This window comes from Roseobacter sp. MED193 (assembly GCF_000152965.1).
Taxonomy (GTDB): domain Bacteria; phylum Pseudomonadota; class Alphaproteobacteria; order Rhodobacterales; family Rhodobacteraceae; genus Pseudophaeobacter.
This window is the reverse complement of sequence record NZ_CH902583.1, coordinates 3,145,762-3,261,104: the sequence shown is the minus strand read 5'-3', so window position 1 is coordinate 3,261,104 and position 115,343 is coordinate 3,145,762. Positions and strand designations below refer to the sequence as shown.

The window sequence follows — 115,343 nt, the reverse complement described above, 5'->3', positions numbered from 1 at the left end:
TCCCGCTTTGGCTACGCTTTTGTGCAACCAAATGGCTCTCCCTATCCGCCGATCCTGGACCTGCGAACTATTGATGGCGCATTTACGATCGACGGCCCCGGCGGGGAGATCCCTTTCCTGCCATTTGAGGTCAATCACGGGGCTATGGATGCGCTGGGATTCCGCATTGGCAATCTCGCCTATCTGCCGGATGTAGTCGAAATAGCCGAGGATGCCACACAGGCACTAGAAGGGCTGGACTGTTGGGTGCTGGATTCCCTGCGCCGCAGCCCACATCCCACGCATTTCAATCTTGACCAGGCCCTGGCCTGGATAGCGCGGATGCAGCCAAAACGCGCAGTGCTGACCAATATGCATATTGATCTCGACTACGCCACGCTAGAGGCCGAGACTGCCGATCATATCACCCCTGCCTACGATGGCATGGTCATTCGCTGCCCTCTTTAGGGCGCATAATAGCCCACTGGAACTGCAGCCTATTTGATGGCAGCGCCACTATCTTTTTTGCAAGGACGACCCCGCCCCCATTGCCTTTTGACGCATATTTTCAAAGACCAGAGTGGCACCCCTAAAGGAAAACGTGATGTTGCAAAGCCTGATTGATGTCATTCTGCCGGTCTTTCTTGTGGTGGCCGCCGGGTACTTTGCCACCCAGAAAGGCCTGTTTACAGCCTCGCATATTGATGGGCTGATGAAATTCACCCAGGGATTCGCTATTCCCTGCCTGCTGTTTCGGGCCATGGTAAACTTGGATCTCTCCAACAGCTTTGACCCCACCCTCCTGATCAGTTTTTACTCCGGGGCCGCGATCTGTTTCTTCATCGGCTTGACCGGGGCCCGCCTGCTGTTCAAACGCGACTGGGAAGACTGTGTGGCCATCGGGTTCTGTTGCCTGTTCTCCAATTCCGTATTGCTGGGCCTGCCTATTACTGAACGGGCCTTTGGTCCCGAAAACCTAACCGGCAACTACGCGATCATCGCCTTTCATTCCCCCTTTTGCTACGGGCTGGGCATCACCGCCATGGAAGTGGTACGCAATCGCGGCGCAGGCGGGGTAAAGACGCTGTCATCTGTGTTGACTGCGATGTTCAAGAACGTACTTATCCTCGCCATTGCGCTAGGCTTTGCTTTCAACCTCGCAGGCATAACCATCCCGACAGCAGTTGATGAATCACTGCAATTGGTGATCCGGGCCGCCCTTCCAACAGCGCTGTTTGCCCTGGGTGGTGTGCTGGTTCAATACCGCCCCGAAGGGGATCTGCGTACAATTGGCTTTGTCTGTGTCACTGCATTGATGGTGCACCCCAGCATTGTCTGGCTGCTGGGCGGCAGCTTGGGGCTAAAACAGGACCTGTTCCGCTCAGGGGTGTTGAACGCCGCCATGGCACCGGGGTTCAATGCCTATATTTTTGCCAATATGTACGGGCGCGCCAAACGGGTCGCCGCCTCTTCGGTACTAATTGCCACCGCCGCGTCGGTGCTCACGGTCTGGTTCTGGCTGCTAGTACTCAGCTGATGCCCTGCAGCCTCACGGTCCCTGCTAGCAACGCGGATCATCCAGTTTCAGCTCGTAGCGGCGCGGCATCAATCCCGCCTGAAACCAGGTGACAAAACTCCGGATCGAAAAGACTGGCAGGCCCGTCACACGGCGTAGGTCCTGCGCATAGGGCACCATATTGGTACACTCCAACACAATTGCGCCCAAGTCAGGATTGTCAGCAACCAATGCGCGGGCACCGTCAATCATGTCCAGACGACAGGCCTCAAAATCAATCGTTGGGGCATCGCCAAGAATATCGCGCGTAAAGCACCGCAGCCCATCGGTACCACCGATTGGCGTATCCTCCGGCGCGCCAGCAGCACGCAGATGGGCAGGCGTCAGAGTCTCTTTGGAAATGGTCAAGACACCCACCCGCTTGCCCGGCGGGAGCAGTGCCTGCACCATGGGCACCTGCATCAAAGCGGAGGTTGCAACCGGAACGCCCAGCGCCGCCTTCACCTGCTCCTGGATCAGCGCCAGAAAGCCACAATTTGTGGTGATGCCGTCACACCCCATGGCCACCAGATCACGGCCCGCTTCAATAAAGAGGTCGACCAACCGGGTCGGGTCCTTGCGGACCACCAGATCCGGTGTGGCACCACGCACAACGCGGTAGTGCACCGGGAAATCCCAGGTCAGGGCGTTGCCCATATCCCCGTGAATACGAGGGAACTGCGTCTCCAGCATGAGGATCCCCACTGCCGCCCCATAGACCGTCTTGCCACCCTGTTGCATCCCATCTTCCTTTTGTTTCCTGCCCCACCGAGCGCCTAGTCTTCGTCGGGTACGTAGAGTTGCGAAAAGGCGATGCGCACCGCCTCAGTTGCCTCCTCCCGACGTTTTTCAATGTGATTACGTAGCGCCCTGGTCGCAACTTCTACATCACGGGCCACAAGCCCTTGCAACACCAGACGGTGCGCCGAAACATCGCCTGGTGCACGCCCCTCTGCCTGATCGCGCATCCGTTTCAAGTCAATCAGGCGGATATAACGGATCCGACCGTTGAGGTTCTTCAACATCCTTTGCAACTCGCTATTGCCCGACAGTTGCACCAATCGGTTGTGAAAGCTCTCATCCAACGTCAAAAGCTCTTCCAACTCTGTGGCACTCTCATATTCGGGCTCCATCCGGTCTAAATAGGCCGAAAAGGCCGTGATATCCGCCTCCGGCGCCCGCTGACAGGCAATTCGCAGCGCCTCGCATTCGATGGCTACACGTGCCTCATAAAGATCGAGGATATAGCTCGGTGTTAGTGGCCGACAAAAGAAGCCTCGGTTGATCTGAAAGGTCAAGAAACCCTCAGCTACCAATCGATTCAGAGCCTCACGCAACGGTGTGCGGCTGGCTCCCAGCACCTCTGAAAGAGCGCTTTCATTCAGCCGCTGGTCAGGCTTAAAGGCAAAATCCGCCGCCATACGGCGCAGCGCCTCGTAAACCCGATCAACATTGCTTTCCCGTTTGGCCATTTCGCCTCACCCTCTTCGCGCACTCTGCCGATTGGGGGCCAAGCTAGAGCAGGCTTGACTCCTTCGCAATATTGAATTCCAAACTGTATACAATTTTGAATTCAGAAAGCCGATTCCCGAAGCCTCACAACGATTGCGACAGGAAACCAAAACAGGACACACAAGATAGGGAGAGCCAAATGACCAATTCAATGAACGGTGCCGAAGCCATGGTACGTATGCTCGAAGCCCATGGCGTGCGCCATATCTTCGGCCTCTGTGGCGATACCACCCTGCCCTTTTATGATGCGATGCATCAGTTGCAGCACGACATCACCCATGTGCTCACCCGGGATGAGCGCAGCGCCACCTATATGGCCGATGCCTATTCCCGCGTTAGCGGCCGCGCCGGCGTGGCCGAAGGCCCCTCAGGGGGGGGAGCCACCTATCTTCTTCCAGGTCTCATAGAAGCCACCGAAAGCTCCTATGCGGTTCTTGGCATCACCACCGATATCTCAGTCGCGTCTTATGGGAAGTACCCGCTAACGGAGGTTGATCAGGAAGCCCTGATGCGGCCACTGACCAAGTGGAATACGGTGATCAAACAGGCCCAGCATATTCCCAGGATGGTGCGCTCCGCTTTTAGGGCCATGACGACCGGGCGCTCCGGCGCGGCCCATCTCGGGCTGCCCTATGATGTGCAATACGACCCGGTGGATCCGGCCGACATCTGGGCGGACCCCAAGCATCAGAGTTACCCGTCCTACCCGCAGTCCCCAGAGCCAGCTGCCGCAGAGGCTGCCATTGACGCAATCCTATCGGCAAAATACCCCCTCATTATCTGTGGAGGTGGCATTGTCATTTCCGGCGCCATGGAGGAGCTCGCCCGCCTCGCCACCCGACTTGATATTCCTGTCGCCACCTCGATCTCTGGCCAGGGTTCCCTGGCTGAAACGCATGCAAATTGTCTTGGAGTGGTTGGGTCTAACGGCGGCACTGATGAAACCTGGGAAATGATGGAGGCGGCCGATCTGGTGGTCTTCATGGGTTGCCGCGCCGGGTCCACCACCACCTCGCGTTGGGAGGCACCTGCACCAGGCACCCGGATCGTGCATTTTGATAATGACCCCATGGTGATAGGTGCCAACTACCGCACAGAGGTCGGCGTGGTAGGCGATTTGCGACTGTCCCTCGCAGCCGTTAACGCGCTGTTGGACCGCCGAGATCAAGGCGCCTCAACATTTGGCGGGGCTAAAGCCATCGCCCAGATCAAGGCGCGAAAATTTGCAACATTCCACCAGTTGGCCCAAAGCACGCAGGCACCAATCCGCCCTGAACGCGTGATTGATACACTGATGAAAGTTCTGCCGCCAGATGCAACTGTAGTGTCCGATCCTGGTACCAGCTGCCCCTATTTTTCCGCCTATTATCAATTGCAAAAACCGGGTCGCTATTTCATCACCAACCGCGCCCATGGCGCGCTTGGCTACGCGCTGTCTGCCTCGCTGGGAGCCTGGTTCGCAAGGCCCGCCTCCAAAACTGTCGCTCTCATGGGCGATGGCTCCTTTGGCTTCACTGTGGGGGAGTTGGAAACGGTGTGCCGGGCACGGGCCCCCATCACATTCGTGGTGTTTTCCAATGCGAACTTTGGCTGGATCAAAGCCAGCCAGTTTGCCGACAAAGCCGCCCGCTACTACAATGTTGATTTCAATCGCACAGATCACGCCGCCATTGCCGCGGCCTATGGCGTCAAAAGCTGGCGCGTGGAAAACCCGGAAGATCTGGAACAGGTGATGCAGGCCGCGGTCAATCACGATGGCCCCACTCTGGTGGATATCGTCTGTCAGTCCCTCGAGGAAAGCAATGCCCCAGTGCGGCGCTGGATGGGGTGAAACGCGTCACGGAATGGCTCTCGCAGGGTATGTCGGGACCACACGGCCGGGCCTCAAGGTCCCCAACGGAAAATCAAAGAGCCCAGGGGGCTCACTGGGCGCATTGAGGCCCACACGCGCTCCCAGCGCATAGAGAACTCTGGCCCGGCGCCGACTGAAAAGCTAGGCGCCGCGTTCTAAGCTCCGTTCCCAGCAGCCCTATCCGCCCTCGCCAACCGCGCCGCGCCTCTTGCGTGGCGCTAGGCCCAAGGGGGGAGAGGCAATCGCAAATTGCCTTGATCCGCGCGGGAGCCCGCCCTCTGGCCGACAGCGGTTAGGCCACCGAATATCTCTCCAACTCAGCCTTCAATAGCGCCAAAAACTCTTGTCCAATGGAAGATAGTGGCCGCGTGGCAGAGGTAATAACCGCCATTTCCATCAGGATTTGCGGACGAAAGGGACGCGAGACAAATCCACCCTCCCGATCAAAATTCAGCACAAATGGATCCAGCAAAGCCACGCCCATTCCCTCTTTGACAAAACTGAGCAGGTTTTTGAACAGCTGCGCATGCACACGTGTCTTTAGCGGCACCCCTGCCTGCACAAATGCCTCTCGAATGCGTCGATGGGTCATGTGATCGGGCCCCATAACCAAAAACGGTGCACCCTCCAACAATTCCGGCGTCAGAACCTCATGGTCAGCCAAGGGGCTTGCTTCAGGAAGAGCCACGGATGTTTCAACCCGAATTGGAAAGGCCTCCAGACCATCATGGAGAAGCGGCGTTTCACAAATGCCAATTTCAAACAAGCCCGAAATGACCCATTCCTGGATCTTGGACGAGTATTGCGACTGGAACGAGATCGACATATCAGGCCGATCTCGGGCGAATTCGGCAATCAATCGCGGCATAAACCCAAATGACATCGAATGCTGCGAGGCAACCTGCAACTGGCCCGCTTGTTTATTCTGAAGATCAATCACCGCTTGGGTCACATGATCAAAGCCGCGCACCACCGTATCGATCTCACGAAACAACAGGTTGGCCTCGGGGGTCGCTCTTAGTCGGCCACGATCGCGCTCAAACAATTTGAACCTGGTCTGGCGCTCCAACTGATACAGAAGATTCGAGACCGCAGGTTGCGAAATTCCCAAAAGCGAAGCCGCCCCGGTCACGGTGCCGGTCTCGATCACCGAATGAAAAGCCTGCAGCTGTCTAAAACGTAAATTCATGCCCCCATATATCATTTTTTATTATGGACCGCATCGAAATTTATATTTGAACTGATGAGATTGTCTGGGCATGGTCAGGGAAAGACTGATGCAGCAGCTCAAGGTCTGGCAGCCCTGATTTCAAACACCTGCCCGAGACCCGCCCTGCAGCAAACCGACAAATAAAGCGACCAAAATGAAAACAGAACATATCATCATCGTTGGCGCTGGTATCGTGGGGGCCGCGACCGCGCTTTGGCTGAAACGGGCTGGGCATGAGGTCACTTTGATTGACAAGGGAGAACCCGGCATGGGCGCCTCCTATGGCAATGGATGCCTGCTAGCCAGCTGCGCAATGGTGCCCGTGACAACGCCCGGGTTGATCTCCAAGGGGCCCAAATACCTTCTAGATCCAAAGTTTCCGCTATTCCTGCGCTGGGGCTATACGCCCAAACTATTGCCATGGCTGATGAAATACCTCTCCCATGCCAATGATAGCGACACCCGACGCATTGCCAAATCGCTAACCCATATTGTGGGCGATAGTGTCGAACAGCATCAAGCCCTGACCGCTGGCACCCCAGCAGCAAAATGGATCAAAGAGACAGACTATAATTTCGCCTACAAAGACCGCGCAGCCTTTGAAGAAGATACCTATGTCTGGGAGCTCCGCCGGGAGGCGGGGTTCGTCCCAGAGATCATCGAAGGTGCAGCGGTCCAGGAACACGAGCCGATCCTGGGTAAGAACACCAATCTGTTGGCCGTGAACAAGAACCATGGTTTCATTCTGAACCCTGGCAACTACGTTAAAGATCTGGTCAAGCTCCTGGTCGAGATGGGCGGCACATTCCTCCAGGCTGAAGTGAAGGATTTTGACCTCAGCGGCGGCCAAATTTCAGCCGTGGACACAGATCAGGGGCGCTTTGCCTGTGATAAAGTGGTGATCTCTGCCGGAATTTGGTCCAAACCCTTAATGCAAAAACTGGGCCTTAGGGTGCCGATGGAGGCTGAACGCGGCTATCACATCCTGTTCAAATCTCCCAACATCACCCCCCGGTACCCAATGATGGTTGCAGCCGGAAAATTTGTCGCTACCCCTATGGATCAGGGGCTACGCTGCGCCGGGGTCGTTGAATTTGGTGGCCTAGATGAAACTCCGTCCAAGGCGCCTTTGGCCCTGCTACGCCGCACCGTGGCTGAAACTTTCCCGCACCTGCAGGCCGCTGAAGAGGAAGAGTGGCTCGGCTTTCGGCCGGCGCCAACAGACAGCCTGCCACTGATTGGGGAAGTCGCCCAATCAGGCGTCTTCACCGCCTTTGGCCATCAACACATTGGTCTCACCGGTGGCGCAAAAACTGGGCGCATGGTGGCCAGTCTGATTGCGGGCCAACCTATGAACCTTGACATGCGCCCATTTGAACCAGATCGTTTTGCATAGCGATCCTTGAAACACCAATAAAAAACAAGCTGGAAACCAGCACAAACCAACCTCCAGGGAGACTACAATGACTTCGAAGACCTCTATCAAAATGACCCTAACCGCCTCTGCGCTTGCGCTCGCCGCTTCGGGCGCTTCAGCGGAAAACTGGGATATGCCAATGGCCTATGCCGCAACCAATTTCCACTCTGAGATGGGCGTCGTTTTCGCAGACAAGGTGCGTGACTACACCGGCGGTGATATCGACATCACTGTTCACCCTGGTGGCTCACTCTTCAAAGGTGGTGAGATCAAGCGCGCGGTGCAGACCGGCCAGGCCCCTATTGGGGAACGTTTCATGTCCGCCCACGCCAACGAAGCCCCGCTTCTGGGTTGGGACAACCTGCCCTTCATTGCCACCACCTATGCTGACAATGAAAAACTCTGGCAAGCGGCAAAGGATAAAGTAAACGGCCAGCTGTCCGATCTCAATCTCGTGGCGCTTTATACCTGCCCTTGGCCCGGTCAGGGCTTCTACTTCAATAAGGAAGTCACCTCTTCTGGCGATACCCAGGGGATCAAGTTCCGTAGCTACAACACGGCCACTGCGACCTTTGCCGAAAAACTCGGCATGATCCCGGTTCAGGTCGAAGCTGCCGAATTGAGCCAGGCTCTGGCCACCGGTGTGGCAGAGGCCTTTATCTCTTCGGGCTCGACAGGTTATGACCGCAAAGTATGGGAGCACCTGAGCCATTACTACAAGGTCAACGCCTGGCTGCCACGCAACTACGTCATGGTCAACAAACAGGTCTGGGAGGGCCTGAGCGCCGAGACCCAGGGCCAGGTGCAAAAGGCTGCCGATGAAACCGGTGCCGCCTGTTCTGCCAAGTCTGAAGAGCTGGCAAACTGGTATTTTGAGCAGCTCTCTGGCAATGGCATGGCGGTAACCGATGCCGGGCCAGAATTCCTGGGAGAACTGCAGGAAATCGGTGCCACGATGACGGCTGATTGGCTGGCTGCTGCCGGTGACGATGGCCAGGCCATTCTGGACGCTTATAACGCCAACTAACTCCACCACTCACCTGACGGCCCCTGCTCTTGACGGGTAGGGGCCGTGTTTTATGACAGCACTTTGGGGGATGGGCATGCGTGATTGGCAACCGTTTCTGGGCCTGCCGCTCTGGGTTTGGCTTTTTGTTATTCCAACTCTTCTGGCACTGGCCTGTCTGACTGCTCCGGCTCCGATGGGCCGTGCCCTGAGGCCACTGCAGGCGCTTCTGGATCGACTGTATCTATGGTCTGGCGTGCTCGCCTCGGTCTGTATGGTCACGATCCTTTTGCTTATCGTGGCGCAAATGGTGGCCCGCTGGAGCAACATGACCTTCCCCGGCTCCACCGAATATGCGGGCTACGCAATGGCCGCGACGTCTTTTTTTGCCCTCGCCCACGCGTTGACACGGGGGGCCCATATCCGGGTCTCAATCCTGCTCAATATGGGACATCACTTTGGTCTGTGGCTAGATGCTTTTGCCATGTGGATTGCTGCCATTACCGCCACCTATTTCGCCCGTTATGCCATCAAAACCAACATCATGTCTGAGATGTTGAATGACCGCACCCAGGGGCAGGACTTCACCCCGGAATGGCTGCTTTCGGCCCTGAAGATATTTGTCACCGCCCCCTCGGATTGGGGGGCGCTTTGGGCACAAACTGGGTCCGACTGGGTCTACACACCGGTCTGGTTGCCACAACTGCCCATGTCGATCGGCACAGTGCTGCTGGCGCTGGCACTTTGGGACTATCTTTGCCGTCTGCTGATCACCCGCCGGGCCAGCATCAATTCGGAGGCCGTGGAATAATGGGCGAGATTTACACAACCCTCATCTTTGTCTTTGTGCTCTTTGCGCTTCTGGGCAGTTCAGTCTGGATTGGCCTGGCACTGATGGGCGTCGCTTGGGTCGGGATGGAGCTGTTCACCACCCGCCCCGCAGGCGACGCAATGATCACCACCATCTGGACAGGTGCCTCTAGCTGGACCCTGACTGCGCTGCCCCTGTTCATCTGGATGGGAGAGATCCTGTATCGCACCCGGCTGTCGCAGGACATGTTTCGCGGGTTGGCGCCGTGGATGCGCTGGCTACCTGGTGGACTGCTTCACACAAACATCGCGGGCTGTACCATTTTTGCCGCTGTCTCTGGCTCCTCGGCTGCGACTCTTACCACTGTTGGCAAAATGTCGATCCCAGAGCTGCGTAAGCGCGGCTATCCAGAGTACATGATCGTCGGCACCCTGGCCGGTGCCGCTACGCTGGGATTGATGATCCCGCCTTCGCTGACGCTGATCGTCTATGGGGTTTCGATCAATGAATCGATCACCAAACTCTTCATGGCCGGCATCTTCCCCGGCCTGGTGCTGGCGAGCCTCTTCATGGCCTACATCATGGGCTGGCATTTCTTTGCCAAAGATCAGCGCCCTGCCCCCGAGCCTGCCATGTCCTTTGGTGAAATGCTTGCTGAAAGCCGTTTTCTGATCCCGGTGCTGATGCTGGTTACCGTGGTGATCGGCTCGATGTACCTCGGGCTTGCCACCGCCACCGAGGCCGCCGCCGTTGGCGTTCTGGGGGCATTGACACTGGCGCTGTTCCAAGGCTCGCTCAGCTGGTCCACCTTTACCGAGTCCCTGATGGGGGCGACGCGCACCTCTGCCATGATTGCGCTGATCCTGATGGGGGCGTCGTTTTTGTCCTTGGCCATGGGGTTCACCGGATTGCCCCGCGCATTGGCCGCTTGGATTGACCAGATGAACCTGTCCCCCCTGGTGCTGATCGTGGCCCTGACACTCTTTTATGTGGTGCTCGGTATGTTCCTGGACGGGATCTCGTCTGTGGTGCTGACAATGGCCATCGTTGAGCCGATGATCCGCCAGGCCGGCATTGATGTGATCTGGTTCGGCATCTTCATCGTGGTGGTGGTCGAGATGGCCCAGGTCACACCACCAATCGGCTTCAACCTCTTTGTGCTGCAAAGCATGACCCGCCACGAGATCTCTTACATTGCAAAAACCGCCATTCCCATGGTCGGCCTAATGCTGGTCATGGTGGTGATCCTAGTGGCCTGGCCGGAACTGGCCACCTGGTTGCCTAACAACCTGCGCAGCGGACCCGCTGGCGGATAACAGGATGATCAAGCTCCTGACCATTGTCGCCCGCCACGGGCAGGTGGCAATGATACTGGGGCTGCTGGCAGGTTTCCTGCTCAAGGATCTGGCCAGCGCCCTCAAACCCTGGCTGCCAGAAATGGTGGCCGGGCTTTTGTTTCTCACCGCCTTTCGCATCGGGGCACCACGTGCCTTTGGTGGATTAAAGGACGGGCTATCCAGCCTCAAATCGGTTCTGTTCCTACAGATGCTGATGCCGCTTCTGGCTGTGATCCTGTTCTGGGCTCTGGGCATCGCTGCCACGCCTTTGGCCGTGGCGCTGGTACTGATGCTATCAGCGCCTTCGGTCACGGGCAGTCCTAATATCACATTGCTCCTGGGCCATGCACCGGAGCCCGCCTTTCGTTTGCTGATCCTTGGCACCGCGTTGATGCCCCTCACCGTGATCCCCGTATTTCTGCTTTCGCCCGAACTGGGCAGCCTGTGGAACGTGCTCAGCGCCTCGCTGCGTCTAACGGCAACCATTGCTGTGACCGTTGCGCTGGCCTTTACCTGCCGCCAGCTCTTTGCCCCCGACCTGGCTGAACGCTCTGCCCGGGCGGTGGATGGTGTCACCATTCTGGCGCTGGCAGTGATTGTAATCGGCTTGATGGCGGCCCTTGGACCGGCGCTTTACCGCGCGCCTTTTGAGGTGGCCAAATGGCTTGGACTCGTCTGTTTGGCCAACTTCGGACTGCAGTACCTGTGTTTTCGTTGGCTCATGTGGCGCGGCGCGGCCGACATCGCGGTGCCGACATCGGTGGTGGCTGGGAACCGCAACTTTGCACTGTTCCTGATTGCCCTGCCCGCCAGCACCACAGATCCCTTGTTGATTTTTCTGGGCTGTTACCAAGTCCCGATGTATCTGACCGCGCTGGTGATGCGCCGCCTCTACGCCCGCGCCCTTGCGCAGGAGATGCCAACCTGATCGCCTTCAACCTGGGAAAATTCGGGCCATTTCGGTGTCAAAGTGGGCCCAGGTCATAGTGGCGCGATTCCCTGCATACCCATGATAGTAGCTCTTGCCACTGGAGGTCGGTAGCCCGGCCCAGATCTTGGCCAAGTTGTTCATGAAATCGGTCCGGCTCATGTCTTTGGCCATCATGGCGCTCAACCCTGCTTCCTCTAGCAACTGATGTGCCAAACGATCCTGCAGCTTTGGCGAAAACACATCGGTACGTTTGGCGTCGACATGACGTACGAGCCGTTTCAGGGTCGCAGGAATGAACTGGTAGCGACCAATAGCGTGCTGTTGGCCCGGGGTGCGGGCGATCCAGTCGTAGATCTCTCCGACTGTCATTTCGGTGGGAGGTTTGCGCGGCTTCACGGTGGCTGCATGCTGAACAGCATCATATTGCGCGCTGCCCGCCTCTGCGCTGGCGATCAGCTGCATCAACTTTGCCACCGCCCCTTTTGCGACCCCCTTTGGCAAGGCGCGGAACATGCTGGTTCCGCGGCGATCCGCAAACAGGCTGGCCAGATTAGCTTGCACCGCCTCCATCTCCGCCTCTAGCCCCTCTGGGGCACGATCTGGGGTCAAAACCGAAGGCGGGGAATGACGGGCCAATACCGGCTGCACCGCGGAGTTTCCCTGACCAAAGAAGCTTTCGTTCACGATTGAGAACTGCTCAGCAGCGCGACTTGGCGCCAAGCCAAGCACAAAAGCGATATAGGTAATAGGCACCAATGCCAGGCGGGTTTTGCTCATGTCAGCCTTCTGTCTGAAACCGCAGGTTCCCCAAAGACTATCGCAGCAGAATTGAAATTTCCTTTACTGCTCCCCGTCTCATGGTCGGCGTCAGGCAATCAACAGCCAAGACATGGCGAGGGAGCATCATCAGATACAGGCCCAAAACAGGACCTTCCATCAAACCTTTTGTTTGCAAAGGCGCGTACGGACCACGCCGAGCTTTAATTTCGATGCGCAAGGTAGTCTTGCAGTCGTGCGGCAGCACGTTCTGGCAAGCCCACAGGAATGTCATCGACCTTTGCCTTTTGTGCACCCACCTCAATCACCATGACCATACCCATGGCAAAATGCGGAGTACATTTGATACCATACAGGCCCTCAACATCTAAGGTTACCGTGAGTTCCTCATTGAGCCTGCCTTTGATGGCCATAGCACCGTCTGGGATCATGCCCTGAATACTGACAGCGTTATGCCCCGGTCGTGTAGCGACAAATTTGACGCGGTCGCCGGCCTGGATGTTTAGGTAGGGGGGATCGTAGACCATTGAACCGTTGGCGTTTCGGTTCAACATCTGCACCTCATAGGTTTCAGCCAAAGCGAGGGTCGGGATGACGAGAAACAAGAAAGTCAGTAGTGGTCGCATTTGTCAGTCCATTCTGTGAGCCCGGTGAAAGCGAATGACAGGCGAGCCATCAAAGGGGTCGGTCATAAAATGGCCGCAGACACCGAATGTGTTCATCAGACGTGTTTCTGTAAGGATTTCTGCGGGCACCCCCAAAGCCTCAATCCGCCCAGCATGCATCACACAAATTCGGTCACAGATCATAGCTTGGTTCAAATCGTGCAAAGCAACCACTTTGGTTATTGGCAACTCTTTCACCAATTGCAATATGGCCAACTGGTGTTTGATATCCAGATGATTGGTTGGCTCGTCGAGCAACAACACCTGCGGCTGTTGCGCCAGGGCCCGCGCAATCTGGACGCGTTGGCGTTCGCCGCCCGAAAGCGTGTGCCAGTTCCGGTTTTCAAATCCATGCAGATCTACTGCCGCAATCGCATCCACGACAATGGCTTCGTCGTCCTGGCTCCAGGGCTGCAGCACCGAAAGGAACGGTGTACGCCCAAGTTCAACCGCTTCTCTAACGGTGATCCGCTCTTCCGTATCAGCGTGCTGCTCGACCAGGGCCAATGTCTGCGCGATCTCCCTCTGGCGCAGCTCCGGCATAGGAGTCCCCCCTAGGTAGACACGCCCGGTGCTGGGATAGCGAACCCCTGCCAACATCCGCAACAAGGTCGACTTGCCCGACCCATTGGGGCCAATCAACCCCAGCATTTCACCCTCATTCAACGTCAGCGACGCGTTTGAAACGATCTCTTTGCGGCGGACCCGCCAGCCGAGATTTTCACACCTAAGGATCATACAGCAGCTCTCCGTCCGATCAAAATCAGCGCAAACACAGGGGCACCAACCAGGGCTGTCACAACCCCAATGGGCAAAACCTGACCAGGGATTACAATGCGTGCAATGATATCTGCCATAATGAGAAAGATCGCCCCAGCCAAAGCAGAAGCCGGAAGAAGCGCGCGGTGGCGCGTCCCTACGACCAGGCGCATGGCATGCGGAATGACCAAGCCCACAAAACCAATCGAACCGGTGATAGAGACCATCGCAGCCGTCATAAGCGCGGCAACGGCGATCAGACCAAACTGCACGCGTTTTACCGCAATACCAAGAGAGGCAGCGCTGTCAGAACCGAAGGTAAAGGCGTCCAGAGCGCGAATATTGAAAATACAGACCAGCAAACCAAAAAGGGCGGCAGGCACAACGGTAATAGTATCAGCCCATCGCACGCCGCTGAGGTTGCCCATTAACCAGAACATGATCCCGCGGGCCTGTTCTGCATTGGCAGATTTTGCAATCAGAAAGGCGGTCAAGGCATTAAACAGCTGAGATCCGGCGATCCCTGCCAGTACAATCACACCCGCCGCGCGAAGTCCCGTACCTCCCCCCGCCAAAGACGCAAGCATCGCGACAAAGGCAAAGGCCAAGAGGGCGCCAACAAAGGCACCCGCAGACATGGAGATCAGCCCGCCGCCAAGACCAATGATCGCAACAGCAACTGCACCCGTGGAGGCCCCCGCTGAGATCCCCAACAAATAGGGGTCAGCCAGGCTGTTTCGCAAGAGCGCCTGGAGCACGACACCAGATAAGGCCAACCCGGCCCCGCAACAGGCGGCCACAACCGCTCGGGCAAGCCGGTAGCTCCAAATGATACCAGCGTCGATGCGATCAACCGGATAGGCTGCACCAAAAATCTTGTTGGCCAACACTTTTAGGACCACATCCATTGGGATACTGGTTTCCCCCATAGCCGTGCCAGCCACCAACGCGAAGAATAGAAGGGGCGGCGCTATGACCGCCCACTTCCAAAGGTTTCGATAAGCCGACCGGCTCGATTTCCGGTCAGTCGTGATCATTTTAGGTTGTAACCTTCAAGCGCCTCAGCAACCTGCCCCAACGCATAGATGGCCCGTACAGTTGGGCTCATGGCATGTGCGCCGATGGTGATGATCCGACCTTCTTTGACGGCCGTCATTTCGGATGCTACGGGGTCGTTCATCAGGAATTGTCGCTTCATTTCGACGTCATCAGCAGGAAAGCGGCGACGGTTCATTTCAGCAATGACGATGAAAGACGGATCAGCTTTAGCCAGCGTTTCCCAGCCCACCAATGGCCATTCCTCATCAGAGGTCACCACGTTGTCTACGCCCAGTTTGTCCATCATGTAAGCAGGGACCCCCTGTCGACCTGCAACATAGGGATCTGCCTCCATGTCCGCCGAGGAGAACCAAAAGAGTGCGGAAGTGCCTGTTGGCAGGTTAAGCGCTTGGGCCTGTGCAATCGCGTCAGCCTCACTGGCCTTAAGGCTCTCAATGAGTTCAACCCCATTGGATTGTACATCATAGATCAAGGAGAGTTGTGAGATGGCTTTGTAGAGCTGTTCGGTGGAAAACAACTCAGAGCGCGTGCCGTCGCCACCAACCAGGTTGTCTTTGCTTTCGCAATCTGTTGGCATCACATAGGTGGGCACGCCCACATCATGGAACATATTGCGTGTGGCCACGATACCCTCGGCGCCCACATGCCATTCATACATGACTGTTACGAGATCGGGTTTTTTGTTCACCACGCTCTCAAAGCTTGGGTCGTTGTCTGCCAGACGTTCAATGCCTGCGTTCAGCCCTGCAAATTGAGGAAGCACCGGATTGAACCAAACCGACGTGCCCGCCACTTTTTCACCCAAACCCAGCAGGTAGAGCAGTTCAGTCGTGGACTGACCGACCGTGACAGTGGCGTTTGGCGCCGCGTCAAAGGTTTGATCGAATCCGCAATTTGAAACTGTCAGGGGGTATTCAGTTTGCTGTGCATTCACCACTGAGGACATCAATACCAGCGTCAACACCCCGGACGCAATTAGGCCGTTTTTCATACTTCTTGGCTCCTTCGCCAATATTGGACAAGACATTTGGGATTGAACGCAATGGCACCGGTAGCACAAACCGGCTAGGGCGACGCGATCCACCCCAGACATCCCCGTCCGGTTCCAGTGTCATGTCGGCAGGTCTCCTGACTAACGACTTAAGCCTCATTTCACCTTCCCAGGCCCTTCAGCCCAGTGGATCTCGAAATGCGGCGTATCGCATACAGTTGCGGGGGCAGTTTCGCTTAGCTACAGGTTTGTCGCCACGAATTCCCTATTAATTTCCTAGAAAACCGACTCTTGCCGTTTAGAACGCTGCATTGCGGTCGGTCAAGTGCTTTCACTGCCAATGGCTCGAGCGCATGTTCAGGAGGAATGGGGGCTCTGATTAGCTGTGTTCGATACTGCGGCGGCTGTCGGCTAGCGACCAGGAGTTTTCCAGAAGCTCGAAAACCTCAGCGAGTATTGGGTTTTCCCGGCGCCGTTGCAAAGCGACAAAACAAAGACAGGCTGGCACGGAGACGGCATTGCCCACAGCCAGCCCGAATGATTGCTTTTGGTGCAGTGCGATGGATTCACGACATAGACTCAGGCCTATTCCGGATCTGACCATTTCAAGCATGGACGCTTCTTGATCGACGAGGGCAACGACGTTTAAACGATTGCTCTGGTCTTCGTACACTCTGTTGAGCAGGCGATGGTGGACAGATGCCTCTGGCGTTCCAATCCAGGGCAGGCTCGCCAGTTGTGACCAACTGGCATCTTGGATTTTGTTCTGCCAGCCAGTTGGTCCAATGACGCGGTAGTGAAAATCCGCCAGCCGAATAGCATCGATTGCATCTTCGCCCTCGGCCTCCATCTGGGGCAGATCATCAGGACCGCATAGATAAAACCCGGCATCAATCCGACCACGCTTGAGCCATGCCACGATATCGCCGCTGACCCCATGGACCAGCTCCGTCTCGATCCCCGGATGCTCACTACGCAAGCGGGCGAGCATCTGCCCCAGGCGGATGAATTCTGGATCGACGATGGTCCCTATCGTCAATTTGCCGCTGATTTGGCCCGATCGCAGTCGAGCAGTCCGCTGAAAATCAGCCATGGCATCCAGGACCTGTTGGGCCTTTGACAACACTGCAGCCCCATCGTGGCTGATCTGTAACCCGCTGGCTGTTCTTGTGAACAGCGTGATCCCTGTTTCTGTGCTGAGCCGCTTAATTTGGTGACTGATGGCTGGCTGGGTCAGGTTCAGCACTTCTGCCGCACGTGAAACGCTGCCTTCGCGCGCGACGGTTACAAAAGCCAAGATGCTGTTAATGTTATTGTATCGGTCCATATAAATTTTTGTAATAATACCTTGTGGCATTTGTCATTAGGTTTCTTGCTCATTGTACGTCACAGATCTTTGAAATCGCGTTCTGGGAGGCAACCTGACCTGAACAGCTTGTTTTCTTTGGCCCAGAAAATCGCGCCTGAAACCAAAGCGTTCACCCGTCCTCTCAGCACGAAACCAACGGAAAACGGCTTAAAGTGGGTGGCAAATATGTCTGATGGTTTCAAAGGGTTTGACTATATCGTCGTCGGCGCAGGTTCTGCAGGGTGCTTGCTGGCCAATCGGCTCAGTGCGGACCCCACCAATCATGTATTGCTACTGGAAGCCGGCAAGCCAGACACCTATCCGTGGATCCATGTCCCCGTGGGCTATCTATATTGTATCGGCAACCCGCGAGCAGACTGGATGTACAAGACCCAGCCTGACAAGGGATTAAACGGGCGCAGCCTGCTCTACCCCCGCGGCAAAGCGCTGGGTGGCTGTTCCTCGATCAACGGGATGATCTACATGCGCGGTCAGGCCCGCGACTATGACAACTGGGCCAAAGTGACCGGTGAAGAGGCCTGGAACTGGGAAAACTCCCTCGCGGATTTCAAGGCGCATGAGAACCACTACAAGATGGACGATGGCGCCGATCCGGTCACCGGCAACAACAGCCGGTTTTCCGACATGCACGGGCATGGCGGCGAATGGCGGATCGAAAAACAGCGGCTAAGCTGGGATGTACTGGACAGCTTTGCCGATGCAGCTGTTGAAACCGGCATCCAGAAGACCGACGATTTCAACAGTGGTGACAACGCCGGTGTTGGTTATTTCGACGTGAACCAGCGCTCTGGCTGGCGGTGGAACACCTCAAAGGCCTTTCTGCGTCCGGCCAAGAAGCGCAAGAATCTGACCATTTGGACCGAAGCTCAAGTCGAGAAGCTTTCTTTTGAGAAAGACAACGACGGTGCTCTGCGCTGTATCGGCGCCAGGGTCAGCCGTGCGGGCGACCTCGTAGAGGTGCGTGCAAGTCGCGAAGTTGTGCTCTCTGCCGGGGCGCTGAACTCACCACAGATCCTGCAGTTGTCCGGGATTGGTCCGGCGTCCCTGCTGAAAGAGCATGGTATCGAGGTCCTTATGGACCAGCCCTATGTAGGGGAAAACCTGCAAGACCATTTGCAGATCCGCGCCGTGTTCAAGGTAAAAGGTACCAGTACACTGAATACAATGGCTAATTCCATGATTGGCAAGGCCAAGATCGGGCTGGAGTACCTGTTTAAACGCTCGGGCCCGATGAGCATGTCGCCAAGCCAGTTGGGCGCTTTTACACGCTCGGATCCAAGCCGAACACATGCCAACCTGGAATACCATGTACAACCGCTCAGCCTGGAAGCCTTTGGTGAGGATTTGCATGATTTCCCAGCCATGACGGTCAGCGTTTGTAACCTGAACCCCACCAGCCGCGGCCATGTTCGGATAGCCTCGGCCAATTTCCGCGATGCGCCGTTGATTTCGCCCAATTACCTGGACACTGAGGATGACCGCAGAGTGGCGGCAGATAGTCTGCGTCAGGTGCGCGAAATCATGGGGCAACCGGCAATGCAGCCCTATGCACCCGAAGAATTTAAACCCGGTGTGCAATACCAAAGCGACGCGGATCTGGCGCGACTGGCCGGTGACATCGCCAGCACGATCTTCCATCCGGTGGGCACGGTCAAAATGGGGCGCGCGGACGATCCTTCTGCTGTGCTTGACCCACATCTGCGCGTCAAAGGCATCAAAGCCTTGCGCGTGGTAGATGCCTCGGTGATGCCGGAAATCACCAGCGGCAATACCAATTCGCCCACAATCATGATTGCCGAAAAAGCCTCAAGCTGGATCCTCGCTGGTGACTAACCCCCGCGTATCAACAAACCTAAGAAGTCTTTCTGGAGGTTGGATGCATAGCACTATGCAGGCCCAAGCCATGCTCAAAGATAGGTCAAAGCTTGCTGCCTCGACGGGTTATTCGATGGCGCGGACTTGATTGCTGAGTTTGGCAATATTGGTCAAACGTTGTGCAATACTTCTTTGAAAACTGCCCAGCTGGTCGATAATGTCATCTAGGGTTTCTCCGCCTTGCGGCAACCGCGCCGCTTCGATTTTGCACAGAACTCTTGTGGTGCTTAAGCCCAAAAATTGACGGTGCATGACATTGCACGCATGTTGAATTCTGTCGGCCTCAAAATTGACCTGCTCGCCACCTTCGTTGGCCAGGTCCCGCTCTCGTTTTATGAGTTGCGCCAGGATTTCACGCTCACTGGCAATATCTGCCGTCCCCAACGCCCGACGCTCTTTGGAGAGAAGTGTATCGCATTCTTGAAGAATGCGCGTCATGCCCTCAACAAACAGACGATTTGTTGCCGCGCCTTTGATCTTGTTGAAATTGCTATTCTCTCCCATGACGTTGTTCTCGAACCAGTTCGACATTTCAGCGGACATGCTGCCATAATTTTGCGATAGAACCGTGACAGGACCACCAGCAGGCTCGATGCGAGACGCAATTACTCTTAGATTGTGGGGGATGGTCCGCATGGCATCAAACTCCCCAATCAGGCTTTCGGTTTCAGCGACAAGGGCATCCGCATCAGAGATAGTTTGTTGCAACTGCAAGATCTTTTGATCTGGGTCGATACCGAGACCGGCGCTGCGGGAAAGGAGCTCTTCGCTGAGCGCAGCGGTGCAAAACTGATGGTAGCTTTCGTATCCCTTTGACTTGATCCATTCTTGCATCACTTCCGCGCTTTCCGCAGGAGACAGCTCATCCTCCTTTTCGGCCTGCAACAACTCTGCATAGGCCTTCTTCACCTCGTCAAACTTTGCACTACTTGGGCGAATACGCGCAGAAAGAAATCCACCAGGACAGGGAACGGCAACCGCAAACACCCAGTAGTACAGGCCATCTTTTGTGCGATTTTTGACATAGGCGCCGATGCACTCGCCTCGGTTCAGCGTTTCCCAGAACAGGTGAAAGACGCCTTTGGGCATATCAGGATGGCGGATGATCCGATGGGGGGCACCAAGAAGCTCTTCCCAGTCGTAATGAGCAACCCGTTTGAACACGTAATTCGCGGCTTTGATAACGCCGCGCTCATCTGTCCGCGAGATAAACACTTCGTGCAGACCAAAGGGAGCTTCACCCTGCGCTGGCCGAACATTTAGACGACGATCGTTTATAGTCACTTTAACGTTCCATTTGCATGACAAACCTCCCGCCGTTTTACATAGAAACTCTTCCAAATCCTTTAAGAGCACTATCCGCGCGGATCCGTGCAACCGATCATCAAGTCCCAAACAGCCCGCTTCCCGTCCTGGATCATGCCACCGGACGGTCTGCAGGTGCCCTGCACCCTCCTTTGCCCCCTTTCAGCGGTTAAGAGCGGCCCGTGCCTGTGCTGGGCCCGGTCATGCAATGACCTGGTCTTCGAACCGGGGGTTATAACCTGCATTTCCCAAAAGCAGTATGACCTCGTCCTGCCAGGCCTCCAGGAGTTTTCGCGCAATGACAGAGGTTGGTCGGTAGCTCGGCGAATAGATTGCATAGTTATATCGTATCGGCTCAACCATTGGCCTGATCACGATGCCAGGCACCATCGGGGCCTCTGCGCTGGCCAAGAAAATCGAGAGTGGATCAATTACCGTACAACATTGACCGGCAGCAACAAAATGCAGGATCGGCAGAAAGGTCTGACTTTCGATAGTCGGCCTGAACGTTAGGTCCCGTGCTGCGAATTGGTGTGCCAGTTCGACAGATTGGCGGTGCGCAATGGGCAATGTGCCCAGGGGCTGACCATCCAGATCGGCGAAACTGATTTCAGCCTTGCGCGCGAGCGGGTGATCTTTTGGCAAGGCAACCGGACAATCGGCAGAGATCGCCACCGTTTGATAGAGATTCTCTGCGATTTCCTGTTCAGGCGCGTCTGCAAACCCAAAATCGATCGACTGTGCCCGGGTCAGTTCTGCGATCTGGTTAGAGGTTCGCGCCTGTATGGAGATCGAAATATCATCCGAACCGCTAATTTTTGAGGCAATGAACTTTGGAAAAATGAGGGAGACCGGCCCTGGCATCGCGGCCACCTTGAGCGTGCCACTTTGCCCCCCCGACAGGCTGCGCATTGTCTGTCGCACCTGATTGACCTGAGAGAGAATAGCCTTGGACTCGGTCAGAAGATACTGCGCCTCCGGCACAGGGATCAATTTTCTCCCTCTCCTTTCAAAGAGTTGCAACCCAAGCTGGTCCTCCAGCGCTTTGATAGAGGCGCTGACGGCAGGCTGCGTTCGGCCAAGTTTCTTCGCCGCATCCGACAGCGATGCAGAGGTCATGACGGTTTCGAAGGTCAACATCTGGATAAGGTTCATGCGCAATATATAAACAGGATTTATGGATATGTAGAATATTCAAATTGGTTTTTATTTTTTTACTTGTCTACGCTCACTGACATGAATCACCAAAAACAATCACGGGGAGTTTGGGATGAATTTAGCTACAAAATTATTGGCTCTGGCCGCTGCGGCGACCCTGTCGGCAGGAGCGGCATTTGCACAAGATCCGACGTTTTTCCGGATCGGCACTGGCAGCGCTGGGGGGACATATTTTCCAATCGGCGGCACCATCGCCAATGGCATCTCCGCGCCTCCGGGCGCACGGCCCTGTGATCAGGGGGGGCAATGCGGTGTGCCAGGGTTGATCGCGATCGCGCAATCCACAACCGCATCGGTGTTCAACAACACGGCTGTTCAAAATGGAGAGCTGGAAGCAGGCATGGCTGCGGCCGATGTGACCCGCTCTATGTTCCTGGGCGAGGGAAAGTTTGACGGCAAACCGCATGAAAAACTTCGGATCGTCGCCAACCTCTACCCTGAGGATCTGCACCTTGTCTTGCCAAAGGGCCAAAGCGTGACCAGCCTGTCGGATCTTGCGGAAAAACGCGTAGGTATCGCCCAAGCTGGTTCAGGCACACAGGTTGCCGTCGAAATGATGCTCGCAGAATGGGGTGTCACGCGTGATAACATGGACGAGGCAGAGCTGAACAACTCGCAGTCAGCCGAACGCCTGGCAGATGGACAGCTTGATGCGTATTTCTATGCTGCGGGTTGGCCCGTCTCTGCCATGGTGCAGTTGGCCACGACCAAGGGCATGGAGCTACATAGCTTCACCGATGAAGATCTCGCCAAGATCAACGAATTGATCCCGGCCTATATCCCGTCCAAAATCCCCGCGGGCGTTTATGATGGCATTTCTTATGACGTAAAGACACCAGCTGTGTCGGCGCTCCTGGTTGTGTCTTCGGATTTGTCGGATGAGCTTGTCTACGGGATCACCTCAGCGCTCTGGAACGACAATACACGCAGGTTGCTGGACAGTGGCCATGCCAAGGGCAAACAGATCACGGCAGAAACAGCCCTTAACGGTATTTCTGCGCTTGGTGTGCCCCTGCATCCTGGGGCCCAAAAGTTCTACCAAGAAGCCGGTCTTCTGGAATAAGTCGGCTTCCTTTGTTCAGGCGGTTTCCTGATGCCGCCTGAACATCTTCCTACTGAACTACTACGGCAACGAGGGACGCGATGAGCGATCAGCGAGTAGAAGACCTGCGCGAGCTTTCAGAACAAGAGCTGGCCGCCATCGAGGAAAAATATGACGAAGGGGCCGCGACACGCGCTGTCACACCAGCATTTGGAAAGTTCCTGCGATATGTCGCGCTGAGCTTTGCAGTTTATCACTATCTCACTGCGGGCTTTGCCCTGCCGCCTGACTACTGGCACATGGGCTGGCACCTGTCAGGGCTCTTCATCCTGACCTATTCATTCTATCCAATATTCAAAACTAAGACTGCATTCGATCTCAGGACCGGTCGACTGAGGTTCGCAGGCGTGCCCTATCTGGATATTGCGCTGATGATCCTCGGAGTAATGGCCGCGCTATATCTCGGCCTGGCCTGGCGCGGAATTGAGTGGATGGGCGTCGAAGAAATGACCTTCCGCATGGGGAACCCCAACCGCTGGGATATCCTGTTTGGATGTATATTGATCGTTCTGGTACTTGATATCGCACGCCGGACACTCGGTTGGATCCTGCCCCTGATCATCAGTATTTTTATCTGTTATGCCCTGTTTGGCCCCTATTTTCCGGGGCTGCTCAAGCATCCAGGCGTCAAATTCAACACCTTCGTGTCGTCAATGTATTTTCCGCAGGAAGGTATTTTTGGCGTGACGCTCTGGGTTGTTTCAACCATCGTCTTCCACTTCGTGCTGTTTGGCGTAATTGCGCAGCGCACCGGGTTGGGGCAGCTGTTCATCGACAATGCCACCATCCTTGCCGGCCGTTATACCGGCGGACCTGCCAAAGTTTCAGTGGTATCATCGGCGTTCTTCGGGACGATCTCAGGGTCCTCTGTCGCCAATACGGTTTCAACTGGCGCACTGACGATCCCCAACATGAAACGGTTAGGATATCCCGGCCACTTTGCAGGCGGGGTAGAGGCCGCAGCTTCCGCTGGCGGACAGATCACCCCGCCGATCATGGGGGCGGCAGCCTTTATCATGGCTGAGTTCCTGGAGATGCCCTACACAACGATCGTGATTGCAGCGATCTTTCCAGCCTTGTTGCATTACGTTGGGGTTTTTGCAGTTGTCCATCTGATGGCCCGTCGGCTTGGCCTTAAGGGGATGTCGAAAGAGGCACTGCCAAAGCTTCGCGCGGTCTGGTCCGATGGTTGGGCAAACATTGTTCCTTTGATCGGCCTGCTGGTGGTGCTGTTTTCAGGCTATACGCCTTATATGTCTGCATTTTGTGGTATTTCACTTGCGATCATTGCAGGCATGAGCCGAATGAGAGCGCCAGTCACCTTGATCTACGCTCTGGCTTTCATCGGGTTCGTGATCTGGAAATATATGGGCGGCGGCTTTGATCTGGCAATGTCCGCTATTCTGGTCAGCGGCGCCGTTCTGGCCACTTTGAACCCCCAACGACAAGTGACCCTGCGGGAAATGGCCGACACATTTGAGACCGGGGTAAAATATGCTCTGGCTGTCGGTGCTGCTTCTGCGGCAGTTGGGATCGTCATTGGGGTAATCAATACCACCGGTGTTGGCTTTCGCATTGGCTTTATGGTCACGCAGGCCGCCTCCAATCTTGGCAATGATCTGGTTTGGATGTTCCAGTTCGGCACCTTCCAGCTCTATACGGTTGAGGATCTGACACTCTTTATCAGCCTCGTGTTCATCGCTTTGGCCTGTATTTTGATGGGGGCTGGTGTTCCCACGACCGCTCTTTACATCATGCTTGTCTCTGTGGCTCAGCCCGCTCTGGCACAGCTGGGCATCCCGCCGATCGCGTCCCATATGTTCGTGCTCTATTATGGCGTGGTGGCCGAGATTACCCCGCCAGTGTGCACCTCAGCCTATGCGGCGGCGGCGATTGCGAACTCCAATCCTTTCCGAACCGGCATCAGCGCCTTCTCGCTTGGACTGGGAAAGGTCGTCGCCCCAATGGCCTTTGTCTATGCGCCGGTCCTATTGTTTGTCTCCTCCACAGGCTTTGACCTATGGGAGTTTACATATACTGCCGCAAGCTGCATCGCAGGCGTCATTGCCCTGTCAGCAGCAGTCGTTGGCTACTGGCTGGCCCCAATGGGAACCCTCTTGCGCATCCTGATGGCTGTGGCAGGGTTGGTCTTTATCGCCCCCTCGCTTGAAGCGGATCTGGTGGCACTTGTAATCGCGGCTCCTGCTATCATCAGCCAGATCATGACGCGGCGAGGCGCAGATGCTCTCGCCTGACCACCAAAAGCCAGTCACAATTCTGGGTGCAGGAATTATTGGCATTTGCACTGCGCTATCCCTTCTAGAGCGCGGCGTGCCAGTAACCGTAATCGACCAGGGGGAACCAGGCCAGGAGACCTCTCTGGGCAACGCGGGGGTGGTATCGCCATGGTCAATCATCCCTCAATCCCTGCCCGGAACATGGAAGACCATTCCCAAGCTCTTGCTCGGCCCTGGACGCCCCCTGTCCATTGACCCGCGTGTCATGTGGAAAATGCTGCCCTGGGGCATCCGCTTCCTGCTACAGGGCCGACTGGATAAACTGCAGGCAACAGCCGAAGCAATGTCGCATTTGTGCGGCCCATCGATTGAACTGTATCAAAGGCATCTCAAGGGCACCGGGCACGAAACCCTTCTGCGCGATAGCATGTATATCCACGCCTTTCGCGATGGCACCCGCGCAAACCTGGACGCCATCGATTACCGTATACGTGCGCAAATGGGAGCGGACCTGGAATTGGTCGGTAGCGACCACCTGCGGTCTTACGAACCCGAGCTGAGCCCCGAATTTGCGGCTGCGATCCTGATCAAGGGCCAGGCCCGGGTGCTTTCCCCTGGCAGGCTGAGCACCATCCTCGCGGACAAGGCGCGCAAAATGGGGGCAACCTTCAAGCGGACCTCGATTAGGGAGATCTGCAAAACAGAAAGCGGCTGGAGGGTTGAATGCGATGGGGAGACCCTAGCAGCGGAGCGGGTCATCATTTGCCTCGGCGTTTGGAGCCGCGCCATATTGGAAAATCTTGGTCTCTCGGTCCCGCTCATGGCGGAGCGCGGCTATCATGTGGAGTTCCCGGAGCCCGGCATCGAAATCAATCACTCGGTCATGGATGTGGATGCGAAGGTGGTGGCCAGCAGCATGGAGGGCGGTCTACGCATCGCAGGACAGGCCGAATTTGCGCCGATTGATGCGCCACCAACCAAAAGACGGGAAAAGCAACTGATCGATCTTGCGACGGCGCTTTTCCCTGGAATGGAGCTGCAACACAACCGGTTCTGGATGGGGCGTCGCCCCTCCTTTCCCGATAGCTTGCCAGCTCTGGGACCCGTGGCCGGACAGCCCGGACTCTTCGTTAACTTCGGGCATTCTCATTACGGGCTGATGATGGCTCCGAGCTCGGGCGAGAAACTGGCCCGTGCTCTGTGCAACGAACGGCAAAACATAAACTTGGAGACCTTCGCCTTAGATCGTTTTTAGACGCCCAAGAGGCTCCGTCGTATCTAGGCCCGGTAGAACTGGCCCTCTAGGACAAGTGGCATAACCCTATGCAGCGGCTGAAACTCGGTTGCAGCGAAACGCAAAGTCATACGAGACCGCCCTGATAGCGCCATGCGGCGTTGTCTTCGTCATGCCCTACAGATTTGAAGGTTATCCGGCGCATGTCCTCTTGGCTCAAAGGCAAAGCCCGTTGTTGCGCGGGTTTTGCTTCACCGCCGACACGCGGCAGAATGTTAACCTATTCAATGAGCCAAACCCTCTTGTGGTTTAAGCAGCCTGTGGCGCCAAAAGCCCCTGATGCATCCCAGTCTTCAAAAGTAGCTAAGATCTTCATTATTAACTACAACTTATGATCCACTCTCTAGTTTCGCTCCAGATCATCAATACTAACGCGAAATGAGCTGAACCATGAGTGACCACCAGCAGAAAGCTATCGAGAAGGCTCAGATTGCTCTAGCGGACTCTCTGGAGGCAACTAAAGAGGCCGAGTTACTGGCCAAGGCAGCCGAAGAGGCCGCAAAATCGGCCGCAGAGGCCGCGGCCGATTTTGATGAGAAGCAACAGGCAGCTGAGGTCGCTGCAAATACTGCCGCTGAGGCGACAGAGGTGGCCAAAGAAGCAAAGGACGCCGCCAACGATATACAGAATGATGACACTGCAAGTGACGCTGAAAAAGCGGCAGCTGTGCAGTTGCAGGAAGAAGCTGAAGAACTAGAACAAATCGCAACGGACGCGGCAAAGGTCGCAGAAGACGCAGCCAAGGACGCCGAAAAGCTGGCCGAGGAAACGGCCGAGGATGCTGAAAAGGCTGAACAGGAAGCTGAGAAAGCTGCCGAGAAGGCCGAGGAGAAGGCGGAAGAGGCAGAGGAAGCAGCGGCGGAGGCCGCGAGTTATGGCTCCGAAGATGATGACCAGATGGGGGGCAGCACCAGTGATGACTATATCGATGCCGGTGGCGGCAGCGATACGGTCGCCGGGGAAGAAGGCCACGACATCATCGATGGGGGTGCGGGCAGTGATGTTATCTATGGCGACATGGGTGAAGGCTTCGAGCAGGGCGCTGACGCCAGCCCGCTGAAGCTCGAACTTGCCAATATGGACAGCGTCTCCCATGACGGCCATCTTGGCTCGGCCGGGGACTATGCAATCTTTAGAGATATCGCGACCCTGGAGGACGGTAGCAAGGTCTGGGGCAAGCTGGTTCTGGTGGAAAAGACCAACCCCGATATGTGGGTGGAATTCGGCTACACAGAAGGCGCTGAAGTCCTGCTGGATGGTGACACACCTGGTGATCGCGCCACCTTCAGGCTGGAATTCTTTGACCCTGCAACGGGTGAACCGGTTGTTTTGAACTCAACCGCCACCTTCAACGACGTAGATGACAACAGCGGTGCGGGCGATGCCGAAGCCATCATCATCGATGGCAATAGTTTTACGTCCTATGGTCTTTCCTCAGACTCCTCCCTGACCACTCAAACCGACGGAAATATGGTGACCGCAACCGGATCGGAGATGAACAATTACACCGATCAAGACGCCTGGTTTTCTGCTGAGTTCGAAGATCGCTCCTCGATCGAATTTACCTTGCAAACACGCGATGGTTACTCCGGGTTTACCCTCTCTGGAGATGTGATCGACGACCCCGTGTTGACGCCGATTGAACAAGGATCTGACACAGTCATGGCCGGAGAGGGTGACGACGTTGTCTACGGTCAAGGCGGCAATGACTCCCTGATGGGCGAAGAAGGCGACGATAGCCTTGATGGCGGCGAGGGCGACGACGTCATGGATGGCGGTGTCGGCGCAGACACGCTGATGGGGGGTGCCGGTGGCGACACCCTGTCCGGTGGAGAAGGCGACGACTATATTGATGGCGGAGAAGGCGATGACTTTCTGTCTACCGGTATCGGCAATGACACCCTGGTCGGTGGCGAGGGAAACGACACGCTGCATAACTCGGCTGGGGATGACAGCCTGGTTGGTGGCGTGGGCAACGACAGTATCGTGGCCACGGATGGCAATGACACGCTGGAAGGCGGCATCGGTGACGACACGATGTTTGGCGGCAACGACAACGACAGTCTGGACGGCGGCGATGGCGCCGATGTTCTGGATGGTGGGGCCGGTTCCGATACGCTGATTGGCGGTGACGGCGGAGATACCATTTCTGGTGGCGATGGCGATGACTACATCGAAGGTGGCCTCGGCAATGACAGTCTGACCACTGGGCTTGGCAATGATACTTTGATTGGTGGTGAAGGCGACGATACCCTGAGAAACTCTGCAGGGGATGATAGCCTGGTTGGCGGCGTGGGCAACGACAGCATCGTGGCGACCGATGGCAATGACACGCTGGAAGGTGGCAGCGGCGCCGATACCATGTATGGTGGCAACGACAACGACCTCCTTGCCGGCGGCACTGGCGACGATGTGATGCATGGTGAGGCCGATTCCGATACCTTCCTGATGGAAGACAGTTTTGGCAATGACACTTTGACTGGCGGTGAGGCCGGGGTTGACTTTGATACCGTAGATTTCTCCAGCCTTAGCAATGGCCTGTCTGTGACCTATACCGGCAACGAAGCCGGAACAGTTACGGACGGTACCGATACCGTCACGTTCTCTGAGATCGAGAGACTGATTCTGAGCGGTCAGGCGGATGTGGTGGATGGCTCAGCAGATGGCGGCGGGCTGTCCATTGATGCAGGGGCTGGTGATGACACCATCACCATGGGCAGCGGCGATGACAGCATTACCTTGGGAGACGGTTACGACGAGTTGGTCCTGACCACCTCGGGTGGTATCGACACGGTTACAGACTTCAATATCTCTGATGATGACAGTGATGGATTCTACAACGATCAGCTGGATGTCTCTGGGCTGATAGGTGGTACCGGATCCGGTGGCGCAGTACGCACCCAGGATGTGTCTGTAAGCGACGACGGGTTTGGCAACGCATTGCTGACATTCCCTGGCGGTGAGCAACTGGTGCTGCAAGGTGTGGCCCCTGCCCAAATCTCCAGCCATGCGCAGCTGCATTCCGCCGGTATTCCCTGTTTCACGCCGGACGTTGCGCTGGCCACAAAACGCGGCGCTGTGCCAGCGGGTCAAATCCAGGTAGGAGATCTTTTGCAAACCGCTGATAACGGATTCCAACCCGTGATTTGGGTTGGGAAACGGACCCTCGCCCCCTCTGAGCTCAGTCAAAAGCCCCACCTGAGACCCTACTGCATTACCCCTGGCGGGATACTGGCACCGGAACGCCCTATGTTACTGTCGCCGCAACATCGTCTCTTGGTGAATCGCAAGCATTTTGATCGGGAAACCCCGTTCAGTGAGAGCTTTATCTCAGCCAAGATGCTAGCAGAGATTGATGAAAGCAGCAGGCAGGTGATCTTTCCTCATCAGGAGATCACCTATGTCCACCTTATGACGGAGCACCATGAAGTAGTTTTTGCCGAGGGCATAGCCTCAGAAACGTTTTGGCCAGGTCCTGAGGCAATACGAGGATTGTCAGGGAAAGGCATGCAGGAATTGTTTGAGCTGTTCCCAGAACTGACCAAGGTATTCGGACTGGCCGGTGCACAAGGCCGTAGCCAGGTGAGCCAGGTCTATGGTGAGCTGGCGCGGCGTAGCCTGAAACGGCGCGACCTTACGCCTTTGCTTGCCGTTTAGATGCTCACTTGATTTCGGCGCACAAGTTAGCCGAGAGCCCGTCATTGCACCTGCGGTCAACACCAACGACAGCTATAAGGCGGGGGGAAAGCCCCCAGGTTCTTCCTCCCTTACCAGAAGAAAGGGAAACAATGGGGGACATAGCGACCCCCTGACACTCCCGCCCCATAGATGTCCACCGCTGGTCAGATCACCCTGAGGTCGCGACCCTGTGCGATCGCATCTGGGACGAGTAGCTTCCGAGTGATAAGACATCGGGGCCGAAGCCAAAGACCGCGTTCAGACACCAGCTTCGAGTACTGATCCTGGATCTCTACGTGGCTTGGTTGGAAGATCCTGAGCTGTGCATCGGCGTGTCGATGTCCTCGAACTACTGGAATACGTCCTCCCGATACAACGCTCTTCACATTTCCAAGAAGATCATCCCGATCATCCCTGCCCTTGATGTGGCTGACCTGCCGGACCTCGCGACCCGCCGGGACTTTAGCCGCTCTGACTGGGGCTTGAATGGTAGGTTCTATGGGGGCTGGTACAGAGCCTGAACAGCGACTGGCGCTCCAGGATCTTCATCAACGACACTACAGTGGTCGAGGTCGACTTTCTCGGGATGCATGTTTCGTTGTTGAGCCTGGAGGCGGGCGTTGAACTCAGCGGCGATCCCTACGATCTGTCTGAAAGTCTGCTGGGTGACCTGACAGCCTTCCACATGCTTCCGGACCTCTCACCCAGCATCCAGCGTCACCCGGTACATGCCGTGCTGGTCAAGGAGATGCACCAGCGCCATCAGCCACACCACAGTGCCCCCTTACCACACCGACTTGAACCCACCGGGCCGAAGCTCCTTGCTCCGTTGATGAAGGTACTCTCTGCCCTGGTCCCGGACTGGGATCTTCTCAGGCGCAGTCAATCGCTGAAAGCCGGGCACGGCTCTAACAGCCCCAGAGTGCTCCAGAGTGGCCCGTAGGTGATTAAGGGCGAGTCGGGCTCTCCTGCCCATCCAGGACGCTAGCGTTGCTCTCTGGGGCATACAGCACGGTCTGAGCCGTCGCCCGCACTTCGGCAAAGCGAAGACAAAAAACGCCATCTTCGTGCCAAATCAGGTCACCTGATTTCAGTTGCAAAACTTCGGTCAGTCGACGGGCCGTTGCTGCGCTTACCAATCCAAGTGCGGTGTGCACATCGGCACGACCGGGTCGAACCAGGGCTGGGTCCGATCTTTCCTTGCGGTTCGTTGTCATAACCAGCGCACGCCCTTCCTGAGCCGCGACGCCATCGATGGCATTGAGCAAACCTGAAAAGCTGACGCCCGAACGTTTCTCGCCACCTTCGCGCTGCGTAAACACGGCGTCCACATCCTCGATTATGATCAGCGACCCCTTGGGGGCACACGTCATCGCCTCACGCAGATCACCATCCGTCAACGTCGCGCGCCCTATATCCAGCGACGCAATATCCAATGACAACTCAGAGGCTAACCCGCGAATGAGGCTCGACTTTCCCGGGCCCGGAGAGCCGTAAAACAGATACCCCCGACGCTAGGGAACACCACGTTCCGCGTACCAGTCACTGGCTCCATAGAACCAACGCATGTCCTCCAGCACTTTCTCGATGCGATCGTCATCCACCAGTACCGTATTGACGGAACGGCGCGGTACATCGCCGACATGATCCTGAGCCTCCCCAACTGAACTGGTCCACCGCTATGTTTAGTAGACGGAGGACCAAGAATGGCAAACAAGCGACCGAAGCCCGAAGAGATTGTCTCGAAGTTACGGCAGGTTGAAGTTTTGATGGGGCAAGGCATGTCTCGTCTGGATGCAATCAGACAGATCGGCGTTGTTGAGCAAGCCTATTACCGTTGGCGCAAGCAATATGGGGGAATGGGCGTGGATCAATTGAAGGAACTGAAGCGGCTCCAGAGGGAGAATGACCGCCTACATTGAGCCAGGATCACCTTGGGAGAACGGATATTGCGAAAGCTACAATGGCCGGTTCCGGGACGAACTGCTCAACGGCGAGGTCTTCTACAGCTTGCGAGAAGCACAAATCATGATCGAGCAATGGAGGAAACACTACAACACAAAGCGACCACACAGTGCACTGGGTTACCGCCCACCGGCCCCGGAAACCATCACCTCGATGGATCACAGGCCGATCATGCACGAACAATCAAATTGGACCAGTCAGATGAGGCCGCTCATTGATGCACCACTGCGATCCATGCTGAAGGCGAAGGTTGAAGCTCTTGAGCGCGAGAGCTTCGCGGATCGCCTAAGCCGCATTGCTCGGGAGACGGCCAATGACTAAGGACAACACTCCCACATCATACGGCGGCAGTAATCACTTCTTGTCGGGCGGAGCCGCCTACGCCGCCAGCCGCCCTACCTATCCGGCGGCCCTAGCCGACGCACTGGCAGATCGGTGTGCCAGTAGAGAACAGGCGTTAGACGTCGGGTGCAGGAGTGGCCAGTTATCTGTCCTGTTGGCGAACCGTTTTGATCACGTCACGGCAACAGACCCCAGCGACACGCAGCTCGGGAATGTCGCTGAACACAAACACGCCACCTATCGAGCGGAACCGGCAGAGCGGATAAGCCTGCCTGACAGGTCAATTGATTTGGTTACAGCGGCGCAAGCCGCTCACTGGTTCGATCTCGAAGTGTTCTACGAGGAAGTGCGCCGCGTTGTTCGCACCGATGCCGTTCTGGCATTGATTTACTACGGTGTGCCAAAAATGGAGGGTGACATTGGTGAACGACTATTGAGATTCTATTGGCAAGATATTCACCGACACTGGCCCGAAGGCCGGCGTCACGTCGAGGAAGGCTATCAAAGTCTTGCGGTTCCCTTTGCTGAGGAGCCCTTCCCGAAACTCTCGATCACCCTGGACCTGTCACGGTTTGATGCCGCTCCTTTGATAGCATTTACTGCAACAAAGGAGATGAACTATGGGACTGAAACGGACAGACGAATTTCGACAAGATGCGGTGCGCATCGCATTAACCAGTGGGCTGACGCGTAAGCAGGTGGCTGACGATCTGGGTGTTGGCATGTCGACGTTGAACAAATGGATCACTGCACACCGAGACACAGACGTGGTTTCCAAAGAGGATTTGAGCCTGGCTCAAGAGAATGATCGACTTCGACGGGAGAACCGGCTCCTGAAGGAGGAGAGGGAGATCTTAAAAAAAGCCACCCAGTTCTTTGCGGGCCTAAAGCAATGAGATTTAGGTTTGTCGAAGAACACAGGGGCAGCTTTCCAGCCGCCCGGTTGTGCGAGGTCGTCGGTGTCAGCGCACGCGGGTTACGCGCATTCCGCAGTCGCCCAGCCAGTCGTAGGCAGCGATCTGATCTGGTCACGCTGGCTCATATCAAAGAGCAGTCGCGGCTTAGTTTGGGGAGCTATGGCCGCCCACGAATGACCGAAGAGTTGAAGGAGATCGGTTTGAACGTGGGCCACCGTCGTGTTGGCAGGTTGATGCGCCAGAACGGGATATCTGTTGTCAGAACACGCAAACACAAGGTCACGACAGACAGTGACCACAAGTTCAATATCGCGCCGAACTTGCTGGATCGAAACTTCTCAGCTGACCTGCCAAATCAAAAGTGGGCGGGGGATATCAGCTATGTCTGGACCCGCGAAGGCTGGCTGTATCTGGCCGTGATCCTCGATCTGCATTCAAGGCGTGTTATCGGCTGGGCCGTGAGCAATCGGATGAAACGCGACTTGGCGATCCGGGCGTTGAATATGGCCATCGCGTTCCGGCAGCCGCCCAAAGGCTGCATCCATCATACGGATCGCGGGTCGCAATATTGTTCCCATGACTACCAGAAAATCCTGCGCCAGAACGGCTTCAAAGTATCGATGAGCGGTAAGGGTAATTGTTACGACAACGCCGCCGTCGAGACGTTCTTCAAGACCATCAAAGCTGAACTGATCTGGCGGCATCCTTGGGAGACCCGTCGGAAGGCTGAAATGGCGATCTTCGAATACATAAACGGGTTCTACAATCCACGCCGCCGTCACTCAGCACTGGGCTGGAAAAGCCCTGTCGCCTTCGAACGAAAGGTGGCTTAAACGAGCACTTGGGGCGGCACTAAAACGCGACAGGTCCAGAAGGTCGCTGTAACGCGCATGGACCTCTTGTGCCCATTGGTAGTCAGCCTCGTCAAAAATCACGATTTTCATAACCTGCTGGCGTGCGCGGGAACCAAGCTTGCGACAGGCGTCAAAACCCGCCCAGTCCACCTGCTCTCCGCTTGATGGTGGCTTGGGAGAGAGTACCAGCGTGTCCAGATCGGCAAACCATGGGCGCGCGATCGAGCCTTGCGTCTCGCAGGCAAAGCGATAGCCAGCGGCGCGACCCATCGCGATCAATGGGCCAAAGTCCTGAATGGCTGGGTTGCCGCCAGACAAGGAGACCGTCAGGGGCCTATCGCCAGAAAGCTGGCGTACCCGGTCCCAAACCGCCTCTGCGGTCATCGGCGCCCAGCTGTGGCGGTATTCGCTGTCCACCGCATGCAGGCTGTCACACCAATTGCACCGGAAATCGCAGCCGCCCGCGCGGACAAAGACAGTTGGCTCCCCGATCAAGGCGCCTTCGCCCTGTATCGTCGGGCCGAAGATTTCGGCAATGCGCAGGGTCATGGCCGGTATTCCGCCCAGGTCTTAGGGGTCTCGCTGACCAACACCGCTGTGGTTTCAGGCCAGCGCGCGGCACACCAATCATAAAAATGGCGGGCCATGTTTTCGGCGGTCGAAGGCCCGTCCATCACATCATTCAGATGCCGGTGGTCAAGATGATCGTCGATATAGGACTTGAGCGATTTTAGGTCGTGGTAGTCCCGCACAAAGCCATCCGCATTCAGCTGCTTAGCCGCCAGTTCGACCACGACAATATAATTGTGTCCATGCAGCCGTGCGCATTGGTGATCCTTTGGCAGGTGGGACAGTTGGTGAGAGGCGGAAAAATGGAACTCCTTGCGAATGCGAAACATCAGCCTGCCCCTTGCGTGGCCAGGGCCAGGGTCCAATAGTCCGGATCGGCATAGATCGTGGGGTCACTGATCCCAGCGAGATGAAAGGCCTCGCGCCGTTCCACGCAGGTACCGCAGCGTCCACAATGCACCTTGTTACCCTTGTAGCAGGACCAAGTCTGGGCAAAAGGAGTGTCGTGCTTGGCGCCTTGCCGCACGATTTCGGCCTTACTGTGTTCGACAAATGGCGTGTGCAGGCGCACCTCGGCATATCCGTCCAGCGCCGCCTGCTGCATCGCGTCAAAGGCACGGGTAAAGCTGGGGCGGCAGTCGGGATAGATAAAGTGATCGCCGCCATGGACGGCCGTGGCTACAGCCTCATCCCCCTTTGCGGCTGCGATGCCAAAGCCAATCGACAGCATAATTGCATTGCGGTTGGGCACCACGGTGGCACGCATCGTCTCCTCTTCGTAATGTCCGTCGGGCACATCGATGTCGTCGGTCAAGGCGGAGCCGGTCAGCGACGCGCCGACACCGCGCATGTCGATCAGGTGGAACGGAACGCCCAGGCGTTTGGCGGCGGCTTCTGCAAAGTAAATCTCTTTGCGGTGGCGTTGGCCATAGTCAAAAGAGACAAGCCGGGTGAGCTGGTGCTCATTGGCGGTGATATGCGCAAGCGACACGGAATCGAGTCCGCCTGAGCAGATGACAAGTGTTTTCATATTTGGGGCCCTTGTTTTGATGTCCGGGTAGGCTGCGACCGGATGGCGGCGCTTATGTCAGAATTTGCGCTGATTGCAAGGGGGGAAGATTTTGCCGCGCGATGTGTTTAACTTCACAGTTTAGCAGCGGGAGAGCGATCGATAGGTGAATAGTGAGTGAATGGTGGCGAAGAGCCGAAAGCCCACTCTGAGCGAAATAGGCCGTTCGTGGCGGCCAAGACACCGGCTCGAACTGACTTTGCAAATTCCGCTACCTGCGCATAGCCGCCGTTGCCCATGCGCCGCGATTGTCACGCGAACCTTCTAGAATCGTGGATGACAGCTCCCAGCCCAAAGCGGACCAGTGCGAAGGGAGGCTGACTCTCATTGCCGCACATGCACAAATTGCGTCTCGACTTCCCGGAAGCGGACATTCAAGCTGTCAAACGCGGCTTTTTGCCCTCAATGTCGGCACTGAGCTGTGGTTTCAACGGGTCGTCGCAACACTCTAGTCTTTTTGGAAGGATGGAGTGTTAGGCATGAAGTATCGGACGCGGACATTTTACACTGATAATCAGAAGTCGGAGATGTGGGATCGCTGGCAGCGTGGAGAGTCGATGAGTTCGATTGGGCGTTGCTTTAATCGCGCGTCATCATCGATTTTCCCGCACCTTGCGGTAACCGGCGGCATTCGTCCGCCAGCCCGCACCAGATCCCGCCTTGCTCTGACCTTAATGGAACGAGAAGAGAATTCTCGTGGCCTCGCTTCCAAGAGTTCGTTGCGCGCGATTGCGCGGGTCTTGCAGCGGTCACCTTCGACGATCAGTCGGGAGGTTCATCGCCACGCTGGTAGAACGCCATTCCCGCTTTGTGATGCTGGCGAAGATCGAAAACAAGGACACACAAAGCGTCATCACCGCCCTCATCAAGCAGGCGCGCAAGTTTCCCAAGGACCTCTACAAATTGCTGACTTGGGATCGTGGGTCCGAGATGGCCAGTCATGCGAAGTTCACTATGGCCACCAAGATCGAAGTTTACTTTTGTGATCCTCAGTCTCCATGGCAGAGAGGCAGTAACGAAAATACCAACCGTCTTCGCAGACAATACTTCCCCAAAGGCACTGATATATCAGGCTTCAGTCAAGCTAAACTCAGCGCCGTTGCACGCCAGCTCAACGAGCGCCCCAGAAAGACCTTGCAATACCAGACCCCAGCAGAGAAATTTGAAGCCTGTGTTGCAGCGACCCGTTGAAACCGCAGCTGACAGCAGTCATCCGCAACCTGGACGGACCGGCGCCAGCCGCGCAGCCCCCTGCTACGTCGTGCTCCATTGAAACTGCGCTATCGCTGAGAATAGAACTCCTAGAGGCTAATAAGATTTTGGGAACCCACATTCATCAGCGGGTTCCTCTTAAATGTTGTGTAGGGCCTATGAAGAAAGGTCCCGCGCAATTTCCTGGGCGCGGGCATGTGCGGAAGCGACCGATGAATCGTGACGTTCGTCCGCAAATTCCTGATATTCTGCAGCAGCCTCAAACATGTGCTCGGCGCCAAGGTAGTTTCGAAGTGTGTTGATATGCGCGGAGAGGTGACCGGACCCATCACGGATTCCACCTGTTTCGAACCCAAATTCACCTGCCGATGTCAGCAGAACAAGAGTTTTACCAGACATGATGGGTTCTAAGGGAAAATCACCACGACCAAGATCAAAAGTAAAAGTCTTGTTTATCCGGATGATCTGATCAAACCAGGCCTTCAGCGCAGCGGGCATGCCATAGTTGTACATCGGGGTGGAAATCAGAAGAACATCAGCGCGGTCAAGCTCGTCAATCAGAGTATCAGAGAGGCTCACCAGCTTCTTTTGCTGTTCAGTGCGCTCGGCGTCAGGCGTAAACACCGAAGCAATCCAGTCATTACAAATGAAGTCCGGTGGGGTCATGCCAACATCCCTCAGGATAACTTCTACTTCGGGTTCAGCCTCTTCCCACTGCGCTACAAAACTGTCCGCAAGGCTCCTGGAAATAGAGTTATAGGCAGCAACAGAATTGTCGGTTCGACGCACACTCGCGTCAATTCTAAGGATTGTGGTCATGTCTTCACCTTTATGGATTGAATGGTCTCCTTGAAGGTGAAGCCTGGGTGAACATCTTACAAATGAAGAGAATTTCGCCAACTTTTAAAGAAGTTCATCTGTCACAGATCGCCCTAAAAATTGGCTCCAACCGGACCGCGGTGGTGAGCAAATCTTTATCTGCACCCGTGCTAGACGTCAGCGAGAGACTGCATCCTGGTACCCCTGATCCAACCGGTAAAGTAATCGTCGGCGCATTCAGGAATGCGGCTTTCATCGACACTGAAAGGATATGTGCATTCTCCCGCGCGAATATGGTCGGATCGCCTATGACGTCCTGAATGGACGGAGGGGGAGACGGAAGAGTTGGGTAGAGCAGCATGCCACCTTGTAGTTCGGCCTCAAAGGTTTCAATCATCATCCGCCTCGCGGCAAGCAATGTGCGCATGTTTTCATCGCTGATTGTCGCAGAGTGAGAGAGGCGATCTCTTACTCTGGGGTCTAGGGCGATATGATCTGCCTGGACTACATTTTTTAGCAGGCGGTAGGCTTCGGCCCCGACAAGTGTCCCGTGTGTATGAAACAGATCGTTGACCCGCGCAAAACTGTGGATGGTCCGGACCTCTAAATCAAATTCAGTGTCCGCCAGTTGCTCTACGACTATGCGGTACATGGCTCCTATTTCGGGCGCGTAGTCGTCCAATGACTTCTCATCTAGGCATATTATGCGCTTGCAATTTTGTCCGGGGTTACGATCTCGGGTGAGTAAGCTATCCAGTGATCTGATCGATTCAACACGTCGGGCAAGAGGGCCCGGCGTGTCCAGCGAAGGGGCCAGTGGAAAAATTCCGATGTCGTCATAGCGACCAATAGAGGGACGAAACCCGATGATCCCCTGGCAGGCGGCTGGGATGCGGACGGAACCGGAAGTGTCCGTACCTAGGGCTAAATCCGCCAGTCCCAATGCAACCGCCGTGGCCGAGCCGCTTGATGATCCGCCAGGCACCAAATCCTGCCTCAAAGCATTGGGCGGGGTGCCAAAGTGCGGGTTGAGGCCCAGTCCTGAGAAGGCAAACTCAGACATATTCGTATGCCCAATGACGATGAGCCCTGCCGCCCGCATCCGGGCCACGATTGGTGCGTCACTTTGCGCTGGCTCAGGACGGTAAAGTCGCGATCCCGAGTGGCTGCGTAAGCCCTGAATATCGATATTGGCCTTTACCGCCAAGAACTGCCCGTCAAGCGGGCTTAATGGGGTTCCACGCTCTTGCCTAGCGTCCGCTGCACGAGCATCCGCCAGTAGCCTGTCTTCTAGCACATCGGTAAAAATGTTTGGATGCGCATTCAGAGCCGCCAAAAAATCCTGCGCCCGTTGTTCTATTGTCATTTGGTCAAGACCGGGGCGCTATAGTAAGGCAGCTCTTCAACGCGAACACTCTCGGCATCGGCGCCATATTGCGACCGGACATGTCGCGCTATCTCTTCGAGTGACGCAAACCAGACGTCTCCCCGATCCAAGACCGACTCCAGCCATTTTTCGACTTGCCGCCAGCGCGCCAAGCGCCCGGTCAGAAACGGATGCCAGATACCAATCCAAAAGCCGTCGGCCTCATATTGGGCTTCGAATTCTTCCCAAAAAGGCGAGAGTCCCGCAGTAGGTCCGGCAACAGGCATCATATAACCGATCTCATCATAGTGGGCGAATTGCGGCCAGTCATCTGTGCCCCAATGCACTGGCAGCTCGATAAGTGATCGACCCTTTGACCGCATAATATACGGAAGGTCGTCGGCCATTAGCGAACTATCGTATTCAAACTCATGTTTGTTCAACAGATCAATAACACCCTGTGTCACGTTATAAACTGGCGCGCGATAGCCTTTTGGTTTGTTGCCAAGGATGCGCGCGTGGGACACCAGCGCACGTTCAAACCAGTATTCCTGCTCTGAAGGGCTATGGCTCGTTGGGTCTTCGTGCAAATACCCATGGTGCCCGATTTCATGACCCTCCTTCAGGATGGATTCCATAACATCCGGGTATTGTTCGACGACCCAACCTGGCGCGAAAAAGGACTGCTTCAAACCCAGTCTTTTGTATGTTTCCAATATCCGCGGGATGGCAACTGTCGGGCCGTATCGGCCCATCGATATGGGGTACAACCGGTCATGTCCGTCTGCTGGTTTGGAGATATGGATCAAACTGTCGGCATCAATATCGAAAGTGATCGCACAGGCGCATCGAGCGCCATTAGGCCATGTGATTTTCTTCTGCATTTACTTTGCTCCTTGTCACCTGAGTTGGGCGCTATGCGTCAGCCAATTGTCATACCACCGCAGCAAGGCGGACCTGACGATTGCATAGTCTTGTGTGCTTAGCCTTTGATCAGCCGCGCGCTGCATTTCTTCGTTTATGTTTTCAAGGACATCGTGTTCGTTTCGATTGCAGACTTTGCCTTGCGATACGGTCAAGGAGCCACCGACATAGACAGACTGGATATCCGAAGTCTTGGCGCTGCTGACGAGCAGCTCGACGGGGTCAACACTTTCCGCCAACCAAGGGCCCTGAAGACGGTCCAAGCTGACAACTATGAAATTTGCACGCTTGCCGTCATTTAGACTGCCGATACTTTGATCCATTCCCATCAATCGCGCGCCGCCCATTGTGGCCATGTCAAAGACATCCGGCGCCGTCAGGCCAGGCCCTAAGGGATCAGCAGACCCATATAGGTTCCGCGCCAGCCGCATCTCAGCAAACATATCGTCGTCACCCGCGAGGCTGGTTCCATCCATCCCCAACGCGAGATTGATGCCGAGGCGTTTCATTTTCCAAGCGGGCGCAATTCCAGAGCGAAGCCGCAAATTTGAACTTGGATTGCACACGATATGCGCCCCTGTGTCGGCCACTTCCCGAAGAGCATATTCGTCCGCCCAAACCATATGGGCCAAGGACAGCTTTTCGCCCAGCAAACCGATATCGGCCAGTTCTGCGACGGGGTTTTTATTGTCAGGCCTTCCAGCGGATAGATGCTGTAGCAGGGATTCCTCTACATGGGTCTGCATACGCAGGCCTCGTTCTCTTACCGCGCAGGCGATTTCTTTCAGGAGTTGCGGGCTGGTCCAATGGGGAGCTGTCGGCCCGAACCAGACGTCTGATGTTTCGGCCTGCGCGTGTTCTTCCGCCAGGCGAAGAATGAGATCCAAGTATTCGGCCGGGTTCAACCGCGCACGGGTAAGGTGCTGATGCTCCAGCTTATCACGCAGAGGCTCTGGCAATTTCGTTAGGAAGGCATGGTCCTGCCCTGATTGATGAACAATACGATTTTGCCAGCGCTCTCCTGGAGCAACGGCGCAGGATATGCCCAGGCCGGTATAGATCTCTAGTTTTTCGCGGACTTTCATCTCCGCGAGCCTCGCTGTTTCTCCAGCAGTGCAGGCATCAACGACAGCCGTCACACCATTTTTCAGCAGGCGTAGAGCAGCATATTCAGTCGATGTTTTTGTCGAGATAGCAGCCGCACCAGCCGTGGCGAATATCCATGGCTCCAGCAGGTCGTCAGAGATACCCTGATTGACCAGATTCACCCCGAAACAATGGTGATGTGCGTTCACAAAGCCAGGCAGGATCGCGACATTCTCGCCAATGTGGACCTCGGCCGCAGGAAACCGCGAGGTCAGGTCTTGTAGGGGGGCAATTTCACCTATCTTCCCATCCTGGACATGGATCGCACAATCTTTGCGGCTGTGAAACGCATCAACAAGAACCCAACGGGCCGAGAAAATGCTTCCACCGTCACCCATCATGTACAACAAATTCTAATGTTGCCGGTTTGCCTTCGGACCCGTTTACCGGAGTGATGTCCTGCGGGCAGGCTGACATCACTGCGTAGACCGACATCTCCGCCTGAAAGGTGATCGTTTCCCCCGGCTTGGAAACTGGCGGCTCCCAATCAAGCGCCCCGTCTGCTTTGATCGGGACATTCATCCATAGATTAAACGGCGCAGGCACATGCGGTGCTTTTTGACCGATCGCGAGCAATGCTTGCCGCAGGTTATCCGCGCAGTTGTCGTGGTATTCCGTGCAGCCCAGCTGTTTGTAGCGGTTCCAATCACAACTGGCGATCAGAGTATCATGTACACCCGGCGAACTGTCCTGGGTTAGAGACAGCAAGGGATTGCGCAGATTGCTGACCAGCCGATCCCCGACTTTTGGAGACACCGATAGGAGGTCTGTGTGCACATGCTCCATGGACATGAACTCGCCCAGATCACTGGCTTTGAACGCCCAGAAATCACAGACCTGCCAGCCGCTGGGATTGGTGATCGTCAGGCATTGCCCCGCATCCAGTCGCACCGCGGCTCCGCAGCGCGCCGGAATGGTATAGCGCCACGAGAGTACGGGAACGCCGTTGCCAGAAATGGCGTTCTCCAAGCTTTGGTTAAGGCCATCAGGATTCGAAGGGTCATATTTTTGCATGCGCTGAAACTCCAGATTGGATGTCCAGAAACGCATGACCCCGCGCAGTTTAAAAATGACAAGAATTCACCCGACGAATGAACTCACCAAAGGCGCCCGGTTGCAGTGTCAGTCTTCAAAGAACCTTTGACCAACTGCGCTTTCCCGAAACTCATCGGCCTGATCAAGCAACCAATCGCGGAAGACCCGCACACGCGCCCGGTTGGCATATGTTTCCGGGCAAACGAGAAAGTAGCTTTTGTTGTCCAGTGCTGTGTCAAAGGGGGCTACAAGCATCTGCCTTTCCAGAAAGCGTGCTGCGGCCAGCAGGCTGACCAAAGCAACGCCATGCCCATCACTTGCCGTCAACAAGCAGATGTGTTCTTCGGAATAGGTGACATAGGGCTCGACTTTTCTGTCCGCGAGTCCAACCGCGTTCATCCAGCTTGCCCAGCTCGGGTCTGTTTCTGAAAACCCGCTCCATTTGTACTCAATGAGTTTGGATCCAAGCAAGTCTGTAGCGTTTACAAGCGTTTTCGCCTTTTCCAAGCTACAAACCGGCGCAACCTTGTCATTCAAAACCCATACAACATTGCTGTCTGCATAGTCTCCAGAGCCATAGCGAATGGCTACATCCACGTTGCTTGTTTTAAAGTCCACCAATTGATCGCTGGACAGGACACGCACCGATATATCGGGGTATTTTTCATAGAAACTGCGCAACCTTGGGCTCAGCCAGTTTGCAGCAAAGGAGCCGGTTGTGGATATGGTCAGGGTCCCCTCAAGCACATCCTCTTCTAGCGCAAGAGACGCAGCCTCAAAGTTCTTGAAAGCTTCAATGATAAACGGCGCGTAACGCGCCCCATCCTCCGTCAGCTTCAAAGCACGCGTTAGCCTGTGAAACAGGGGAACACCGAGCTGTTCTTCTAGCGACTTTATTTGATGGGAGACTGCGGTGGGCGTTACGCACAATTCATCGGCGGCGTCCTTGAAGCTCAGGTGCCGACAGGCTGCCTCAAAGGTCTGAATGCTTTTTAAAGATGGTACCTTTGCCATATCGCGCTGTTTTGTTTTCCTTTGGATCAGTTTGCCGCCCCTGCATCGTAGCCCATTTTTCCGACCGCGTGAGTATGAATTTCTCAGCTGTCGAATGAAAACATATCGGTTGAGGTGGTTCGGCGTTCTCCCGTCAAATTGTGCGAAAGTTGGGAGGTCGTTTTGGAAGAATTCTTAAAAGTTACCGGGGTGGGAAAAACCTTCGGTGCTGTGCGCGCACTAAATGATGTCAATTTACTTGCCTCAAAGGGAGAGTGCATCGCGATTTTGGGCGAGAACGGTGCAGGAAAAACGACGCTCGCCAGCGTCTTAATCGGTCTCTATCAGCCTGACAGTGGCCAAATAGTACTGGATGGGGTGCAGATTTCTGTCACCAGTCCCGCAGCGGCGATCGAGCACGGAATTGGCATGATCCACCAGCATTTCAGCCTGGTTGACGCCATGACCGCAGAGGAAAACATTCTGATCGGGCTTCCTCGTGAAAAACGTGGCCCAGCGGCGCGCGCGCGCATTCGTCAGCTATGTGATGATTTCGACTTCACCGTGGATTTCAATGTGCCTGTGGCCAAAATGGCCGTCGGCATGAAGCAGCGGGTGGAAATCCTGAAGGCTCTGTTTCGCGACGTGTCGATCCTGATCCTGGATGAACCCACCAGTGTTCTTGCTCCAACCGAAGTGGCGCCTTTCCTGCAGGGGGTACGCAAGCTTGTTGCCACTGGGTGCCTGGTCTTTTTCATCAGCCATAAACTCGACGAAATCCGAGAGATTGCGGATCGCGTCATGATCATGCGCCATGGCCGTGTTGAAGGCATTCTGCCAGTGGCCAGCACACCCATGGCCCAGATGTCGGCCCTGATGATGGGGCAAGCTGATGCTGACCAACCCACGGAGAAACCAAACACCAAAGAGATGCGCCTGGATACGACGCGAGCCGCGAAAGCGTTGGTTGTTTCTGATGTCAGCCTCACGACCTCCAGCGGTGCTGAGATTTTGAAGGAGGTTGATCTAACTCTGCACGCAGGGGAGATCCTTGGGATTGCGGGCATTGACGGCAATGGACAAACCGAACTCAGCGAAGTGATCACGGGGTTGAAGCGGCAGACGAGCGGGACAATCCTTCTCGGCGACAAGGAGATTTCCAGTAGTTCCATCGCTGCGCGCATCGCTGATGGCATCGGATTTGTGCCCGAAGATCGCCACGCAGAGGGGCTAGTCCTGTCACTGAGCGTCGAAGAGAATTTCGCCTTTCGCTCGATTGGTGAGGACAAGTTCATGTCCGGTGGGATGATTTCAAGGCGTGCCATCGGCAAAATCGCCGAAGACGCCGTCAAAGCCTATGACATCCGTCCGTCCAACCCAAAATTGAATGCCTCAGCCCTGTCCGGCGGCAATCAGCAAAAGATCGTTATGGCCCGCGAAGTCGCGCGAGCACGGAACCTTTTGGTGGTCGTGCAACCGACCAAAGGTCTTGATGTCGGGGCAACGCAATTCGTTCAGGACCAGATCCGCGCCGTCGCCCAGAGCGGCGTCGGGGTGCTCTATATCTCGACAGAGTTGGAACATGTTCTGGAGATCTCGGATCGCGTGGCCGTCATGGCGTTTGGACGCATCACCGGAGTTGTCAATCCACAGAACACCACGCTTCAGAACATTGGGCTTTTAATGACGGCATCGCCGGAGGAGGTAGTATGAATAGCTTGGTCATGCAGCGCAGAGTTGCAGTAGCCCTACTTCTTGCATTGACTGTAGGTGGCTTTTTGATCCTGTTCGACGGGCACAATCCTTTTGCGGCCTACAAGGTTCTGTTTTTTGAATCCTTCCTGAACTATTGGGGGTTTTCCAACACCCTGGTGAAAGCCTCGCCCATGCTTTTGGCTGGCCTCGCTGTAATCATTCCGATGCGCGCGGGCGTGTTTAACATCGGAGGCGAAGGCCAGATATACATAGGCGGGCTTTTTGGCACGGTCTTTGCATTAGCCGCCCCGGACCTACCCGCTGTGCTGGGGGTGCCGCTGATCTTTCTGGCCGCCGCCATTGGCGGAGCCTTATGGGCCGCGATACCAGCTTATCTAAAGGCCTATCGCGGCACCAACGAAGTCATTGTGACGCTTTTGATGAACTTCGTGGCGATCCACATCGTTAGCTATGCTGTCGCCGGACCACTCTTGGCAGAGGGGGCTCCCTATCCCTATTCGAAGGAGGTCGCTGAAGCCTATCGTTTGCCGATTGTGATGCCCCGTTCAGATGCCCATGCCGGGTTCGTGTTTGGGCTGTCCCTGGCGCTCATTCTGTATTTCTGGCTGCGGTTCACGCCTTCTGGGTTCCAGCTAGACCTGGTTGGCCGCAATGCCCGGGCAGCTGCCTACGCCGGAGTGGATCAAAAGAAGACCATCATCCGCGCCATGTTGATCGGCGGGAGCCTCGCGGGAATGGCCGGGGCAATCGAAGTAATCGGTTTGAAGTATCGGCTCTTCCACTTGTTCAGTGACGGATATGGCTACGACGGCATTGTTGTCGCCTTTCTTGCAGCTCTCAACCCGATTGTCGCGCCATTGACTGCTCTGTTTTTGGCCGGGTTGTCCGCGGGGGCCGGTACGATGCAACGCGCTATCGGTGTTGACAGCTCTGTCATCGAAGTGGTCGAGGGGCTTGTCGTCGTCTTTGTTGCTGCTGCCCTTGTTGCACCACGAAGTTCATCAAAATCCATCCTGAAAAACCTGCTGATCGGGGGCCTGTTTGGCCGCCAGAAGCACAGTAAAAAGAAAGAGGCTTAGCCCATGGTTGATCTTGTTTTATTGGGCGACGTCCTGGCCGGAACCGCACGTTTGGGCACCCCTATCGCCTTTGCCGCCCTTGGTGGCGTGATCGCGGAAAGAAGCGGGTTGTACAACATTGGTCTGGAGGGCCAGATCTTGGCCGGTGCCCTGGGGGCAGCGGCAGGTTCCTTTGCGACGGGCTCTGCTCTGATCGGGCTCGGCTGCGGCGTCATCTGCGGTCTGGTCTCGGGGCTTTTTCTCGGCTACATGTCCATTCGACTGCGCATCAATCAACTGGTCGGAGGGATTGCCCTCAATTTACTATTGGCCGGGCTGACCGCCTTTCTCTCCCGCCAGATTTTCGGAGCGCAAGCCGGTGGTGCGCGCGTTGAAGGGTTCACCCAAGTCCGCATACCGCTGCTGTCAGACATCCCGGTCCTAGGCCCATCGCTGTTTTCACAAGACCCGCTGTTCTACCTGCTGATCGGCATCGCCGTCCTTGCTTGGTATTGGCTCATGAAGTCGCATAAGGGGCTGGATTTGCGTGCGGTGGGTGAAAACCCAAAAGCCGCCGACCTGGCCGGTGTCCCGGTCTTTCGTCTGCAGTATCTTGCGATCTCGATTAGCGGCGCCTTGGCAGCTCTGGCGGGGGCGCATTTGGTCCTTTCACAGGTCTATGTCTTTGCTGAAGGCATGAGTGCCGGCAAAGGGTTCATCGCTCTGGCTGCCATTATCTTGGGACGCTGGTCACCGATCGGTGCTGTTTGTGCAGCTCTGTTTTTTGGCTTCTGTGACGCGGCCCAGTTCAAACTGCAGTTCTCATCGCCGGAAGTGCCCTATCAGCTGTTCCTAATCCTGCCCTACATCGCTTCTTTGATCGCTTTGGTGATCCTAGGGGCCAAGGCCAGTGCCCCGGCCAGTGTGGGACTGCCTTATGATCGTGAGCATAGATAAAACTCAGCCGTGACGTGAGAAACCATCGCTTTTCACGTCCGGCTTCCCCCTGCAAACTTTGACAACATATCAACTCGGGAGGAAGATAAATGACACTGAAACATAACATCTTAGCAGGACTTGCGGCACTGATGTTGGCCGGTCCTGCAGCGTCCGATGACTTTGAACGGGCCGCTATTGTGATGCCAGGTTCAATTTCTGACAATGGTTGGAACCAGGCAGGGTTTGAAGGTTTGACGCAGGCCGGTGAGGCCCTTGGTTTTGAAACCACCTTTTCCGAAAGCGTGCACCAGCCCGAGCAGATCGAAGTGCTCAGCGACTACGCCCGTCGCGGATATGACCTGGTGATCGGCCATGGTGGTGAATTCCAGGACGCCGTGGAACGTGTCGCAAGCCGGTTTCCGGAAACCATGTTCATGGTCAACAATGGCCTTGGCACCAAGGAGAACGTTGCCAATGCTGATTTTTACTTCAGTCAGATTGCCTATCTCATGGGCTATATTGCCGGTTCGATGACACAATCCGACACGATTGGCATCATCGCCGCGCAAAAGTTCAAGTTCACCACGGATACTGTGGCGGGCTATGAGGCAGGCGCCAAGGCTGCAAACCCTGACGTCAGTGTACTGGTGACCTGGACGGGCGACTGGGACGACATTGCCAAAGGTAAGGAGGCCGCTTTGAATCAGATTTCGCAGGGCGCGGATGTTGTTTGGCCGACCATGGACAGCGCAACGCTCGGGGCTATGCAGGCCGTGCAGGAAAAGGGCGTCTACGGCATTGGGATCTACCGTGATGCAATCAATGAATGGCCGGAAATTCTTCAGTCCGCGATCTTGGATGTGCGCGGTAACATGCGCTCCTACCTGGAGCGGGCGGCCGCAAGTGAGCTGGACGGCGAGCTTTATCGGGCAACCATGAGCAACGAGTTGGCAATGCGTATCGGGTCCTTCCACCCGGATATCCCGGTCGAAGTTGTTGACGAGGTCGCAAAACTGATCGATGCCATGAAGTCCGGGGCATTGGTTGTTGAACCACAATAGCACCTCCCTGAACTACCGCCCCGAGCTTGTTGGGGCGGGCTTTTTGCAGGTGATTAAATGATCCTGAAATCCAGAAATTGATATTTTTTCGGCGCTTAGAATGCATCGCGGATTATCCATTGCCACCATGCATTGCGTCGCAGCAGCTGGCAAATTTGACACAATGGTACCCGTTGTTGCTGCGCTCAATGCTGGCGGTCATCTAGTTGCCCATTCTGCTGGAGGACTGATCGTATATAGCGCTACTACCGGAGCCTGATCGACCCACATACAGGTGGGGGCATTACGAGGGGCATTCTGAACCACACCGGGTCAGCAGGCCCGCTGTTCCCTGACCTGACAGTCGCTCATGTGACCAAGGGGTTCGCAGTGCTCAGACGACGCTTGAGACTGGAGCGGCCCGGGCTGATGTTCCATTCAACAAGAAAGTGGTTCGTGACCCAGTGCGAGCGAACCGGCGTTCCTGAGCATTGGACTGCGTCTCTGGTCGGCCACCAATCGGCACGGTCAGAGAACGGGCTGACCTACGGGATCTATTCAGCTGGGATCAGTGACGAGCAGAAACGGGGCATAAAGCCATGTCTGACCTTTCAGATGCGCATTCCGACCACCGTTGCGATGAACTTCCCGACTGATCGTCGAAGGTGACCGCTGCAAGACCCGCGCAATCGCGCGAAACGAACTCTTGGCAGCGAGGCCACGAGAAATCTCTTCTCGTTCCATTAAGGTCAGAGCAAGGCGGGATCTGGTGCGGGCTGGCGGACGAATGCCGCCGGTTACCGCAAGGTGCGGGAAAATCGATGATGACGCGCGATTAAAGCAACGCCCAATCGAACTCATCGACTCTCCACGCTGCCAGCGATCCCACATCTCCGACTTCTGATTATCAGTGTAAAATGTCCGCGTCCGATACTTCATGCCTAACACTCCATCCTTCCAAAAAGACTAGAGTGTTGCGACGACCCGTTGAAACCACAGTGTAGAGCAGACCAACTGACTGCGTGATTTCAAAGAACCAGCAGGCATTCGTTGTGAGTGTTTTCTTCTGATTTCTCTTGGCTGGAAAGGCAACTCATTTGGCGCTGGAAGTCAATCACGTGGAACTGAGCAGCACACCGTTCAGGAGAGCTAATTTAGGGTGCTAGCATTCTGGTGTAAGCGATTTGGTAGTACGCTGCGGCTTCCAAGTTCTTCACCGCTATTGCTGAGTGGATATTGTTGACATGCGCGCCAAGGTTTTCACAAGCAGCATTGAACCAATCTATGTCTTTCGCCAAACTATGCAGTTGATGCCGCGTGGTACGGCCGTAGTAGCTTTTTCCGCTGGCCCGCAGGGCGAGGTTTTCGGTAATCTCGACAAAGGCATCAAATGCCTCCATATCAAGCCGCGCAAAGTCGACCACGTTCGGTTTTGCGTTCAACTCAGCACAACGCCCATTCAAGGCTTCAAAACGTTGTAAAGATGTCACCAGATCCGTTGTAGGGTCAATTTCAACAATCGCGCGTTCCAGTGTTGCTCGTACGACAAAGTTTTGCGCAAGGGAGGCGGCATTCATTGTCGTCACAAATGTACCAACCCCTTGGCGCGATGCGATGAGCTCTTCTCTCTCTAGCCAGGCCAAAACGCGGCGCAGGGGCGTGCGACTACAGGCGAACTCCTTTGCCAAATCCGCTTCCGACAGGCGCATACCTGGCGGGTAGTGCAGCGTGCAAATACGATGCCGAAGAGTGTTGTACATGATGCTCAATCGATCCTGAACACCTTCCGCGGCCTCCAGTGTTTTGACCAGCTTATTCATATCCAGTCTCCTGGCGATGGCGTGCCTGCTGCCCTTAAAGGAGGCAAGACTTTCAAGAAATCACACCTGCCTCCGCTGGAAAAAATCAGGCATTTTCAGCCTCTAAGGCGTAGGATCCATCCTCTCGATGGGTTTCATTTCCGGTTACGGGCGGATTGAAACAACAGGCCATGACCAGTTCTTCTTCAGCAACAAGAGTATGACGGTCGTGTTTATCCAAAGCATACATAACCCCTGGGCGAATGAGGTGGATCTCACCTGTCGCGAGGTCCGTGATCGAACCGGTTCCCTGCATGCAATAGACACTCTCAAAGTGATTTTTGTACTCAAATGTGTGCTCGGAGCCAGCCTCGAGGAATGTGATATGGAAAGAAAACCCCATTTGATCTTCTGCCAGCAGCATCCGCACGCTGCTCCACTTGGCGTCTGATACGACGCGGCCCCGCTCGCTTTTAATGATTTCGTTGAAGTCTCGTACAATCATAGCCTTACTCCGCGGCAAATTTTTGGGCGCCAATCACATCCTGTGCGGCGTTGATGAGAATAGTGAGCCCGGCCTCAAGCATGCTGTCAGGCGTTGTAAGGGGCGCAAGGATCTTGACCACCTGATCTTCGGAGCCCGAAGTCTCAATAATGAGGCCCTGCTCAAAAGCCCGCGCGCAGATCTTGCCTGCCAGATCACCACATCGCAGGTCCACGCCCCGCATCATGCCGCGCCCCTTAAGGCGCGCATCAGGAACCATCTCAGCAAGGGCTTGCAGCCCCCGCGCAATGATCTCTGAACGGCGCAGAATATCCTTCTGCAAACTGTCATCTGACCAGAACTTTTCAATGGCAACGGTGGCAGTCACAAAGGCATGAGTATTGCCCCGAAATGTCCCGTTATGCTCGGCCGGCCCCATGACATCATGTTCTGGCTTAACGAGCACCAGCCCCATGGGCAGGCCAAAGCCAGATATTGATTTTGCCAGGGTCACGATATCAGGGCTGATGCCAGACTCTTCATAGGAAAAGAACCCACCCGTGCGCCCACAGCCTGCCTGAATGTCATCGACGATCAATAGAGCACCGGCCTCCTTCGCCAGCTCTGCAACGCGCTGCAACCAATCCGTCGTGGCGGCATTCAACCCGCCTTCACCCTGAACTGTTTCCAGCAAAATTGCGGCAGGTGCGTCCAGGCCCGAAGAGCGATCCTTAAGCATGGCCTCCAGAAAATCAGTTGTGTCACAGGACTGTCCCATAAAGCCGTCATAGGGCATCCGCGTCACATTGTTGAGCGTCACTCCGGCACCGCCACGGTGATAGCTGTTGCCAGTTGCTGCCAGGGCGCCCTGGGTGACACCATGAAACCCATTGGTGAAGGAGATGATATTGCTGCGTCCAGTGGCCTTGCGGGCGATTTTCATCGCCGCCTCAACAGCATTTGCTCCCGTCGGTCCGGTAAACATCACCCTGTGATCCACCTCACGTGGCTGCAAGATAAACTGCTCAAAAACTTCTAGAAACCGGGCCTTTGCTGCTGTGTGCATGTCCAAACCATGGGCAACACCATCGGCTTCCAAATGCGCTATCAGGGCGCGTTTCATGTCCGGATCATTGTGCCCGTAGTTCAAAGACGAACACCCAGCAAGAAAGTCAATGTATCGCCGTCCGCTTTGGTCGATCATCTCGGAGCCCGTGGCGGACGTGAAGACTGTATCAAACCCGCGGCAATAGCTGCGGGCTTCGGATTCCCGACGACCAAAAATGGCCTTGCTGGCAAGCTGTGTAGACATAGGGTTTCTTTCAGATTTGAGAGGGGGCAGGAAGAACTGGCTGGCAAAAAACGGCATACGCATCGCTCAGGCTGCGAGCGCCTGCTGCCTTGTCAGAGGAATAGTGACGAGGTTTTCCGTCTTGTGCCGTTCTTGGAAATGCAGGGCCTGCGTGTAGTAGGGTTGGATGTCCATCTGGCTGTCTTGAAAACTCGCGAACCTGCGAAACAAGGACCAGGAAGCATTATTGTCAGCGGTGATAGTGGTTTGCAGGCGGTTTACGTCTTTGCACTGAGGTCGCCGCAGAATGGATTGCAACATCATGGAGCCCAGCCCGCGTCCACGCGCATTTTCGGCCACGGCGACCTGCCAAACAAACAGCGTTTCAGGATCATTGGGCAATACATAAGCAGAGACCCAGCCCACCATCTCTTGGGACAATTCTGCCAGACAGCAGGTGCCGGCAAAATGATCGCTCTGCAAGAGATTGCAGTACATGGAGTTCTCATCAAGCGGCTTGCAAGCCTGCACCAGCTCCCAAACCTTGGCTCCGTCTTCAGCGACGGGCTTACGAACTGAGGGGAGATCGATGCGCATTGGGTCAATGGGGTGTTGCATGTTGGGTTTCTCCTATCGCTTTAAATGTCGAAGTATCAGGCAACCGACAAAACTTCAACAGTCAAAGCAAATTCACCTAGGTAACGCGGATTTTTGACGCTATTCGGCGGTGAAGGTCGCAAAATGACCAGTAATTGCTTCGAAAGTGGAAGTTATTTGAGAATTGAAATCACCTATTTACCGCTGTATGCTTTGATGTCTGAACTATCGGAGATTTTATGGACCGTATCGACAGCAGCCTGATCGCGCTGCGCCGCATTATTCGAACAACTGAATTATTCGGGCGCGAAATCCGTCAAGCTACTGGCGTCACCCCTGCCCAGTTCCGCGTTCTCCAGATCATTTCGGAGAGTGGCTTTGTGACGGCAAAGACAATTTCAATGCGCATGCAGGTCTCGCAAGGGACAGTTACTTCTCTGGTTGATAAGCTTGTCCGGGATGGTCTGGCTTTGCGGCAGAAATCCAGTGAAGATCGGCGACAAATTCATATTTTGCTGACCGATGCGGGGCGTGAAACTCTTGTTGATGCGCCCGACCCACTACAGCAACGATTTGTACGCAAATTTCGGGCCATGGAGGATTGGGAGCAGGCGATGCTGGTTGCCAACTTGGAACGGGTGGCAACCATGTTGGACGCTGAAGACCTGGACGCGTCTCCTGTTCTGGCGACCGGTGAAATTCGCCCAGCAGGCACCCAGTGAAATCATAAGCGGGCGGTTCTCAGCGCCTTAATGGCCGTGGCTTCGGAGCGCGTCTGCGGGGTGGCGCTGCCAACAGCGAACCACTTCTATGGGCTGGATGAAGTTGATCCGGGGGCGGAGTACGTCCAAGATTATGTGGCCTTCAGGCAGGTTGCTAGGTCAGAGGGGTATCTGCGACGGATGGCTGAGCATGAGCAGCGGACTGGTCGGCCTGTTGAGCCGTTGAGGCTGAAGTGAATTTAAAAGATTGAATTTCAAAAGAGGTACTAGAATGGAAGGTACGGGGACTAGCATAAAAAATCTATCTATGGCTGCGCTCTTAGTATGTGCATCATGCCAGAGTTTGTACTTGTCTGAGTCAAATTGTAATCCGGTCGAAGATCGTGAAATTAGGAGACAAGTCGTCGAAGCTGTTCGCCCCTATGAAGAGTTTGAAAGACCCAGCGATGGTTTCAAGTATACAATGGAGCGTCATCTGGAGATGAACACCTATGTTCTCCTGGAGTGTAAGCGGAATTACCTGGCAACGTTCTCCCCTCTTTCCAATGAGCACGTCACCTATACAGGTGAAACTTGGAAGTATCTGGTCTCAAAAAAGGAGTTCGAGGTTATCAACTTATGGAGACCCAAAGCACCCAGACGAAATAGTAAGCCTTGGCGCCAGGGACTGGTATCTGATTAGAGCTAGTCAGATCCGATCGCATAACCCGGCGACCTCTGGATGGTCGGACCAGCGATGGACGTCTATGGGGCGGGAGTGCCCGGGGTTCTCTATGTCTCCCATAGGTGACCTTTCCTCTGGGTAAGGAAGGATGAACCGGGGGTCTCTCCCCTCCGCCTTCTATTCATTACTTATACCTATTTCCTTCCCCCTCCTAGACCCTAGGTAACAGAGGGGAGGAGGTGCGTCACCGGTGCTTCAACGAGATGGGGGAACCGGATCGTCTCAGGGGGGGGGGCTCCCTCTGCCCCACTATACTCAGGCATAACGCTGACGGCCTCTCCCACAGCGGGAGGGGTCAACTCAAGCAGGCGGTAAAGGCACATCAAGGGGGGGGGGGCTTCAGAGCCTCGCCAGAGCCACTCAGACGAACCGAAACCACTGGGGCAGAAACGGGGGCGATTGGGGCCAGTCGGCGCTCCGCCGCTCTTACGTCTATGGCTGGAAAGTACTGGCTGGGGTGGTAGGATTCAGGGGGAAAAATAAATCAATCAAAATCAATGTAATAGATGGATTTTCGAGATGCACCGTTGATCAAAAAGTTTATGGATTGCGAAACGTTGCCAATCCTCTTCCAATCAAGTCCTGCGACGCATTAGGACACCAAGAAACGAGCTACTGCTTCAGGCCAAGAGGCGGTTCGGAACACCGGCAAACTTGATCGATACCAACGCGAACAAGGCCCAGCTGACGACCTAGCGAAATTCGAAAACAGCTTTGAGGATGATTGTAACGACCGCTCACAAGCCTAAGGGATCGCCAACACTGAGTGCCAAACCATCTACACCGCAAATGCGAGGTTTGAGAGTCAGTTGCTCGAATACGGTCATTGAAACACCCTAGCATTGGATTGCCACTGCTGCAGTCAACATCAGCGACAGCTAGGCGCAGAAAGCCACATTTACAAAGTCGATGTTGCGGATTGATCCGTTGGGTCTGTACGGCCCAGCGTCGCCGTTCGCGACTACAACCTGACGCTGCGGTGCGTCCCGTCATTCCGGACTTTCGCTGCAGCTGCATAATCTGGGCCAAGCCGAGTGGCCAGTGAGCGGTCATAGACCTAACGTAGCGCAACGGCTGCTTTCCTTATTCTGTTTTCTTTACGAACCAAATTATTTGAATGCCGCACCTTTCACGCGTTAACCGACTTGCTGCTCTCGAGTGCTACCGCGGCATTCCTGAAAGCTTCTTTGGTCTGGTGCAGGTCAGATTCAGTCAAGGCAAGTGACGGATACAGCTTACCGGGTGATTTGAAGATACCTTGCTCCCGCAAGCTTGCGTTCCAGGTCGCGTTGTCTTGTGGGTCCAGATGTTTCGCACTGCGGTAATCTTTGACGTCGTGGCTGGTGAAATAGATATCAAACAGGGTCGGATCACCGCAAACTCGGTGGGCAATTCCCGCCTCAGTTAGCGCCATAGTCTGCATGTCCATCAAGCTTTGGCCGAGCGCGCGCAAGCGATCATATTGGCCAGGACGGCGCAGGATTTCCATCGTCTTTAGGCCCGCAGCTGCCGCAACCGGATTGCCAGACAATGTGCCCAGTTGCATCAGCCACTTCTCAGCCCCCACGTGAGTCTTATCAAAATGCGCCATGATTTCAACGCTGGCTCCGAGGGCCGCCAAAGGGAACCCGCCGCCGATGATTTTGCCCAACGTGCAGATATCCGGCGTCACGCCGTAGCGTTCCTGTGCCCCGCCATAGGCAAGGCGAAAGCCGGTTACGATCTCGTCAAAGATCAACAAAACGCCGTGTTTGTCGCACAAAGCGCGAAGCCCTTGCAAAAAGCCGGGGGCCGCCGGGATAATCCGCTGCAAAGGCTCTGCAATGATTGCGGCGATATCGTCATGCTCTGACAAAAGCAATGCCACGGCCTCAAGGTCGTTGAAGGGTGCTATCAGCATCTCGTCAGCGACACCTTGCGGAATGCCCGCGCTGTCCGGAACAGCAGTGGGAAAGTTCACGGCCCTTGCAGGGGCAAGGCTCATCTGAGCTTCGGCGCTCATCCCGTGGTAGCCACCTTCGAATTTCAGGATCTTGCTCTTGCCTGTATAGGCGCGAGCCAGTCGGATCGCATACATGTCCGCTTCCCCCCCCGAGGTCACAAAGCGCACCTGTTCGCAGCAGGGCACCGCATCCACTATCGCCTCGGCCAGCGCGATGCCTTGCGCGTTATTGGCGAAAAAGGTCATACCCTTTGGCAGCTGCTCAAGTACGGCCTCCATGACTTCATCATCGCCATGACCCAGCAACATCGGACCCGATCCGATCAGGTAATCGATGTATTCATTGCCATCCTCATCCCAGACATGACTGCCCTCACCGCGGGCGATCACGATACTGGCGTCAAAATTTCCGAACCCCGCAGCGGGCAAAACCGCGCGGGCGCGTTGGGTCCATTCGGCTTGGGTGGTCAGTTTTTGCATATTCTCAGTCCAGTATTAGTTCAGGTTGGCCCAGGGCGGTTTTGTCAACGGCGATGCCAAGGCCCGCCGCTTGGGGTGGGGCGATGCGGCCCTGTGCGCGCGTGGGCGCATCCTGGGCAAGACGCGGCGAGACGTAGCCAGACAGGTCACAGACATTCAGCACCCTTGCAGGATCAGTGGCGGCACCAAGATGCAGGACGGCTGCTGTTGTGATGTCGCTTCCCCACGTGTCCTCAACGCACATCTTGGCCCCCAGATGCAGGCAAAGATCACGCGCACGCCGGGTGGCCGATAGTCCCCCAAACTTTGACAGTTTGAGTGCGGCAACGTCCATTAGCCCCAACTGATGCGCCTTCAGGAGGCTGGCCGTGTCGTGGACCAATTCGTCAAGCTTCATGGGAAGGCCTGTGGCACTGTGCACACGCGCGCAATCTTCGATCGTGGCGCAGGGCTGTTCCAGCATGATATCCAGATGTGCCACTGCGCGGCCCGTGCGCGTTGCATCCAGTGAGGTCGAGCCACAGTTCCAGTCGCCATAAAGAATGGGCCCACTGCCAACGGCCTCGCGCACCTTGATCAATCTCTCGACATCCGTTTGCCAGTCACCCGACGCACCCAATTTCGCTTGAAACTGGGTCATACCCTGCGCCTGTGCCTCAATTGCGATGCGAGCCATTTCGTCAGGCTCAATACAGGTAATCGAATGATACAGCGGCAAATCAGCCTGCCTTTGCCCACCGAGAAGCGCATGAAGTGGAAGCCCCGCGGCTTGCCCGGTAAGATCCCAAAGGGCGATATCAAGCGCCGATTTAGCATAACGATGATCGGGTAAATAGGCGTCTGCTTTGGCCATGAGCGCCTCTGGCCCGATGGGATCAGCGCTAAGAATAACCGGTGCAAGCTCGGACAACGCCGGCCCCACACCGCGCGCGTAGGCAGGCAGGTAATGCGGGATCGGGCAAACCTCGCCCCAGCCGGTCAGGCCTGTGTCGGTTTCAATGCAAAGCACCGCTGTTTCAACCGTGTCGCAGGTTTTGCCTTCTGCCATGTAATAGGCCGTGTGACTGGTCAGCGGCACATGCCAAAGAGAGAGGCGTTTGATCTTCATCCGTACACCCCCACCGGATCGCCCAAGACATCTTCGTCGGGATGCACGCCGAGACCCGGCGCTTCCGTTAGGTGGAGGTGGCCGTCAATATTGCGTGGGCCACGCCCGCCTGCGATGTCCAGCGTGATCATATCCTGGCACGCCCAGACCGCGTGGCAGTTTGCATCCGGAATAGTCGCGGCCAGATGCAGCGCCTCAGCGTCGGCCAGCACAGACCCGCCCGTCGCCATGACAAACATATCGATACCGTGTGCCAAGGCGATGTCGCGCATACGTGCTGCCTTGGTCAGGCCACCCACGCGGTTCAACTTGATGCCAAACACCTCAGCCAATCCGTCCCTCGCAATGCGGGCGGCGTCTTGCAATGTCACAAGGCTTTCATCGACAGACACAGGCGCCGCATATTTGCCTGCGATCGCCGCGATGTCGTCAAGGCTTTCGCAGGGTTGCTCAAACATCACGTTCAGGTCTTCGGTTGCGGACATAACACGTAAGGCCTGCTGGCGGGTCCAGCCGCGATTGACGTCATAGAGGACGATTTCGCCATCGCGACGCAGACTTTCCACATCACGCACGCGTGCGATATCGCGTTCTATATCGCCGCCGATTTTAACCGAATGGGCAACATAGCCGCGCTGGCGGTAACGCTCGATAACGGCGCGGGTTTCTTCCACGGTCTTTGCCCCGACAGACGACGCGATCGGTCGCGGCGTGCGCGATCCGCCGCCCATCAGATCAGCAATCGAAAGGCCCGCCGCTTGGCCTGCGATGTCCCAACAGGCCATGTCGATGGGGGATTTGGCATAGAGATGCCCCGGCAGCGCAAGGTCCATCGCCCGCTCGATTTCCAGTCCCCGGCGCGGATCAAGGCCAATGATGAAGGGGGCCATCGTCTCGATCCCTGCGCGGATGCCCGGACCATGGGCAGGCACATAGGTATGTCCCCAGGGCGTGCCTTCGCCCCAGCCCGTGAGTCCCGTACCGGTTTCGATTTTCACCAGCGTGGCATCGAGAACCTCGAACTTGAGCCGCCCACCGGACAGCCAATAAGGATGCTCCAGCGGTAAGGCAATCTGATAGACGGTGATGCGGGTGATCTTCATGGCGTCACGACGATGTTGCCAGTGTGCTCTTTGGCGATGAAAGCGCTCTGGGCAGCGCGCAAATCCTCAAGTGGATAGGTGGCGGCGAGGGAGGGCTTGATCGCGCCTTCCTCAATATAGCGCACGATGTTGGGCATGACTTCCAGATCAATGACGGTCGAGCCTGTGAACGTCAGATCACGCAGATAGAAGGTGCGCAGATCAAGGGACACCATCGGCCCTGCAATCGCGCCCGAGCAGGTGTAGCGCCCGCCCCGTTCCAGGATGTCGATCAAGCTGGGCCAATACGGGCCACCGACAACATCGGCCACGACCGTAATGCGTTCATCGCCCAAAGCACTGCGCAGATGGGCAGGCGCGCGCGGCAGGATCATATCCGGACCAAGGGCCGCCACATCGCTGTGTTTCCCCTCTGATGCTATTGCGATAACCCGCGCACCACGGCGTTTGGCCAGTTGCACCAGCGCACCGCCTACACCGCCGGACGCGCCGGGGATGAGCACTGTATCGTCCGCCGTAACCCGGGCGCGGGTCAACATGCCTTCAGCCGTAGAATAAGAGCAAGAAAATGTCGCCAGTTCGGCGTCGCTCAGCGTGGAATTCACGTCCAGGGCATTGCTGGACGGTATGGTCGTATATTCGGCAAAGCCACCATTGCGCTCTGACCCGAAATATCCGGTCTTGTTCATGTCCTCAGGCGCGTCTGCGTCTCTCAGCCAGCCGTCCGTGATGACGCGCTCGCCAATACGCGCGGCATCGACACCTGCGCCCACGGCAACGATGGTGCCGCAGACATCAGCCCCCTGAATGCGCGGAAAGGTGATCGGTGCGCCGCCCCATGTCGGGTCATCTTCGCCCACCTCGTCAAAGGCACCGCCCGTTGTGGCATCCGTCACTGTCTTGGAGTACCAGCCAGAGCGCGTGTTCACATCGGTGTTGTTCAGCCCGCAAGCGCCGACGCGGATAAGCACCTCACCCGGCTCAGGATCGGGGCGCGGCCAGTCGGGATGCAACACCAGTTGATCCAGATCGCCGTGTCCCATCGTGACCACAGCGCGCATCGTTGCTGGCAAGCTCACGGTGCTGGCTCCAGCACGGCATCCGTGCGTGGCAGCAAACTTTGCGGATCATACGCGGGCTCGCCCAGCACGCGTGCCTTTCGGGGCGAGCCATGGATAACAACCTCAAGCGCCGTGCCGGGGTCAGCCGCCTGCGGTTTGATATAGGCAAAGGCAAGGATTTTGCCCACGGTCGGGCCGTATGCTACTGAAGCGGTAGACCCGACAACGGTGCCATTCAGCAAGATCGCCTCACCACCATGGCCGTCAATCTCGCCATCCGGCTCAATCTCAAGGTAGGCGCAGATCCATGCCATTTCGCTATTGAGCGTCTTGTCGCGGCCAAGGTAGTCCTTGTCCGTGCGCGCAAAGCGAAGCACATCGGCCTCGACCAGTGTCACCTCGTTAGTCAGCTCGCCCGCACCTTTGAAGCCCTTTTCCATCCGCATCGCGTTCATCGCAAAGCTGCCGTAATCCGTTATGCCATACGCCTGGCCTGCGGACCAAAGCGCGCTGTAAACATCGACCATCGCGGCATATGGCATGTGCAATTCCCAGCCCAACTCGCCAGCATAGGACACACGCAAGGCCCAGACCTTGTGGCCGGCGATGGTGATTTTCTGCGCGGATAGCCAGCGGAAAGACGCATTGTCCAGCGCCGCATCGGTGCAAGCACCCAGCACATCGCGGGACCTTGGCCCGTTCAGTGACAGCGCGCCCCATGTGCTGGACAAGGCAGTCACGATGGCATCAGCGCCATCGCGGTGCGCTTCCAGATGATCCAGCAAGCGCTGTTCAAAGAAGGCGGCGCAGACCAAGTAAAGGCGATCCTCAGCCATGCGCACGATGGTGGTCTCCAACTCGATCCGGCCCGCACGGTTCAACATATGAGTGAGCGTGATGGACCCGACCTTCTGCGGCATCCGGTTCGCGGTGAGCCGATCCAGCAGGGCGTAGGCATCGGGGCCAGCCACTTCAATCTTGGTGAAGGCGGTGACATCCATGATCCCCACGCTTTCGCGCACGGCCTTGACCTCAGTCGCCACCATGTCATCAACAACCGTCCGGCGGAAGGAGTAGTGATCCTCTTGCGCGACGCCATTACGGGCAAACCAGCGGGGGCGTTCAAAGCCGTAAACCTCTTCGTGCACCGCTCCCTTGGCTTTCAGTGTCTCATGCAAGGGCGAGGGTTTGATCGGTCGCCCTGCAAGACGGTTGAAATGCGGGAACGGGATTTCATGCCGCAAACAGTAATCCTCGCGGGCCTTCACCACCTGCCACTCCTTGGTGGCATAGCTGCCAAAACGGCGTGGATCGTAATCGCGCATCGAAATATCCGCAGCCCCATGGACCATCCAGCGCGCTAACTCTCGCGTAAGACCCGGCCCCCAACCAATGCCGATCTGCGTGCCGCAACAGCACCAGTAATTGCGCACACCCGGAGCAGGGCCGATCAGCGGATTGCCATCGGGGGGATGCGAGATCGCGCCGTGCACATCGCGGGCGATGCCCAGATCGGCAAAGATCGACATACGATTGAGGCTCTCTTCAAGCCATGGCATGACGCGATCATAGTCAGCATCGAACAGCTCGTTCTCTGCCTCCCACGGGCAGTGATCTTCCCAGACCGTGTTGGGGTTGGCCTTCTCATAGATACCAATCAGCCCCTTCTTCTGCTCCATCCGGATGTAACCAGAGACTTTGCGATCATCGCGAATAACGGGCAGTTCGCGTTCCAAATTCTGGAATTCCGGCACCTCGTCTGTGACAAAATAATGGTGCGTCATTGATGTCATGGGCAGTTGCAGCCCAGACCATTCCCCCATCTGGCGGGCATAGGTGCCGCCAGCGTTGACCACATGTTCGCAGGTGATTGTGCCCTTCTCGGTTTCGACCACCCATTCGCCGCTTTCGGCTTGGGTGATGTTCGTGGCGCGACAACGGCGGATGATCCGGGCGCCCTTGGCCCGGGCGCCCGCCGCCATGGCCATGGTCACATTCGTCGGATCCACGTGGCCGTCATCGGGTGTGTGCAGTGCCCCCAGAACACCTTCGAGATTGTAGAATGGATGCAATTCAGCCACCTTCTCAGGCCCGACCAATTCAATATTGAACCCCAACGTGCGTCCGACAGACAGCGTGTGGCGCAGCCAGTCCATTTCATCCTCGGTATAGGCCAGTCTGAACGAGCCGCAGCCATGCCACGTCACCGCTTGACCCGTCTCGGCCTCAAGCCCGCCGGAATAGAGGCCAATGTTGTAATCAACGCATTTGCCAAGGCTAAAGCTGGAGGTTGAGTGGGTGATCTGCCCCGCCGCATGCCAAGTGCTACCAGAGGTCAGCTCCGCTTTTTCCAGCAGGACCACGTCATCGCCCCACCCTTCATGCGCCAGATGGTAGGCCAACCCGACCCCCATGACTCCGCCGCCGACGATGACCACGCGGGCCTGGGTGGGAAAGATTTTTTCCGACATGGTCGCTTCCTTTGTCTGGGAGTCGCAAAATGTGTGGACAGGCTAGGAGAACGTATGTACCAATGTCAATCATGAATGGCACAAATGTATCATCGCAAGTTCTGGACCGGCTGACCGAAGAATGGGAAGCTCTCACACCGGAGGCGCAAAAGGCAGCACGCTATGTGCTTGAGAACCCAAACGACGTGGGGGTGTCGACCGTGCGCGAGATTGCCGAAGCCGCAAGCGTCAAGCCGAACACCTTCGTGCGAATGGCCCGCCAAGTGGGATTTGAGGGCTACGATGATTTCCGCGCCCCCTTCCGAGATGCGATTCGGCAAGGCACTGCCAGCTTTCCCGACCGCGCCCGCTGGCTGCAAGACATCCGCAAGTCTGGTGATCTCGGCGGGCTCTATGCCGATATGGCAGAGGCTGCGATCCGCAATCTTGAAGACACCTTTTCAGGCATTGATGCCGAGGCCATGAAGCTGGCCGCTGAGGCCATCTGGGGCAGTCGACAAGTCTTCACGCTGGGCGTCGGCGTGAACAACGCCAATGCCCGCAATTTCACCTATTTGGCCTCTACCGGCATGACACAGTTCCATGCCATCCCGCGCCCCGGTTCCACGGCCGTGGATGATCTGGCCTGGGCCGACAATCGCGATGTTCTGATCGCGATGTCGATGCGCCCCTATCGCTCTGAGGTTATTGCGGCACTTGAGGTTGCCCGCGAACAAGGCATGACAATCATCGGCCTCAGTGACAGCCCCGCCAGCCCGATCATCCGCGCGGCAGACCACGGGTTTGTAGTCGCCGTCGATACACCTCAGTTCTTTCCGTCATCAGTCTCCGCGATTGCTCTGCTGGAAACACTGCTCAGCTTTGTCATCGCCGTCGCCTCCGAGGAAATCGTCGAGCGTGTCGAAAAATTCCATCAACGCCGCCACAAGCTTGGCATCTATTTGGAGGAGCCGGAATGAACACAATATCGGAACCTGTCCGGTCGCTTGCAGCCCGCTACTACACTGACCCAACCGTCTTTGCTGCTGAAAAAGCAGGTGTTCTGGCGCGCACATGGCAATTTGCGGGCCACGCCAGTCAGTTGGAGAACGCGGGCGATTATTTCGCCTTCGACATCGCGGATGAGAGCCTGTTTTGCATCAAGGGCCGTGATGGGGTGATCCGCACCTTCTACAACGTCTGCCAACACCGCGCCCATCAGCTTGTCAGCGGCGAAGGATCAACCCGCGTCGTTGTCTGTCCGTATCACGCATGGACGTATGAGCTAACAGGCGGCTTACGGGCGGCACCCAACACCAAATCTGTCGATGGGTTCGACAAGTCCAAAATCTGCCTGACCGAAGTGCGCACAGAAGAATTTCTGGGTTTCATCTTCGTCAACCTCGACGCGGGCGCCAAGCCTATGGACGATTGGTTTCCGGGTGCACGTGCCGAACTGGAAAGCTTCTTGCCTCATTGGGCGGAGCTGAAGCCGCTGGAATGGGTCGATATCCCAGAGAATTGCAACTGGAAGGTCTCGGTCGAGAATTATTCCGAATGCTATCATTGCAGCTTGAACCACCCAACCTTTTCCACTGGCGTGATAAAGCCCGAAACCTACGATATCCAGCCCCAAGGCTACTGCCTGCGCCACACAACTGAATCCGGCCCGCTGGATCAGATGAGCTATGACATCAACAGCGGCTTTGAGAATAATGACAAATACTCAAGCTGGTTCATTTGGCCGATGTTCTCGTTCCAAGTCTATCCCGGGAATCTGCTGAACACCTACCACTGGCGCGCGATTGATGCCGATCACGTCGTCGTCTGGCGCGGCTGGTATTCGATTGGCGGTTATGACGACGAAACCGTGCGCCGCATGGCACAACAGGACCGGGCCACCACGGTCGAGGAAGATATCCACCTTGTGGAAAGTGTCCAGCGCGGGCTGAAATCGCGGGGCTATGTGCCTGGGCCGCTGGTTGTCGATCCGAATTGTGGTGTGAATTCTGAACATTCGGTGATGCATCTGCAACGCTGGATGCGAGAGGCAATTGATGGCTGAGATCAAAGACTATTGGCAGAACTATATCGATGGCGCATGGGTCGATGGCAGCGCGGGTCGGATTGATGTGGTCGATCCGGCGACGGGGACCGTCCTTGCCGCTCATGCGCTGGCAGATGCAGGCGACGTGGACCGCGCGGTGCAGGCTGCAAAACGCATTCACCTGTCAGGCGCTCTGCGCGATATGCGCCCGATTGAACGGGGCCGCCTGGTCCAAGCCATGGGCCGCTATCTGCTGGACCACAAAGACGACATCGCCCGTCTGCTGACACTTGAACAAGGGAAACCTCTTTGGGAGGCAATAATCGAGGTCGAAGGGGCCGCCCTTTATTTTGAATATTACGGCAATCAGGCCAGCACCGTTGAAGGCCGATCAATCCCGCTGGGTGCGGGCTATTTCGACTGGACGGAACACGAACCCCTTGGCGTCTCAGGCCAGATCATCCCGTGGAACTACCCGCTTGAAATGACCGCACGGTCCCTGTCTGCTGCACTGGCGACGGGCAACGCCTGCGTGGTCAAAACGCCAGAGCTAACACCGCTAACGAATGCCTGGTTCGCCCATGCAGCCGAAGCAGTTGGATTGCCCAGAGGAGCGGTCAACATCCTGTGCGGATTAGGCCACGAGGCAGGTGCCGCCCTATCGGCGCACCCGGATGTGAACCAGATCGTCTTCACTGGCTCAGTTCCGACCGGGATTGCGATTGCAAAGACCGCCGCTGGCAACGTGGTGCCCTGCGTACTGGAACTCGGCGGCAAATCCGCAGCCATCGTTCATGCAGACGCGGACCTTGAAGCGTTCGAGGCTGACATCCGCTGGGGCATCTACTTCAACGCAGGCCAAGTCTGTTCTGCCATGTCCCGCGTGATCGTGCACGAAAGCCGCCACGCCGAGATGCTGGAACGCGCCGAAGCCGTCGCGCGCGGCCTGTCTGTCGGGCCGGGGGTCGAACGGGACACATTTGGGGCCAACATGGGCGCGATGGTTTCGAACGCTCAGCGCGACCACGCCGTTCAAATGGTGGCGGCGGCCCAAGACCAGAAAGCGCAACTTGTGGCGGGTGGCCATGCGCTCAACCACGTCGGCGCCTTTATGGAGCCAACCGTGCTATCTGTAGCACCTGACATGGAAATTGCGCAGCAAGAGGTCTTTGGCCCAGTTCTGTCGGTCATGCCCTTTCGCAGTGACGCCGAGGCGATCGAGATCGCCAACGGGACCGATTTTGGCCTTGTCGCGGGGGTCTTTACCGCCGATTTGGACCGCGCCACCAGTGCTGCACGGGCCCTGCGAGCGGGGCAGGTTTTTGTCAACGAATGGTATGCGGGCGGCGTCGAAACCCCCTTTGGAGGCTACGGAAAATCCGGCCATGGCCGCGAAAAAGGGCGCGAGGCGCTTTGGAACTACGTTCAGACCAAAAACGTTGCCGTCAAACTGAAGGGATAAGCACATGAGCACATTTGACGAAGACCTCTTTCTAATAGGGCTTGAGCAACGCAAGGCGACGCTCGGGGCCGAGTATGTCGAAAAAAACCTCGCCGCCGCAGATGATTTCACCCGTCCGTTTCAGGAAGCGATGACTGCTTGGTGTTGGGGTTTTGGTTGGGGCGATGATGTGATCGACGCAAAGACAAGGTCGATGATGAACCTGTCGATGATCGGAGCATTGGGCAAAATGGCAGAATGGGAAACTCACTGCCGCGGCGCCATCACCAACGGCGTTACCCAAGACGAGATCCGCGCGATCATCCACGTCATCGGCATCTATTGCGGCGTCCCTCAGGCGCTGGAGTGCTTTCGCATTGCGCACAAAGTCCTGAGTGAGCGGCAATCCGGGTGATACGGCTTGGCCAAGGCAGCTGCCTCTCGTCCTCAGATTTTTAGAGCGTGCGCTTCCGGCGCATGTTTTCGAATAGTCATATTTACATAGCTAGCGCGAGATTTTGTTGAGGCGAGTACCGGAATCGAACCGATGTACGCGGATTTGCAATCCACGAGTATCGCTGAAAACAAACAGAAAAATTGTAAACTGTGTGCGTTTCACTCACATGGAGAACAATGGCTTACATGAAAATTGCAAACCGGATTTGGTCGACGTAAACGGCCCAGAGCGAACACTGGTTGTCCGGTCAGATGCCGCATTGCGGCATTCCGGAAGCTGACATTGACGAATGGTGACGGACGCTATTCCTAGCTGCTGTGGTTCTTCGCAGACCCACCTTAGGACATAAATGCCGTCGGGGGCACCACATCATAAAATGTGCCTCCGCGCAATCCGAAGTAAAGTGCAAAGGACGTTTCCGTTTGACAGGCCTTGTCAGATGGCACCTGGGACTGTTGAATTGCCTTCAAAGGCGATCACTTGGGAGATACCGAATCGACGGGGACGAAATGATCTTCAGACGCGCGAGCCGGATGCTGGCTATACTCCTCCTCGTAACTGCCTCGTCCGGCATCGCGCAGGAACTGCACGCCCCCGGCTATGTCCGCCGCGACGCGGCACCCGACGCGGCTGCAAATCGGGTCGTAGTCTTCGTCCATGGCCTCAGTTCGCGCAATGGCGATAACGCAGTCTCGACCTGGACACCCGAGGAGGGCCTGCCCTGGCCACTTCTCCTCACGCTTTCGGAGATCTTCCGCGATCAGGACATCTACGTCGCCAATTATGACAGCGACGCCTGGAACGGCCGCAGCTTCACCAGCGTCTCAGGCGATCTAGCGCGGCAACTCAGGGGCCGACGGCATTGACCGTTACAGCGAAATCTATTTCATCGGCCACAGCCTCGGCGGCCTCGTATTGCGACGGGCTCTGCTGGACGATCCGGGCCTGCGCGTCCGCACGGCAGGTCTCTTTCTCTTCGCCAGCCCTACCGGCGGCTCGGCCCTAGCAAATCTCGGTAGCCGCCTAAAGGAAAGCAGGCCACTAGTCAGTGCCCTGCGCCAACGCGACAATGACGGCGACGAGGTGCAGACGGTCCTGAAGACAGAATGGCTCAACAGGCGGATTCGCATTCCAACCTTCTGCGCCTTTGAATCCGATGAACGCATCGTCGACCGCGCTGGGGTGGAGCCGCTCTGCACCGACAGCCTCGTCGAGGTTACGGGCAGCCACAACCAGATCGTTCAGCCCTCGGCCGAACGCGGCGGGCGCGAGGGGCTGAACGCACAGGAACTTGTCGAGCGATGGATTGTCGAGGTCCTCGCGGACCGCGGCTATCTCGTCGAGGGGCCGGAGCGATACGACGCAAGGGACGTAGCGATAGCAAGCTGTCCGGGCGACTCCCGCTATACGTCAGAAGTAGTCAGCAACATCCGCGCAATCGTTACCAGCGTGTCAGGCGGTCTCTCCGTCGGCGTTACACGGCCGATGCCGCGCAATTGGACACGAGGGCAGTCGACCGACGAACTCTGGGCCGAGCACCCGCCACAATTTCTGGTTGTCCACTATTCCTGTTTCGAGTTGAACGCCGACAACCGCGACGATTTGATCCACCGCGACACGAATTTTGCGAACTTCGCTCGGCAGATGCTCGAGGCCGGGGTCAATGTCGTCCTCTACTCGCGGACGATCTCTTATGAAGAGGGGGCGTAGCCACGTCTGTCGCAAGCTCTCAAATGCCGCGCTCGTCGCGGCATTGTCTCCTGGCGAGCAGCCACCTAAGCTCTACGGCATTCCCTCCCAGCGCGGGCAGGATATTGTGGGCGGCGGCAATTCAGAGGTGAACGACAGGTTCGAGAACAGCGTCTCGCAAATCCTCTGCGGCGATGGCGCGGCCTTCGAAGCCGCGGTCCTATGCCAGCAATGATAGCCTGAGCCTCGTGGCGCTGCGAATGATCCCGAACAGATGCGCGTTCGGCCCACACCAGCCATTGGCCAGATGTCCAAGCGCTGCGTTGCAGCTTCCCTAAAGCAGTCGTTCGACACATTGTGCAGCATTTTTGTTGGCCAGAGACGGAGGGGGCTTACGATGCAGCTCTGCCGATGTCCGCTTTAGGCCTGGGCAAGATCATTGGTTTGTGTCCGCGCACAGGCGCTCGGCCAAGAAATGAGAGGCTCCGCCCGAGGTGTTGAACCATACGCCGCCACACAACAGTGGCACAGTCAGCTTTGCTGGTTTGCTCTTGTCGGTTTGCCGCCACGAGTTTTTGCCTTCGCACTTCTCTTGCGTCCGAGCCCCGCAGCCACTTGCTCTCACACCACCTTTATATCACTGACATCTCCCTGACGCATGACTGTCTTCAAAAGCATCTAAGCGCGTTTGAAAGGAACTTACTCCGATACACGAAAGATACGAACATGACCAAGATTTCACGCAGGCAGTTTATGGCGTCAACGGCTGGCATGGCCGCAATTGCCGCGAGCTCACCAGTTTTTGTTACCCGGGCAAACGCCACCCCCGGTGCTGGCGAGTTGCAATTGGTGACCACGACCCCGAACCCCAAAGGCGCTTTCGAGCGACTGTTCCTGCTGAAAGGCGATGCGCTGTCTCAGCCGATCACCACAATCGTCACCGGTGAAGGCATCGAGGTTCCCGAACGCAACCTGAAGGTAGGGACTCGCCGCGTTGTTCGCATGATGCATTTCAACGACATGCACAACCACATGACCGACATGCACAGCAAAAAGGGCGATACCCACCGCATGGCGCAGATGGTCAAGAAGGTGAAAGAGACCAAAGCCGCCGCCGCCGACCATGAAATCGTGCTGTTTCTGTCGGCTGGTGACGATCACACGGGCTCGGTGTTTGACGAGCTTCTGGGTTGGTCGCCGGAGGAGTTCGTGGCAGATGCCGGGTATCGTGCCGCTTCCGCGGCGGGCGTCGATCTGGCCGTATTGGGCAACCACGAATTCGACCGCGGCGGCGAAATGCTCAAGATGGGTATCGACCGCGACGCGGACTTCCCGGTGTTGTCGGCTAATATCCACGGCTCGGGCCATGTGCACCGCGACAAAGACTATGTGGCTGCCGCAGTGGGTGAAATCAAAGGCCTGCGCATCGGCTTCATTGGCCTGACAACCGCCGTGGATACGCGCGTGGGCATCGAAACCGATCCGACACTGAACGTCTCAAGCCCGGTTATGGCTGCGACCAACGTATACAAGGCCGTCGAGGCCGTTTCCGATGTTGTCGTTGTGCTGTCGCATTGTGGGTATGGCCGCGACATGCACGCATCGGGCAAAGCCGCGACCGCGCGCAAGATCGGTGAAGGCGACTTTGCTATCGCGGAGGCAATCGGCCCGATGGGGACCAAGCCTTGCGTACTGATTGGTGGCCATTCGCACACCACTCTGAACCAAGACGGCATCGAAGCCGACAATATGGTCGACGGATTGCTGCTGACTCAGGCATCGGCCAACGGCAAATTCTTGGGCGAAATTGCAATGTCGGTCGCCGCCGGTCAGGGTCGTGATGCGTGGTTCTCAAACGTGTCCCTGCACGCCATCAAAAAGCGCGATGATCGCGTGTCGGTCGATGACGAGAAATATGCCGGGCTTGAGCATGACGGCGACTATGACGCCGCGTTCGAAACCGAAATCATGGCGCCGATGATCGCCGCTCTGGATGAAAAGATGTCGGAAGTGATCGGTGACGTGGCCGATGACACGCTGGTCAACAGTGACCGGACCCGCGCCGACCGGTATGTCGGTGAAGTGGCGCTGGCCAACTTCATGAACGACACGCTGGTAAAACAGTCTGGGACCTTTCCGGGCGGCAAGGTCGATTTCTCATTGTTCAACGCCACCGGCCTGAGCAATGGCATCGGCAAGGGCCCGCTGACCTTCCGCGAGTGGTTCGACGTGATGCCCTATGCAGATCTGGTTGACGTGGCCACACTCACCGGCACCCAGATCCGCGACATCCTGAATTCCAACGCCAAGCGTTTGCTACGCGCGGAAGAGGTTGAAGGCACCGATCTTGGCGGCTTCGTGTCGCGCGGCTTCCTGCATTTCTCATCGGGCATCCGCTATCGGATCGTTCCGGGTGCGTCGGCGGCTGAGGCCAAGGCTGTGGACATCACGCTAAACGGGACGCCGGTCGAAGATGTGTTAGACAAGGAATTCACCATGGTTTTCCCGACGTACATTTCGCTCGGCGCCTTCGGTGAAACCTGGAACGGCAACGCCATCGGCGGCGGTGTCGACGGCGAGATAGTAAGCACCGACGTGCGCGGTTTGCCCTGGAACCACACCGGGCTAGTCTACCGCAACGAAGTCATCGCCGCGATCCGCAAGATGGGCTCGATCAGCGAAGCCACGGGCGCTAAACTGGATGGCCGCGTCATCGTCGATGGCTAGGCTCAAGCCTGCCGGTCTTCTCCTGTGGCGTGCCCAGGGGAGGACCAGCGCATCTATCTTCTGGCGAAATCCTGACATCGCGTCCCTTGCTTCAGGCAATAAGGCCGGACGCTTCATTGGCAATACCGCTTATGTAACTGTCGATTCTTAGCGTCGACGGTATAAGCTGACATTCAGGCGCAGCACAGCATTCCGCACTATGGGCTCAAAGCCGACTTGTGGCAGCGCGGCGACGGTGACCTCGTTGTAGCGCCGCACTTCTTCCCGCATCCTGATCGTTTCATCGGTGTCTTCGTATTCGACGTTCCCCTCGTTTGTGTCCCGTAGGACAATCAGTTCTTCGCCAGCGGCCCGCCCAACGTCGTCGCGCTGAAAAGCAGCTTCAGCGAACCAGCCCTGTAGGGCCTCAGAGGCCCGGATCCTCGTTGTTCTGTTTCCCCGAACATAAGGACCTGAGTAGCTTCCCTTCGCGAGGTCCAGCAGGCCAGCCTCGTCAAGGGTGCGGATAATCGGGATGATCTTCTTGGAAATATGCAGAGCGTTGTAGCGAGAGGTCGTATCCCAGTAATTTGAGGACATCGACATGCCGATGCACAGCTCAGGATCTTCAAGCCAAGCCACGTAGAGATCTAGAACAAGCACTCGAAGCTGGTGCCTGAAGGCGGTCTTCGGCTTCGGCCCGGACGTCTTATCACTCGGCAGGTACTCGTCCCAGATGCGATCGCACAGGGCCGCGACCTCAGGATGGTCTGACCAGCGGTGGACGTCTATGGGGCGGGAGTGCCAGGGGTTCTCTATGTCTCCCATAGGTGACCTTTCTTCTGGGTAAGGAAGGAAGAACCGGGGGTCTCTCCCCTCCGCCTTCTATTCATTACTTATACCTATTCCCTTCCCCCTCCTAGACCCTAGGTAACAGAGAGGGAAGAGGTGCGTCAGCGGTGCTTCAACGAGATAGGGGAAACCGGGTCGTCTCAGGGGGGGGCTCTCTCTGCCCCACTATACTCAGGCATAACGCTGACGGCCTCTCCCACAGCGGGAGGGGGCAACTCAAGCAGGCGGTAAAGGCACATCCAAGTACATCACCAAGGGGGGGGCTTCAGAGCCTCGCCAGAGCCACCCAGACGACCCGAAATCACTGGGGCCGGACCTGGGGCGATTGGGGCCAGTCGGCGCTCCGTCGCTCTTACGTCTATGGCTGGAAAGTACTGGCTGGGGTGGTAGGATTCGAACCTACGATCTTCAGTACCAAAAACTGTTGCCTTACCACTTGGCCACACCCCATCAGTGAGCGGCGTTCTAGTGTGAGTTTCAGGGGGGCGCAAGGGGGATTGTCGAAAAAAACAAAACTTTTTCCATACCACTTCTCGCGCCCTCCAATGCTTCCCCTACGGGACTGCAGATTCTCCTATCTGGATCAATATTGCGCCTTGCCGATTTCCAGCCTCTACTGCCTCGTGGGCACGACAAGCCTCTGAAACAGCGTAGACCTTTTCAATATCAAAGCTCAGTGCACCGGCCTTCAAAGCTTGGTTCAAACGCAAGATTGCCGCTGCCCTTTCCGTTTCCGAGAGCAAATAGACGAGGATGATTTCCAACCGTACCGCCTTAAAAAGAAGCGGCATAAAGGGAAGGTTCGGTGACATTTCCTGTGCTGAGCCATAGGCCGCAATGCAACCATTTTCCGCGATCACCTGGGCATCCGTTTCAATATTGAGACCAAATTCAACCTCAACAATGAGATCGACGGGGCTTGCGCCATTGGCCTGTAGAATCTGCTCTGCCAGATCTTTGGAACGGTAGTCCAATACAACATCTGCCCCCGCTGAGAGGACGCGACTGCCAGCCTTTGGATTGCAGGTCGCGATAACGCGGGCACCGCCCCATTTAGCAAGCTGCACAGCGAGGATGCCAACCGTCCCTGCACCACCTTGAACCAGAACAGTCTTGCCTGCCACATCCCCCTGGCCAAAAACTGCATTGCAGGCCGTGAGCCCGGGAATGCCTAGGATGGCGCCAACTTCCAGGCTCACCCCATCCGGCAAAGCGATCGCTTGCTCCGAAGGGAGCGCAATCTGTTGTGCCGCGGTTCCGCAGGCACGGCGGAATTGTCCGTTCCAGATCCAGACCCGTTCGCCGATGCGGCTGCTTGAGACCCCCTCCCCCACAGCGCAAATCACCCCAGATCCGTCGCTATGGGGAGTGATGTAGTCCCAGGGAAAGCCTTGCAAACCAGGTTGCCCTCTTGTGCGGGTTTTGACATCCGATGGGTTCACACCCGAGAAAGCTACATCTATCAGTACCTCTCCTACGGCAGGGCTGGGAGAAGGCAGGTCTTCAACCCGTAAAACCTCAGAAGCAGCGCCAAAGGCGCGGTATGTAATGGCTTTCATTGTCGTGTATTCCTTGTGTAGTGCTCCCCCGCAGGCAGCCGGCAATCTAGCAGCCTGCAAGAGCAGCCAAGCGCCTTCGGGCGTTCACTACAGGATACAGCGCATTTTCAGAAAGGACAGTGGGCGCGTAGCAATGCCACCGCACCAAGTTACGCTGCAACCGGACACCACGTATCAAAACGCTATTGGGTAACTTTGCCCCACCGCTGATAAGCCTCAGGCTGGCACACCCGCTTGTTTCAATGCATCGGCCCATTCGTTGCCTTCTCGCGAGGCCGCTCCTGGGTATTCCCGGTGATACTTAGTCAAATTAAACTGGGGCGAGGCCGCCATCAGGTTTTGAACTGCCTTACGTGCCTCTCCTGGGCGGCCGGAAAGTTGCAGCGCGATAGCCTTGGTGCGCAGACTGGCTGGATAGGCCGCATTTGCCTGGAGCGATCGCTCGGCCAGTTCGATTGCACGGTCATAGTTATGGGCGGATAGGTTCGCCGAAGCGGACACGGAATCGAAGTAGTACTTTTGCGGTCCAAGGGGCGTAAGTCGCCGCGCCGCATCGGTGAGCGCGACCGCCTCAATTGGCCGCCCTTGATAGGCCCAGGTCGCGCCTTTTAGGAGGATGGCCAATGCCTCATTCGGGTTATCCTTCAATGCCAAGTCGTAGGAGTTTAGTGCCTGATCGAAATCAAACAACAGATGACTGGCAATCGCCCCTTTCAATGTATGCGCCAAGGAAAAACAAGGATCCGTCTCCAGCGCGGAGGCTGCATATTTTTCTGCCAACCCAGCATCTATCCGGCGATCACTAGAGAACCCTTTTTGAACCCGCAGCACATGCCAGAACCCTAGCCATGTCAACACTACGGGATGTTTTGGATCGCGGTCTTGCAGAACCTTCAGGATTTCACGAGCGCGCCCAAAGCGGTCAGGTGTCATTTCCTGCATCATGGAGATGGCCGCCATAAGCAACACATGGCCTTCCGGGCTGGGTAGCGGTTTAAAGGCTGCCACCCGGACCGCCTCTCCCACCAGGGTCTGGCCAATTTGCCGCGTTGCTTCACGTAGGGCCTCACTCCGCCCGGACATCAAGTCTGGCAATGGCCCTTCAAAGTGACGCGACCAGATCACCTGCTCGCGCTCTGCATCATGTAATTCGATCTCAGCAGCTATAAGCTGCCCATTTGCACGTACAGAGCCAGAGACGAGGTATTTCACCCCAGCGACGGCCGAAACTTCTGATGGTCTCACCCGATTGAGGTCAAACTGACGGGATGCCAAATAAGAGGTCACAGTGAAAGCCTGGCTGCGGGCCAGACTGCGTGACAATTCCTCTGATATCAGGGAGCCCAGGGGGGAAGTGTCTTCTCCGGGAGCCAGTTGCACAAAGGGAAGAACTGCGATCAGTGGCAACAGTGCTTCAGCGCGTGTCCGCCGATCTTGCTGAGCTGGATATCCACTACGAGCAGAGCTGCGGCCAATTTCTATCCGGGTTTGCTGCAACCAGCGGGCAAAGTTTGCCTCGTAGGGCAGTTCAAACCCCTCCATAAACTCGGCATCACGGGTGCAGTCCTCAAAGGAAATTCTGCTCAGGTCTAAGGTAACCCTTTCCCTATTTGCATTTATCACCTTGGCGATAGCGGGTCCCAAATGGCGCCTCAAGGTTGACAACGCCGTCCTCAGGCTGGCCTTGGCCTGTTCCGGCTGCGCCAAGCTCCACAGGGTCTGCTCCAGAAATGCACGTGTGCGGACCCCAGACTCGGCCATGCAGAGCAAAGCCAGCAGCGCCTGATGCTTTGCCCCCAAAGAGATCGGTGTCCCGTCGCCCCGGGCGACACTAAAAGCTCCAAATTGACCAATACGCAACAATACAGTCATGATACACACCCAGAAAGACTAAAGCATGATTAAATTACAACAACACACCCCTTAATTGTAAATAAAAAAAACCAATAAAGTTTTGGCAAATAATGTTAACGGAAAAATACTTCAATTAACATTTTTGCAACCTTCGGTTATATTTGTTAAATAACTGACACTTAGCCCCAATCAAAATACCAACAACAACAACACTTAAAGACCGACCCTTCAGTCGCTCCCCCCATAAAACAATGTGAAAACTGAACATGATGGCTGAGAATCATATTCGAATTTGGTCAATTAGGGCCAAAAAAACCCACTCATGAAAACAGACCAAATACGGTATATTACCTGCCATATCTCTGCCAAAATACTCCCCAAGACAATATAGCCGCCTATCGAGTTCGAGATCTAATGAGGCCAGTAGCCGCCATCCCTCTACTCACCATAGGACGGAACAAACCTATAGGCACCCTGCACGGCTTCTACCCGTCCGATTCCACCATCTGGAAAGTGATATCCGATCAATTGCATCTGTTCATGGGCCAACATGTCGAGTAGGCGGGCCCGCGTTTTCCCCGCTAGTTCACCATCCTGATCCGTACCGATTGACCATTCTGGTTTTGCAAAACTCACATGGTGGTTTCCAATTGCGTCACCGCCGATCAGAAGGCTTTTCTGCCCATCGCGCAGCTCAAACGACATGTGGCCTGGGGTGTGCCCATAACTCGCATGGGCTGCGACGCCTGGCAAAACCTCCTGACCATCTTTGAACCTGCTCAGGCGCTCTTCCATGACCTCCAGACGTCGGCGCGCCCCTACCGCCATCGAAGCTCGGTCACCAGAGATCGTCGAGGCCGTGTTTGGATCAAACCAATAGGCCCATTCGGCCTCGCCCATCAGATATTCAGCATTGGGAAACAGGGGGTCATCAAAATCATCCAATACCCCCCAAAGATGGTCGGGGTGACAATGAGTAAAGACCACATGGCTCACCTCCTCCGGGGCAACCCCAGCCGCATCCAGCGCGCTCGTCAATTGCCCGGCGGTGTTTTGAAAGCCAGGCCCGGACCCGGCATCAAACAGCACCACCCTGCCCGCGTGGCGCAGCAGCGTCACATTGATTGGCGGATGTATCGGCCCATCAGGTACCCCGCGGCTCTGAAGGATCTGGTCGACGGCATCGGGCTCCAGCCCGGCAAAAAGCATGGCGCGTGGCAGGGTCAAATGACCATCAGACAGGGTCATAACTTGCATGTCCCCCAGCGTGAGCTGCCCTGAGCCCACTGCCTTTGCCAAGCTGGCTGTCGGCGCCGACGCACTGGCCACGAGCCCCGCAACAAACTCTCGACGATTCAATGTCATATCTTTCCCCTCCAGATCTCGCACATCCATATTCACAGATGTGAATTTATATAGATCTCGGTGTTTGGCAAGATTTAGCACCGCCCTGCGCAAAAGATCTGTGCCTTTCACCACAAAAAAGACCCGGCGCATTTACCATGCGCCGGGCCTCCCTCCTCATGGCCCCTCCCGATGAAGGGAGGCAGCCGTTACCGTACCAAATTACTGACGGCTCAGCTCTTTCCATTTGCCGGATTCGACAACCGAAATCACAATATCATCTGCACCGCGGTGATCATCGCCGCTGTAGGAGATCTGAGTATCAGTGAGGGCATCGAAATATGACAGAGTTTCCATACCCTTAATGAAGGATTCCTGGGTCAAGTCCTGGCCTGCGGCCTCAAGCGCGCGGACCACTGTATCCGCGGCAGAATAGCCCAACATGGCAAAGCCACCGGCTGGCTGACCAAATTTGGCCTGATAATCCGCAATGAACTTAGCTGGAGCCTCGTCCTCAGCGCGGGCAATAAGGTCTACCCAACCTGCAGCAGCATAAAGCCCCTCAGTCACACCACCTGGTACAGCGGCAACAACATCAAGGAAACCAGCCGAGGTGTTGAGGAACTTAACGTCTGTCCAACCCAGTTTCTTGGCGGTACCAACAACCGTAATGCCTTGCCGTACGCCCAGTGCCATAGCGACGATATCACAGCCTGCCGCTTTCAGCTTGGTCAGAGAACCAACAAAATCGAGTTCATCCGGCTTGTGGCTGGTTTCCGCCGCATAGGTCAAACCCAGCTTTTCAGCGGTAGCCACAGCGCTTTCCTGGATTTCTTTACCAAAATCCGAAGGAATATACATGCTGCAGACTTCTTTGGCATCGAATTCGCCTGCCAGATAGGTCACACCGGCATCCACCTGATCATAGTAGCTGGAGAAACCGATGAACTTATTCTCGACCGGGTCCTGAAGCATCTGGCGCGCAGAAGAAAGTGGCCCAACGTTTGGAATACCCTTAGGATCCAAGAGCTTGAAGCCGGCGATATTCATCGGCGTCCCCAAAGACAGCAACATGCCAAAGACCTTATCACGGTTCAACAGCTTGTTATAGCCCTGCATCGCGCGGGGAATCTGATAGCCGTTATCCTCGACCACGAAACGGATCTGGCGACCATGTACGCCGCCCGCCGCATTGGCCTCTTCAAAGCGCATATTCGCACCGTTGGTGGCGGGAACGCCAACTGCTGCAAAGATGCCGCTCAGGTCATTGACCGAGCCAAACACTACTTCGCTGTCGGTCACGCCCTGGCTGTCAGCCTGCACAGCAGAAGCCGCCGTCAGAGCCAGTGCGCCAGCCATCAGCGTGCCCGCCATCACCTTGGATGTAAGTTTCTTCATTTCCATTTCCTCCCTAGAATATTTCGCAGCGCGTTTGGATCACGCCGTCAATACATGTCGTCGATCAGTGCCTTATGCTTCTTCTCCACAAAACTGCGTTTCAACTTCATCGTCGCCGTCAGCTCATCGTCCTCAGCAGTCAACAAGACATTTATCAGGCGAAAATCTTTGATTTGTTCCACCCGGGCAAAATCCTTGTTCACCGCTTCGACCTCTTCGCCAATCTGCTTGACCACCTCCTCCGCGGCACAGAGCGACGCAAAGTCACTAAATGGTATCTTCCGGTCTTGCGCGAATTTTTCAACATTTTCCTGATCAATCATGATCAGACAGCTGAGATATTTACGCTGATCCCCAATCACCACCGCATCTGAAATATAATGGCTAAACTTCAGCCTGCTCTCGATTTCAGCAGGGGTAATGTTTTTGCCGCCCGCCGTGATGATAATATCTTTGATGCGGCCGGTAATGGTCAGATTGCCGGCCTCATCGACGCGACCAACATCCCCGGTCCGCAACCAGCCATCTGCCGTAAAGGTCTCGGCAGTTTTTTCGTTGTTGCGCCAGTAGCCCTGGAAATTGTTCAATCCCAGGGTCTGAATTTCGCCATCCTCGGCAATGCGCAACTGCACACCTGGCACCGGGTGACCAACGGTCCCCGGCACGTTCTGCTCTAGGGTGTTGATGGTCGCAATGCCGGCGTTTTCAGTCATGCCGTATCCCTCAATCAGAGGGACACCAATTGACCAGTACCATTTCAGCAACTCAGGAGAGATGGGGGCTGCCCCGGTGCCGCCGCGGCGCATCTTATCCATGCCCAGCATCCGACGCAGATTGCGCAGCACCATAAAGTCCCAAAAGGCGTATGTTGCGGCAATAGCCGCAGGGGGCTCCTTGCCCACCATCACATATTCTGCCCGCGCTTGCCCGGCCTTGATTGCCTGCTGAAAGGCCCAGCGCCCCATTGTTGTGGCTTCTTGTGCTAGGACCAAAACCCGTGAGTAGATTTTTTCCCAGACCCGCGGCACCGCAAAAAATGTTGCCGGAGAGACTTCCTGCATATTGTCAAAAACCGTCTCGGGGCTTTCGGCAAAATTCACAGTGCTTGAGGCACCAAGTGGGAAGTAAACTGAAACATTGCGTTCTAGAATATGACAAAGCGGCAAAAAGCAAAGTTGCTCATCATTTGGATCCACGGCCAAGGCGCGCGCGCCTGCCTCCATTGAGGCCAGCACATTTTCATGCCCCAACATAGCGCCCTTAGGCATGCCAGTGGTGCCAGAGGTATAGATCAACATCGCGGTATCTTCGGGCTTAGACTTTGCGATCTCCGTCTCAAAGGCACCGGGGATTTTGGCCTCATAGGCCTGCCCCATGGCAACAAGATCTTCGATGAAGATACATTTCTCCTGCTGCAGATCATGCAAGCCATCGCGATCATAGATGATGACCTTGGCAAGACCTGGCACCTGATCGGCAATTTCCAGGTACTTATCCAGCTGCTCATCATTTTCGACAAACAGAAACCGGCTGCCACTGTCATTAACGAGATAGGCCAGTTGGGATGCAGAATCAGTGGTATAAACGCCCGATGCAATGCCACCAACGCCCTGCACGCCCATATCCGTATAAAGCCATTCACGGCGGTCTTCACTCAGGATCGAGACGACCTCGCCGCGCTGCATCCCCAATGAGAGCAGGCCCAGCCCGATCCACTTGGCCTGCTCCCAGTAGGTGGTCCAAGAGAAGGATTTCCAGATCCCCATGTCCTTTTCGCGATGTGCCGTGCGCTCTTGCAGGCTCATACAGCGGGCCTGGAACAGCTTTGGAATGGTGTCACAGCCATCTACCAAAACCGGGCGCTGGCCCGGATCTGCGTTATACGAGACGCCGTTGATTTCAATCTGAGCGGGTCCGGTTTGGTTGCCGACATGCATATTCATCTTTCCCCTCCTAGCGCCATGTTTTCTTGCGTTTCCAGCGTTTCTCGCCACGCTGGCCTTCTTCTTGATGGCCCAGGTAGAAGGATTTGATATCCTCGCTTTCCATCAGTCGGTCCGCCGATCCATCCATCACGATGCGGCCGATCTCCATCACATAGCCCACATCTGCCAGATCTAGGGCGATACGGGCGTTTTGCTCCACCAGCATCATGGTCACATGCTCTTCGGTGTTGAGACGCCGCAGAATAGCAAAGATTTCCTGGACCAAGAGCGGCGACAGGCCCAGACTTGGCTCGTCCAGCAGCATGATCTGCGGTCGCAGCATCAAGCCGCGCCCAATTGCCAGCATCTGCTGCTGCCCCCCTGACAGCGTGCCGGCCTCTTGGTTCCGACGTTCCGCCAGAATGGGAAAATAGTCAAAGACCATCTCACGGTCGCGCTCAATTTCGGCCTTATCCGACCGGGTGTATGCGCCCAGGCTCAGGTTCTCATCAACCGTGAGCAGCGGGAAGACTTCGCGCCCCTCAGGGACATGCACGATGCCATGATCAACGATGCGGTGCGGCTCTTGGCCCTGAATGGGCTTGCCGTTGAACAACACCTCACCCTTTTCAGGGTCCATGATACCCGAGATGGTTTTCAACAGGGTGGATTTACCCGCCCCATTGGCGCCCAGAACGGTGACGATTTGCCCCTTGTCAACTTTCAACGAAACACCACGGATTGCCATGATTGGTCCGTAAAAGCTCTCGAGGTTTTTGATTTCCAGCAAAGGTTCACCCATTAGACTGCCCCCGCGCCAAGATAGGCCTCGATAACGGCAGGATTGGCCTGTACCTCCGCTGGGGTTCCCTCAGCCAGTTTGGCGCCATCTGCCAGGGCCAGCACCCGATCGGAAACACCCGAGACCAGACCCATGTCATGTTCCACCATCAAAACGGTGATCCCCATCTGTTTGCGAATATCGTCAATCCACCAGCGCATGTCCTGAGTTTCCTCCACCGAGAGGCCCGATGCGGGCTCATCCAGCAAGAGAAGACGCGGTTTTGAGGCAAGCGCACGGCCCAGCTCCACCACCTTGCGCACCCCGTAAGGCAACCCGGCGATCATCTTGTTGCGGTAGGGTTGCAGGTCGAGAAAATCAATCACCTCCTCAACCGCCTCTCGGTGGCGCTCCTCTTCGCGCCGTACCCGCGGGGTAAAGAACATCTCCTCCAGCAGGGTGGTTTTGCGATGGCGGTGCCGTCCCACAAGCAGGTTCTGTAGCACTGTAGCGTGCTCAAACAGCTCAATATTTTGAAAGGTCCGGGCAATACCAAGATCCGCCACCTGATCCGCGTCCCGCTCCAGCAGGTTGTTGCCATCAAAGGTAAAGGTTCCGGCAAAGGGTTCGTAAAAGCGCGAGATCAAGTTGAAGGCGGTGGATTTTCCAGCCCCGTTGGGACCGACGATGGCGTAGACCTCGCCCTCCTCAACCGAGAAGCTGAGATCATTGACCGCCACAACCCCGCCGAACTTGAGCGTCGCATTGTTGATTTCCAAAAGGCTCATCTCAGACGCTCCGTCTTCAGGTAGGATTTCTGGCGGCGGAACATATCCTTGCGCGCAAAGGGGAACAGCTCGAACCAGGTGCGGATCTTAAGCCATCGCCCGTAAATCCCCATTGGCTCGAACAGGATGAACATAATCAGGATCAGGCCAAAGACGCCGGTCTCCAGCCCTGGAATAGCGACTCCACTCCCAACGACATTGTCTTTTAGGATCGACAGAGCCTGCGGCAGGAAAGCGACGACAACGGCACCAAAGAAGGCTCCATGGATGGATCCCAGCCCACCAATCACAATCATCATCAACAGGGTGATGGAAATCACCAGGCTAAAGGTCTCGTTGTTGAAGGTGCCCGCGTAGTAGCCCATAAGTGCCCCGGCCCAACCGGTGATCATGCAGGACAGGCCAAAGGCCTTCCCTTTGGTGCGGGCAATATGCACGCCCATAGCGGTGGCGGAGACTTCGCTGTCACGCACAGCCGCAAAGGCCCGCCCTAAGGGAGAGCGCAGCAAGTTGCGGTAAAACAGCGTGCAGATGATGGTGACCACCAGAACCAGGTAGTAGAAACGCGATGGCATCGACCAACGCTCGATCTCAAAGCCGAAGATGGTGATCATCTCTGGGAATTTGCCTGAAACTCCGCCGCTCCAGTGTTCTGTCAGTACGATGATGTCATCGGCCAGAACCGACAGAGCAATGGTGGCAATGGCCAGATAGATCCCATGAAGGCGCAGCACTGGAATTGCGATCAACAGCCCCACAAAGCCGGTAATGACACCTGCGAGTGGGAAGGCGATAATAAAGGGCACGCCCTGTTCGATCAGGATGGTATTGGCGTAGCAACCGATCGCCAGAAAGGCGGCGTGTCCCAGGCTCGCCTGGCCGGTTTGGCCGGTGAGCAACATCAGGCCAAGCCCTGCAATAGCCCAGATCAACACATTGGTGACTTCGCCCAGGTAGAACTCACCAATCAGATAGGGCAGCGCAAAGGCCAGAGCCAATAGCGCCCCATAGACGCAAAGCGTCCAGCGGTCGGGGAACAGTCGAATGTCGTGCTGGTAGGATGTTTTGAAGTGAATACGCATGAGATTATACCTTCTTCACGCGGACCTGGCTGAACAAACCATGAGGTCTGAAGATCAGCACGGCCAGCAACAGGGCATAGGGCGCAATTTGTGAATAACCTGCAGCAAGGTAGCGTGCCGCAAAGGGTTCGATCACCCCAACTATCAAACCACCTGCCAGGGCGCCAGGAAGCGAACCAAAGCCGCCGATGACCGCCGCGGCGAAGGCCTTAATCCCGAGAAGGCCTGCGTTGGGATCAATCGCTCCTTTGGAGGCAAACAGGATCCCCGCAACTGCGGCGGTGGCGCCGGACAGGCCCCAGATCAGACCCTGCACCCGCTTCACCGGGATACCCATGAAATAGGCCGCCATCTGGTTTTGACTTGCCGCCTGCATCGCCAGCCCAAGCTTGGTGCGCTGGAAGAACTGATACAGAAACCAGGTCAATAGGAAGGTAACAACGATGATAGCGACATCAGCCATTCCCAGGACAACGCCACCTATATGAAGATCCCCTAAGGCCAGTGGACTTTCCAGCGTCTGCGGTTCATGGCCCCAGATGATGCCCGCGATGAAACGCAGGACAAAGCCCATTGCAATTGTCAAAATCACCACGGCTGTCTGGTTCTGGCCAAAGAGATGACGCAACACAAACAGATCCAGCAGATAGCCAAACACCGCCATGATTGAAATCGTCAGGGGCGCGGCGATCCAGAATGGTAAATTCATATGTTCCGCATTTGTGAGACCAAGACTAACAAATGCCCCGATCATCATGAAATCCCCCTGAGCGAAATTAACCGCCTCAGTGGCTTTGTAGATCAACACGAACCCAAGCGCGATCAGGCCGTAGACACAGCCATTCGCAAGCCCACTGACCAAGAGCTGCAATACTTCCAAATTTTCCTCCCCCCGCTCCTAAAGAACGGTTCCTTGCCCAGTCTTCATCCGGGCCTTTGCGCTTTTTCGCGGGTTTCCGCACTGCCTCCTCAAGCCGTGGAATCCCAAGCGTCTAAAAACAGACTAATGAGTATGTTTTTGACCTGTCAATTGGCGAGACCCAGCGTCAAACCCTCAAAAAGTGCCTATTTTTTGCGTCTCTGGCGCCCTAGGGTGATTCTAGGCCCCAACCGGTCGTGACCCGTTACGCGGCCTCAAAAGGCGACGTTTTCAGCCCCTTCTGTATGGCCTGCGGCTCTCTCCCTACTGTGATGATCCATGCATGACGCCAAAATGAGATAGTCAAGGCGAGGGATTGCCTCGCGTCTGGGCTGTCTGATAGGCCAAGATCCATTCTGAATCGCAGGCGGACCTTTGATGTTTGAACAGATCAGCAGCTCAAAAAGCGAGATCTTGGACGCCGCCGCCCATTGTTTTATGACTTTGGGGGTCAAAAACGCCTCGGTTGATGATATCGCGGCTCGGCTGGGCTCCACCAAAGGGCGAATCTACCATCATTTCCCCTCTAAAGGCGCCTTGCTTGCAGCAGTACAACTGCGAGCCGCGGGTTTCACGCACCACGCGGTCGCCAAACTGATTGATACCAGCCTGCCAGCGGTTCAGTCGCTGGACAAAATGGCCCGCGGGCATATCTACGAAGTGTTGAACTCGCTCGCGTACCATAAGGTCATCTTGCAGACCTATACGGGGGGTACAGAGGCCAAAAAAATGTCCCGTGTCGAGCAAGACCTGCAGGACCAGATTCGCACCGGACAGCGTCAGTATGAAATGCTGTTCCGGGCCGAAGTCGCACGCGGTATTGCAGAAGGCAGCTTTGAAAAGCGAAACCTGTCTGTGGCTGTGGCTGGCCTAATGTTGATCCTCAACTCGCCCGTGTTCTGGTTTCGGCCAGAGCGCGGCGCCTCGCAAGAATTCATCGACACAATTGCCCGCGATATCAGTAGCATGGCACTGGCCAGCCTAAGGGCCTAGGGCATAGCTCTGCCTCCGCAGAAACCTATTCAATCAGATTACCACACAGCCCCCGCAGGCTAGCGCAAAACCGGGCTCCCATTGCCGACAGCTGGTGTTCACTGCGAATACACAGCCCAACCGGCCCCTGGGTGCTCGTGGTATCCAGGGGCAGCTCCTGCATGGCCCCAGCTGCGAGATCAGCGCGGACCACCCCTTGGCTGATAAACCAGATCGCGCGATGGTCCAGCACAAAGCGCCGCCCAAATGTCGCCGAGACCGTCTCGATAGGGGCCTGCGGCATCGACAGGCCCTGCTCAAGGAACATATGTTCTACCAAGGGACGAATGATTGACCCCTTTGAGGGCATCAGCACCGGGTAGGACTGCAAGGCTCCCGATGGCAGGTGGCTGAGAGGATCCAGGGGATGCCCCGTTGCCACAACCACGGCCACGCGCTCGTGAAAGAGCGGTTCAAAATCGATCCCCACCATACGTTCGGGCGCGGGCAAACGCCCTACAACCAGATCCAAATCCCCACGGCGCAACAGATCCAGCAGATATTGGTTCTCCCCAGTGGTCACTGAGAACCGGTGTCGCCCCGTGCCAGCCTCCAGCTCAGCCAAGGCATCGGGCACCAGGGTCGCCGAAACCGTCGGCAAGGCACCGATACGCAGTTGCGGCCCCTCGTCGGCCTCCAGCCCCTGCAACATCGCCACCCCGTCTCGCGCCAAAGCCAGGCTGCGCCCTGCATGGTGGCGAAACATCTCACCATAGGGTGACAGGCGAATGCCCCGACCGTGGCGCTCTACCAGCGGTTTGCCACAGACCCCCTCCAGCTCTCGGAGGGCGCGGGTAACTGCAGGCTGTGTCATGCCCAGTGCCTCTGCCGCTTGGGTGACACTGGTTTGACGTGCCACTTCAACGAAGACTTCGAGGTGGCGTAACTTGAGGTGGGCAGATAAACGCATATCATTTTCGCAATGCAAACATGTAGAATTTCACATTATACAGTGCATTTTTGATATGTGATACTCTTCTCATGCTGCCAATCAAAGGAAAGCACCGGATGAGCAACAACAGATACGATCAGGGCATGGTGACCCGTCGCGCCGTTTTAGGCGACGCCCACGTGGACCGGGCCGAAGCCGCCAAGACAGATATGGATCAGGCCTTCCAAGCCCTGATTACCGAAGGCGCTTGGGGCACTGTTTGGTCATCAGATGCCATTGCACCGCGTGAACGTTCAATGTTGACTCTGGCCTTGCTGGCCGCCCTAGGGAACTTTGACGAGATCCCCATGCATATCCGCGCCACCGCCCGGACCGGCGCCAGCAAAACCGACGTGCTGGAAGCCTTCCAGCACGTGGCCATCTATGCGGGCGTGCCTCGCGCCAACCACGCCCTGAAACTTGCCAAACAAACCTATGCGGAAATGGAAGCCGACGCCGCCGCAGCCAAGGCCTGAGGAGGAAAACCACAATGACCCAGACACCAAAGAAACAGGGCGAGTTCTACCAGCGCGACCGCCGTTGGCACCCCCCGGCCTTTGACAAGGACTACAAGACCTCTGTGGCGCGCTCGCCCAAACTGTCGCTGATAAGCTTGGAGAATACTCCAAGCGAAATCACCGGCCCCCGCTTTGGCCACGGCGACATGACACCGATCGACAACGATTTGTTGTCCAACTATGCCCAGCCGGACCAAAGCCCCATTGGTGAGCGCATCATCGTGCATGGCCGGGTTTTGGACGAAAACGCCCGTCCAGTACCAAACACCTTGGTCGAGATCTGGCAGGCCAATGCGGGTGGTCGGTATCGCCATAAGAAAGACACCTATCTGGCGCCAATCGATCCCAACTTTGGTGGCTGTGGCCGCACCATGACCGATGAGAATGGCTATTATTACTTTCGCACCGTGAAACCCGGCGCCTATCCCTGGCGCAACTGGGTCAATGACTGGCGGCCTGCGCATATCCATGTTTCGGTCTTTGGCACAGGGTTCGCCCAGCGCCTGATCACCCAGCTGTATTTTGAGGGCGACCCGCTGGTCAAAACATGCCCCATCGTGGCGACAATTCCCGACCCGGAAGCGGTCGAGCAGCTGATTGCCAAGCTCGACATGAACGCCACCATTCCGCTGGATACCATCGCCTATAAATTCGACATCGTGCTGCGCGGCCGCCGCTCAACCCTGTTTGAAAACCGTCTGGAGGGGAACTAATGCCACAATCACTTGAGTATCTGAAAGAAACCCCTTCACAGACCGCTGGCCCCTATGTGCATATCGGCCTCGCCCCTGGCGCGGCTGGGTTTCAGATCTACGATCAGGAACTGGGCCAGGACATCGCCGGCCCAAATGCCAAAGGCCAGCGCATCCGTGTCGAAGGCCTGGTCATCGACGGCACCGGATCCCCGGTCAAGGACGTGCTGCTAGAGGTCTGGCAGGCCAATGCAGATGGTGTCTATCCACACCCAGAACATGCCGGACATGAGAGCGTCGAAGAGGGCTTTCGCGGCTGGGGCCGGGTGATCACCAATTTTGAAACCGGCGAATGGGCGTTTGATACGGTCAAACCCGGCGCCCTGATGGGCCGCAATGGCCAGATGATGGCACCGCATATCAACCTGTGGATCGTCGCCCGCGGCATTAATGTGGGGCTCAACACCCGGCTTTATTTTGACGATGAGGCAGAGGCCAACGCGGCTGATCCGGTCATCAATGTGATTGAATGGGAAAAACGCCGCGAGACGTTGATTGCAAAACGCAGTGAACGCGACGGTGAGACGGTGTATCGTTTCGACATCCGCCTTCAGGGCGACGATGAAACCGTCTTTTTTGACATTTAAAGGGAGCATCTATGAACACCTCGAGCCAGGGAAAGCCCTGTATCATCTGCGTTGCCATCACCGGATCCGTGCCTCGCAAGGAGCACAATCCGGCGGTGCCCGTCACCATTTCCGAACAGATTGAAAGCACCCAAGCGGCGTTTGAAGCTGGTGCCTCGATTGCCCATTGTCATGTGCGCAATGACGATCAAACGCCCTCATCTGATCCAGAAAAGTTTGGCCGCCTATTGGAAGGGCTGAACAAGCACTGCCCCGGGATGATTGTGCAGCTCTCCACTGGCGGGCGCTCTGGCGCAGGCAAGGAGCGCGGCGGCATGCTGTCTTTGCGCCCCGACATGGCTTCGCTATCTGTAGGGTCCAACAACTTCCCCACCCGCGTGTATGAGAACCCGCCGGAGCTCGTGGACTGGCTCGCCAGCGAGATGCGCCAATATGAGGTTAAGCCCGAAATAGAGGCCTTTGACCTGAGCCATATCCACCAAGCGGTGAAGATGAACCATGACGGGCGTATTACCGGCAAGCTCTATGTTCAATTTGTCATGGGTGTGAAAAACGCCATGCCGGTGGATAGTGAAACCTTTGATTTCTACATCAAAACGGTAGAGCGCCTGGCGCCTGAGGCGGAATGGTGCGGGGCCGGAATCGGTCCAGGCCAGATTCAGATCAATGAATGGGCAATTGCCGCAGGGGGTCATACCCGCACCGGACTTGAGGATAACCTGCGCCTTACCCGTGAAACCCTGGCGCCATCAAACGCGGCTCTGGTACAGCGTGCTGCTGATCTGTGCGACAAATACGAGCGCCCCGTCGCCAGCTGGCAGCAGGCCCGCGAGATACTAGGTTTGCGCCCACAATAATCAAGCTGGGCGGCGAAGGGCTGATCCTCATATCAGTCCTCGCCGCTCGTCCATTTTGGAACGCTGCCGATCCGCTACTGGGCAAGCGTCATGAAACTCAAACATTGCTGTCAAAAATCCATTACCGGTGACCGCTAGCTGCCCTCCAAACCAACTGGAGACATAGCCAATGCTGCACGCTACCTTTGCCGCCCCCGGCACTTTTTTTCGTGGGAATCTGCATACCCATTCCAACCGTTCGGATGGGGTATTGGATCCCGCTGAGGTTTGCCGCCGCTACAAATCCGAAGGCTATGACTTTATCGCGCTGACCGATCACTTTGTTGGCCGCTATGAATACCCCATTACAGATACCGCCGCCTTCCGCGATGAGGTCTTTACCACCATCCTCGGCGCTGAGGTGCATTCCGGCGCGATGGAAAATGGCGAATTATGGCATCTCGTTGCCGTGGGCCTGCCCGCAGATTTCGCCCCCTCAAATTCCCCTGACTTCCATCCCGTCGAGGGGCAGGAAACCGGGCCGGAGCTGGCGCAGCGTGCCCGCGATGCCGGGGCCTTTGTCGCCGTGGCCCATCCCCATTGGTCCGGGCTTACTCTGGCTGATGCCCGTTCGATCAAAGCCGCCCATGCGGTGGAAATCTACAACCATGGCTGTGCCGTGGAATGTGACCGCGGCGAGGGTCTGCATGTTGCGGACCTGCTGCTGTCCGAAGGGCGCGATTTGACCTTCATCGCCACTGATGATGCCCATTTTTCAGGCCCCGACCATTTTGGCGGCTGGGTCATGGTCAAGGCCGAGGCCAATGAACCCGAACTGCTTCTCGAAGCCTTGAAGGCAGGGCATTTTTATTCTTCGCAGGGGCCTGAACTCAAAGCTCTCGCCGTGAATGACAGTTTTATTGATCTGGCCTGTTCGGCGGTTTCCACCGTTATCGTTCAGGGGCACGGGTCTGCTGCCGTGTCGCAGCACGGAGATAGTCTGACCCAGGCACGTATCCCTCTGGACCGTTTCAAAGACAGTGCCTGGCTGCGCGTCACGGTGATTGATCGCGCTGGCAGGCGGGCCTGGTCCAATCCAATCTGGCGCTAGCCGCATTTAACCCAACACAGTCCGCCCAGTCACACCTTGCCAGACAGGTCTTTCAAAATCGGGCAGTCCGGGCGGCTGTCACCAGCACAGCAATGCACCAGCTCGGTCAGGGTATCCCGCATCGCCTCAAGGTCTGCGATTTTGGTCTCGATCTTGCTAAGATGTTCCAGCGCCAATTGTTTGACGTCACCACTGGCCCGGCTTTCATCCTCATATAGCGCCATCAACATGCGGCAGTCTTCTATGGTGAACCCGAGGGCCCGCGCCCGGCCCAGAAAAGCCAGCTTGTGAAGATCTGCCTCGACAAAACATCGATAGCCGTTTTCGCTGCGCCGCGGTTTAATCAGGCCGATATCCTCATAATAGCGGATAGTCTTGGCCGGCAGGCCCGAGCGGGTTGATACATCACCGATATTCATGCGAACCTCATGCTGCGGCGTCAGGTGGCGGGGCGAAGAGAAGCTGTGCCGTTCCTCGGCATCTCTGCCTTTTCATCTAAGCTGGATTTCAGCCGATGCAAGCGCAGCGCGTTACTGAGGACGAAAACGCTGGACAGCGCCATTGCCCCCGCCGCCAACACCGGAGACAGCAATGGCCCGCCAGAAGGATAGAGCACGCCCGCAGCCACCGGCACCAGGAGAACGTTGTAACCAAAGGCCCAGCCAAGGTTCTGGCGGATATTGCGCATCGTAGCACCACTGATTGTGAGCGCGTCCTGCACCCCGCGCAAATCACCCGAGACCAACACCACATCTGCGGCCTCGATTGCGACATCCGTGCCGGTGCCGATGGCAACTCCCACATCGGCAGCCGCCAGGGCTGGTGCATCGTTGAGGCCATCCCCAACAAAGGCAAGTGACCCAAAACTGTCCTGCAGCTCCTTCATGGCCGCGACCTTGTCCCCTGGTAGGCACTCGGCGCGCACGGCATCAATGCCTAGCCGCGTGGCAATGGCCTGGGCTGTTGCTTCGGCATCGCCGGTGATCATCGCCACTTTTATTCCCCGGGCCTGTAGCGCTGCTATCGCCTGCGCGGTGCCTTGTTTGATAGGATCAGCAACTGCTAGAACCGCCGCGAGCTGACCGTTGAGCGCCACATAAAACGGCGTCTCGCCCTCCGCCGCCCAGCTCTGCGCCAAAGCGGCCAGTGCAACAGCATCGATACCTTCGCGCTGCATCAGACGCGCAGCCCCGACCAACACCTCGTTACCCTCCACCTGCGCCCGCAGGCCAAACCCCGGCAGCGCTTCGACGCTTTGCGCCTTGGGCAGGTCTTTGCCAGCAGCCGCAACTAAGGCTTTGGCGATGGGATGCTCTGACTGTGCCTCCGCGGCACCGACAAGCCGCAGCACCTCATCGCTCACAAAGCCCTCTGCGGGTTGAAGATTGGTCAATGCCGGGTGACCAGCAGTCAAGGTGCCGGTTTTATCTAGCGCCACCACCTGAACCGCTTGCAGCTTTTGCAGGGCATCGCCTTTGCGAAACAGCACCCCCATCTGCGCTGCCCGGCCAATACCCACCATGATCGAGGTGGGCGTCGCGAGCCCCATGGCGCAGGGGCAAGCAATAATCAGCACCGAAACCCCCGCCACCAACGCCAAGGGCAGCGCGGGCGCAGGCCCCAGGATCAGCCAAGCCAGCACCGTCAAACAGGCCGCCAGCAAAACAGCAGGTACAAACCAAAGCGTAATACGATCGACCATTCCCTGAACCGGCAGTTTTGCCCCCTGTGCCTGCTCAACCATCTGGATGATCTGCGCCAGCGCGGTATCCCGCCCCACATGGGTGGCGCGAAACTCCAGCACCCCAGAGCCATTGACGGTCCCGGCCGACAGACGCGCTGCTTTGCCTTTTTCGACTGGCACAGCCTCGCCGCTCAACATGCTCTCATCCACAAAGGAGCTGCCAGAAGTCACCTCACCATCCACGGCAATGCGCGCACCCGGACGCAGCCGGATCAGATCACCTGGCGCGATCTCTTCCACCGGGGTTTCGATCACACTGTCGCCGCTGATCAGTTCTGCCGTTTTGGGCTGCAGAGAGACCAGTTTCCGGATCGCCGCCCCTGTACGCCCCTTGGCGCGGGCCTCCAGCAGGCGCCCGGCCAGGATCAGAACCACGATGACACAGGCGGCTTCAAAATAGACATTGGCCGTTCCCACAGGCAATACCTGCGGAAAGAACGTTGAGATCACCGAGAACCCATAAGCAGCAGCCGTTCCCAGCGCCACGAGCGCATTCATATCTGGCGCACCGCGCAGCAAAGCTGGCACACCCTTGCTGTAGAAGTGCCGCCCAGGGCCAATCAACACCAAGGTAGCGAGGACAAACTGCAGTAAAAAGCTATTGCTGTGCCCGATATTGGCCATCACCCAATGATGCATCGCAGGCACCATGTGGCTGCCCATTTCGATCACGAAAACGGGCAAGGTCAAGACGGCGGCAAGGCTCAGCTGTCGGCTCAGGGCGGTGATTTCTTGCCCCCGGCGCTGTTGCGCCTGTTCTGCAGCATCCGCTTCGGAGCCTCGCAAAGAAGCAGGATAGCCCGCCTTTGTACTGGCCGCACGCAAGTCTGCCGCGCGGGTCGCCCCAGTCAGGTAACGGATCTCAGCCCGTTGAGTGGCCAGGTTTACCTCTGCTGAAACAACGCCAGGCACCGCCCTCAAGGCCGCCTCGGCCCGCCCCACGCAGGAGGCACAGCTCAGCCCTTCTATATCCAGGCTCAGCTGGGACAAGGCCGCCGGATAGCCGGCCTGCTCGAGTGCCGAAACGAGCACCGCTGGTTCAAGATCCGGCATGGCCTGGACCTGCCCCTTGGCGGTCGCTAGATTGACCGAGGCCTCAGTTACGCCCGGTAATGCGGCCAGGGCTTTTTCGGCCCGACCAACACAGCCCGCACAACTAAGCCCCGTGATCTGCATCGATATTTGGCGATCTTGCATAGCGAAATCCAGTGATTTTCCTCGTCTGGGACCTCATTTGGGGCCTCCAGTTAGGGGAAGGTCAAGCCCCAAGCTCCAGAAAAACACCCTTCTTTTCCGACAGCCCCTAAAGTTCTGCTGCCAAGCCTTCTCTGAACTGTCGCCAACTCTGGCCGTTTCATCAACAAGGTCAAAAACGGCGTCTAAACTGCTCGCTGCCGCTGACGCGGGCGAAGGCCGCAGAATAGCCGTTTTAGTCGTTTTTAGAACCCTGGCGCACCGCAGTATTTTGTAGAGATCAAGCAAGCCCTTGCGAGAGAGCTTAGGCGGTTGTAACGCTGGGTTAGCCCAGCGCGGCAGGACAGGCTCTCCTGTCCATAGCCCTGCGTTAAACCAGGCCTACGTCTCACCTGGGCAAAACATGATAGGTACCGTTTGGGGCGATGTCCTCAACAAGCTGCCAAAACAGGACGAAGGATCGGATTGATGATGCGCACACGTGCCGCTGTTGCAGTTGCTCCGGGCAAGCCGCTCGAAGTTATGGAAGTGAACCTTGATGGGCCAAAGGCCGGCGAGGTTCTGGTGGAGATCAAGGCTACAGGCCTGTGCCACACGGATGAGTTCACCCGCTCTGGAGATGATCCCGAAGGTATTTTCCCCGCTATTCTAGGCCATGAGGGCGCAGGTATCGTCATCGAAGTCGGCGAAGGCGTGACCAGCCTGGAGGTGGGTGATCACGTTATCCCGCTCTACACACCCGAGTGCCGCGAATGCGAATACTGTCTCAACCCCAAAACGAACCTGTGCCAGGCGATCCGCTCGACCCAGGGCGCGGGACTGCTGCCGGATGGCTCCACCCGGTTTTCGATGCTCGATGGGACCCCCATTCACCACTACATGGGGTGCTCGACCTTTGCCAACCACACTGTGGTTCCGGAAATAGCCCTGGCCAAGGTGCGCAAGGACGCGCCATTCGATAAGATCTGCTACATTGGTTGCGGCGTAACCACCGGCATCGGCGCTGTGATCAACACCGCCAAGGTCGAGATCGGCTCGACGGCCATTGTTTTTGGTCTCGGCGGTATTGGGTTGAACGTCATTCAGGGACTGAAACTGGCAGGTGCGGATCAGATCGTCGGCGTTGATCTCAATCCTGGCAAGGTCGAGATGGCCACGCATTTTGGCATGACCCATTTTGTCAATCCAGCCGAAGTGAGCGGCGATCTGGTGGCGCATCTGGTCGAGGTGACCGGTGGCGGCGCAGATTACACCTTTGATGCCACGGGCAACGTAAACGTCATGCGTACCGCGCTTGAAGCTGCGCACAAAGGTTGGGGCGAAAGCATTATCATCGGTGTCGCCCCTGCAGGTGCCGAAATCTCCACCCGTCCGTTCCAGCTGGTCACTGGCCGCAGCTGGCGCGGCACCGCCTTTGGCGGCGCTTCGGGTCGTACAGACGTGCCCAAGATTGTGGACTGGTACATGGACGGCAAGATCGAGATCGATCCAATGATCACCCATAAGCTTACGCTGGATCAGATCAACGAGGGTTTTGAACTCATGCACGCCGGCAAATCTATCCGCGCCGTGGTAGAATTCTAGAAGCCCGCGCAGCCTTCCCATACTACAGAACCTAGAACACAACAGGCGCGACACCCAATAATGGGGTCGCGCCTGATTTCTGCGCTGCCCCCTGGCTTCCAATGTCAGGGGTCGAATGCCATTCAAGAAAATCCATTGTGATCGAAGAACAAATCGCCGCTTGCCACCCGAAACCGACTAACGCTCGACCACGGTTTCCACCGCATTCAGGCAAACATCATAGCCCCAAAGTGTGCGAAGATGGCGCAGGACCTCCTCCTTGTTCTTCTCTTCCAACTGGATCCCATCACGTACCGTATGGGAAAGGATCAGGCGCCTATCCCCGCTCAAATCTGCATCTGTGACCTGGATATCAGGTTCTAAATAGGCCAGATCATATTGCTGCGCCAAGGAACGGCGGATTTCCTTGTACCCCGCCCGGTTGTGGATCTGGCTCACCACCAGGTCCTTTTGGTCCGCATCATCCACCAGGGTAAAAAGCTTAAACTTGCGCATCAAATGCGGCGACAGGAACTGCTGGATGAAGCTCTCATCCCGGTAGTTGGCCCAGGCATCGCGCAGCACCGCACGCCAGTCCGCATGACCTGCGAGATCCGGAAACCACTCTCGGTCCTCCTGCGTGGGGGTTTCGCAGATCCGCTTGATATCCATCATCATGGCAAAGCCCAGCGCATAGGGGTTGATCCCAGAATAGCGCGGATCGTCATATTCAGGCTGCAACACCACATTGGTATGGCTGTGCATCATTTCCATAAAGGCGCCCTCAGACAGACGCCCCTGCGAGAACAACTCATTGATGATGTAATAATGCACAAATGTGGCGCATCCCTCATTCATCACCTTGGTCTGTTTCTGGGGATAGAAATACTGCGCAAGCATCCGTACGATGCGCAGCAACTCACGCTGCCAGGGCTTCAGGATCGGGCTGTGCTTTTCCAGAAAATAGAGAATGTTCTCCTGCGGCAGGTTGAGGCTCTTGCGCCGCGCACTTTGAGGCTCGTCAGGATGCTCCCCTTCCTTTGTTTTTCCCAAAGTGGCATCCGTCCATATGTCCAACAGGCTCCGCGCACTCTCATGGCCATCACGAACCCGTTGCATGGCTTCCAACTCCTGCGCGGTGGGTTTGGGTGGACGCCCATAGCGAAACACCCCCTGGGTTTGCAATGCATGAGCTGAATCCAAGATTTCCTCGACTGCATCCAGTCCGTAGCGTTCCTCACAGGCAGCAATATAGTTCTTAGCAAAAGCGAGATAGTCGTGAATGCCATCGGCATCCGTCCATTGCAGAAACAGGTAGTTGTTCTTGAAAAAGTGATTATGGCCAAAGGCCGCATGGGCCATAACCAGTGTCTGCATCGCCATGGTGTTTTCTTCCATGTTATAACTGATGCAGGGATTAGAGTTGATCACGATTTCATAGGCCAATCCCTGTCGCCCAGTACGATAGAGTGCCTCGTCGCGAGCAAAATGTTTGCCAAAGGACCAATGCTGGTACATCAGGGGCAGCCCGGTGCAGGAATAGGCATCCAGCATCTGCTCCGCCGAGATGATTTCGATCTGGTTCTGGTAGACGTTCAACCCCAGATCATTAAGCGCGATGTCCTCGATGGCATCGCGGGCCTTTTCCAACAGCTCAAAGCTCCACTCAGGCCCGTCAAACAGCAAGTTGGACCCCGGTTTTACGTCAAGCATTTTGACCTCCTTTTATCCGGGGTAGGAAAAACTCTCTGAAGATAGGATAGATATGCGCCGCATGGGACACCCGCTGCATCTCAAAATGCGGTGTCTGCGCCTTCACCGTCCGGTAGTTTTGCCAAAGATCATCCCCGGCCTCCGGGTTGTTCAGAACCGCATCGGCACCTTCTTCGACAATCTCCATATAGGCGTAGTATTGACAGACTGGCAGTAGATCGTCGAGCAACAGCTTCCTGCAGCGGACCGAGTCATTGCCAAAGTTCTCTCCATCGGACACCTGCGCACCGTAGATATTCCACTCCTGTGCAGGGAAACGTTCCGCGATAACCTCACGCATTTTATCCAGGGCGGTAGAAACGATGGTGCCGCCGGTTTCCCGGGCATAGAAAAAGGTTTCCTCATCCACCTCCTCAGCGACATGGGTATGGCGGATAAAAACCAGTTCGGTGTGTTCATAGCAGCGTGACAAGAACAGATGCAGCAGCAGAAAAAACCGCTTGCCCAGATCCTTTTCACGCTCCTGCATCGAGCCCGACACATCCATCAGGCAAAAGACCACTGCACGGGATTTTTTAATTTTCTCCGGCACATGCGTGTCAAACCGCAGATCAATTGGGTCGATATAGCCCACAACCTTACGTTTGCGCTGCAACGCCTCCAGCCTCGTCTGCAAGTCCTCCAACAACGCGACCTGCGCCTTCGTCGGCGACGGCAAGCCCGTCAGCACTTCTATTTCAGCCTCCAGATCCGCCTCTGCCTGGGCCGACGGCCGCCGAAGAGCTATACGCCGCCCCAAAGAATTGCGCATGGTACGGACGAGGTTAAGGTTATTGGGCGTGCCAGCTGTGGTCAGCCCAGCGCGGCGACTGCCAATTGTCTCGGTCTCGACAGTGGATTTCTCCACCAGATCCGGCAGCTCCAACCCATCAAACAGGATCTCCAGATATTCGTCGCGCGTGAGGGTAAAGGAAAAATCATCACTCCCCTCGCCCTCTTCTGAGGCCTTGCCCCCGCCCTGACCTGAACCGCCATCCGGTTTAGGGATGGTATCGCCAACTACAAACTCCTTGTTCCCTGGCAGAACGTGTTTGCGATTGCCACCAGGTCCGTGAAAAAACCTTGGCTCTTGCAGCCCTTTTGATGGGATCGTCACTTTTTCGCCTTCGGCCGCGACCCCCTCCCCATCCTGAATGGATTTGTCACGAACCGATCTGTCTACACGCTCTTTAATATTGTCCCGGGCGCGGCGTAGGAACCTTTGACGATTGCCGTGGCTTTTGCCCTTAGGGTTGGCGCGTCTGTCGATGAATTGATGCATCTTGCAGCGTCCCCGTTACCCGGCCTTGTTGACCCGCATGTACCACTCAACCAGGCGCCGCACCTGGCGGTCAGTATAGCCATGGCTGCGCATACGTTCGACGAACTCCTGGTGCTTGCTCTCAGTCTTGCTGTCCTTCTTGCTGCCAAAGCTGATCACCGGGAGCAGCTCTTCGACCTGGCTAAACATGTGCTTTTCAATAACATCGCGGAGCTTCTCGTAGGAGTTCCAAGCAGGATTTGACCCGGTATTTGCGCGATGGCGCAGGGCGAATTTCACCACCTCATTGCGAAAGTCCTTAGGGTTGGCTATGCCCACGGGCTTTTCGATTTTGCTCAGCTCGCTGTCGAGAATGTCACGATCATAGAGCTGGCCGGTATCGGGGTCCTTGTAGTCCTGCTCCTCGATCCAGGCATCCGCATAGGAAATATAGCGGTCAAAGACGTTCTGGCCGTACTCTGTGTAGCTCTCCAGATAGGCCTTCTGGATCTCGTTTCCGATAAACTCCTCGTAGCGCTGCGCCAGATCCGTCTTGATGAACTCGAGATACTTCGCCTCGATCTCTGCCGGGAACTGTTCCCGTTTGATCATTTGCTCCAGCACATACATGAGATGGACGGGATCGGCAGCGACCTCATCGGTATCGAAATTGAAGGTCGAAGACAGCACCTTGAAGGCAAAGCGCGTAGAGATACCGTTCATGCCTTCATCCACGCCGGCCCGATCCTGATACTCCTGCACCGTCTTGGCCTTGGGATCAGTATCTTTCAGGCTTTCCCCATCGTAGACCCGCATCTTGGAATAGAGATTAGAGTTTTCGTGGGGCTTCAGCCGGGTCAGAACCGAAAACCGGCTCAGTATCTTGAGCGTCTCTGGGGCGCAGGGGGCCTCGGCCAGCTCACTGTGCTGGATCAGCTTGTCATAGATCTGCGCTTCATCACTGACCCGCAGACAATAGGGCACCTTGACGATGGAAACCCGGTCGATAAAGGCTTGGACCTGTCGCGTTTTAGTGCCGCCCCAAGTGCTCGTTTAAGCCACCTTTCGTTCGAAGGCGACAGGGCTTTTCCAGCCCAGTGCTGAGTGACGGCGGCGTGGATTGTAGAACCCGTTTATGTATTCGAAGATCGCCATTTCAGCCTTCCGACGGGTCTCCCAAGGATGCCGCCAGATCAGTTCAGCTTTGATGGTCTTGAAGAACGTCTCGACGGCGGCGTTGTCGTAACAATTACCCTTACCGCTCATCGATACTTTGAAGCCGTTCTGGCGCAGGATTTTCTGGTAGTCATGGGAACAATATTGCGACCCGCGATCCGTATGATGGATGCAGCCTTTGGGCGGCTGCCGGAACGCGATGGCCATATTCAACGCCCGGATCGCCAAGTCGCGTTTCATCCGATTGCTCACGGCCCAGCCGATAACACGCCTTGAATGCAGATCGAGGATCACGGCCAGATACAGCCAGCCTTCGCGGGTCCAGACATAGCTGATATCCCCCGCCCACTTTTGATTTGGCAGGTCAGCTGAGAAGTTTCGATCCAGCAAGTTCGGCGCGATATTGAACTTGTGGTCACTGTCTGTCGTGACCTTGTGTTTGCGTGTTCTGACAACAGATATCCCGTTCTGGCGCATCAACCTGCCAACACGACGGTGGCCCACGTTCAAACCGATCTCCTTCAACTCTTCGGTCATTCGTGGGCGGCCATAGCTCCCCAAACTAAGCCGCGACTGCTCTTTGATATGAGCCAGCGTGACCAGATCAGATCGCTGCCTACGACTGGCTGGGCGACTGCGGAATGCGCGTAACCCGCGTGCGCTGACACCGACGACCTCGCACAACCGGGCGGCTGGAAAGCTGCCCCTGTGTTCTTCGACAAACCTAAATCTCATTGCTTTAGGCCCGCAAAGAACTGGGTGGCTTTTTTTAAGATCTCCCTCTCCTCCTTCAGGAGCCGGTTCTCCCGTCGAAGTCGATCATTCTCTTGAGCCAGGCTCAAATCCTCTTTGGAAACCACGTCTGTGTCTCGGTGTGCAGTGATCCATTTGTTCAACGTCGACATGCCAACACCCAGATCGTCAGCCACCTGCTTACGCGTCAGCCCACTGGTTAATGCGATGCGCACCGCATCTTGTCGAAATTCGTCTGTCCGTTTCAGTCCCATAGTTCATCTCCTTTGTTGCAGTAAATGCTATCAAAGGAGCGGCATCAAACCGTGACAGGTCCAGCTTCATTGTTTTTGTTGTTCTTGAAAGCCTGCCATTCGCTTTCATTGGAATGCGCCAGAACCAAGCCGGTGAAAGGAATGGCACCAAAGCTCTCGGTGCCCATATAGTTGCCTTCCTGCGTCGCAGTGAGAAGTGGATGCAACATCTTGATGGGCGCTTTGAACATTTCGACAAATTCCAGCACACCCTGATTGGCGCGGTTCAAGCCGCCCGAAAAACTATAAGCGTCTGGATTGTCCTGGCTGAAATGCTCAAGCTGGCGAATGTCCACCTTGCCCACGAGGGTCGAGATGTCCTGATTATTCTCATCACCCGGCTCCACCTTGGCAACTGCCATACGTCGTAGCCCTGAGGGATAGATCCGCGCCACGGTGAACTTGCTGATGTCACCGCCAAACTCATCCAACCGCTGCACTGCCCAGGGCGACATCAACCCCGGCAACCGATGCCGTGCGATGCCGTATTCCTCTTCCAGCACCTTACCCATGCGCTGAGGGTCAAACAAACCCAGGGGGCTTTCAAAGATTGGCGAGAGCTGATCACCCGCCTTAAGCACATAGATCGGCTGATCTTCAACCAGCCGCTTGAGCTGCTCCGCCAACGAGGATTTCCCGCCACCCACCGGCCCCAACAGATAGAGGATCTGTTTACGCTCTTCTAAACCCTGAGCCGCATGACGGAAATAGCCCACGATCCGCTCGATGGTGTCTTCCATACCGTAGAAGTCTTTGAAGGCGCGATATTGCTTAATCGTTCGGTTCTGAAAGATCGGCCCCAGTCGGGCGTCCTTGGAGGTATCAACAAGCTCCTCTTCGCCGATGGCCTTGAGCATGCGCTCGGCCACATTGGCATAGAGGCTCGGATCATCGCGACACCCATTGAGATAGTCATAAAGGGACATCTCCTGTTCGCGTGTCTGGCCGTATTGCTCTACAAATATCTCGGCAATGTCTTTCATCGGGATCTAGCCTCCTGGTTTACGCTTCGCCCTTTCTCCTGGCGGTGAAGACACGCACAGACATAGAGACCCCATAGTCTGGGCCACGGATGCCCGCGGTGGTTTGTGGTTTTGATTTCTGCTCTTGTTCGACGGCGTCTTACGCACCGGATGCCCACTCTGATCAGGGGGCTTGGTCCGGCAATCGAGAGTCTCAAACGCCGTTCAGTATTCCGAAAGGGTACACTATTTGCGAGTTCCATACTATTAGGAACTGGTGTATTTTTAATTAATTGCCAGAAGATTTTTATCAAAAACTCTTCACAATTTCACCCACAGCTTTGATCTTGGTCCAGGAGCCCCCTGCACATGCCCCCCTGCGGAGCCACTGATGTAGCGCTGAGCTGCAGCTCATCTGGGCGACTGTTTGTCATTTCCAAGACACAAGCCAGGCGCTCTTCCCCCCGATTTCAGTCTAAATCTGCCCCAGAATTTCGCCGCAGCACGGTGCCCAAAGAGGAGCCTATCTGTTAACCTTTTGTTAACATGTGGCCAAAAATAGGGCGGACCAGCCCCCCCAAGGCGGAAAACCTGCGGCAAACAAGACACTATAGACCGCAATTTATCCCCAGTTTCTGCTTGGGCCGCCTACATTTGATTAAAATTAGACGCAATATACCCACAATATGGCCGCAAAGAACGGCCTTCGGCAGAAACATACAGGCACCGGACTCACCGCAATCCCATGATTTAGGGCGTTGTGTGGTCTCTAAACGAGCGGCAAAAAAATGAGCACTGTTGGATTTATCACCCGAGATCTATCGGGGACTACACGTCAAAGCACTTTTTCCGAGGGGTCTCCCTCACTTCTCAACGTCACGCACTCCAAAGATATCTCGCTGAACCTCAGCGCGTCGGATATCGACGCCTATGTCAGGCGCGGATCAGATCTTCACTTGGTCCTGGCAGATGGCCAGATCCTTGTGTTGCAGAACTACTATAGCAATGGCACCCCAGGCGGTAAGAACCTGTTCCTCAGCGAGGAAGGGAATTTTGTCGAGGTCGTGCTAGAAGACAAGGCCGAAGGCGCGCTATTTGCCAGCTACGAGCCTTTGGATATCTCCGGCAAATGGTCCGCTTATGACGAAATGGTCTTCTTGGATGTTGACCGCATCGAGCCGGTTATTGCCCCGCTTGCTGCCCCTCTCTTTGGCGGTCTGGGTGCTGCTGGTGCAGCGGCCGGTGTAGCGGGAGCCGCAGTCATCGCCGGCGGTGGTGGTGGCGGCGGTGGCGGCGGTGGTGGCAGCACCATCATTCCAACCGTGGATGACCCCGATGCAAGCTACCCCGTCGCGGATGCCACCACTGACCCAATTGTGATCACCGGCACCGGCACCCCTGGAGCTGAGGTAGAGGTCAATGTTGGCGGTGAAACCCAGACAGGAACCATCAAGGATGATGGCACTTGGGAAGTCACTTTCCCGGTTGTGGCCCTGCCTGGCGATGGCAACTATGACACCACCGTGCGGGTCGTCGACCCCGACGGTACAACACATGATCTGGACGGCCCTTCTGTCATCATCGACACCACTCCACCAGACCTGGACGTTACCAGTGGCACGCAATCCACTGGCGATATTGTCAACGGCAGTGAACACTCTTCTGGTACTGTCATCACCGGCACCGGTGAAGCAGGTGCAAGCGTCAGCGTGGTCATCAACGGCCATACCCAGACAACAACAGTTGGCACAGATGGCAGCTGGTCGGTGACTTTTGACTCGGGTCAAATCAACACCGGCGAGTACACCACAGGTGTTTCCATCACCACCACAGACGATTTTGGCAATAGCGCCAACTATACCGAGACCTTGGTGGTTGACACAATTGCGCCCCCAATCGGCATCAACACCGTTGAAGGCGACAATATCATCAACTTCGCCGAAGCCTCGGATGGTGTCACCCTTTCCGGGACCGGTGAGGCCGGGGGCTCGATCTCGGTTTTGTTCCAAGGTGTTACTCAGACAACAACCGTGGCAGGAGACGGTACATGGTCGGTAGACTATAGCAGCGCGCAAATCGCTGGCGGCAACAATTATGCAAGCACCGTCGAGGTCACCTCTAGCGACCAGGCCGGCAACAGCACAACCAGCACCCATACCGTCCATATCGACACGGAAACCAGCGCAACACTGAACGGCGGCTTTGCAGGGGCAGACGATGTTCTGTCCGGCCAAGAAGCCCAGGGCGGTGTTCAATTGACCGGAACTGCGGAACCCGGGTCGACGGTTCAGGTCTTCTTTGGCTCCTCAGGTGCTCAAAATGCGACGGTAGATGCGGCAGGCAACTGGACTGTGCTTGTTCCACAAAGTGCGATCCCAACTGGCACCACCGACGTCGATATCGAAGTCCACGCCACCGACGCAGTGGGGAACACAGATGTTGTGACCCGTACTCTGTCGATCGACACCGAGGTGGACCCCTTCACCGTCGATGCCAATCAGACAGCCAATGATGTCGTCAACCAGGATGAACTGAACGCGGGCTTTGCCCTTCAGGGCACCGTCGAGCCTGGCTCTGAGGTGGTCGTGACAATCCGAGGTGTAGCCAAGACCGCTACCGTGGATGCTGCGGGCAACTGGAGTGCTGAGTTCTCCGGCACTGATCTCCCCGCTGGTGAGTATTCTGCCTCCGCAACAATTGTTGCGACAGACCCCGCAGGGAACACCAGCACCCTGACCGAGAACTTTGAAGTCGATACAGTCTTTGAAGCCCCAGTTCTGGATTCGGTCACCTACGAGATTGGCAGCCAATACGTCAGCGAAATCAGCGTCGAAGGCATTGCAGGCACAGGTGAATCCATTACCGTCAACACCCTGGAAGGGGATGGTTCCATCGCTAACCCTGGCGCGGTTGTCACCGAAGGTCGCGGTCTCACCGAATTCGACTTTACCAATGCGATCCCGGACGGCACCGACCTGGTCGTGACCAATGTCGACTCGCTTGGGAATGGTTCCAGCACCCTACTGGTTCTCGAAGACAATGCCACAACAGCCAGCACATTGGATCATGCCTCTCTTGGCCAGTTCAACATTGACGAGTTGGATCTTGGCGCGGCAAGCAATGTTTCTCTTGTTCTGACCGAAGCGGATATCAAGGCGCTCTCTGAGAACTCGGATACCTTGACCATCCACAGCGGCAGCACCCCAGGTGATGACAGTGTCACCGTCGCAGGCGCTACCTTGGCTGGGACTCGTAATGTCGGTGGTGAGAACTATAACGTCTACACCGTCGGCAACGACGGCACGACCCTGGTCATTGATCAAGACGTCACCGTCATCATCTGATCAATCGGACCGGCACAGTCCCTGACCGCTGCCGGTCCCAACCAAAACCCTACAAAAAGGGCGAGGGGCAGTATGCAACTGGCACGACCCATTGGCGCATTAGCACTCATGTGCAGCCTCGCTGGCTGCGCTGATGGTATGCCGTTTCTTGCGGGCAAATCTGCTGAAGAGTCCGAAGTCTCTCGGCGTGGTGGCAATTTTGTGCAGTCTGAGGGCGAGGCCACATCAGAGGTGATCTCAACCCTGCTTGAGCGCCGCTCATTGTTGGCAGAAGGTACCGTTTATAATGACGTCGCCGAGGCCGCCGTGGCCGCCTCGGCCCGCGCTTCCGAGGCAGAGTTGATCAGCGCTAAGCTGCGCGCCGAAGCCGAATCCAAAAACTGGCTGCCATCAATCGGACCCTCTGTCAGCCTGACGGATCTGGGCGACCTTGTGGCAGGTATGCTTATTCAGCAGGTGCTTTTTGACAATGGGCGCCGCAAAGCCGAACGCGCCTTTGCCGCCGCCGATGTCGAAGTCGCTGCGGTCAATCTTTCGGTTGATATGAACGAGCGGGTCGAAGATGCCGTCGGGCTCTATCTGGCGGGGCTGCGCGGCGATGAAAAAGCCGCCTATAATAGCCGCGCCCTGACCCAGATGCAGGAGTTTCGCCGCATTGTTTCAGGTCGGGTAGACGGCGGGTTGTCCGATCGCTCTGATCTGAATGTGGTCGATAGCAAGATCAACGGTATGCGCAATGCCCGTACAACCGCCCTGGATGCTGCTACAACGGCGCGCGCCGAGCTCAAGGCGATGACAGGGCAAAGCTTTTCGGAAAAGCCCGGTAAGCTCGACCTCGGGACACCGCCTGAAACGGTGCAATATCTTTCGGTGCTGAAATCTGAAGCCACCGCCAACCGCGGCGTCGCACAGGCCGTGATTAACCGGGCTGGACTTTTGCCACAGATCTCTGCCGCTGGGAACATCACGTCAGACGGGTCCGGCGCGGGTTTGACCCTGGATCTCGCCGAACCCCTGGGGCTGGGTACCGGGGCGGCGCTAAAGGCCATCGAAGTCTCGAAAGAAGCCGCCCGCCGTCAAATCGGTGAAGCCGAGGAAAACGCAAGGCGCAGCCACTCCCGTCAGGTCCAGCGTCTGGCCTCTTATCAGCGCCAGACACTGGAGACCGCCGCGCTGGCGCGGGCCAGCCGCGAGACCTACCGGCTGTTCAAAGCCCAGTTCGAGGCCGGTCAGCGCCCAGTGATGGACGTTGTTTCAATCTATGAAGAACTGGTTCAGCGCGAGCAGGATCACATCGAAGCGAAATACGAAGTCGTGTTGATCCAGTTGATGCTGGCGCGGGACATGGGCCTACTGGCGGATGGGGATAAAATTTGACCGATACAACCATCCCCCCCCGCCCTGGCACCGGGCGCAAAGGCAGCAATCAGCCAGGCAAGCCAGCCACACCCCGTCTGCGCGCGGTGCCTCCCAGCCCTGCGCCTGTGTCGGATCAATCTCCAGTCAGTCCGCAGATCATTGACGGCTCTGCAGGTCTACAATCCAGCCCCTCGGCCCCGGCCTCTTCGGCCATGGCCAACCCGCGGGCCTCCAATGCCCCTGCCCGGCCCGAAGCCAGCGCTCAAACCGAGGTCGCAAAGGGGGGGCGCCGAGAAGTAGGCACCCTGATCGAAGGCGCTTCTGCCCGCATCCAACATCGTGCCACCCTGATTGCCACGCTGGCCTCCCTGAAAGGCACCGAAGCCCATTCTGGCGATATCGCCAGTTTCATGTGGAGCAACAATCCCGGTGACTCCTCCGCAGAAAGCCTGGCTCAGGCGCTGGGGTCGACCGGGTTGCAGGTCAAATTGCAGCGCCGGAGCGAACTGACCCCTAGCGACTGGCCGGCCCTGGCTATGATGAAGGGGGGGCAATGCGTGCTGGTCCTAGGCCAGGACCAGGGACGGCTCAGCATTTTTGACACCACCTGCCCGGATAATCGCACCGAAGTGCCCATGGGAGAGTTCACACCGTTTTTTACGGGCACTCTGGTGGTGGCCCGTCCCTCGCTCAAACAGATGGCGGCCCGACATACGCCCCAGCTGGAAAGCGACCACTGGTTCTGGGGCGAGTTCCCCAAATACCGCCGTCAGGTGGGCGAGATCATGCTGGGCTCTTTGGTTGCTAACATCTTGGCCGTCTCTGTCGCGCTGTTTTCCTTGCAGGTCTACGACCGGGTGGTGCCGCATCAGTCCCATGCCACGCTTTGGGTATTGGCCATCGGTGCCTTCCTGGCCATCATGCTGGAAGCTCTGCTGAAAGTCGCCCGCGCCCGGCTGACGGATGCCGCCGGACGGCAGATCGAATTGTCGGTCCAACACAATCTGATGCGTCGCCTCATCGGCATGCGCTCGGACAAGAAACCGCTGCCACCGTCAGGTCTGTTTGCAGCCATGCGCGATTTTGGTGCCGTGCGCGAGTTCTTTACCTCTTCGACCATTTCCACCCTCGCCGATATTCCCTTTATCGCCGTCTTCCTGCTCCTGGTGGCCTCCATCGCTGGGCCCATCGTCTGGGTGATCTTGGTGGGCGGGGTATTGATGCTGCTTCCAGCCTATTTCATGCAGCGCAAGATGATCGCGCTGACCCGCCAGACCCAGGGCGCCAATGCAAAGGCTGGCCGCCTGCTTCATGAGGTTATCACCGAACTCGACACCGTGAAAACCCAGCGTGGCGAAGATCGTGTCATGCGCAACTGGGATGAGCTGAATGTGCTGTCGTCGCACTCTTCCACCGAACAGCGCCGTCTTGCCAGCGCCCTCACCTTTTGGTCCCAGGGCATTCAGCAGGCCACTTATATCACCGCCGTGGTTTTGGGCACGCTGCTGGTCTTTGCCGGTGAGTTCACCGTTGGGACCATCATTGCCACGGGTATCCTGACCAGCCGCACTCTGGCGCCGCTGACCCAGTTTGCTGCCACCCTGGCACGCTGGAGCAACGTCAAGGGTGCTCTGGAAGGACTGGAGGCCATCGCCAGCGCCCCACAGGAGATGGAGGCAGAACGCAGCTACCTGCGCCGTGAGCAGCTCCAGGGCCGCTTTGAGCTTCGCGAAGTGGTGTTCCGCTACGACGAGGATGCGGCCCCCACTTTAGATGTACCTGGTGTTGCCATCACCCCTGGACAGCGCGTGGCCGTTCTGGGCGTCAATGGATCGGGTAAATCCACACTGATCAAGCTTTTGTCGGGCCTCTACTCCCCTGATGCAGGCCGGATCATGATTGATGGCACCGATATGGGACAGATCGACCCACGCGATCTGCGCCGCAATATCGGCTATCTCAGCCAAGATGTGCGGCTCTTCGCCGGTTCTTTGCGCGACAACCTCAACCTCAACCAGCTCGAGCGGGACGATACTCGCCTGATGGCAGCCTTGGACTTCTCAGGGCTCGGCGCCTATGTCCGCGGCCACCACAAAGGTTTGGATCTGGATATCGGTGATGGTGGCGGCGGCCTGTCAATTGGACAACGCCAGTCGATTGGCTGGGCAAGGCTCTGGCTGCAAAACCCCTCCATTGTGCTGCTGGATGAACCAACCGCCGCGCTGGACCAGACCCTAGAGCGCACTCTGGTCAGCCGGTTGGAAACCTGGTTGCAAGGGCGCACCGCCGTCATTGCTACTCACCGGATGCCCATCCTGTCGCTGACCAACCGCACATTGATCCTGCAAGACGGGCGCATGGTGGTGGATGGCCCGCGCGACAAAGTTCTGGCCCATCTCGCGGCAGGAGAAGGTAAATGACTTCCTCCGCGCACTATGATCTCGCCGAAAGCGCCCGTGGCGCCAGCCGCATTGTCTACCTCGTCGGCGCAGCCCTGTTGCTGTTCATCGGCTGGGCGGCCTTTGCCTCAGTGGATGAAATTGTGCGCGGCGAAGGCGAAGTGGTCTCCTCTTCCCGAGCGCAGATCGTACAGAACCTCGAAGGCGGTATTCTGGCTGAACTCTATGTGCGCCAAGGCGATGAAGTCCGCGCTGGTCAGGTTCTGGCCAAACTTCAAGACACCAAGTTCCGCACTATCGCAGACGAGCTGCAAGACCAGATCGACACCCTGGAGATCAAACAGTTCCGACTGGAAGCAGAAATGGATGGGGCCTATGAGTTTTCAGTCCCCAATGATCTTGCCAACCGCTCGGCAGAGATCCTGGCATCGGAACGCGCCCTGCTGAACGCCCGTCAAGGAGATTTTGACAGCCGCCGGACCAGTGCACGCAAGATTCTCGATCAGTTGAACGACGAGCTGGCCAACATGAGAAAGCTCTATGAGCAAAACATCGTTGCCCTGATCGAAGTGAACCGTTCGCAAAAGGCAGCCACTGATGCCCAGGCAAAGTTCAATGAGATTGGCACTCAGAATGAGTTAAAACTGGCGGAGGAATACTCGGAAGCCCTGCGCGAACTGGCTTCGCTGCGCCAGGATCAACGACTGGCTCAAGACCAACTGGACCGTACCGTTATCACCTCGCCCATGTCCGGCATCGTCAACAGCCTAGGCGTAACCACCATTGGCGGCGTTGTGCGCCCAGGGGAAGAGATCTTTGAGATTATCCCAATGGGTGAGGAATTGTTTGTCGAGGCACGCGTCAACCCCAAGGACATTGCCAGTGTTCAAACTGGTCAGCCCGCTACGATTAAGCTTTCCGCCTATGACTACACGATCTACGGCGCCCTCAATGGCGAGGTCGATTTTGTCTCTGCGGATACGTTTGAAGACGAGCGCAACCCACGCGCCGAACCCTATTACCGCGTCACGGTCCGGGTTGATCGTTCTGATCTAACCGAGCGCCAGCTTGGCATCGAAATCCGTCCTGGCATGCGGGCAACCGCGGAATTGCAGACCGGTTCAAAAACCGTCCTGAACTATCTGTTAAAGCCTCTGTACAAATCGCAAGAGGCATTTCGTGAACCATAGCGCAACAAGTTCTCAGCCACACACCCGCAGGATGTCTTGGGTGAAGCCTCCGCATGTTCCAACCAGTTTGCCTCCCCTGCCCTTGTGCTCTGTCCAGCGCCCTAAAGGGCCATGCCCCCTGCGTATCTGTGCCCCGTCTCCTACTGCCATTCTAGCAGCAGGTTCCGTGGGAACGTCGCCAAGGAGGGACGTATCTGATGTTAACCCGCCTGTTGCATCAAGCGCCACAGGGTTGAATCAAGCGCTGTACCAATCGACACCGGTTTGGTCCCCATCGCAGCTTTTGCAGAGATCACCGAGACCAATTTGGGCAAACGACCCGGAATCACCTGCAGCACAGGCGCACCCGATGCTCCAAAATCCACCAGGCAGGACATCACCAATGTCGTTTTCTGCCTCGCCAAGACCTCGCAACTGCGTTCCAAACTGGGGCGCGTCGCATGGGTGAAATTGTAAGACAGCACGCCTACAGCGTCGCCGCGATCGGCATTCATGGACATGCGCAACGGCTGGATCTCATTCGAACTGATCGGTCGCGACAAGCGCAAAACAGCAATGTCACTGCCCATCAGCGAGTTGCCGCTGTAACTATGTTGATAGCCAGGATGGATCACAGCCTTAGCAACGTTTCGCGCCGCTTTGGAACGTCGCCCCATCAGGCCCGCTTCAAATTTGATCGTCGTCGGATCAATCGCGCGTCCAGATGCCGGATCATACAGGCAATGGGCCGCGGTCAGTACCAAGTTTGGCGCAATCAAGGATCCGGTACACATATTGCGTCCCGAGATATTCAGACGTCCAACCGCTTCCCACCCAGGTAACGATCGAGCTCCAAATTGCGGATCACCCGCCCTCGCGCCGCTGGGCATACTTGCAAGCAAGTAGGCCGCAGCCACAGCGATTAGTCGTTTCATTTTCCACTCCAAATTCCCACATCGACATGTTTGTTCAGTCGTGCGGCTGGAATGGGGCCCAATCTTGCGCGTGGTGGACGAAATAGTGGACAGAATGTGGCAGCGTTAACAATTCTCTAACCCCCCGGTTATTGATGCCCCAGAATGACGCTAAAACGGCTCAAAAGGCCACCCAGCGTTAAGACTCTCCTTAAGGTTTTATGCAAATCCCTGTAAAAACGTGCATTTTTATGCCCCCGGTGATCGGCAAAACACCTCTTTGAGCGCAAGACTTCGGTAATGAATGGGTGATTTACCGCCACAAGAGCTCCAATTGGGGCGAGAATCAGTCCCGAGTCGCTCCCTTGAAGGGGGCAGATTCTCTTACGAAATTCATAATCCTGCCTTCCCTCGTTAAGACATGGCCTTGTGGTGGAAGCGACCGCCCGGTCGGCCTTGCCGCACCGTTTCAAAACACCTGCCAGAGGCACGCTTTGAAAAATCACTGCGGCGTAGTTCCATAAGACGGCTTCGCCTGCGGTCAGGCTCCCTGCCCGCAGTGACCAATCTTAACGCCCCTTAGGGAAGCCTTAATGCCAAAAGAGCAAAGGCGGCGTCAGATCGCCCGCTCTCGCCCCACGAATGATGGAAGAGGATACCCCAAATCTCATCTGCCCCAGTTCCAAGGTCGACAGGAACAGCTAGCTCTGCTCCCCTGTCGGAAAGCGCGAGCGCCGAATCCGCGTTTTGAAATCCTTGCGACCGTAACGGGCAGCCTTATCGGCTTCATAGACCGCGATCAGCCTCCGGCCAACGGCACCGCGGAAGGGCTCTTTGATAACCTGGCGGTAGTTGGGTTTGCGCCCCATCCATCGCAAGAGCTTTCGATTGCCAATGGGATCGTGAATATGGTCGTCAGCCGCTGTTGCCGGCCATTCATAAGGGACCGTCACGATGACCAAATCGCTGATCTCCAGCAGCTTGCGGGCAAACGGTATAACATCTGGCACATGTTCAAGCACCTGCAGGCATGTCGCGACGTCATATTTCTTGCCCCCAAAGTCATGCGTCAGAAAATCCCCCTGGATCCCCTCCACCGTCGAGGACCGATAGGGCTCAGCCATGTCAAAGGACACTCGTTCCGGGATCCAGTCGAACCACTCAAGGTAGGGACAGTTCGCGGTTCCAATGTCGATCATAGATTTCGCATTCTTTCCGAGGGTCCGAACAATATAGTCCAGATAGGAATAATACATGAGATCCATGCGGTTTTGCCAATATTGGCCAGACTCGTAGCCAATCAGGATATTTGGATCCACATCATCAAGACTCTTCATTCTCGCAATATCCTCGTCCCAATACCCTTGCCCACGGCCCCAACAAAGACAGAGTCTCTGGTGTGAGGTTGGGCTCAAATCTATGCTGCTAAGAAGCCATAAAACCCCGCTGAGGTAAATCAGCAAACAGCCGAAGGGGGGGCAAATAAATGGTCCGTCCGCAGGTATATTGAGCAGCCTGCGCTTCCTTGAAACCCACGCTGACAAAAAGCAACCCAGCCCCAAACCGGAGCTGCGCTGAAATAAGGGACGATCCCTCTTTTAGGGCATGGGCAAAAGTCGCTCAGTTTCAAATGTGGGTGCCACACAAGGCACGACGCCGCTGTTGCAGCTTTCTACAGAGCCTCGCCACTAGAATGGGTAGTGTTGATCTGGGTCTTCAATGGTCACCCAGCGAAGTGAGGTAAAGGCGTCAACCGCAGCCTTGCCACCGAAACGGCCATAGCCTGAGTCCTTGACCCCACCAAACGGCATCTGAGCCTCATCGCTGACGGTCGGACCGTTGATATGACAAATGCCGCTCTCGATCTGGTCAGCAACCGCCATGGCACGTTGAATGTTGGAGGAGTAGACCGCCGCTGAGAGGCCGTATTCGGTGTCGTTGGCGACACGGATCGCCTCTGCCTCATCTTTAACACGTATGATCGGCTTTACCGGACCAAAGCTCTCTTGCGAGTAGATCGTCATTTCAGGCGTCACACCGTCGATCACCGTGGCCTCTACAATGGTCCCGTCGCGGGATCCCCCCGCCACAACACGCGCCCCTTTGGCCTTAGCGTCGGCAATGAGGCGATCCATCTTTTCGGCTGCCTCAGTGCTGACAAGAGACCCCAGAACAACCTGATCCCGCGGGTTCCCCGCTGGCAGCGCTTTTGCCTTTGCTGCAAGCGCAGCTGTGAACGCATCAGCAATACTGTCGACAACGATAATCCTCTCGGTCGACATGCAGATTTGTCCCTGGTTCATAAAGGCTCCAAAGGCCGCCCCATTCACGGCCGCGTCAATATCGGCATCTTCGAGTACGATCAAAGGGGCCTTACCGCCCAATTCCAGCAGGACCGGCTTCAGCTGTGCAGCCGCCTTTTGCGCAATGATCCGACCAACCTCAGTCGAGCCGGTAAAGTTAATATGACGCACCTCGGGGGCCGCGATCAGCGCCGCGACCACATCTGCGGCATCCTCTGGCGCATTGGTCACCACATTCACCACCCCATCGGGGAAACCGGCACGCCGGAAGGCTTCGCCAATGGCCAGATGTGTAGCGGGGCAAAGCTCCGAGGCCTTCAGGATCGCGGTATTGCCGCAGGCGATCGCCATGGCCACCGCACGCGTGCCCAGAATGATGGGTGCATTCCAAGGCGCAATTCCCAAACAGACCCCAAGGGGTTTGCGTTGCGCCATTGCCAGGGTGCCCGGCTTGTTGGCAGGGATAATCTCTCCAGTGATCTGTGTGGTCATCGAGGCCGCTTCGCGCAGCATTCCGGCCGCCAACGTGCAGTTGAACCCGGTCCAGGGAGCTGTTGCACCGGTCTCCGCCGTAGCCGTTGTGATGATATCCGGGGTCATCGCCTCCAACTCATCGGCCGCCCGGAGCAACAATTCCCGACGTGCACCTGGCCCAGTTTGCGACCATTCAGGAAAAGCTGCAGCTGCGGCTTTGGCGGCGGCAAGCGCATCCGCCACACCCGCAGCTGGGGCGATTGTCGCCACCTCTCCTGTCACCGGATCGCGACGTTCAAAGGTACGACTATCTAGGGCGGTCGCCTCAGCGCCACCAATCAACATGGAAATTTTCATGTGTTTACTCCTTGGAATTCAGTTCACGACAGCCCGTTTGAGGTTGCATCAATATTGGCCCGCATCCCGCCATCGGTTGCGATGTTCACCCCGCGCAGCCAGACAGAGCCCTCTGAGAGCAAAAACAAAACCACTGGGGCGATATCTGCTGGGGTTCCGGGACGATCCATAATTTTCATGTCTTCCTCAGCGCGCGCGCCAAGGGTTTCCAGAAAATCGGCCAGGATCGGCGTCTCGACAGGCCCTGGGCTAACCGCATTCATGCGAATGCCACGGTCCCGCCAGGTCCAGCGGTTCTCATGGGTCCAGGCGACCAAAGCCTGTTTGGTGAAAAAGTAACTGTAGTCGGGGGTGATCCCCTGGTCCTTACAGAACGCAAGGACCCCAGCGTGATCCAGCGTGTCTGCGGCCTGGATGCGGGTGGTTTCGCACTCCCATCCGATCCCCGCGAGCGAGGCGAGGTTCACAATCGCCGCGCCGTCGGCCAGGCTATCGACCAGCCCCAGGGTCAAGCGTTTTAGGGCCACCAGATTGACTGTGACCACCACCTCAGGCGGCGCCGTTGGTGGCACCCCAGCAATATTGGCCAACCCATCCGCCTGCTCAACTTTCAGGGTTTCTATCACTGCATCCAATGCCGCCTCATCCATCAGGTCAACCTGATGGAAGCGATCGACGGCCATGCTGGGGGCATTGCGGTCAACGCCAATAACAACGGCCCCTTGAGCCTTCAGCTGCCTGGCGGTTTCAGCGCCGATACCGGAGGCAACGCCAGTAACGATGATTTTCTTGCCTTTGAGCACAGTAATTCCTCCCTCACTTCAAGTTTTGGCCGCGGCTCCGCCGCCCAGATAGGCCGCCTGCACAGCTGGATCATTCAACATGGCATCAGCCGCGTTCTCGCCGGTGATTTCACCGTTTTCGATCAGATATCCCCGATCCGCGATGGCCAGGCTTTGCTTGGCGTTCTGCTCAACCAAAAGCACCCCCATGCCGATCTCTCGGATATGCGCCAGATTGCCAAAGAGTTCAGAACACAAGAGAGGTGACAGCCCCAGCGAGGGTTCATCCAGCATCAGAATTTCGGGGTTCGCCATCATCGCACGGCCTATGGCAACCATCTGTTGTTCGCCGCCCGACATTGTCCGCGCCACCTGGCTCTTGCGCTCGGCCAATTTGGGAAACAACTCCAACACCCATTTCAGGTTCTTATCTTTGCCACTCTGTCCGCGCTTGGAGTAGGCCCCCAGCATCAGGTTTTCCCAGACCGTCAGATCGCCAAATATCCCGCGTCCTTCAGGGACAAAGGCGATCCCTGCCTCAACAATTTCGTCCGCTTTGCGCGACAAAATATTCTTTCCGCTCAGATCAATCCGACCTGTGCATTGCCCCTCACAAATTCCGCCGATCGCGCGCAAAAGCGAGCTCTTGCCGGCCCCATTCGCCCCCAGCATGACAACAATTTCGCCTGGCGAAACGGTCAGAGACACGCCAGAAAGGGCACGGTGCAGCCCATATGACACAGATAGGTCAGAGATACTCAGCATCACCCTTCTCCCAGATAGGCGCGGATCACTTCCGCATCAGACAAAACCTCGGCAGGTGTGCCTTCGGCGATCTTGGTGCCGGAGTTCATCACTACGCATCGATCACAGAGGGAGCGAATAGCATCCATCACATGTTCAACCAGAATGATGGTGCGCCCCTCGCTCCGCAGATCCGCGATCAACGCAATCCCAATTTGCAACTCACTGGGGTTGAGCCCCGCAAGCCATTCATCGAGCAGCAGAACCTCAGGTTCAGAGGCCAGCGCACGGGCCAGTTCCAGCCGTTTTTGGTCAATATAGGTCAAGGCATCAACGCCGAGATCTTTCTTGTCCCCCAGCTCTAGCCTGTCCAACAGATCCGATGCAAAGCGCTCGGCCTCTGCACCCCAACGCGGCTTATGGGAAAAGGCAGCACCTGCTATGACATTTTCCAATACCGTCAGCTTGGGCAGGATACGCACCAGCTGAAAGGTTCGCGCCACGCCCAGCCGAGCGATTTTATGCGGAGGCAGCGGCATCAGATCCGCGCCCTTCAGCACGATTGCCCCGCTGGAGGCCTTCAGCGCGCCAGAAATTAGGTTCATGGTAGTGGATTTTCCAGACCCATTGGGGCCGATGATCCCCATCACTTCGTGTACACGCACATCAAAGCTGAGATCATTGACAGCGACGAGACCGCCAAAACGCTTTGTCAGGTTTTGCACCTGTAGAATTCGATCCCCGGGCGTCATTTGCGCATCCTTCCGAGCATGGTTTCAAACAGGCCCGTGAAGCCGTGGGGAATGAGGTAGACAATCAACAGGAACGACAGGCCAAGAAACAAAGTTGTTGAGTTTGGAAAGGACACCGTGATGGCCTCCCAGGCCAAGGTGAAAGGAATGACGCCGACCAATGGGCCCCATAGCCGGTGAACCCCGCCGAGCAGCGCCATGATCACCACCATAAAGCTGAGCTCAGGTGAGAAGACCACGTTGGGTTCGATGTAAGAATAGCGCGGAGCCACGATGGCCCCAACAAGAGCCGCGAAAAAGCCAGTGGTCATAAACAGGATGACCTTAGACCAGGCGGTATTGATACCAACATGGCGGGCGACCTCTTCGTCATTCCCAATAATACGCAACGCGAAGCCAAGACGCGATTGGTTGATCCAGCTCCCTGCGAGAAAAACCACAGCAGCCACCGCAAGCAACATCCAGTAGATATGTGCCTCAGTGAAATCGGTCAGCACATAGAGCCCCCGCGAGCCGAGGAAGTTATTCTGCACCCAGGAGACCAGGTTGCGCACCATCTCAGCCAGACCCAGGGTGAAGATCACAAAGTAGACCCCCGACAGGCGCAGGGTCGCAAGCCCCACAAGCAGCGCCAAGGCTGTGGCTACCACAGGGGCGATCTGCGCCATCGTCCAAAAGCTCTGATCGTAATCGCTCATGCCGGTGCCAACCAGATAACCGCCAATGCCAAAAAATGCGCCGGTGGAGAGGGCAATGAGGTGGGTCGGGCCAGAAAACAGCGCCCAGCTGGTCGACAAGGCGATATACATCATCGCTGTGGTGGCAATTGACAACCAATAGCCATCTGAAACAAGGGGCAAGACCGCTGCCGCCGCGAGCAACAGAACGCCAGGGGCAAGCTTGTACGTAACAATCCTGTTCATGTTGTTTTCCTTCCGAACAGGCCCTGCGGTCGAAACAGCAGCACACAAAGGAAGATGGCATAGGCCGCAACAAGGGTGAGGCCAGGGTCAATCACGGTGGCAACGATTGTCTCAACCAGCCCGAGGATCAGTGCGGCGATGATGGCACCGCGAATATCGCCGACACCGCCCATGATGAGAATAATCAGCGCCTTCATGGTGAAGATCACCCCAATCGAAGCATCCAGCGTAATAAAGGTCGAAATCAACGTGCCGCCAACAGCCGTCACCGCGCCCCCAATGGCAAAGGCAAGGGCAGAAACCCGGTCAACATTAATGCCAACCAGCCCGGCGGCTTCGGTACTGACCGAAACAGCACGCACAGCTGTACCTGAATAGGTGCGGTTCAGCCAATAATAGAGCGCGCCGCCGATGATGCAGGCCCCCACAAAGGCCACCAATCTGTTCAGCGCCACGGTATTCCCCAAGAGGGTGAAGGGATCCGCTAGGAAGGAATAGGTGAAATACTCCCCATGGATCGAGACCATGACGCCCACCAGCACAAAGCTCATACCAAAGGTGGCCAGTATTGAATCGACCTCCAATTGACCTTGGTTCTTGGCCCGCCTCACCAGGGGCAGCAGCAAGAAGCGATAGACCAGCCAATTGCCGACAAAGGCCAGCGGTGCGACAATGACAATTGTCAGCAAAGGGCTGATAGCGGCTGAGGTGAACAGCCAAAAGGCGGCGAGCCCCCCAAGGACCAGCATCTCGCCATTGGCCAGGTTCATAATCCGCGCCACCCCATATTGTAGATTTAGCCCCATCGCCATAAGCGCATAGGTGCCGCCCAGCAAAAGCCCGGACAGAAG

95 protein-coding genes, 1 tRNA gene, 5 pseudogenes and 1 riboswitch (2 of these 102 only partly in view) are annotated in these 115,343 nt (G+C 56.4%); of the genes and pseudogenes, 43 read left to right on the top strand and 58 right to left on the bottom strand.

All coding sequences use genetic code 11. The features are described 5' to 3' along the window. Both MED193_RS18070 and MED193_RS18065 read left to right on the top strand, forming a co-directional pair. Positions 1 to 447, top strand: the 3' portion of a protein-coding gene (locus MED193_RS18070; protein ID WP_009811203.1) for an MBL fold metallo-hydrolase. Its footprint begins 351 nt before the window's first position; the window shows 447 of its 798 coding nt (coding positions 352-798); its start codon lies off the left edge, out of view; its stop codon occupies positions 445 to 447. Positions 448 to 583: 136 nt separating this feature from the next. Further along, entirely contained in the window at positions 584 to 1,516 is a 933-nt protein-coding gene (locus tag MED193_RS18065) for an AEC family transporter (RefSeq protein ID WP_009811202.1), read from the top strand. Positions 1,517 to 1,540: 24 nt separating this feature from the next. On the opposite strand, the gene MED193_RS18060 is transcribed toward MED193_RS18065, so the two are convergent. Both MED193_RS18060 and MED193_RS18055 read right to left on the bottom strand, forming a co-directional pair. Continuing rightward, a complete protein-coding gene (locus MED193_RS18060; protein WP_009811201.1) occupies positions 1,541 to 2,275 on the bottom strand; it encodes an aspartate/glutamate racemase family protein in 735 nt (244 codons plus the stop codon). A 35-nt stretch (positions 2,276 to 2,310) separates the two neighbouring features. Continuing rightward, entirely contained in the window at positions 2,311 to 3,006 is a 696-nt protein-coding gene (locus MED193_RS18055; protein WP_009811200.1) for a GntR family transcriptional regulator, read from the bottom strand. Between the two features lie 179 nt (positions 3,007 to 3,185). On the opposite strand from MED193_RS18055, the gene MED193_RS18050 reads away from it, so the two are divergent. Next, complete coding sequence (locus MED193_RS18050) at positions 3,186 to 4,877, top strand: thiamine pyrophosphate-binding protein (protein ID WP_009811199.1); 1,692 nt, start codon at positions 3,186 to 3,188, stop codon at positions 4,875 to 4,877. Between the two features lie 313 nt (positions 4,878 to 5,190). Here MED193_RS18050 and MED193_RS18045 read toward each other — a convergent pair whose 3' ends face one another. Continuing rightward, positions 5,191 to 6,087 carry a LysR family transcriptional regulator gene (locus MED193_RS18045; protein WP_009811198.1) on the bottom strand — a complete coding sequence of 299 codons (897 nt, stop codon included), beginning with the start codon at positions 6,085 to 6,087 and terminating at the stop codon, positions 5,191 to 5,193. A gap of 175 nt (positions 6,088 to 6,262) precedes the next feature. On the opposite strand from MED193_RS18045, the gene MED193_RS18040 reads away from it, so the two are divergent. The 5 genes from MED193_RS18040 (at position 6,263) to MED193_RS18020 (ending at position 11,607) form a co-directional block, all read left to right on the top strand. Continuing rightward, positions 6,263 to 7,504 (top strand): FAD-binding oxidoreductase, encoded by a 1,242-nt coding sequence (locus MED193_RS18040; protein WP_009811197.1) that lies wholly within the window; start codon positions 6,263 to 6,265, stop codon positions 7,502 to 7,504. Between the two features lie 91 nt (positions 7,505 to 7,595). Next, the gene (locus MED193_RS18035) at positions 7,596 to 8,552 is read left to right on the top strand and encodes a TRAP transporter substrate-binding protein (RefSeq protein WP_254655508.1); all 957 of its coding nucleotides are present in this window, start codon (positions 7,596 to 7,598) and stop codon (positions 8,550 to 8,552) included. A 76-nt stretch (positions 8,553 to 8,628) separates the two neighbouring features. Then, positions 8,629 to 9,342 carry a TRAP transporter small permease gene (locus MED193_RS18030; protein WP_039967019.1) on the top strand — a complete coding sequence of 238 codons (714 nt, stop codon included), beginning with the start codon at positions 8,629 to 8,631 and terminating at the stop codon, positions 9,340 to 9,342. Next, a complete protein-coding gene (locus tag MED193_RS18025; protein ID WP_009811194.1) occupies positions 9,342 to 10,658 on the top strand; it encodes a TRAP transporter large permease in 1,317 nt (438 codons plus the stop codon). Before MED193_RS18030 ends, MED193_RS18025 begins: the two co-directional genes overlap by 1 nt. Before the next feature lie 4 nt (positions 10,659 to 10,662). Then, positions 10,663 to 11,607 (top strand): hypothetical protein, encoded by a 945-nt coding sequence (locus tag MED193_RS18020; RefSeq protein ID WP_009811193.1) that lies wholly within the window; start codon positions 10,663 to 10,665, stop codon positions 11,605 to 11,607. 6 nt (positions 11,608 to 11,613) lie between these two features. On the opposite strand, the gene MED193_RS18015 is transcribed toward MED193_RS18020, so the two are convergent. From MED193_RS18015 to MED193_RS17990, 6 genes are all read right to left on the bottom strand, one after another. After that, positions 11,614 to 12,387: a hypothetical protein gene (locus MED193_RS18015; RefSeq protein WP_009811192.1), complete on the bottom strand. Its 774-nt coding sequence runs from the start codon at positions 12,385 to 12,387 to the stop codon at positions 11,614 to 11,616. A 203-nt stretch (positions 12,388 to 12,590) separates the two neighbouring features. Beyond that, entirely contained in the window at positions 12,591 to 13,013 is a 423-nt protein-coding gene (locus tag MED193_RS18010; protein ID WP_009811191.1) for a pseudoazurin, read from the bottom strand. Positions 13,014 to 13,016: 3 nt separating this feature from the next. Then, positions 13,017 to 13,790 (bottom strand): ABC transporter ATP-binding protein, encoded by a 774-nt coding sequence (locus MED193_RS18005; protein ID WP_009811190.1) that lies wholly within the window; start codon positions 13,788 to 13,790, stop codon positions 13,017 to 13,019. Continuing rightward, positions 13,787 to 14,848, bottom strand: coding sequence for an iron ABC transporter permease (locus MED193_RS18000; RefSeq protein ID WP_039966368.1), 1,062 nt, complete (start codon positions 14,846 to 14,848; stop codon positions 13,787 to 13,789). The genes MED193_RS18005 and MED193_RS18000 overlap by 4 nt, the downstream gene beginning before the upstream one ends. Beyond that, positions 14,845 to 15,861, bottom strand: a complete 1,017-nt coding sequence (locus MED193_RS17995; protein WP_009811188.1) for an ABC transporter substrate-binding protein — start codon at positions 15,859 to 15,861, stop codon at positions 14,845 to 14,847. The genes MED193_RS18000 and MED193_RS17995 overlap by 4 nt, the downstream gene beginning before the upstream one ends. 109 nt (positions 15,862 to 15,970) lie before the next feature. After that, a riboswitch (cobalamin riboswitch) is annotated at positions 15,971 to 16,165 on the bottom strand. A gap of 75 nt (positions 16,166 to 16,240) precedes the next feature. After that, positions 16,241 to 17,218, bottom strand: coding sequence for a LysR family transcriptional regulator (locus MED193_RS17990; RefSeq protein WP_009811187.1), 978 nt, complete (start codon positions 17,216 to 17,218; stop codon positions 16,241 to 16,243). A gap of 177 nt (positions 17,219 to 17,395) precedes the next feature. Between MED193_RS17990 and MED193_RS17985 the strand changes: the two genes are divergently transcribed. Further along, positions 17,396 to 19,063 (top strand): GMC family oxidoreductase, encoded by a 1,668-nt coding sequence (locus tag MED193_RS17985; RefSeq protein ID WP_039967017.1) that lies wholly within the window; start codon positions 17,396 to 17,398, stop codon positions 19,061 to 19,063. Between the two features lie 108 nt (positions 19,064 to 19,171). Here the strand turns inward: MED193_RS17985 and MED193_RS17980 are convergent, their stop codons facing one another. Together MED193_RS17980 and MED193_RS17975 are read right to left on the bottom strand one after the other, a co-directional pair. Beyond that, positions 19,172 to 20,389, bottom strand: coding sequence for a PAS domain-containing protein (locus MED193_RS17980; RefSeq protein ID WP_009811185.1), 1,218 nt, complete (start codon positions 20,387 to 20,389; stop codon positions 19,172 to 19,174). A 222-nt stretch (positions 20,390 to 20,611) separates the two neighbouring features. Then, positions 20,612 to 21,550 (bottom strand): LysR family transcriptional regulator, encoded by a 939-nt coding sequence (locus MED193_RS17975; protein WP_050757604.1) that lies wholly within the window; start codon positions 21,548 to 21,550, stop codon positions 20,612 to 20,614. 130 nt (positions 21,551 to 21,680) lie between these two features. Here MED193_RS17975 and MED193_RS17970 point away from each other — a divergent pair, with 130 nt between their 5' ends. The 6 genes from MED193_RS17970 (at position 21,681) to MED193_RS17945 (ending at position 30,882) form a co-directional block, all read left to right on the top strand. Continuing rightward, positions 21,681 to 22,691, top strand: a complete 1,011-nt coding sequence (locus tag MED193_RS17970) for a TAXI family TRAP transporter solute-binding subunit (RefSeq protein ID WP_039966367.1) — start codon at positions 21,681 to 21,683, stop codon at positions 22,689 to 22,691. A gap of 80 nt (positions 22,692 to 22,771) precedes the next feature. Continuing rightward, positions 22,772 to 24,985 carry a TRAP transporter fused permease subunit gene (locus tag MED193_RS17965; protein ID WP_009811182.1) on the top strand — a complete coding sequence of 738 codons (2,214 nt, stop codon included), beginning with the start codon at positions 22,772 to 22,774 and terminating at the stop codon, positions 24,983 to 24,985. Continuing rightward, on the top strand, positions 24,972 to 26,222 hold the full coding sequence (locus MED193_RS17960) for an FAD-binding oxidoreductase (RefSeq protein ID WP_009811181.1): 1,251 nt from the start codon (positions 24,972 to 24,974) through the stop codon (positions 26,220 to 26,222). The genes MED193_RS17965 and MED193_RS17960 overlap by 14 nt, the downstream gene beginning before the upstream one ends. Before the next feature lie 429 nt (positions 26,223 to 26,651). Continuing rightward, positions 26,652 to 29,918 (top strand): Hint domain-containing protein, encoded by a 3,267-nt coding sequence (locus MED193_RS17955; protein ID WP_009811180.1) that lies wholly within the window; start codon positions 26,652 to 26,654, stop codon positions 29,916 to 29,918. 317 nt (positions 29,919 to 30,235) lie between these two features. Next, the gene (locus MED193_RS17950; protein ID WP_039966364.1) at positions 30,236 to 30,460 is read left to right on the top strand and encodes a hypothetical protein; all 225 of its coding nucleotides are present in this window, start codon (positions 30,236 to 30,238) and stop codon (positions 30,458 to 30,460) included. Positions 30,461 to 30,525: 65 nt separating this feature from the next. Beyond that, positions 30,526 to 30,882: a hypothetical protein gene (locus MED193_RS17945; protein ID WP_157041406.1), complete on the top strand. Its 357-nt coding sequence runs from the start codon at positions 30,526 to 30,528 to the stop codon at positions 30,880 to 30,882. A 4-nt stretch (positions 30,883 to 30,886) separates the two neighbouring features. Here MED193_RS17945 and MED193_RS17940 read toward each other — a convergent pair whose 3' ends face one another. Continuing rightward, entirely contained in the window at positions 30,887 to 31,441 is a 555-nt protein-coding gene (locus MED193_RS17940; RefSeq protein WP_083790497.1) for an AAA family ATPase, read from the bottom strand. A 204-nt stretch (positions 31,442 to 31,645) separates the two neighbouring features. Between MED193_RS17940 and MED193_RS17935 the strand changes: the two genes are divergently transcribed. The 4 genes and pseudogenes from MED193_RS17935 to MED193_RS17920 all read left to right on the top strand — a co-directional run bounded on the left by MED193_RS17935 (position 31,646) and on the right by MED193_RS17920 (position 33,996). Further along, on the top strand, positions 31,646 to 31,861 hold the full coding sequence (locus tag MED193_RS17935; protein ID WP_009811175.1) for a transposase: 216 nt from the start codon (positions 31,646 to 31,648) through the stop codon (positions 31,859 to 31,861). Further along, positions 31,848 to 32,045, top strand: a pseudogene (locus MED193_RS22365) (transposase); the annotation flags it as partial. The gene MED193_RS17935 and the pseudogene MED193_RS22365, both read left to right, overlap by 14 nt. A 172-nt stretch (positions 32,046 to 32,217) precedes the next feature. After that, a complete protein-coding gene (locus MED193_RS22660) occupies positions 32,218 to 32,940 on the top strand; it encodes a class I SAM-dependent methyltransferase (RefSeq protein WP_009811173.1) in 723 nt (240 codons plus the stop codon). Next, positions 32,867 to 33,996 (top strand): IS3-like element ISRosp1 family transposase gene (locus tag MED193_RS17920; RefSeq protein WP_085978289.1). Its coding sequence is split into 2 segments (ribosomal slippage): positions 32,867 to 33,098 and positions 33,098 to 33,996, totalling 1,131 coding nucleotides; the frame shifts between segments, so codons are not numbered across the junction. Before MED193_RS22660 ends, MED193_RS17920 begins: the two co-directional genes overlap by 74 nt. On the opposite strand, the gene queE is transcribed toward MED193_RS17920, so the two are convergent. The 3 genes from queE to queC are packed head-to-tail and all read right to left on the bottom strand — an operon-like array spanning position 33,946 to position 35,617. Continuing rightward, positions 33,946 to 34,566, bottom strand: coding sequence for a 7-carboxy-7-deazaguanine synthase QueE (gene queE, locus MED193_RS17915; protein ID WP_009811171.1), 621 nt, complete (start codon positions 34,564 to 34,566; stop codon positions 33,946 to 33,948). The two genes, MED193_RS17920 and queE, sit on opposite strands and share 51 nt — an antisense overlap. After that, positions 34,563 to 34,916 carry a 6-carboxytetrahydropterin synthase QueD gene (queD, locus tag MED193_RS17910; protein ID WP_009811170.1) on the bottom strand — a complete coding sequence of 118 codons (354 nt, stop codon included), beginning with the start codon at positions 34,914 to 34,916 and terminating at the stop codon, positions 34,563 to 34,565. Before queD ends, queE begins: the two co-directional genes overlap by 4 nt. Continuing rightward, positions 34,916 to 35,617 carry a 7-cyano-7-deazaguanine synthase QueC gene (gene queC / locus MED193_RS17905; RefSeq protein ID WP_009811169.1) on the bottom strand — a complete coding sequence of 234 codons (702 nt, stop codon included), beginning with the start codon at positions 35,615 to 35,617 and terminating at the stop codon, positions 34,916 to 34,918. The genes queD and queC overlap by 1 nt, the downstream gene beginning before the upstream one ends. 518 nt (positions 35,618 to 36,135) lie before the next feature. On the opposite strand from queC, the pseudogene MED193_RS22655 reads away from it, so the two are divergent. Further along, a pseudogene (locus MED193_RS22655) lies at positions 36,136 to 36,847 on the top strand (IS30 family transposase). A gap of 177 nt (positions 36,848 to 37,024) precedes the next feature. Here the strand turns inward: MED193_RS22655 and MED193_RS17895 are convergent. The 6 genes from MED193_RS17895 to gcvA all read right to left on the bottom strand — a co-directional run bounded on the left by MED193_RS17895 (position 37,025) and on the right by gcvA (position 43,172). Next, complete coding sequence (locus tag MED193_RS17895) at positions 37,025 to 37,687, bottom strand: FMN-dependent NADH-azoreductase (RefSeq protein WP_039966362.1); 663 nt, start codon at positions 37,685 to 37,687, stop codon at positions 37,025 to 37,027. A 94-nt stretch (positions 37,688 to 37,781) separates the two neighbouring features. Next, on the bottom strand, positions 37,782 to 39,053 hold the full coding sequence (locus MED193_RS17890) for an amidase family protein (protein WP_009811166.1): 1,272 nt from the start codon (positions 39,051 to 39,053) through the stop codon (positions 37,782 to 37,784). Continuing rightward, on the bottom strand, positions 39,050 to 39,937 hold the full coding sequence (locus MED193_RS17885; protein WP_009811165.1) for a polysaccharide deacetylase: 888 nt from the start codon (positions 39,935 to 39,937) through the stop codon (positions 39,050 to 39,052). The genes MED193_RS17890 and MED193_RS17885 overlap by 4 nt, the downstream gene beginning before the upstream one ends. Before the next feature lie 15 nt (positions 39,938 to 39,952). After that, the gene (locus tag MED193_RS17880) at positions 39,953 to 41,464 is read right to left on the bottom strand and encodes an amidohydrolase family protein (RefSeq protein ID WP_009811164.1); all 1,512 of its coding nucleotides are present in this window, start codon (positions 41,462 to 41,464) and stop codon (positions 39,953 to 39,955) included. Beyond that, entirely contained in the window at positions 41,454 to 42,137 is a 684-nt protein-coding gene (locus MED193_RS17875) for a DUF1989 domain-containing protein (RefSeq protein ID WP_039967013.1), read from the bottom strand. Before MED193_RS17875 ends, MED193_RS17880 begins: the two co-directional genes overlap by 11 nt. 108 nt (positions 42,138 to 42,245) lie before the next feature. Continuing rightward, on the bottom strand, positions 42,246 to 43,172 hold the full coding sequence (gcvA, locus tag MED193_RS17870; protein WP_009811162.1) for a transcriptional regulator GcvA: 927 nt from the start codon (positions 43,170 to 43,172) through the stop codon (positions 42,246 to 42,248). A 162-nt stretch (positions 43,173 to 43,334) separates the two neighbouring features. On the opposite strand from gcvA, the gene MED193_RS17865 reads away from it, so the two are divergent. From MED193_RS17865 to MED193_RS17850, 4 genes are all read left to right on the top strand, one after another. Then, the gene (locus MED193_RS17865) at positions 43,335 to 44,864 is read left to right on the top strand and encodes an ABC transporter ATP-binding protein (RefSeq protein ID WP_039966360.1); all 1,530 of its coding nucleotides are present in this window, start codon (positions 43,335 to 43,337) and stop codon (positions 44,862 to 44,864) included. Then, complete coding sequence (locus MED193_RS17860; RefSeq protein ID WP_009811160.1) at positions 44,861 to 45,946, top strand: ABC transporter permease; 1,086 nt, start codon at positions 44,861 to 44,863, stop codon at positions 45,944 to 45,946. The genes MED193_RS17865 and MED193_RS17860 overlap by 4 nt, the downstream gene beginning before the upstream one ends. Before the next feature lie 3 nt (positions 45,947 to 45,949). Further along, positions 45,950 to 46,882, top strand: coding sequence for an ABC transporter permease (locus MED193_RS17855; protein ID WP_009811159.1), 933 nt, complete (start codon positions 45,950 to 45,952; stop codon positions 46,880 to 46,882). An 89-nt stretch (positions 46,883 to 46,971) separates the two neighbouring features. After that, entirely contained in the window at positions 46,972 to 47,925 is a 954-nt protein-coding gene (locus tag MED193_RS17850; protein ID WP_009811158.1) for a BMP family protein, read from the top strand. Between the two features lie 591 nt (positions 47,926 to 48,516). Here MED193_RS17850 and MED193_RS22645 read toward each other — a convergent pair. The 5 genes and pseudogenes from MED193_RS22645 to ectA all read right to left on the bottom strand — a co-directional run. Beyond that, positions 48,517 to 48,843: pseudogene (locus MED193_RS22645) on the bottom strand (helix-turn-helix domain-containing protein); the annotation flags it as partial. A 215-nt stretch (positions 48,844 to 49,058) separates the two neighbouring features. Continuing rightward, the gene (locus MED193_RS17845) at positions 49,059 to 49,724 is read right to left on the bottom strand and encodes a GntR family transcriptional regulator (RefSeq protein WP_009811157.1); all 666 of its coding nucleotides are present in this window, start codon (positions 49,722 to 49,724) and stop codon (positions 49,059 to 49,061) included. An 85-nt stretch (positions 49,725 to 49,809) separates the two neighbouring features. Continuing rightward, a complete protein-coding gene (locus tag MED193_RS17840; protein ID WP_009811156.1) occupies positions 49,810 to 50,208 on the bottom strand; it encodes an ectoine synthase in 399 nt (132 codons plus the stop codon). A gap of 4 nt (positions 50,209 to 50,212) precedes the next feature. Continuing rightward, positions 50,213 to 51,499 (bottom strand): diaminobutyrate--2-oxoglutarate transaminase, encoded by a 1,287-nt coding sequence (gene ectB / locus MED193_RS17835; protein WP_039967008.1) that lies wholly within the window; start codon positions 51,497 to 51,499, stop codon positions 50,213 to 50,215. A gap of 66 nt (positions 51,500 to 51,565) precedes the next feature. Beyond that, complete coding sequence (ectA, locus tag MED193_RS17830; protein WP_009811154.1) at positions 51,566 to 52,096, bottom strand: diaminobutyrate acetyltransferase; 531 nt, start codon at positions 52,094 to 52,096, stop codon at positions 51,566 to 51,568. Positions 52,097 to 52,314: 218 nt separating this feature from the next. On the opposite strand from ectA, the gene MED193_RS17825 reads away from it, so the two are divergent. Next, positions 52,315 to 52,797 carry a MarR family winged helix-turn-helix transcriptional regulator gene (locus MED193_RS17825; protein ID WP_009811153.1) on the top strand — a complete coding sequence of 161 codons (483 nt, stop codon included), beginning with the start codon at positions 52,315 to 52,317 and terminating at the stop codon, positions 52,795 to 52,797. A 1,853-nt stretch (positions 52,798 to 54,650) separates the two neighbouring features. On the opposite strand, the gene MED193_RS17810 is transcribed toward MED193_RS17825, so the two are convergent. From MED193_RS17810 to MED193_RS17790, 5 genes are read right to left on the bottom strand one after another with little or no spacing between them, the layout of a single operon-like run. Next, entirely contained in the window at positions 54,651 to 55,943 is a 1,293-nt protein-coding gene (locus tag MED193_RS17810) for an aspartate aminotransferase family protein (RefSeq protein ID WP_009811150.1), read from the bottom strand. A gap of 4 nt (positions 55,944 to 55,947) precedes the next feature. Next, positions 55,948 to 57,051 (bottom strand): mandelate racemase/muconate lactonizing enzyme family protein, encoded by a 1,104-nt coding sequence (locus MED193_RS17805; protein WP_009811149.1) that lies wholly within the window; start codon positions 57,049 to 57,051, stop codon positions 55,948 to 55,950. After that, positions 57,048 to 58,154 (bottom strand): mandelate racemase/muconate lactonizing enzyme family protein, encoded by a 1,107-nt coding sequence (locus MED193_RS17800; RefSeq protein WP_009811148.1) that lies wholly within the window; start codon positions 58,152 to 58,154, stop codon positions 57,048 to 57,050. Before MED193_RS17800 ends, MED193_RS17805 begins: the two co-directional genes overlap by 4 nt. After that, positions 58,151 to 59,233, bottom strand: a complete 1,083-nt coding sequence (locus MED193_RS17795) for an alcohol dehydrogenase family protein (protein WP_254655467.1) — start codon at positions 59,231 to 59,233, stop codon at positions 58,151 to 58,153. Before MED193_RS17795 ends, MED193_RS17800 begins: the two co-directional genes overlap by 4 nt. Beyond that, the gene (locus MED193_RS17790; protein WP_009811146.1) at positions 59,230 to 61,686 is read right to left on the bottom strand and encodes an FAD-dependent oxidoreductase; all 2,457 of its coding nucleotides are present in this window, start codon (positions 61,684 to 61,686) and stop codon (positions 59,230 to 59,232) included. Before MED193_RS17790 ends, MED193_RS17795 begins: the two co-directional genes overlap by 4 nt. A gap of 71 nt (positions 61,687 to 61,757) precedes the next feature. Here MED193_RS17790 and MED193_RS17785 point away from each other — a divergent pair, with 71 nt between their 5' ends. The 7 genes from MED193_RS17785 to MED193_RS17750 all read left to right on the top strand — a co-directional run bounded on the left by MED193_RS17785 (position 61,758) and on the right by MED193_RS17750 (position 70,026). Continuing rightward, complete coding sequence (locus tag MED193_RS17785; RefSeq protein ID WP_039967005.1) at positions 61,758 to 62,645, top strand: MurR/RpiR family transcriptional regulator; 888 nt, start codon at positions 61,758 to 61,760, stop codon at positions 62,643 to 62,645. Beyond that, on the top strand, positions 62,642 to 63,730 hold the full coding sequence (locus MED193_RS17780) for an aromatic ring-hydroxylating dioxygenase subunit alpha (protein WP_009811144.1): 1,089 nt from the start codon (positions 62,642 to 62,644) through the stop codon (positions 63,728 to 63,730). Before MED193_RS17785 ends, MED193_RS17780 begins: the two co-directional genes overlap by 4 nt. Continuing rightward, on the top strand, positions 63,723 to 65,174 hold the full coding sequence (locus tag MED193_RS17775; RefSeq protein ID WP_009811143.1) for an aldehyde dehydrogenase family protein: 1,452 nt from the start codon (positions 63,723 to 63,725) through the stop codon (positions 65,172 to 65,174). Before MED193_RS17780 ends, MED193_RS17775 begins: the two co-directional genes overlap by 8 nt. A 4-nt stretch (positions 65,175 to 65,178) precedes the next feature. Continuing rightward, positions 65,179 to 65,568, top strand: coding sequence for a carboxymuconolactone decarboxylase family protein (locus tag MED193_RS17770; protein WP_009811142.1), 390 nt, complete (start codon positions 65,179 to 65,181; stop codon positions 65,566 to 65,568). Between the two features lie 551 nt (positions 65,569 to 66,119). After that, entirely contained in the window at positions 66,120 to 66,476 is a 357-nt protein-coding gene (locus MED193_RS17765) for a hypothetical protein (protein ID WP_009811141.1), read from the top strand. Between the two features lie 49 nt (positions 66,477 to 66,525). Next, a complete protein-coding gene (locus MED193_RS17760) occupies positions 66,526 to 67,320 on the top strand; it encodes a hypothetical protein (protein ID WP_009811140.1) in 795 nt (264 codons plus the stop codon). A 705-nt stretch (positions 67,321 to 68,025) separates the two neighbouring features. Continuing rightward, positions 68,026 to 70,026, top strand: coding sequence for a bifunctional UDP-sugar hydrolase/5'-nucleotidase (locus MED193_RS17750; protein ID WP_009811138.1), 2,001 nt, complete (start codon positions 68,026 to 68,028; stop codon positions 70,024 to 70,026). A gap of 147 nt (positions 70,027 to 70,173) precedes the next feature. Here MED193_RS17750 and MED193_RS17745 read toward each other — a convergent pair whose 3' ends face one another. The 11 genes from MED193_RS17745 to MED193_RS17695 form a co-directional block, all read right to left on the bottom strand. Next, positions 70,174 to 70,647 carry a hypothetical protein gene (locus MED193_RS17745; protein WP_157041403.1) on the bottom strand — a complete coding sequence of 158 codons (474 nt, stop codon included), beginning with the start codon at positions 70,645 to 70,647 and terminating at the stop codon, positions 70,174 to 70,176. A gap of 585 nt (positions 70,648 to 71,232) precedes the next feature. Next, positions 71,233 to 71,307: transfer RNA gene (locus tag MED193_RS17740), tRNA-Gln, on the bottom strand. A gap of 104 nt (positions 71,308 to 71,411) precedes the next feature. Further along, entirely contained in the window at positions 71,412 to 72,416 is a 1,005-nt protein-coding gene (locus MED193_RS17735; protein ID WP_009811136.1) for an NADPH:quinone reductase, read from the bottom strand. Positions 72,417 to 72,632: 216 nt separating this feature from the next. Beyond that, positions 72,633 to 74,288, bottom strand: a complete 1,656-nt coding sequence (locus tag MED193_RS17730) for a transcriptional regulator (RefSeq protein WP_039966356.1) — start codon at positions 74,286 to 74,288, stop codon at positions 72,633 to 72,635. 420 nt (positions 74,289 to 74,708) lie between these two features. Further along, positions 74,709 to 75,635 (bottom strand): MBL fold metallo-hydrolase, encoded by a 927-nt coding sequence (locus MED193_RS17725; RefSeq protein WP_039967004.1) that lies wholly within the window; start codon positions 75,633 to 75,635, stop codon positions 74,709 to 74,711. 201 nt (positions 75,636 to 75,836) lie between these two features. Next, on the bottom strand, positions 75,837 to 77,012 hold the full coding sequence (locus tag MED193_RS17720) for an ABC transporter substrate-binding protein (RefSeq protein ID WP_039966355.1): 1,176 nt from the start codon (positions 77,010 to 77,012) through the stop codon (positions 75,837 to 75,839). A 47-nt stretch (positions 77,013 to 77,059) separates the two neighbouring features. After that, positions 77,060 to 78,955 (bottom strand): long-chain fatty acid--CoA ligase, encoded by a 1,896-nt coding sequence (locus tag MED193_RS17715; RefSeq protein WP_009811132.1) that lies wholly within the window; start codon positions 78,953 to 78,955, stop codon positions 77,060 to 77,062. Positions 78,956 to 78,965: 10 nt separating this feature from the next. Further along, positions 78,966 to 79,739 carry an ABC transporter ATP-binding protein gene (locus MED193_RS17710; RefSeq protein WP_009811131.1) on the bottom strand — a complete coding sequence of 258 codons (774 nt, stop codon included), beginning with the start codon at positions 79,737 to 79,739 and terminating at the stop codon, positions 78,966 to 78,968. After that, positions 79,739 to 80,506 carry an ABC transporter ATP-binding protein gene (locus tag MED193_RS17705; RefSeq protein ID WP_009811130.1) on the bottom strand — a complete coding sequence of 256 codons (768 nt, stop codon included), beginning with the start codon at positions 80,504 to 80,506 and terminating at the stop codon, positions 79,739 to 79,741. The genes MED193_RS17710 and MED193_RS17705 overlap by 1 nt, the downstream gene beginning before the upstream one ends. Beyond that, positions 80,503 to 81,588 carry a branched-chain amino acid ABC transporter permease gene (locus MED193_RS17700; protein WP_009811129.1) on the bottom strand — a complete coding sequence of 362 codons (1,086 nt, stop codon included), beginning with the start codon at positions 81,586 to 81,588 and terminating at the stop codon, positions 80,503 to 80,505. Before MED193_RS17700 ends, MED193_RS17705 begins: the two co-directional genes overlap by 4 nt. Positions 81,589 to 81,592: 4 nt before the next feature. Beyond that, positions 81,593 to 82,468, bottom strand: a complete 876-nt coding sequence (locus MED193_RS17695; protein ID WP_039966353.1) for a branched-chain amino acid ABC transporter permease — start codon at positions 82,466 to 82,468, stop codon at positions 81,593 to 81,595. 417 nt (positions 82,469 to 82,885) lie between these two features. On the opposite strand from MED193_RS17695, the gene MED193_RS17690 reads away from it, so the two are divergent. Continuing rightward, a complete protein-coding gene (locus MED193_RS17690; protein ID WP_009811127.1) occupies positions 82,886 to 83,500 on the top strand; it encodes a TetR/AcrR family transcriptional regulator in 615 nt (204 codons plus the stop codon). 25 nt (positions 83,501 to 83,525) lie between these two features. Here MED193_RS17690 and pcaQ read toward each other — a convergent pair whose 3' ends face one another. Continuing rightward, positions 83,526 to 84,449 (bottom strand): pca operon transcription factor PcaQ, encoded by a 924-nt coding sequence (gene pcaQ, locus MED193_RS17685; protein WP_009811126.1) that lies wholly within the window; start codon positions 84,447 to 84,449, stop codon positions 83,526 to 83,528. A 98-nt stretch (positions 84,450 to 84,547) separates the two neighbouring features. Between pcaQ and pcaC the strand changes: the two genes are divergently transcribed. The 5 genes from pcaC to MED193_RS17660 all read left to right on the top strand — a co-directional run bounded on the left by pcaC (position 84,548) and on the right by MED193_RS17660 (position 88,274). Continuing rightward, a complete protein-coding gene (gene pcaC, locus MED193_RS17680) occupies positions 84,548 to 84,946 on the top strand; it encodes a 4-carboxymuconolactone decarboxylase (RefSeq protein WP_009811125.1) in 399 nt (132 codons plus the stop codon). A gap of 14 nt (positions 84,947 to 84,960) precedes the next feature. After that, positions 84,961 to 85,701 carry a protocatechuate 3,4-dioxygenase subunit beta gene (gene pcaH, locus MED193_RS17675; RefSeq protein WP_009811124.1) on the top strand — a complete coding sequence of 247 codons (741 nt, stop codon included), beginning with the start codon at positions 84,961 to 84,963 and terminating at the stop codon, positions 85,699 to 85,701. Next, positions 85,701 to 86,327: a protocatechuate 3,4-dioxygenase subunit alpha gene (pcaG, locus tag MED193_RS17670; RefSeq protein ID WP_009811123.1), complete on the top strand. Its 627-nt coding sequence runs from the start codon at positions 85,701 to 85,703 to the stop codon at positions 86,325 to 86,327. The genes pcaH and pcaG overlap by 1 nt, the downstream gene beginning before the upstream one ends. An 11-nt stretch (positions 86,328 to 86,338) precedes the next feature. Further along, complete coding sequence (locus MED193_RS17665) at positions 86,339 to 87,184, top strand: 3-keto-5-aminohexanoate cleavage protein (protein WP_009811122.1); 846 nt, start codon at positions 86,339 to 86,341, stop codon at positions 87,182 to 87,184. Positions 87,185 to 87,353: 169 nt separating this feature from the next. Then, positions 87,354 to 88,274, top strand: a complete 921-nt coding sequence (locus MED193_RS17660; protein WP_009811121.1) for a PHP domain-containing protein — start codon at positions 87,354 to 87,356, stop codon at positions 88,272 to 88,274. 29 nt (positions 88,275 to 88,303) lie between these two features. Here the strand turns inward: MED193_RS17660 and cueR are convergent, their stop codons facing one another. Next, positions 88,304 to 88,693, bottom strand: coding sequence for a Cu(I)-responsive transcriptional regulator (cueR, locus tag MED193_RS17655; protein ID WP_009811120.1), 390 nt, complete (start codon positions 88,691 to 88,693; stop codon positions 88,304 to 88,306). Positions 88,694 to 88,713: 20 nt separating this feature from the next. Then, positions 88,714 to 91,215, bottom strand: a complete 2,502-nt coding sequence (locus MED193_RS17650; RefSeq protein WP_009811119.1) for a heavy metal translocating P-type ATPase — start codon at positions 91,213 to 91,215, stop codon at positions 88,714 to 88,716. A gap of 468 nt (positions 91,216 to 91,683) precedes the next feature. Between MED193_RS17650 and MED193_RS17645 the strand changes: the two genes are divergently transcribed. Next, on the top strand, positions 91,684 to 92,796 hold the full coding sequence (locus MED193_RS17645; RefSeq protein ID WP_009811118.1) for an S-(hydroxymethyl)glutathione dehydrogenase/class III alcohol dehydrogenase: 1,113 nt from the start codon (positions 91,684 to 91,686) through the stop codon (positions 92,794 to 92,796). Between the two features lie 177 nt (positions 92,797 to 92,973). Here the strand turns inward: MED193_RS17645 and MED193_RS17640 are convergent, their stop codons facing one another. The 5 genes and pseudogenes from MED193_RS17640 to MED193_RS17615 form a co-directional block, all read right to left on the bottom strand. Continuing rightward, positions 92,974 to 94,488 carry a SpoVR family protein gene (locus MED193_RS17640; protein ID WP_009811117.1) on the bottom strand — a complete coding sequence of 505 codons (1,515 nt, stop codon included), beginning with the start codon at positions 94,486 to 94,488 and terminating at the stop codon, positions 92,974 to 92,976. Beyond that, the gene (locus tag MED193_RS17635; RefSeq protein ID WP_009811116.1) at positions 94,481 to 95,809 is read right to left on the bottom strand and encodes a YeaH/YhbH family protein; all 1,329 of its coding nucleotides are present in this window, start codon (positions 95,807 to 95,809) and stop codon (positions 94,481 to 94,483) included. The genes MED193_RS17640 and MED193_RS17635 overlap by 8 nt, the downstream gene beginning before the upstream one ends. 15 nt (positions 95,810 to 95,824) lie before the next feature. Then, a pseudogene (locus MED193_RS17630) lies at positions 95,825 to 96,805 on the bottom strand (PrkA family serine protein kinase); the annotation flags it as partial. Positions 96,806 to 96,841: 36 nt separating this feature from the next. Next, positions 96,842 to 97,971, bottom strand: a protein-coding gene (locus tag MED193_RS17625) for an IS3-like element ISRosp1 family transposase (RefSeq protein ID WP_085978289.1) whose coding sequence is annotated in 2 segments (ribosomal slippage) — positions 96,842 to 97,740 and positions 97,740 to 97,971 — 1,131 coding nt in all. Because the reading frame shifts where the segments join, the coding sequence is not laid out codon by codon here. A 62-nt stretch (positions 97,972 to 98,033) separates the two neighbouring features. Continuing rightward, positions 98,034 to 98,993, bottom strand: a pseudogene (locus MED193_RS17615) (PrkA family serine protein kinase); the annotation flags it as partial. 767 nt (positions 98,994 to 99,760) lie between these two features. Here MED193_RS17615 and MED193_RS17610 point away from each other — a divergent pair. The 4 genes from MED193_RS17610 (at position 99,761) to MED193_RS17595 (ending at position 107,264) form a co-directional block, all read left to right on the top strand. Next, on the top strand, positions 99,761 to 102,316 hold the full coding sequence (locus tag MED193_RS17610) for an Ig-like domain-containing protein (protein ID WP_009811113.1): 2,556 nt from the start codon (positions 99,761 to 99,763) through the stop codon (positions 102,314 to 102,316). A 72-nt stretch (positions 102,317 to 102,388) separates the two neighbouring features. Then, positions 102,389 to 103,693, top strand: coding sequence for a TolC family protein (locus MED193_RS17605; protein WP_039966352.1), 1,305 nt, complete (start codon positions 102,389 to 102,391; stop codon positions 103,691 to 103,693). 194 nt (positions 103,694 to 103,887) lie between these two features. Further along, complete coding sequence (locus MED193_RS17600) at positions 103,888 to 106,095, top strand: ATP-binding cassette domain-containing protein (RefSeq protein ID WP_085978319.1); 2,208 nt, start codon at positions 103,888 to 103,890, stop codon at positions 106,093 to 106,095. Further along, entirely contained in the window at positions 106,092 to 107,264 is a 1,173-nt protein-coding gene (locus MED193_RS17595) for an HlyD family type I secretion periplasmic adaptor subunit (RefSeq protein WP_009811110.1), read from the top strand. The genes MED193_RS17600 and MED193_RS17595 overlap by 4 nt, the downstream gene beginning before the upstream one ends. A gap of 200 nt (positions 107,265 to 107,464) precedes the next feature. Here the strand turns inward: MED193_RS17595 and MED193_RS17590 are convergent, their stop codons facing one another. The 8 genes from MED193_RS17590 to MED193_RS17555 form a co-directional block, all read right to left on the bottom strand. Next, entirely contained in the window at positions 107,465 to 108,178 is a 714-nt protein-coding gene (locus MED193_RS17590) for a serine protease (protein ID WP_083790492.1), read from the bottom strand. 680 nt (positions 108,179 to 108,858) lie between these two features. After that, on the bottom strand, positions 108,859 to 109,494 hold the full coding sequence (locus MED193_RS17585) for a bifunctional 2-polyprenyl-6-hydroxyphenol methylase/3-demethylubiquinol 3-O-methyltransferase UbiG (protein WP_009811108.1): 636 nt from the start codon (positions 109,492 to 109,494) through the stop codon (positions 108,859 to 108,861). A 351-nt stretch (positions 109,495 to 109,845) separates the two neighbouring features. Continuing rightward, complete coding sequence (locus MED193_RS17580) at positions 109,846 to 111,291, bottom strand: aldehyde dehydrogenase (protein ID WP_009811107.1); 1,446 nt, start codon at positions 111,289 to 111,291, stop codon at positions 109,846 to 109,848. A 23-nt stretch (positions 111,292 to 111,314) separates the two neighbouring features. Continuing rightward, the gene (locus MED193_RS17575; protein ID WP_009811106.1) at positions 111,315 to 112,094 is read right to left on the bottom strand and encodes a coniferyl-alcohol dehydrogenase; all 780 of its coding nucleotides are present in this window, start codon (positions 112,092 to 112,094) and stop codon (positions 111,315 to 111,317) included. 18 nt (positions 112,095 to 112,112) lie between these two features. After that, positions 112,113 to 112,838 (bottom strand): ABC transporter ATP-binding protein, encoded by a 726-nt coding sequence (locus MED193_RS17570; protein ID WP_009811105.1) that lies wholly within the window; start codon positions 112,836 to 112,838, stop codon positions 112,113 to 112,115. Further along, on the bottom strand, positions 112,838 to 113,569 hold the full coding sequence (locus MED193_RS17565; RefSeq protein WP_009811104.1) for an ABC transporter ATP-binding protein: 732 nt from the start codon (positions 113,567 to 113,569) through the stop codon (positions 112,838 to 112,840). Before MED193_RS17565 ends, MED193_RS17570 begins: the two co-directional genes overlap by 1 nt. After that, positions 113,566 to 114,492 (bottom strand): branched-chain amino acid ABC transporter permease, encoded by a 927-nt coding sequence (locus MED193_RS17560; protein ID WP_009811103.1) that lies wholly within the window; start codon positions 114,490 to 114,492, stop codon positions 113,566 to 113,568. Before MED193_RS17560 ends, MED193_RS17565 begins: the two co-directional genes overlap by 4 nt. Continuing rightward, positions 114,489 to 115,343, bottom strand: the 3' portion of a protein-coding gene (locus MED193_RS17555; RefSeq protein WP_009811102.1) for a branched-chain amino acid ABC transporter permease. Its footprint extends 9 nt past the window's final position; only the last 855 of its 864 coding nucleotides appear in the window; its start codon lies off the right edge, out of view; the stop codon is at positions 114,489 to 114,491. Before MED193_RS17555 ends, MED193_RS17560 begins: the two co-directional genes overlap by 4 nt.

Excerpts from the sequence above, each read along its gene's own strand:
- MED193_RS18065 (WP_009811202.1), top strand. The coding sequence starts at position 584 with ATGTTGCAAAGCCTGATTGATGTCATTCTGCCGGTCTTTCTTGTGGTG.
- MED193_RS18060 (WP_009811201.1), bottom strand. The coding sequence starts at position 2,275 with ATGCAACAGGGTGGCAAGACGGTCTATGGGGCGGCAGTGGGGATCCTC.
- MED193_RS18055 (WP_009811200.1), bottom strand. The coding sequence starts at position 3,006 with ATGGCCAAACGGGAAAGCAATGTTGATCGGGTTTACGAGGCGCTGCGC.
- MED193_RS18050 (WP_009811199.1), top strand. The coding sequence starts at position 3,186 with ATGACCAATTCAATGAACGGTGCCGAAGCCATGGTACGTATGCTCGAA.
- MED193_RS18045 (WP_009811198.1), bottom strand. The coding sequence starts at position 6,087 with ATGAATTTACGTTTTAGACAGCTGCAGGCTTTTCATTCGGTGATCGAG.
- MED193_RS18040 (WP_009811197.1), top strand. The coding sequence starts at position 6,263 with ATGAAAACAGAACATATCATCATCGTTGGCGCTGGTATCGTGGGGGCC.
- MED193_RS18035 (WP_254655508.1), top strand. The coding sequence starts at position 7,596 with ATGACCCTAACCGCCTCTGCGCTTGCGCTCGCCGCTTCGGGCGCTTCA.
- MED193_RS18030 (WP_039967019.1), top strand. The coding sequence starts at position 8,629 with ATGCGTGATTGGCAACCGTTTCTGGGCCTGCCGCTCTGGGTTTGGCTT.
- MED193_RS18025 (WP_009811194.1), top strand. The coding sequence starts at position 9,342 with ATGGGCGAGATTTACACAACCCTCATCTTTGTCTTTGTGCTCTTTGCG.
- MED193_RS18020 (WP_009811193.1), top strand. The coding sequence starts at position 10,663 with ATGATCAAGCTCCTGACCATTGTCGCCCGCCACGGGCAGGTGGCAATG.
- MED193_RS18015 (WP_009811192.1), bottom strand. The coding sequence starts at position 12,387 with ATGAGCAAAACCCGCCTGGCATTGGTGCCTATTACCTATATCGCTTTT.
- MED193_RS18010 (WP_009811191.1), bottom strand. The coding sequence starts at position 13,013 with ATGCGACCACTACTGACTTTCTTGTTTCTCGTCATCCCGACCCTCGCT.
- MED193_RS18005 (WP_009811190.1), bottom strand. The coding sequence starts at position 13,790 with ATGATCCTTAGGTGTGAAAATCTCGGCTGGCGGGTCCGCCGCAAAGAG.
- MED193_RS18000 (WP_039966368.1), bottom strand. The coding sequence starts at position 14,848 with ATGATCACGACTGACCGGAAATCGAGCCGGTCGGCTTATCGAAACCTT.
- MED193_RS17995 (WP_009811188.1), bottom strand. The coding sequence starts at position 15,861 with ATGAAAAACGGCCTAATTGCGTCCGGGGTGTTGACGCTGGTATTGATG.
- MED193_RS17990 (WP_009811187.1), bottom strand. The coding sequence starts at position 17,218 with ATGCCACAAGGTATTATTACAAAAATTTATATGGACCGATACAATAAC.
- MED193_RS17985 (WP_039967017.1), top strand. The coding sequence starts at position 17,396 with ATGTCTGATGGTTTCAAAGGGTTTGACTATATCGTCGTCGGCGCAGGT.
- MED193_RS17975 (WP_050757604.1), bottom strand. The coding sequence starts at position 21,550 with ATGTTGACCTTCGAAACCGTCATGACCTCTGCATCGCTGTCGGATGCG.
- MED193_RS17970 (WP_039966367.1), top strand. The coding sequence starts at position 21,681 with ATGAATTTAGCTACAAAATTATTGGCTCTGGCCGCTGCGGCGACCCTG.
- MED193_RS17965 (WP_009811182.1), top strand. The coding sequence starts at position 22,772 with ATGAGCGATCAGCGAGTAGAAGACCTGCGCGAGCTTTCAGAACAAGAG.
- MED193_RS17960 (WP_009811181.1), top strand. The coding sequence starts at position 24,972 with ATGCTCTCGCCTGACCACCAAAAGCCAGTCACAATTCTGGGTGCAGGA.
- MED193_RS17955 (WP_009811180.1), top strand. The coding sequence starts at position 26,652 with ATGAGTGACCACCAGCAGAAAGCTATCGAGAAGGCTCAGATTGCTCTA.
- MED193_RS17945 (WP_157041406.1), top strand. The coding sequence starts at position 30,526 with ATGCATGTTTCGTTGTTGAGCCTGGAGGCGGGCGTTGAACTCAGCGGC.
- MED193_RS17935 (WP_009811175.1), top strand. The coding sequence starts at position 31,646 with ATGGCAAACAAGCGACCGAAGCCCGAAGAGATTGTCTCGAAGTTACGG.
- MED193_RS22660 (WP_009811173.1), top strand. The coding sequence starts at position 32,218 with ATGACTAAGGACAACACTCCCACATCATACGGCGGCAGTAATCACTTC.
- queE (WP_009811171.1), bottom strand. The coding sequence starts at position 34,566 with ATGACCCTGCGCATTGCCGAAATCTTCGGCCCGACGATACAGGGCGAA.
- queD (WP_009811170.1), bottom strand. The coding sequence starts at position 34,916 with ATGTTTCGCATTCGCAAGGAGTTCCATTTTTCCGCCTCTCACCAACTG.
- queC (WP_009811169.1), bottom strand. The coding sequence starts at position 35,617 with ATGAAAACACTTGTCATCTGCTCAGGCGGACTCGATTCCGTGTCGCTT.
- MED193_RS17895 (WP_039966362.1), bottom strand. The coding sequence starts at position 37,687 with ATGACCACAATCCTTAGAATTGACGCGAGTGTGCGTCGAACCGACAAT.
- MED193_RS17890 (WP_009811166.1), bottom strand. The coding sequence starts at position 39,053 with ATGACAATAGAACAACGGGCGCAGGATTTTTTGGCGGCTCTGAATGCG.
- MED193_RS17885 (WP_009811165.1), bottom strand. The coding sequence starts at position 39,937 with ATGCAGAAGAAAATCACATGGCCTAATGGCGCTCGATGCGCCTGTGCG.
- MED193_RS17880 (WP_009811164.1), bottom strand. The coding sequence starts at position 41,464 with ATGATGGGTGACGGTGGAAGCATTTTCTCGGCCCGTTGGGTTCTTGTT.
- MED193_RS17875 (WP_039967013.1), bottom strand. The coding sequence starts at position 42,137 with ATGCAAAAATATGACCCTTCGAATCCTGATGGCCTTAACCAAAGCTTG.
- gcvA (WP_009811162.1), bottom strand. The coding sequence starts at position 43,172 with ATGGCAAAGGTACCATCTTTAAAAAGCATTCAGACCTTTGAGGCAGCC.
- MED193_RS17860 (WP_009811160.1), top strand. The coding sequence starts at position 44,861 with ATGAATAGCTTGGTCATGCAGCGCAGAGTTGCAGTAGCCCTACTTCTT.
- MED193_RS17855 (WP_009811159.1), top strand. The coding sequence starts at position 45,950 with ATGGTTGATCTTGTTTTATTGGGCGACGTCCTGGCCGGAACCGCACGT.
- MED193_RS17850 (WP_009811158.1), top strand. The coding sequence starts at position 46,972 with ATGACACTGAAACATAACATCTTAGCAGGACTTGCGGCACTGATGTTG.
- MED193_RS17845 (WP_009811157.1), bottom strand. The coding sequence starts at position 49,724 with ATGAATAAGCTGGTCAAAACACTGGAGGCCGCGGAAGGTGTTCAGGAT.
- MED193_RS17840 (WP_009811156.1), bottom strand. The coding sequence starts at position 50,208 with ATGATTGTACGAGACTTCAACGAAATCATTAAAAGCGAGCGGGGCCGC.
- ectB (WP_039967008.1), bottom strand. The coding sequence starts at position 51,499 with ATGTCTACACAGCTTGCCAGCAAGGCCATTTTTGGTCGTCGGGAATCC.
- ectA (WP_009811154.1), bottom strand. The coding sequence starts at position 52,096 with ATGCAACACCCCATTGACCCAATGCGCATCGATCTCCCCTCAGTTCGT.
- MED193_RS17825 (WP_009811153.1), top strand. The coding sequence starts at position 52,315 with ATGGACCGTATCGACAGCAGCCTGATCGCGCTGCGCCGCATTATTCGA.
- MED193_RS17810 (WP_009811150.1), bottom strand. The coding sequence starts at position 55,943 with ATGCAAAAACTGACCACCCAAGCCGAATGGACCCAACGCGCCCGCGCG.
- MED193_RS17805 (WP_009811149.1), bottom strand. The coding sequence starts at position 57,051 with ATGAAGATCAAACGCCTCTCTCTTTGGCATGTGCCGCTGACCAGTCAC.
- MED193_RS17800 (WP_009811148.1), bottom strand. The coding sequence starts at position 58,154 with ATGAAGATCACCCGCATCACCGTCTATCAGATTGCCTTACCGCTGGAG.
- MED193_RS17790 (WP_009811146.1), bottom strand. The coding sequence starts at position 61,686 with ATGTCGGAAAAAATCTTTCCCACCCAGGCCCGCGTGGTCATCGTCGGC.
- MED193_RS17785 (WP_039967005.1), top strand. The coding sequence starts at position 61,758 with ATGAATGGCACAAATGTATCATCGCAAGTTCTGGACCGGCTGACCGAA.
- MED193_RS17780 (WP_009811144.1), top strand. The coding sequence starts at position 62,642 with ATGAACACAATATCGGAACCTGTCCGGTCGCTTGCAGCCCGCTACTAC.
- MED193_RS17775 (WP_009811143.1), top strand. The coding sequence starts at position 63,723 with ATGGCTGAGATCAAAGACTATTGGCAGAACTATATCGATGGCGCATGG.
- MED193_RS17770 (WP_009811142.1), top strand. The coding sequence starts at position 65,179 with ATGAGCACATTTGACGAAGACCTCTTTCTAATAGGGCTTGAGCAACGC.
- MED193_RS17765 (WP_009811141.1), top strand. The coding sequence starts at position 66,120 with ATGATCTTCAGACGCGCGAGCCGGATGCTGGCTATACTCCTCCTCGTA.
- MED193_RS17750 (WP_009811138.1), top strand. The coding sequence starts at position 68,026 with ATGACCAAGATTTCACGCAGGCAGTTTATGGCGTCAACGGCTGGCATG.
- MED193_RS17735 (WP_009811136.1), bottom strand. The coding sequence starts at position 72,416 with ATGAAAGCCATTACATACCGCGCCTTTGGCGCTGCTTCTGAGGTTTTA.
- MED193_RS17730 (WP_039966356.1), bottom strand. The coding sequence starts at position 74,288 with ATGACTGTATTGTTGCGTATTGGTCAATTTGGAGCTTTTAGTGTCGCC.
- MED193_RS17725 (WP_039967004.1), bottom strand. The coding sequence starts at position 75,635 with ATGACATTGAATCGTCGAGAGTTTGTTGCGGGGCTCGTGGCCAGTGCG.
- MED193_RS17720 (WP_039966355.1), bottom strand. The coding sequence starts at position 77,012 with ATGAAGAAACTTACATCCAAGGTGATGGCGGGCACGCTGATGGCTGGC.
- MED193_RS17715 (WP_009811132.1), bottom strand. The coding sequence starts at position 78,955 with ATGAATATGCATGTCGGCAACCAAACCGGACCCGCTCAGATTGAAATC.
- MED193_RS17710 (WP_009811131.1), bottom strand. The coding sequence starts at position 79,739 with ATGGGTGAACCTTTGCTGGAAATCAAAAACCTCGAGAGCTTTTACGGA.
- MED193_RS17705 (WP_009811130.1), bottom strand. The coding sequence starts at position 80,506 with ATGAGCCTTTTGGAAATCAACAATGCGACGCTCAAGTTCGGCGGGGTT.
- MED193_RS17700 (WP_009811129.1), bottom strand. The coding sequence starts at position 81,588 with ATGCGTATTCACTTCAAAACATCCTACCAGCACGACATTCGACTGTTC.
- MED193_RS17690 (WP_009811127.1), top strand. The coding sequence starts at position 82,886 with ATGTTTGAACAGATCAGCAGCTCAAAAAGCGAGATCTTGGACGCCGCC.
- pcaQ (WP_009811126.1), bottom strand. The coding sequence starts at position 84,449 with ATGCGTTTATCTGCCCACCTCAAGTTACGCCACCTCGAAGTCTTCGTT.
- pcaC (WP_009811125.1), top strand. The coding sequence starts at position 84,548 with ATGAGCAACAACAGATACGATCAGGGCATGGTGACCCGTCGCGCCGTT.
- pcaH (WP_009811124.1), top strand. The coding sequence starts at position 84,961 with ATGACCCAGACACCAAAGAAACAGGGCGAGTTCTACCAGCGCGACCGC.
- pcaG (WP_009811123.1), top strand. The coding sequence starts at position 85,701 with ATGCCACAATCACTTGAGTATCTGAAAGAAACCCCTTCACAGACCGCT.
- MED193_RS17665 (WP_009811122.1), top strand. The coding sequence starts at position 86,339 with ATGAACACCTCGAGCCAGGGAAAGCCCTGTATCATCTGCGTTGCCATC.
- MED193_RS17660 (WP_009811121.1), top strand. The coding sequence starts at position 87,354 with ATGCTGCACGCTACCTTTGCCGCCCCCGGCACTTTTTTTCGTGGGAAT.
- cueR (WP_009811120.1), bottom strand. The coding sequence starts at position 88,693 with ATGAATATCGGTGATGTATCAACCCGCTCGGGCCTGCCGGCCAAGACT.
- MED193_RS17650 (WP_009811119.1), bottom strand. The coding sequence starts at position 91,215 with ATGCAAGATCGCCAAATATCGATGCAGATCACGGGGCTTAGTTGTGCG.
- MED193_RS17645 (WP_009811118.1), top strand. The coding sequence starts at position 91,684 with ATGCGCACACGTGCCGCTGTTGCAGTTGCTCCGGGCAAGCCGCTCGAA.
- MED193_RS17640 (WP_009811117.1), bottom strand. The coding sequence starts at position 94,488 with ATGCTTGACGTAAAACCGGGGTCCAACTTGCTGTTTGACGGGCCTGAG.
- MED193_RS17635 (WP_009811116.1), bottom strand. The coding sequence starts at position 95,809 with ATGCATCAATTCATCGACAGACGCGCCAACCCTAAGGGCAAAAGCCAC.
- MED193_RS17610 (WP_009811113.1), top strand. The coding sequence starts at position 99,761 with ATGAGCACTGTTGGATTTATCACCCGAGATCTATCGGGGACTACACGT.
- MED193_RS17605 (WP_039966352.1), top strand. The coding sequence starts at position 102,389 with ATGCAACTGGCACGACCCATTGGCGCATTAGCACTCATGTGCAGCCTC.
- MED193_RS17600 (WP_085978319.1), top strand. The coding sequence starts at position 103,888 with ATGGCCAACCCGCGGGCCTCCAATGCCCCTGCCCGGCCCGAAGCCAGC.
- MED193_RS17595 (WP_009811110.1), top strand. The coding sequence starts at position 106,092 with ATGACTTCCTCCGCGCACTATGATCTCGCCGAAAGCGCCCGTGGCGCC.
- MED193_RS17590 (WP_083790492.1), bottom strand. The coding sequence starts at position 108,178 with ATGAAACGACTAATCGCTGTGGCTGCGGCCTACTTGCTTGCAAGTATG.
- MED193_RS17585 (WP_009811108.1), bottom strand. The coding sequence starts at position 109,494 with ATGAAGAGTCTTGATGATGTGGATCCAAATATCCTGATTGGCTACGAG.
- MED193_RS17580 (WP_009811107.1), bottom strand. The coding sequence starts at position 111,291 with ATGAAAATTTCCATGTTGATTGGTGGCGCTGAGGCGACCGCCCTAGAT.
- MED193_RS17570 (WP_009811105.1), bottom strand. The coding sequence starts at position 112,838 with ATGCTGAGTATCTCTGACCTATCTGTGTCATATGGGCTGCACCGTGCC.
- MED193_RS17565 (WP_009811104.1), bottom strand. The coding sequence starts at position 113,569 with ATGACGCCCGGGGATCGAATTCTACAGGTGCAAAACCTGACAAAGCGT.
- MED193_RS17560 (WP_009811103.1), bottom strand. The coding sequence starts at position 114,492 with ATGAACAGGATTGTTACGTACAAGCTTGCCCCTGGCGTTCTGTTGCTC.